Annotated in this window: 107 protein-coding genes and 1 tRNA gene (2 of these 108 only partly in view); 43 read left to right on the forward strand and 65 right to left on the reverse strand. The window is 70.0% G+C overall.

Annotated elements, in window-relative coordinates; genetic code table 11:
* The 5 genes from prfA to lysA all read right to left on the reverse strand — a co-directional run.
* Positions 1-991, reverse strand: the 5' portion of a protein-coding gene (gene prfA / locus MRBLWH10_RS09175) for a peptide chain release factor 1 (protein ID WP_105674708.1). 89 nt of this gene lie to the left of the window's left edge; 991 of the gene's 1,080 nt are visible here — the first part of the coding sequence; it begins with the start codon at positions 989-991; its stop codon lies off the left edge, out of view.
* Positions 992-1,002: 11 nt separating this feature from the next.
* Entirely contained in the window at positions 1,003-2,934 is a 1,932-nt protein-coding gene (gene rho / locus MRBLWH10_RS09180; protein WP_341942452.1) for a transcription termination factor Rho, read from the reverse strand.
* 178 nt (positions 2,935-3,112) lie between these two features.
* Positions 3,113-4,042: a homoserine kinase gene (gene thrB / locus MRBLWH10_RS09185; RefSeq protein ID WP_105674710.1), complete on the reverse strand. Its 930-nt coding sequence runs from the start codon at positions 4,040-4,042 to the stop codon at positions 3,113-3,115.
* Positions 4,043-4,044: 2 nt separating this feature from the next.
* Positions 4,045-5,349 (reverse strand): homoserine dehydrogenase, encoded by a 1,305-nt coding sequence (locus tag MRBLWH10_RS09190; RefSeq protein ID WP_105674712.1) that lies wholly within the window; start codon positions 5,347-5,349, stop codon positions 4,045-4,047.
* A 90-nt stretch (positions 5,350-5,439) separates the two neighbouring features.
* Complete coding sequence (gene lysA / locus MRBLWH10_RS09195) at positions 5,440-6,864, reverse strand: diaminopimelate decarboxylase (RefSeq protein ID WP_341942453.1); 1,425 nt, start codon at positions 6,862-6,864, stop codon at positions 5,440-5,442.
* Between the two features lie 149 nt (positions 6,865-7,013).
* Between lysA and MRBLWH10_RS09200 the strand changes: the two genes are divergently transcribed.
* Positions 7,014-8,054, forward strand: coding sequence for a YihY/virulence factor BrkB family protein (locus MRBLWH10_RS09200; protein WP_341942454.1), 1,041 nt, complete (start codon positions 7,014-7,016; stop codon positions 8,052-8,054).
* A gap of 24 nt (positions 8,055-8,078) precedes the next feature.
* Here the strand turns inward: MRBLWH10_RS09200 and MRBLWH10_RS09205 are convergent, their stop codons facing one another.
* Positions 8,079-8,927 (reverse strand): DUF2993 domain-containing protein, encoded by an 849-nt coding sequence (locus MRBLWH10_RS09205; RefSeq protein WP_341942455.1) that lies wholly within the window; start codon positions 8,925-8,927, stop codon positions 8,079-8,081.
* A gap of 26 nt (positions 8,928-8,953) precedes the next feature.
* The gene (argS, locus tag MRBLWH10_RS09210) at positions 8,954-10,618 is read right to left on the reverse strand and encodes an arginine--tRNA ligase (RefSeq protein WP_341942456.1); all 1,665 of its coding nucleotides are present in this window, start codon (positions 10,616-10,618) and stop codon (positions 8,954-8,956) included.
* A 71-nt stretch (positions 10,619-10,689) separates the two neighbouring features.
* On the opposite strand from argS, the gene MRBLWH10_RS09215 reads away from it, so the two are divergent.
* Together MRBLWH10_RS09215 and MRBLWH10_RS09220 are read left to right on the forward strand one after the other, a co-directional pair.
* Positions 10,690-11,496 (forward strand): SGNH/GDSL hydrolase family protein, encoded by an 807-nt coding sequence (locus MRBLWH10_RS09215; protein ID WP_341942458.1) that lies wholly within the window; start codon positions 10,690-10,692, stop codon positions 11,494-11,496.
* A 16-nt stretch (positions 11,497-11,512) separates the two neighbouring features.
* A tRNA-Arg gene (locus tag MRBLWH10_RS09220) sits at positions 11,513-11,585 on the forward strand.
* A gap of 94 nt (positions 11,586-11,679) precedes the next feature.
* On the opposite strand, the gene MRBLWH10_RS09225 is transcribed toward MRBLWH10_RS09220, so the two are convergent.
* Positions 11,680-12,507: a type II CAAX endopeptidase family protein gene (locus MRBLWH10_RS09225; protein WP_341942459.1), complete on the reverse strand. Its 828-nt coding sequence runs from the start codon at positions 12,505-12,507 to the stop codon at positions 11,680-11,682.
* Between the two features lie 144 nt (positions 12,508-12,651).
* Positions 12,652-13,023: a hypothetical protein gene (locus MRBLWH10_RS09230; protein ID WP_341942460.1), complete on the reverse strand. Its 372-nt coding sequence runs from the start codon at positions 13,021-13,023 to the stop codon at positions 12,652-12,654.
* An 82-nt stretch (positions 13,024-13,105) separates the two neighbouring features.
* On the opposite strand from MRBLWH10_RS09230, the gene MRBLWH10_RS09235 reads away from it, so the two are divergent.
* The 4 genes from MRBLWH10_RS09235 (at position 13,106) to MRBLWH10_RS09250 (ending at position 15,478) form a co-directional block, all read left to right on the forward strand.
* Positions 13,106-13,540, forward strand: a complete 435-nt coding sequence (locus MRBLWH10_RS09235; RefSeq protein WP_341942461.1) for a MarR family transcriptional regulator — start codon at positions 13,106-13,108, stop codon at positions 13,538-13,540.
* 22 nt (positions 13,541-13,562) lie between these two features.
* On the forward strand, positions 13,563-13,985 hold the full coding sequence (locus MRBLWH10_RS09240) for an organic hydroperoxide resistance protein (protein WP_105676554.1): 423 nt from the start codon (positions 13,563-13,565) through the stop codon (positions 13,983-13,985).
* Positions 13,986-14,006: 21 nt separating this feature from the next.
* Positions 14,007-14,984 (forward strand): zinc-binding dehydrogenase, encoded by a 978-nt coding sequence (locus MRBLWH10_RS09245; RefSeq protein WP_341942462.1) that lies wholly within the window; start codon positions 14,007-14,009, stop codon positions 14,982-14,984.
* Between the two features lie 89 nt (positions 14,985-15,073).
* Positions 15,074-15,478: a RidA family protein gene (locus MRBLWH10_RS09250; RefSeq protein WP_105676550.1), complete on the forward strand. Its 405-nt coding sequence runs from the start codon at positions 15,074-15,076 to the stop codon at positions 15,476-15,478.
* A 27-nt stretch (positions 15,479-15,505) separates the two neighbouring features.
* Here MRBLWH10_RS09250 and MRBLWH10_RS09255 read toward each other — a convergent pair whose 3' ends face one another.
* Genes MRBLWH10_RS09255 through MRBLWH10_RS09275 form a run of 5 tightly spaced genes read right to left on the reverse strand, consistent with a single transcriptional unit; the run spans position 15,506 to position 19,571 of the window.
* Entirely contained in the window at positions 15,506-16,582 is a 1,077-nt protein-coding gene (locus MRBLWH10_RS09255) for a DNA polymerase IV (RefSeq protein ID WP_341942463.1), read from the reverse strand.
* Between the two features lie 54 nt (positions 16,583-16,636).
* Complete coding sequence (locus tag MRBLWH10_RS09260; RefSeq protein WP_105676549.1) at positions 16,637-17,029, reverse strand: DUF1304 domain-containing protein; 393 nt, start codon at positions 17,027-17,029, stop codon at positions 16,637-16,639.
* Between the two features lie 37 nt (positions 17,030-17,066).
* The gene (locus MRBLWH10_RS09265) at positions 17,067-17,957 is read right to left on the reverse strand and encodes a CPBP family intramembrane glutamic endopeptidase (protein ID WP_341942464.1); all 891 of its coding nucleotides are present in this window, start codon (positions 17,955-17,957) and stop codon (positions 17,067-17,069) included.
* Positions 17,954-18,679 carry a tRNA (guanosine(46)-N7)-methyltransferase TrmB gene (trmB, locus tag MRBLWH10_RS09270; RefSeq protein ID WP_341942465.1) on the reverse strand — a complete coding sequence of 242 codons (726 nt, stop codon included), beginning with the start codon at positions 18,677-18,679 and terminating at the stop codon, positions 17,954-17,956. Before trmB ends, MRBLWH10_RS09265 begins: the two co-directional genes overlap by 4 nt.
* Before the next feature lie 49 nt (positions 18,680-18,728).
* A complete protein-coding gene (locus MRBLWH10_RS09275; RefSeq protein ID WP_341942466.1) occupies positions 18,729-19,571 on the reverse strand; it encodes a DUF3097 domain-containing protein in 843 nt (280 codons plus the stop codon).
* Between the two features lie 122 nt (positions 19,572-19,693).
* On the opposite strand from MRBLWH10_RS09275, the gene MRBLWH10_RS09280 reads away from it, so the two are divergent.
* From MRBLWH10_RS09280 to MRBLWH10_RS09295, 4 genes are all read left to right on the forward strand, one after another.
* Positions 19,694-21,724, forward strand: coding sequence for a TPM domain-containing protein (locus tag MRBLWH10_RS09280; RefSeq protein ID WP_341942467.1), 2,031 nt, complete (start codon positions 19,694-19,696; stop codon positions 21,722-21,724).
* 56 nt (positions 21,725-21,780) lie between these two features.
* Complete coding sequence (locus MRBLWH10_RS09285; RefSeq protein ID WP_341942468.1) at positions 21,781-22,524, forward strand: PspA/IM30 family protein; 744 nt, start codon at positions 21,781-21,783, stop codon at positions 22,522-22,524.
* Between the two features lie 66 nt (positions 22,525-22,590).
* The gene (locus MRBLWH10_RS09290) at positions 22,591-23,394 is read left to right on the forward strand and encodes an arginase family protein (RefSeq protein WP_341942469.1); all 804 of its coding nucleotides are present in this window, start codon (positions 22,591-22,593) and stop codon (positions 23,392-23,394) included.
* Complete coding sequence (locus tag MRBLWH10_RS09295; RefSeq protein ID WP_341942470.1) at positions 23,391-23,870, forward strand: Fe-S oxidoreductase; 480 nt, start codon at positions 23,391-23,393, stop codon at positions 23,868-23,870. The genes MRBLWH10_RS09290 and MRBLWH10_RS09295 overlap by 4 nt, the downstream gene beginning before the upstream one ends.
* A 55-nt stretch (positions 23,871-23,925) precedes the next feature.
* Here the strand turns inward: MRBLWH10_RS09295 and MRBLWH10_RS09300 are convergent, their stop codons facing one another.
* Genes MRBLWH10_RS09300 through MRBLWH10_RS09310 form a run of 3 tightly spaced genes read right to left on the reverse strand, consistent with a single transcriptional unit; the run spans position 23,926 to position 25,623 of the window.
* Complete coding sequence (locus MRBLWH10_RS09300) at positions 23,926-24,396, reverse strand: SIP domain-containing protein (protein ID WP_105676538.1); 471 nt, start codon at positions 24,394-24,396, stop codon at positions 23,926-23,928.
* 34 nt (positions 24,397-24,430) lie between these two features.
* Positions 24,431-25,150 (reverse strand): tyrosine-protein phosphatase, encoded by a 720-nt coding sequence (locus MRBLWH10_RS09305; RefSeq protein ID WP_341942471.1) that lies wholly within the window; start codon positions 25,148-25,150, stop codon positions 24,431-24,433.
* Positions 25,147-25,623, reverse strand: coding sequence for a carboxymuconolactone decarboxylase family protein (locus MRBLWH10_RS09310; protein ID WP_341942472.1), 477 nt, complete (start codon positions 25,621-25,623; stop codon positions 25,147-25,149). Before MRBLWH10_RS09310 ends, MRBLWH10_RS09305 begins: the two co-directional genes overlap by 4 nt.
* Before the next feature lie 170 nt (positions 25,624-25,793).
* On the opposite strand from MRBLWH10_RS09310, the gene MRBLWH10_RS09315 reads away from it, so the two are divergent.
* From MRBLWH10_RS09315 to MRBLWH10_RS09340, 6 genes are all read left to right on the forward strand, one after another.
* Positions 25,794-26,705 (forward strand): alpha/beta hydrolase, encoded by a 912-nt coding sequence (locus tag MRBLWH10_RS09315; RefSeq protein WP_341942473.1) that lies wholly within the window; start codon positions 25,794-25,796, stop codon positions 26,703-26,705.
* 92 nt (positions 26,706-26,797) lie between these two features.
* The gene (locus MRBLWH10_RS09320; protein WP_341942474.1) at positions 26,798-28,318 is read left to right on the forward strand and encodes an ABC transporter substrate-binding protein; all 1,521 of its coding nucleotides are present in this window, start codon (positions 26,798-26,800) and stop codon (positions 28,316-28,318) included.
* Positions 28,319-28,334: 16 nt separating this feature from the next.
* Positions 28,335-29,285 carry an ABC transporter permease gene (locus MRBLWH10_RS09325; protein WP_105676531.1) on the forward strand — a complete coding sequence of 317 codons (951 nt, stop codon included), beginning with the start codon at positions 28,335-28,337 and terminating at the stop codon, positions 29,283-29,285.
* Positions 29,282-30,151, forward strand: a complete 870-nt coding sequence (locus MRBLWH10_RS09330) for an ABC transporter permease (RefSeq protein WP_341942475.1) — start codon at positions 29,282-29,284, stop codon at positions 30,149-30,151. Before MRBLWH10_RS09325 ends, MRBLWH10_RS09330 begins: the two co-directional genes overlap by 4 nt.
* On the forward strand, positions 30,148-30,939 hold the full coding sequence (locus MRBLWH10_RS09335) for an ABC transporter ATP-binding protein (protein WP_105676528.1): 792 nt from the start codon (positions 30,148-30,150) through the stop codon (positions 30,937-30,939). Before MRBLWH10_RS09330 ends, MRBLWH10_RS09335 begins: the two co-directional genes overlap by 4 nt.
* Positions 30,936-31,730: an ABC transporter ATP-binding protein gene (locus tag MRBLWH10_RS09340; protein WP_341942476.1), complete on the forward strand. Its 795-nt coding sequence runs from the start codon at positions 30,936-30,938 to the stop codon at positions 31,728-31,730. Before MRBLWH10_RS09335 ends, MRBLWH10_RS09340 begins: the two co-directional genes overlap by 4 nt.
* 15 nt (positions 31,731-31,745) lie before the next feature.
* Here MRBLWH10_RS09340 and MRBLWH10_RS09345 read toward each other — a convergent pair whose 3' ends face one another.
* The 4 genes from MRBLWH10_RS09345 to MRBLWH10_RS09360 all read right to left on the reverse strand — a co-directional run bounded on the left by MRBLWH10_RS09345 (position 31,746) and on the right by MRBLWH10_RS09360 (position 34,401).
* Positions 31,746-32,351 (reverse strand): N-acetyltransferase family protein, encoded by a 606-nt coding sequence (locus MRBLWH10_RS09345; protein WP_341942477.1) that lies wholly within the window; start codon positions 32,349-32,351, stop codon positions 31,746-31,748.
* 4 nt (positions 32,352-32,355) lie between these two features.
* Positions 32,356-33,066 (reverse strand): uracil-DNA glycosylase, encoded by a 711-nt coding sequence (locus MRBLWH10_RS09350; RefSeq protein WP_341942478.1) that lies wholly within the window; start codon positions 33,064-33,066, stop codon positions 32,356-32,358.
* Complete coding sequence (locus MRBLWH10_RS09355) at positions 33,066-33,848, reverse strand: SDR family NAD(P)-dependent oxidoreductase (RefSeq protein WP_341942479.1); 783 nt, start codon at positions 33,846-33,848, stop codon at positions 33,066-33,068. Before MRBLWH10_RS09355 ends, MRBLWH10_RS09350 begins: the two co-directional genes overlap by 1 nt.
* A gap of 64 nt (positions 33,849-33,912) precedes the next feature.
* Positions 33,913-34,401, reverse strand: a complete 489-nt coding sequence (locus tag MRBLWH10_RS09360; protein ID WP_341942480.1) for a DUF1003 domain-containing protein — start codon at positions 34,399-34,401, stop codon at positions 33,913-33,915.
* 136 nt (positions 34,402-34,537) lie between these two features.
* On the opposite strand from MRBLWH10_RS09360, the gene MRBLWH10_RS09365 reads away from it, so the two are divergent.
* The 3 genes from MRBLWH10_RS09365 (at position 34,538) to MRBLWH10_RS09375 (ending at position 38,188) form a co-directional block, all read left to right on the forward strand.
* The gene (locus MRBLWH10_RS09365; RefSeq protein ID WP_105676523.1) at positions 34,538-35,860 is read left to right on the forward strand and encodes a bifunctional o-acetylhomoserine/o-acetylserine sulfhydrylase; all 1,323 of its coding nucleotides are present in this window, start codon (positions 34,538-34,540) and stop codon (positions 35,858-35,860) included.
* Positions 35,861-35,990: 130 nt separating this feature from the next.
* A complete protein-coding gene (locus MRBLWH10_RS09370) occupies positions 35,991-36,920 on the forward strand; it encodes an endonuclease/exonuclease/phosphatase family protein (RefSeq protein WP_341942481.1) in 930 nt (309 codons plus the stop codon).
* Positions 36,921-36,979: 59 nt separating this feature from the next.
* Positions 36,980-38,188 carry a homoserine O-acetyltransferase gene (locus MRBLWH10_RS09375; RefSeq protein ID WP_341942482.1) on the forward strand — a complete coding sequence of 403 codons (1,209 nt, stop codon included), beginning with the start codon at positions 36,980-36,982 and terminating at the stop codon, positions 38,186-38,188.
* On the opposite strand, the gene MRBLWH10_RS09380 is transcribed toward MRBLWH10_RS09375, so the two are convergent.
* The 4 genes from MRBLWH10_RS09380 to MRBLWH10_RS09395 are packed head-to-tail and all read right to left on the reverse strand — an operon-like array spanning position 38,165 to position 41,399.
* Entirely contained in the window at positions 38,165-38,767 is a 603-nt protein-coding gene (locus MRBLWH10_RS09380; RefSeq protein ID WP_341942483.1) for an NUDIX domain-containing protein, read from the reverse strand. The genes MRBLWH10_RS09375 and MRBLWH10_RS09380 overlap by 24 nt on opposite strands.
* A gap of 9 nt (positions 38,768-38,776) precedes the next feature.
* Positions 38,777-39,997, reverse strand: coding sequence for an MFS transporter (locus MRBLWH10_RS09385; protein WP_105676518.1), 1,221 nt, complete (start codon positions 39,995-39,997; stop codon positions 38,777-38,779).
* Between the two features lie 26 nt (positions 39,998-40,023).
* The gene (locus MRBLWH10_RS09390) at positions 40,024-40,812 is read right to left on the reverse strand and encodes a PaaX family transcriptional regulator (protein ID WP_341942484.1); all 789 of its coding nucleotides are present in this window, start codon (positions 40,810-40,812) and stop codon (positions 40,024-40,026) included.
* A complete protein-coding gene (locus tag MRBLWH10_RS09395) occupies positions 40,809-41,399 on the reverse strand; it encodes a GNAT family N-acetyltransferase (protein WP_341942485.1) in 591 nt (196 codons plus the stop codon). Before MRBLWH10_RS09395 ends, MRBLWH10_RS09390 begins: the two co-directional genes overlap by 4 nt.
* Positions 41,400-41,437: 38 nt before the next feature.
* Between MRBLWH10_RS09395 and MRBLWH10_RS09400 the strand changes: the two genes are divergently transcribed.
* Entirely contained in the window at positions 41,438-42,451 is a 1,014-nt protein-coding gene (locus tag MRBLWH10_RS09400; protein ID WP_341942486.1) for an alpha/beta hydrolase, read from the forward strand.
* A 39-nt stretch (positions 42,452-42,490) separates the two neighbouring features.
* Here the strand turns inward: MRBLWH10_RS09400 and MRBLWH10_RS09405 are convergent, their stop codons facing one another.
* From MRBLWH10_RS09405 to MRBLWH10_RS09415, 3 genes are read right to left on the reverse strand one after another with little or no spacing between them, the layout of a single operon-like run.
* Entirely contained in the window at positions 42,491-42,820 is a 330-nt protein-coding gene (locus MRBLWH10_RS09405; protein ID WP_105676514.1) for a thiamine-binding protein, read from the reverse strand.
* A 2-nt stretch (positions 42,821-42,822) separates the two neighbouring features.
* Positions 42,823-44,061 (reverse strand): hypothetical protein, encoded by a 1,239-nt coding sequence (locus MRBLWH10_RS09410; protein WP_341942487.1) that lies wholly within the window; start codon positions 44,059-44,061, stop codon positions 42,823-42,825.
* On the reverse strand, positions 44,058-44,900 hold the full coding sequence (locus MRBLWH10_RS09415; RefSeq protein WP_341942488.1) for an ADP/ATP-dependent (S)-NAD(P)H-hydrate dehydratase: 843 nt from the start codon (positions 44,898-44,900) through the stop codon (positions 44,058-44,060). The genes MRBLWH10_RS09410 and MRBLWH10_RS09415 overlap by 4 nt, the downstream gene beginning before the upstream one ends.
* A gap of 57 nt (positions 44,901-44,957) precedes the next feature.
* Here MRBLWH10_RS09415 and MRBLWH10_RS09420 point away from each other — a divergent pair, with 57 nt between their 5' ends.
* Entirely contained in the window at positions 44,958-46,025 is a 1,068-nt protein-coding gene (locus MRBLWH10_RS09420) for an NADH:flavin oxidoreductase/NADH oxidase (RefSeq protein ID WP_341942489.1), read from the forward strand.
* A gap of 18 nt (positions 46,026-46,043) precedes the next feature.
* On the opposite strand, the gene MRBLWH10_RS09425 is transcribed toward MRBLWH10_RS09420, so the two are convergent.
* From MRBLWH10_RS09425 to MRBLWH10_RS09435, 3 genes are all read right to left on the reverse strand, one after another.
* Positions 46,044-47,105 (reverse strand): hemolysin family protein, encoded by a 1,062-nt coding sequence (locus MRBLWH10_RS09425; protein ID WP_341942490.1) that lies wholly within the window; start codon positions 47,103-47,105, stop codon positions 46,044-46,046.
* A complete protein-coding gene (locus MRBLWH10_RS09430; RefSeq protein ID WP_105676507.1) occupies positions 47,102-48,418 on the reverse strand; it encodes a hemolysin family protein in 1,317 nt (438 codons plus the stop codon). Before MRBLWH10_RS09430 ends, MRBLWH10_RS09425 begins: the two co-directional genes overlap by 4 nt.
* Before the next feature lie 197 nt (positions 48,419-48,615).
* Positions 48,616-50,070 (reverse strand): GuaB1 family IMP dehydrogenase-related protein, encoded by a 1,455-nt coding sequence (locus MRBLWH10_RS09435; RefSeq protein ID WP_341942491.1) that lies wholly within the window; start codon positions 50,068-50,070, stop codon positions 48,616-48,618.
* A gap of 161 nt (positions 50,071-50,231) precedes the next feature.
* Here MRBLWH10_RS09435 and MRBLWH10_RS09440 point away from each other — a divergent pair, with 161 nt between their 5' ends.
* Complete coding sequence (locus tag MRBLWH10_RS09440; RefSeq protein WP_105676504.1) at positions 50,232-53,906, forward strand: multifunctional oxoglutarate decarboxylase/oxoglutarate dehydrogenase thiamine pyrophosphate-binding subunit/dihydrolipoyllysine-residue succinyltransferase subunit; 3,675 nt, start codon at positions 50,232-50,234, stop codon at positions 53,904-53,906.
* A gap of 59 nt (positions 53,907-53,965) precedes the next feature.
* Here MRBLWH10_RS09440 and MRBLWH10_RS09445 read toward each other — a convergent pair whose 3' ends face one another.
* From MRBLWH10_RS09445 to MRBLWH10_RS09495, 11 genes are all read right to left on the reverse strand, one after another.
* Complete coding sequence (locus MRBLWH10_RS09445; RefSeq protein WP_341942492.1) at positions 53,966-54,988, reverse strand: BadF/BadG/BcrA/BcrD ATPase family protein; 1,023 nt, start codon at positions 54,986-54,988, stop codon at positions 53,966-53,968.
* The gene (locus tag MRBLWH10_RS09450) at positions 54,985-56,241 is read right to left on the reverse strand and encodes a 6-phospho-beta-glucosidase (RefSeq protein WP_341942493.1); all 1,257 of its coding nucleotides are present in this window, start codon (positions 56,239-56,241) and stop codon (positions 54,985-54,987) included. The genes MRBLWH10_RS09445 and MRBLWH10_RS09450 overlap by 4 nt, the downstream gene beginning before the upstream one ends.
* Before the next feature lie 38 nt (positions 56,242-56,279).
* Positions 56,280-57,425: an ROK family transcriptional regulator gene (locus MRBLWH10_RS09455; protein ID WP_341942494.1), complete on the reverse strand. Its 1,146-nt coding sequence runs from the start codon at positions 57,423-57,425 to the stop codon at positions 56,280-56,282.
* 88 nt (positions 57,426-57,513) lie between these two features.
* Positions 57,514-58,359 (reverse strand): ATP-binding cassette domain-containing protein, encoded by an 846-nt coding sequence (locus MRBLWH10_RS09460; RefSeq protein WP_105676499.1) that lies wholly within the window; start codon positions 58,357-58,359, stop codon positions 57,514-57,516.
* On the reverse strand, positions 58,356-59,207 hold the full coding sequence (locus MRBLWH10_RS09465) for an ABC transporter ATP-binding protein (RefSeq protein ID WP_223586673.1): 852 nt from the start codon (positions 59,205-59,207) through the stop codon (positions 58,356-58,358). Before MRBLWH10_RS09465 ends, MRBLWH10_RS09460 begins: the two co-directional genes overlap by 4 nt.
* Positions 59,204-60,199: an ABC transporter permease gene (locus MRBLWH10_RS09470; protein WP_223586674.1), complete on the reverse strand. Its 996-nt coding sequence runs from the start codon at positions 60,197-60,199 to the stop codon at positions 59,204-59,206. Before MRBLWH10_RS09470 ends, MRBLWH10_RS09465 begins: the two co-directional genes overlap by 4 nt.
* On the reverse strand, positions 60,192-61,190 hold the full coding sequence (locus tag MRBLWH10_RS09475; RefSeq protein ID WP_105672435.1) for an ABC transporter permease: 999 nt from the start codon (positions 61,188-61,190) through the stop codon (positions 60,192-60,194). Before MRBLWH10_RS09475 ends, MRBLWH10_RS09470 begins: the two co-directional genes overlap by 8 nt.
* A gap of 39 nt (positions 61,191-61,229) precedes the next feature.
* Entirely contained in the window at positions 61,230-62,894 is a 1,665-nt protein-coding gene (locus MRBLWH10_RS09480; protein ID WP_341942495.1) for an ABC transporter substrate-binding protein, read from the reverse strand.
* Between the two features lie 202 nt (positions 62,895-63,096).
* Positions 63,097-64,401 carry a GNAT family N-acetyltransferase gene (locus tag MRBLWH10_RS09485; RefSeq protein ID WP_341942496.1) on the reverse strand — a complete coding sequence of 435 codons (1,305 nt, stop codon included), beginning with the start codon at positions 64,399-64,401 and terminating at the stop codon, positions 63,097-63,099.
* A gap of 74 nt (positions 64,402-64,475) precedes the next feature.
* The gene (locus MRBLWH10_RS09490; RefSeq protein WP_341942497.1) at positions 64,476-64,721 is read right to left on the reverse strand and encodes a zf-HC2 domain-containing protein; all 246 of its coding nucleotides are present in this window, start codon (positions 64,719-64,721) and stop codon (positions 64,476-64,478) included.
* On the reverse strand, positions 64,718-65,380 hold the full coding sequence (locus MRBLWH10_RS09495) for a sigma-70 family RNA polymerase sigma factor (RefSeq protein WP_341942498.1): 663 nt from the start codon (positions 65,378-65,380) through the stop codon (positions 64,718-64,720). Before MRBLWH10_RS09495 ends, MRBLWH10_RS09490 begins: the two co-directional genes overlap by 4 nt.
* Positions 65,381-65,452: 72 nt before the next feature.
* Between MRBLWH10_RS09495 and aroA the strand changes: the two genes are divergently transcribed.
* The 3 genes from aroA to bcp all read left to right on the forward strand — a co-directional run bounded on the left by aroA (position 65,453) and on the right by bcp (position 68,402).
* Positions 65,453-66,778 carry a 3-phosphoshikimate 1-carboxyvinyltransferase gene (gene aroA / locus MRBLWH10_RS09500; protein ID WP_341942499.1) on the forward strand — a complete coding sequence of 442 codons (1,326 nt, stop codon included), beginning with the start codon at positions 65,453-65,455 and terminating at the stop codon, positions 66,776-66,778.
* Positions 66,775-67,848, forward strand: a complete 1,074-nt coding sequence (gene rsgA, locus MRBLWH10_RS09505) for a ribosome small subunit-dependent GTPase A (RefSeq protein ID WP_341942500.1) — start codon at positions 66,775-66,777, stop codon at positions 67,846-67,848. The genes aroA and rsgA overlap by 4 nt, the downstream gene beginning before the upstream one ends.
* An 80-nt stretch (positions 67,849-67,928) precedes the next feature.
* Positions 67,929-68,402 carry a thioredoxin-dependent thiol peroxidase gene (gene bcp, locus MRBLWH10_RS09510; RefSeq protein ID WP_341942501.1) on the forward strand — a complete coding sequence of 158 codons (474 nt, stop codon included), beginning with the start codon at positions 67,929-67,931 and terminating at the stop codon, positions 68,400-68,402.
* A gap of 39 nt (positions 68,403-68,441) precedes the next feature.
* On the opposite strand, the gene MRBLWH10_RS09515 is transcribed toward bcp, so the two are convergent.
* The gene (locus MRBLWH10_RS09515; protein ID WP_341942502.1) at positions 68,442-68,828 is read right to left on the reverse strand and encodes a hypothetical protein; all 387 of its coding nucleotides are present in this window, start codon (positions 68,826-68,828) and stop codon (positions 68,442-68,444) included.
* A gap of 233 nt (positions 68,829-69,061) precedes the next feature.
* On the opposite strand from MRBLWH10_RS09515, the gene MRBLWH10_RS09520 reads away from it, so the two are divergent.
* Complete coding sequence (locus MRBLWH10_RS09520; protein ID WP_017203224.1) at positions 69,062-69,310, forward strand: WhiB family transcriptional regulator; 249 nt, start codon at positions 69,062-69,064, stop codon at positions 69,308-69,310.
* A 60-nt stretch (positions 69,311-69,370) separates the two neighbouring features.
* Here MRBLWH10_RS09520 and MRBLWH10_RS09525 read toward each other — a convergent pair whose 3' ends face one another.
* A complete protein-coding gene (locus tag MRBLWH10_RS09525; protein ID WP_105672443.1) occupies positions 69,371-70,855 on the reverse strand; it encodes a PAS domain-containing sensor histidine kinase in 1,485 nt (494 codons plus the stop codon).
* A 39-nt stretch (positions 70,856-70,894) separates the two neighbouring features.
* Positions 70,895-71,281: an Rv3235 family protein gene (locus tag MRBLWH10_RS09530; protein WP_105672444.1), complete on the reverse strand. Its 387-nt coding sequence runs from the start codon at positions 71,279-71,281 to the stop codon at positions 70,895-70,897.
* A gap of 127 nt (positions 71,282-71,408) precedes the next feature.
* Here MRBLWH10_RS09530 and MRBLWH10_RS09535 point away from each other — a divergent pair, with 127 nt between their 5' ends.
* Positions 71,409-72,020, forward strand: a complete 612-nt coding sequence (locus tag MRBLWH10_RS09535; protein WP_341942503.1) for a hypothetical protein — start codon at positions 71,409-71,411, stop codon at positions 72,018-72,020.
* On the opposite strand, the gene MRBLWH10_RS09540 is transcribed toward MRBLWH10_RS09535, so the two are convergent.
* On the reverse strand, positions 72,008-72,286 hold the full coding sequence (locus MRBLWH10_RS09540) for a helix-turn-helix domain-containing protein (RefSeq protein ID WP_105672446.1): 279 nt from the start codon (positions 72,284-72,286) through the stop codon (positions 72,008-72,010). The genes MRBLWH10_RS09535 and MRBLWH10_RS09540 overlap by 13 nt on opposite strands.
* Before the next feature lie 97 nt (positions 72,287-72,383).
* On the opposite strand from MRBLWH10_RS09540, the gene MRBLWH10_RS09545 reads away from it, so the two are divergent.
* Positions 72,384-73,004, forward strand: coding sequence for an SAF domain-containing protein (locus MRBLWH10_RS09545; protein ID WP_341942504.1), 621 nt, complete (start codon positions 72,384-72,386; stop codon positions 73,002-73,004).
* The gene (locus MRBLWH10_RS09550; protein ID WP_341942505.1) at positions 73,001-74,236 is read left to right on the forward strand and encodes a P-loop NTPase; all 1,236 of its coding nucleotides are present in this window, start codon (positions 73,001-73,003) and stop codon (positions 74,234-74,236) included. The genes MRBLWH10_RS09545 and MRBLWH10_RS09550 overlap by 4 nt, the downstream gene beginning before the upstream one ends.
* Here the strand turns inward: MRBLWH10_RS09550 and MRBLWH10_RS09555 are convergent.
* The 4 genes from MRBLWH10_RS09555 to MRBLWH10_RS09570 all read right to left on the reverse strand — a co-directional run bounded on the left by MRBLWH10_RS09555 (position 74,160) and on the right by MRBLWH10_RS09570 (position 79,665).
* On the reverse strand, positions 74,160-75,386 hold the full coding sequence (locus MRBLWH10_RS09555; RefSeq protein WP_105672448.1) for a pyridoxal phosphate-dependent aminotransferase: 1,227 nt from the start codon (positions 75,384-75,386) through the stop codon (positions 74,160-74,162). The two genes, MRBLWH10_RS09550 and MRBLWH10_RS09555, sit on opposite strands and share 77 nt — an antisense overlap.
* Before the next feature lie 34 nt (positions 75,387-75,420).
* Positions 75,421-76,086, reverse strand: a complete 666-nt coding sequence (locus MRBLWH10_RS09560; RefSeq protein ID WP_341942506.1) for a GntR family transcriptional regulator — start codon at positions 76,084-76,086, stop codon at positions 75,421-75,423.
* A gap of 181 nt (positions 76,087-76,267) precedes the next feature.
* Entirely contained in the window at positions 76,268-79,081 is a 2,814-nt protein-coding gene (secA, locus tag MRBLWH10_RS09565; RefSeq protein WP_341942507.1) for a preprotein translocase subunit SecA, read from the reverse strand.
* Positions 79,082-79,191: 110 nt separating this feature from the next.
* The gene (locus MRBLWH10_RS09570; protein ID WP_341942508.1) at positions 79,192-79,665 is read right to left on the reverse strand and encodes a MarR family transcriptional regulator; all 474 of its coding nucleotides are present in this window, start codon (positions 79,663-79,665) and stop codon (positions 79,192-79,194) included.
* 49 nt (positions 79,666-79,714) lie between these two features.
* Here MRBLWH10_RS09570 and MRBLWH10_RS09575 point away from each other — a divergent pair, with 49 nt between their 5' ends.
* From MRBLWH10_RS09575 to MRBLWH10_RS09595, 5 genes are all read left to right on the forward strand, one after another.
* Positions 79,715-80,416: a DUF4386 domain-containing protein gene (locus MRBLWH10_RS09575; RefSeq protein ID WP_341942509.1), complete on the forward strand. Its 702-nt coding sequence runs from the start codon at positions 79,715-79,717 to the stop codon at positions 80,414-80,416.
* 74 nt (positions 80,417-80,490) lie between these two features.
* The gene (locus MRBLWH10_RS09580; protein ID WP_105672452.1) at positions 80,491-81,108 is read left to right on the forward strand and encodes a PadR family transcriptional regulator; all 618 of its coding nucleotides are present in this window, start codon (positions 80,491-80,493) and stop codon (positions 81,106-81,108) included.
* Positions 81,108-81,830, forward strand: coding sequence for an ABC transporter ATP-binding protein (locus tag MRBLWH10_RS09585; protein ID WP_223586683.1), 723 nt, complete (start codon positions 81,108-81,110; stop codon positions 81,828-81,830). Before MRBLWH10_RS09580 ends, MRBLWH10_RS09585 begins: the two co-directional genes overlap by 1 nt.
* Positions 81,827-84,610: an FtsX-like permease family protein gene (locus MRBLWH10_RS09590; protein WP_341942510.1), complete on the forward strand. Its 2,784-nt coding sequence runs from the start codon at positions 81,827-81,829 to the stop codon at positions 84,608-84,610. Before MRBLWH10_RS09585 ends, MRBLWH10_RS09590 begins: the two co-directional genes overlap by 4 nt.
* Positions 84,611-84,688: 78 nt before the next feature.
* Positions 84,689-86,017: a hypothetical protein gene (locus tag MRBLWH10_RS09595; RefSeq protein WP_341942511.1), complete on the forward strand. Its 1,329-nt coding sequence runs from the start codon at positions 84,689-84,691 to the stop codon at positions 86,015-86,017.
* A gap of 70 nt (positions 86,018-86,087) precedes the next feature.
* Here the strand turns inward: MRBLWH10_RS09595 and raiA are convergent, their stop codons facing one another.
* The 5 genes from raiA to mtrA all read right to left on the reverse strand — a co-directional run bounded on the left by raiA (position 86,088) and on the right by mtrA (position 91,715).
* The gene (gene raiA, locus MRBLWH10_RS09600) at positions 86,088-86,744 is read right to left on the reverse strand and encodes a ribosome-associated translation inhibitor RaiA (protein WP_105672456.1); all 657 of its coding nucleotides are present in this window, start codon (positions 86,742-86,744) and stop codon (positions 86,088-86,090) included.
* 94 nt (positions 86,745-86,838) lie between these two features.
* Positions 86,839-87,510, reverse strand: coding sequence for a phosphoribosyltransferase family protein (locus MRBLWH10_RS09605; RefSeq protein WP_341942512.1), 672 nt, complete (start codon positions 87,508-87,510; stop codon positions 86,839-86,841).
* 107 nt (positions 87,511-87,617) lie between these two features.
* Positions 87,618-89,339 (reverse strand): LpqB family beta-propeller domain-containing protein, encoded by a 1,722-nt coding sequence (locus MRBLWH10_RS09610; RefSeq protein WP_341942513.1) that lies wholly within the window; start codon positions 89,337-89,339, stop codon positions 87,618-87,620.
* Entirely contained in the window at positions 89,339-91,027 is a 1,689-nt protein-coding gene (mtrB, locus tag MRBLWH10_RS09615) for an MtrAB system histidine kinase MtrB (RefSeq protein ID WP_341942514.1), read from the reverse strand. The genes MRBLWH10_RS09610 and mtrB overlap by 1 nt, the downstream gene beginning before the upstream one ends.
* Before the next feature lie 7 nt (positions 91,028-91,034).
* On the reverse strand, positions 91,035-91,715 hold the full coding sequence (gene mtrA, locus MRBLWH10_RS09620) for an MtrAB system response regulator MtrA (protein ID WP_341942515.1): 681 nt from the start codon (positions 91,713-91,715) through the stop codon (positions 91,035-91,037).
* A 95-nt stretch (positions 91,716-91,810) separates the two neighbouring features.
* Here mtrA and MRBLWH10_RS09625 point away from each other — a divergent pair, with 95 nt between their 5' ends.
* The 5 genes from MRBLWH10_RS09625 to MRBLWH10_RS09645 all read left to right on the forward strand — a co-directional run bounded on the left by MRBLWH10_RS09625 (position 91,811) and on the right by MRBLWH10_RS09645 (position 97,482).
* On the forward strand, positions 91,811-93,337 hold the full coding sequence (locus MRBLWH10_RS09625) for a hypothetical protein (RefSeq protein ID WP_341942516.1): 1,527 nt from the start codon (positions 91,811-91,813) through the stop codon (positions 93,335-93,337).
* Complete coding sequence (locus MRBLWH10_RS09630; protein WP_341942517.1) at positions 93,334-93,975, forward strand: DUF4129 domain-containing protein; 642 nt, start codon at positions 93,334-93,336, stop codon at positions 93,973-93,975. Before MRBLWH10_RS09625 ends, MRBLWH10_RS09630 begins: the two co-directional genes overlap by 4 nt.
* On the forward strand, positions 93,972-95,174 hold the full coding sequence (locus MRBLWH10_RS09635; protein ID WP_341942518.1) for a DUF4350 domain-containing protein: 1,203 nt from the start codon (positions 93,972-93,974) through the stop codon (positions 95,172-95,174). The genes MRBLWH10_RS09630 and MRBLWH10_RS09635 overlap by 4 nt, the downstream gene beginning before the upstream one ends.
* A gap of 76 nt (positions 95,175-95,250) precedes the next feature.
* Positions 95,251-96,174: a MoxR family ATPase gene (locus MRBLWH10_RS09640; RefSeq protein ID WP_341942582.1), complete on the forward strand. Its 924-nt coding sequence runs from the start codon at positions 95,251-95,253 to the stop codon at positions 96,172-96,174.
* Positions 96,175-97,482, forward strand: coding sequence for a DUF58 domain-containing protein (locus MRBLWH10_RS09645; protein ID WP_341942519.1), 1,308 nt, complete (start codon positions 96,175-96,177; stop codon positions 97,480-97,482).
* A 63-nt stretch (positions 97,483-97,545) separates the two neighbouring features.
* On the opposite strand, the gene MRBLWH10_RS09650 is transcribed toward MRBLWH10_RS09645, so the two are convergent.
* Positions 97,546-98,538 carry a stage II sporulation protein M gene (locus tag MRBLWH10_RS09650; RefSeq protein ID WP_105672466.1) on the reverse strand — a complete coding sequence of 331 codons (993 nt, stop codon included), beginning with the start codon at positions 98,536-98,538 and terminating at the stop codon, positions 97,546-97,548.
* Between the two features lie 16 nt (positions 98,539-98,554).
* On the opposite strand from MRBLWH10_RS09650, the gene MRBLWH10_RS09655 reads away from it, so the two are divergent.
* Positions 98,555-99,364, forward strand: coding sequence for an RDD family protein (locus MRBLWH10_RS09655; protein ID WP_105672467.1), 810 nt, complete (start codon positions 98,555-98,557; stop codon positions 99,362-99,364).
* 9 nt (positions 99,365-99,373) lie between these two features.
* On the opposite strand, the gene ahcY is transcribed toward MRBLWH10_RS09655, so the two are convergent.
* From ahcY to MRBLWH10_RS09680, 5 genes are all read right to left on the reverse strand, one after another.
* Complete coding sequence (gene ahcY, locus MRBLWH10_RS09660; protein WP_341942520.1) at positions 99,374-100,819, reverse strand: adenosylhomocysteinase; 1,446 nt, start codon at positions 100,817-100,819, stop codon at positions 99,374-99,376.
* A gap of 20 nt (positions 100,820-100,839) precedes the next feature.
* Complete coding sequence (locus MRBLWH10_RS09665; RefSeq protein ID WP_341942521.1) at positions 100,840-102,054, reverse strand: ABC transporter permease; 1,215 nt, start codon at positions 102,052-102,054, stop codon at positions 100,840-100,842.
* Positions 102,051-102,809 carry an ABC transporter ATP-binding protein gene (locus tag MRBLWH10_RS09670; protein WP_341942522.1) on the reverse strand — a complete coding sequence of 253 codons (759 nt, stop codon included), beginning with the start codon at positions 102,807-102,809 and terminating at the stop codon, positions 102,051-102,053. The genes MRBLWH10_RS09665 and MRBLWH10_RS09670 overlap by 4 nt, the downstream gene beginning before the upstream one ends.
* Positions 102,806-103,750 carry an HlyD family efflux transporter periplasmic adaptor subunit gene (locus MRBLWH10_RS09675; RefSeq protein ID WP_341942523.1) on the reverse strand — a complete coding sequence of 315 codons (945 nt, stop codon included), beginning with the start codon at positions 103,748-103,750 and terminating at the stop codon, positions 102,806-102,808. Before MRBLWH10_RS09675 ends, MRBLWH10_RS09670 begins: the two co-directional genes overlap by 4 nt.
* A gap of 62 nt (positions 103,751-103,812) precedes the next feature.
* Complete coding sequence (locus MRBLWH10_RS09680) at positions 103,813-104,019, reverse strand: DUF3499 family protein (RefSeq protein WP_105672472.1); 207 nt, start codon at positions 104,017-104,019, stop codon at positions 103,813-103,815.
* A gap of 80 nt (positions 104,020-104,099) precedes the next feature.
* Here MRBLWH10_RS09680 and MRBLWH10_RS09685 point away from each other — a divergent pair, with 80 nt between their 5' ends.
* Positions 104,100-104,528: a hypothetical protein gene (locus tag MRBLWH10_RS09685; RefSeq protein ID WP_341942524.1), complete on the forward strand. Its 429-nt coding sequence runs from the start codon at positions 104,100-104,102 to the stop codon at positions 104,526-104,528.
* Positions 104,529-104,537: 9 nt separating this feature from the next.
* On the opposite strand, the gene MRBLWH10_RS09690 is transcribed toward MRBLWH10_RS09685, so the two are convergent.
* The 4 genes from MRBLWH10_RS09690 to manA all read right to left on the reverse strand — a co-directional run bounded on the left by MRBLWH10_RS09690 (position 104,538) and on the right by manA (position 110,634).
* Positions 104,538-105,923 (reverse strand): DUF5719 family protein, encoded by a 1,386-nt coding sequence (locus tag MRBLWH10_RS09690; RefSeq protein ID WP_341942525.1) that lies wholly within the window; start codon positions 105,921-105,923, stop codon positions 104,538-104,540.
* The gene (locus tag MRBLWH10_RS09695) at positions 105,920-108,958 is read right to left on the reverse strand and encodes a glycosyltransferase (protein WP_341942526.1); all 3,039 of its coding nucleotides are present in this window, start codon (positions 108,956-108,958) and stop codon (positions 105,920-105,922) included. Before MRBLWH10_RS09695 ends, MRBLWH10_RS09690 begins: the two co-directional genes overlap by 4 nt.
* Before the next feature lie 86 nt (positions 108,959-109,044).
* Positions 109,045-109,362, reverse strand: coding sequence for a WhiB family transcriptional regulator (locus MRBLWH10_RS09700; RefSeq protein WP_341942527.1), 318 nt, complete (start codon positions 109,360-109,362; stop codon positions 109,045-109,047).
* A gap of 144 nt (positions 109,363-109,506) precedes the next feature.
* Entirely contained in the window at positions 109,507-110,634 is a 1,128-nt protein-coding gene (manA, locus tag MRBLWH10_RS09705) for a mannose-6-phosphate isomerase, class I (RefSeq protein ID WP_341942528.1), read from the reverse strand.
* Positions 110,635-110,722: 88 nt separating this feature from the next.
* On the opposite strand from manA, the gene MRBLWH10_RS09710 reads away from it, so the two are divergent.
* Positions 110,723-112,015: the 5' portion of an O-antigen ligase family protein gene (locus tag MRBLWH10_RS09710; protein WP_341942530.1), read on the forward strand. It continues 123 nt past the right edge of the window; the window shows 1,293 of its 1,416 coding nt (coding positions 1-1,293); its start codon is at positions 110,723-110,725; the stop codon falls past the right edge of the window.

The following is a 112,015-nucleotide window of genomic DNA, read 5'->3' on the forward strand; positions in this document are numbered from 1 at the left end:
CCTGATCGAGGTTGTACGCCTTGAACCCGGTGCGGTGATCCGCGATCCGGTTCTCCGGGAAGTTGTACGTGCGGATGCGCTCGGAGCGGTCCATCGTGCGGATCTGCGACTTGCGGGCGTCGGATGCCACGGCATCCAGCTCCTCTTGCTGCTTGGCGAGCAGTCGGGCGCGGAGCACGCGCATCGCCGCCTCGCGGTTCTGCAGCTGCGACTTCTCGTTCTGCATCGACACGACGATGCCGGTCGGCACGTGGGTGATGCGGACGGCCGAGTCCGTGGTGTTCACCGACTGGCCGCCGGGCCCGGACGAGCGGAACACGTCGATCTTCAGATCGTTCTGATCGATCTGGATCTCCTCGGGCTCGTCGACCTCGGGGAACACGAGCACGCCGGTCGTGGAGGTGTGGATGCGCCCCTGCGACTCGGTCGCCGGCACGCGCTGCACGCGGTGCACGCCGCCTTCGTACTTGAGGTGCGCCCAGACGCCCTGCGCCGGATCGGAGGACGAGCCCTTGATCGCGACCTGGACGTCCTTGTAGCCGCCGAGGTCGGACTCGTTGCGCTCGAGCAGCTCGGTCTTCCAGCCCTTGGACGCGGCGTACTGCACGTACATCCGCAGCAGGTCTGCGGCGAACAGCGCGCTCTCCGCGCCGCCCTCCCCCGCCTTGATCTCCATGATCACGTCGCGGGCGTCGTCGGGGTCGCGCGGGATCAGCAGACGACGCAGCTTCTCGTGCGCGGCCTGCAGCCCCTCCTCGAGGACGGGGACCTCCGCGGCGAACGTCTCGTCCTCGCGGGCGAACTCGCGCGCGGCGTCGAGGTCGTCGGATGCCGCGACCCATGCGTCATACGCCGCGACGATCCTCGACAGCTCCGCGTAGCGGCGGTTGACCCGCTTCGCGCGCGCAGCGTCGGCGTGCACCGCCGGGTCGGAGAGCTCCTCCTGCACCCGGCGATGCTCGTCGATCAGAGTCTGGACGGACTCGAACACGGCGGCGATGCTCAGCGGATGTTGTTGTCGTGCCCGTGCGCACCCGACGGGAGCGTGGGGATCGACTTCTGCATCTGGACGAGGAACTCGACGTTCGAGTGGGTCTCCTTGAGCTTGCCCAGGACGACCTCGAGGGCCTGCTGCTGGTCGAGGCCGGCGAGGGCGCGACGCAGCTTCCAGGTGATCTTCACCTCGTCGGGAGAGAGGAGCATCTCCTCGCGGCGGGTGCTGGAGGCGTTCACGTCGACAGCGGGGAAGATCCGCTTGTCGGCGAGGGCGCGCGACAGACGCAGCTCGCTGTTGCCGGTGCCCTTGAACTCCTCGAAGATGACCTCGTCCATCTTGGAGCCGGTCTCGACGAGCGCAGTCGCGAGGATCGTGAGGGATCCGCCGTTCTCGATGTTGCGCGCGGCGCCGAAGAAGCGCTTGGGCGGGTAGAGCGCTGAGGCGTCGACACCGCCGGTCAGGACGCGACCGGAAGCCGGAGCCGCGAGGTTGTACGCACGGCCGAGACGGGTGATCGAGTCGAGGAGCACGACGACGTCGCGGCCCAGCTCGACGAGGCGCTTGGCGCGCTCGATGGCGAGCTCGGCGACCGTCGTGTGGTCTTCGGCAGGGCGGTCGAAGGTCGAGGCGATGACCTCACCCTTGACGGTGCGCTCCATGTCGGTGACCTCTTCGGGACGCTCGTCGACGAGCACGACCATGAGGTGGACCTCGGGGTTGTTCTGCGCGATCGCGTTGGCGATCTGCTGCAGGACGATCGTCTTGCCCGCCTTGGGCGGCGCGACGATGAGGCCGCGCTGCCCCTTGCCGATCGGCGCGACCAGGTCGATGATGCGCTGGGTCAGCTTCTCGGGGGCCGTCTCCAGACGCAGTCGCTCCTGCGGGTAGAGCGGGGTGAGCTTGCCGAACTCGACGCGGGTCGCCGCATCGTCGATCGACAGGCCGTTGATCGAGTCGACCTTGACCAGCGCGTTGTACTTCTGGCGTCCCGGCTGCTCGCCCTCGCGCGGCTGCTTGATCGAGCCGACGATCGCGTCGCCCTTGCGCAGGTTGTACTTCTTGACCTGGCCGAGCGAGACGTAGACGTCGCTGGGACCGGCGAGGTAGCCGGTGGTGCGCACGAAGGCGTAGTTGTCGAGCACGTCGAGGATGCCGGCGATCGGGATGAGGACGTCGTCCTCGCCGATCTCGGTCTCGAACTCGTCGGTCGGGGCGCCGTTGGTGCGGCGCTTGTTGCGCTGGCGGTTGCGGCTGTTCGCCGACCCCTGCTCGTCGTCGGCGGGAACGCTCTGCTGCTGCGGCTCGTTCGCGCCCTGCGCGTTGCCGTTCTGGCCGCGACCACGGTTGCGGCTGCGGTTGCGGTTGCGTCCGCGGCCGCCCTGCTCGTCGCCGCCGTCTGCGGCATCGGCCGAGTCGGATCCCTGCGCGCCGTCGGCGGCCGGAGCGGCCTGCTTCTCGGCGGCGGGAGCGGCCTGCTTCTCGGCGGCGGGTGCGGACTCTGCCGGAGCGGCCTCAGCGGCGGGCGCCTCGGCGGTCTCCGCAGCGGGCTTCTTGGCGCCGCGACGGGCGCGGGTGGTGGTCTTCGCGGCGGGCGCCTCGGCATCCGCGGCGGCGGCCGGAGCCTCGGCAGCGGGCGCGGCGGCAGGGGCATCCGAGGCCGGAGCCTCGGTGGTCTCCGCGTCGGCCTTCTTCGCACGGCTGCGACGAGGGGCCTTCGCCTTGGGAGCGGCCTCTGCGGCGTCGGCCGCAGGCGCCTCGGAAGCGGCCGGAGCCTCAGCGGCGGCGGGTGCCTCCGCTGCGGACTTCTCGGCCTTCGCCGCGGCGGTCGCGGTGGTGGCCCTGCGCGGTGCGCGCTTGCGAGCCGGGGCGGCTGCAGCCGCCGGTGCCTCGGCGACGGGTGCCGCCTGGTCGTTCTGGGTCTCGGAGAAATTCTCCACGAGTACTCCCTCTTTGGTCTCGGAGACATGAGCGTCTCGCGCACAACGGGTGCTGCGCGCGATCGCACGGGCTGACGCTCGGCGCCGGCCGGCCTTGGCACCGGATGCTCAGATGAGCGGTGCCTGAAGGATTTGCGTGCGGGTCTTGCAGAGTTGCAATGGGGCCAGATTCACGCAGTTACGTGGAGCCCTCCGCTCGATCCCCCACTGTACCACCACGCACGTCGACCGCGAGCAGCAGCGCTTCCCACGGGGTGTCGGTGACGCGGTTGGCGAGTTCGACGGCGTCCTGGCGGCTGCCCGGTCCGTCGGCGAGCACGAGCACGCTGGGGCCTGCACCCGAGACCACGGCCGCGAACCCTGAGGCCCGCAGGGCCTGCACGAGCCGCTGGGTCTCCGGCATCGCCTCCGCGCGGTAGTCCTGGTGGAGCCTGTCTGCGGTGGCGTCGAGGAGGAGCTCGGGGCTCTGCATGAGCGCGGCGATGAGCAGCGCCGAGCGCGAGACGTTGAAGACCGCGTCCTCCGTCGACACCTGCGGCGGCTGCAGCGAGCGGGCCTTCGAGGTCGACATCGTGTACGAGGGCACCAGCACGAGCGGAGACACGCCGCGGTGCACGAGGAGCTTCTTGTGCTGCGGACCCCGCTCCCCCATCCAGGCGATCGTGAGGCCCCCGAAGAGCGCGGGCGCGACGTTGTCCGGATGCCCCTCGATCTCCGTGGCCAGGCGCAGCAGGTCGGCGTCGTCGATCTCGACGTCTCCGGCGAGCAGCCCCTTGGCGGCGAGGATGCCGGCGGTCACCGCGGCACCTGATGAGCCGAGTCCGCGCCCGTGCGGCACGCCGTTCTCGGCGACGATGCGCAGTCCGGGCATCGGGCGCCCGAGGTCGGCGTAGACGTGCCGGATCGTGCGGACGATGAGGTTCGAGTCGTCGCGCGGGATCTCGGCGGCTCCCGATCCGCTGACCTCGATCTCGAGCTCGCCCGCGGGCAGCTCGGTCACCAGCAGCGAGTCGTAGACGCTGAGCGCGAGACCGAGGGTGTCGAACCCCGGGCCGAGGTTGGCGCTGGTCGCCGGAACGGTGACCTCGACGGTGCGGCCGACGGGCATCGTCACTCGCCTTCCACGCGCAGCACCGACACGACGCGCTCGACGACCGCGCTGCCGGCCAGAGCGTCGACGGTGGCGCTGAGAGCCTCCTCGGTGGCGCGGTGCGTGCCGATGATGAGGCGCGCCGTCGGCTCCGACTCCCCTTCGACCGTCTGCACGACCGTCGCGACCGAGACGCCGCCGTCGCTGAGGATGCCGGCGACGGTGGCCAGGACGCCCGCGGCATCCGCCACCTGCAGGGTGATCTGGTAGCGCGTGGTGACGTGGCCGATCGGGACGACGGGCAGGTTCGCCCTGGTCGATTCACCGACCCCCACGCCGCCCGCGATGTGACGACGAGCAGCGGAGACCACGTCGCCGAGCACAGCGGATGCCGTCTGCACGCCGCCGGCGCCGGCGCCGTAGAACATCAGCGAGCCCGCGGCCTCGGCCTCGACGAACACGGCGTTGTTCGCGCCGTGCACGTTCGCGAGCGGGTGCGACTGCGGCACCAGGGCCGGGTAGACGCGCACCGAGATCGACTCGGCGCCGTTCGCCTCGATGCGCTCGCACACCGCGAGCAGCTTGATGACGAACCCGGCGGCCCTGGCCTCCTCGATCATGGAGGCGGTGATGGAGGTGATGCCCTCACGGTGCACGGCTTCCAGCGGGACGGCCGTATGGAACGCGAGGCTGGCGAGGATCGCCGCCTTCTGCGCGGCGTCGTACCCCTCGACGTCGGCGGTCGGGTCGGCCTCCGCGTAGCCGAGCCGCTGCGCGTCGGCGAGGACGTCGCCGAAGTCGGCGCCCTCGGTGTCCATGCGGTCGAGGATGTAGTTCGTCGTGCCGTTGACGATGCCCATGATGCGCACGACGCGGTCGCCCGCGAGGGAGTCGCGCAGGGGGCGGATGATGGGGATCGCTCCGGCGGCGGCGGCCTCGTAGTAGACGGAGGCGCCCACCCGATCGGCGGCCTCGAAGAGCTCGGGTCCGTGCGTCGCGAGCAGCGCCTTGTTGGCGGTGACCACGTCGGCGCCGGAGCCGATCGCCTGGAGGATGTTCGTGCGCGCCGGCTCGATGCCGCCGATGAGCTCGATCACGATGTCGGAGCCGAGGATGAGCGACTCCGCATCGGTCGTGAACAGCTCCTTGGGCAGGTCGACGTCACGAGGGGCGTCGAGATTGCGCACGGCGATGCCGGCGAGCTCGAGCTCGGCGCCCGCGCGGTCTGCGAGCTCGTCGCCGTGACGCAGCAGCAGCGCCGCGACCTGGGACCCTACGGCTCCGGCGCCCAGAAGCGCCACCCGAAGTCGTCTGTACTCTGTCATTTCGCCGCTCCTGCGTCGCTGGTGGTCATGGGTGTCTTTCAGAGGTGTCTCGCTCGCCGTCCGTCGTCGCGCGCCCGCGCGACGGGAGGATCAGCGCTCGATGTCGATGTCGTCGGCGGAGGCCGGGTCGATCCCGGCATCCCGTGCCAGCACATCGGCGATGGTCTCGCCGCGGACGATGATCTGCGCGCGGCCGTCACGGACGGCGACGATCGGCGGGCGCGGCACATGGTTGTAGTTGCTCGCGAGCGACGCGCAGTAGGCGCCGGTCGCGGGAACCGCGAGCAGGTCTCCTGGCACGAGGTCGTCGGGGAGGTACTCGTGGTCGACGACGATGTCGCCGGACTCGCAGTGCTTGCCGACGACGCGGCTCAGCTGCGGGGCGCCGATCCCCGATCGAGAGGCCAGGCGGGCCGAGAACTGCGCGCCGTACAGCGCAGGGCGGGCGTTGTCGCTCATGCCGCCGTCGACGCTGATGTACCGGCGCACCGCCCCGGACTCCAGCTCGACGTCCTTCGTGGTGCCGACCTCGTAGATCGTCACACCGGCGGTGCCGACGATCGCCCGACCGGGCTCGAAGGACAGCGCGGGGATCTCGATGCCGCGAGCGGCGCACCCCTCGGCGACCGCCGCCACGATCTCTCCGGCGAGCGTCTCGATCGGGGTCGGGTCGTCGACCCGCGTGTACGCGATTCCGAAGCCGCCGCCCAGGTTCAGCTGCGGCACGGGCCCGCCCTCTAGCAGCGACGCGTGCAGTTCCAGCACACGGGAGGCCGACTCGCGGAAACCGGCGACGCCGAAGATCTGCGAGCCGATGTGGCAGTGCAGTCCGGCGAACTCCAGCCCGCGGATCTCGCGGATGCGGGCGACAGCGACCTCTGCCTCGGCGAGGGGGAATCCGAACTTCTGGTCTTCGTGAGCCGTGGCGAGGAAGTCGTGGGTCTCGGCGTGCACGCCGCTGATCACCCGCACGAACACCCGTTGCACGGCATCCGTCCGCGCCGTGATGGCCGCGAGGCGCTCGATCTCGATGGCGCTGTCGACGATGATCGATCCGACGCCGACCTCGACGGCGCGCTCGAGCTCGGCCGTGGACTTGTTGTTGCCGTGGAACCCGATGGACGCAGGAGCGACACCCGCCGCGAGCGCGACCTCGAGCTCCCCTCCGGTGCACACGTCGACGCGGAGTCCCTCGTCGACCACCCACCTGGCCACCGTCGTGCACAGGAAGGCCTTGCCCGCGTAGTACACCTGGGCGGTCGTGCCGTTCTCTCCGGCCGCGGCGTCGAAGGCGAGCCGGAACGCACGCGCACGAGAGCGCACCTCGTCCTCGTCGAGGACGAGCAGCGGGGTTCCGAACGTCCGGGCCAGTCCCGTCGCTGACAGTCCGGCGATGGTGAGCGCTCCGTCGACGTCGCGGCGGGCCGATGACGGCCACACGGCGGGCACGAGGTCGTTCGCGTCGTCGGGGACGACGAGCCACTCAGGGGCGAGCGAGTCGGCAGGGGAAAGCACGGAGCACCAATCGTGGGATGGAGCGCGTCACGGGATGCGCGCGTCGAGTTGACCCGATTCTAAGGCAAGCCCCGGATCGCCTCCGTCACGGAGACGTGCCGAGCCAATCCCCTGCACCGACCGACCCGCGGCTCGTAGGGTGGGGCGTGATGAGCACCGAACAGCACACCCCAGGCCCCGCCCGCCCCGGTCCGATCCCCCGCGCCGTCGCCGCGGTCGTGCGCGGGGCGCTCACCCTCGCCCCGGTCCGCGCCGCGCTCCTCTACGTGGAGCGCCGGGGCCCGATGCTGGCAGACAGCGTCACCTACCGCGCGCTCTTCAGCGTGTTCGCCGGAGTGCTGCTGGGGTTCTCGATCGCGGCGCTGTGGCTCGCGGGCAACCCGGTCGCGTGGAAGGCGATCATCGACGCCGTGCAGGCGGTCGTGCCCGGCCTGATCGGCGAGGAGGCCGTCGTGAAGCCGTCCGAGCTGCGCCGCCCCCTCTCGTTCTCGATCGCGGGCGCCGTCTCCATCGTCGCGCTGACCGGTTCCGCCCTCGGTGCGATCGGTTCGCTGCGCACGGCGGTCCGCGTTCTCGCCGGCACGGCGCAGGACGACATCCTCTGGATCTGGGTGATGCTGCGCAACCTGCTCCTCGCCGTGGGCATCGGCGCGGCCTTCGTGCTCGCGGCCTTCCTCACCGTCACCGGCCGCGTCGGCATCACGTGGATCAGCGGCCTGCTCGGCCTCCCCGCCGACTCCGCGGTCGCGGAGTGGAGCGTCAGGCTGGTGTCCCTGCTCGTCGTCTTCGCGATGGACGCCGCACTCATCGCGGCCGTGTTCCGACTGCTGTCGGGACTGCGGGTCTCTAGGCGGACGCTGTGGACGGGATCCCTGCTCGGTGCCGTCGGTCTTCTCGTGCTGCAGGAGCTGTCCGGCCTCTTCGTCGGCGGAGCCGGGAGCAATCCCCTCCTCGCGTCCTTCGCCTCGCTGCTCGCGCTGCTGATCTGGCTCAACCTGTCGGCGCAGGTCATCCTGATCGCGTGCGCGTACATCGTCACCCTCCACGAGGAGCAGGGCGACAGGGTGCGCTCCCGCTACGGCGCCACGACCTTCGAGGCGCGGCGGGTCCAGCGCGCAGAGGTCGACCTCGCCATCGCGACCGCGGCGCTCCGTGCGGCGCAGGACGCCGCCTCCTCCGCGAAGCCCTGACGGACCACCGCGGCGCCGACGGGGTCAGCCCCGGGGGCAGGTTCCCGGCTGCTGCAGGCTGTCGTCGGTGACGATGGCGCCGTTCACGTCGACGTCGATGACCGCACGGGTGCCCGTGATCTTCAGCCCCGTGATCGTGATGCCCGCCGGGAGCTGATCGGCGATGCAGATCGTCTGCGTCTTGGTGAGGGCGGCGCCGACGGAGCCGAGCGTGTCCTGGACCCGGTCGGCGTCGAGCACGATGCCGCCCACGCTGATCCCCTGCGGCGTCAGCTGCAGGTCGCCGTCGACGACGCCGGGGGTCACGGTGACCGAGACCGGGAGCGCGAGTCCGAGCACCTGCACGCTGCCGCTGACCGTGGCGTCCGGTGCGTCGAAAGCGACCTGATCGACCGGGAGGTCGGTGGACGCGAGCAGCGTCGTGAACTGGCTCTCGTCGACGGTGATCGTGCCGGAGGCTCCGGCGAGATCGCCGCCGCGCAGCGGGACGCCCTTCGCCGTGACGTCGGCGGCGCCCGTGATCCCCTGGATCGTCACGGAGTCCGTCGAGAGGTGCAGGCTGTCGAGACGGCCCCCGATGAGCTGCGGCAGCAGGATGCCGTCGGCGTCGACGTCGAGCTGCTGGTCGGCGGGGAGGTCGAGCTGCTCCACGACGATGGAGCGCACCACGCCGGGAAGGATCGCCCGGACGAGGAGCTCCCCCGCGACGGCGAGGAGCGCGAGCACCACCACGATGATGAGCAGCACCCACGGCCACCGCTTGCGCCTGGCCGGGGCGGCGGCATCCGCCGCCTGCTCCCCTCCGGGGATCACGAGGGTGGGATGCTCGGCATCGGCCTCGGGATACGGCAGGGTCGGGTTCTCATCGCTCATGCCCCAATCCTGCCGTACCCGGGAGGTCACATCCGTTCGGGCGCGGAGACTCCGAGGAGGTCGAGGCCGTTGCGGAACACCTGCCCTGCGGCGTCGTTCAGCCACAGGCGGGTGCGGTGCACGCTCTCGATCGGGTCGTCGCCCTGCGGGATCACACGGCAGTTGTCGTACCAGCGGTGATACAGCCCGGCGAGCTCCTCCAGATAGCGCGCGACCCGGTGCGGCTCGCGCACCTCTGCCGCGAAGCCGACGATGCGCGGGAACTCCTGCAGCGCGCCGAGCAGAGCGCTCTCGGACTCGTGCGTGAGCGTCTCCGGTGCGAACTCGGAGCGGTCGACACCGGAGTCGGCGGCGTTGCGGGCGACGTTGTGCGTGCGCGCGTGGGCGTACTGCACGTAGAAGACCGGGTTGTCGTTGGTTCGCTTCTGCAGCAGCTCGGGGTCGAGGTCGAGCGGCGAGTCGGCGGGCGAGCGCTCGAGAGCGTACCGCAGCGCATCGGTGCCGATCCAGGACTGCAGGTCGTCCATCTCGATGATGTTGCCCGCGCGCTTGCTCAGGCGGGCGCCGCGGATCGACACCAGCTGGCCGATCAGCACCTGGATGTTCTTCTCCGGGTCCTCACCCGCGGCCCCCGCGACGGCCTTCAGCCGGTGCACGTAGCCGTGGTGGTCGGCGCCGAGCAGGTAGATCTTGTTCTCGAAGCCGCGGTCGCCCTTGTTCAGGTAGTACGCGGCATCCGCGGCGAAGTAGGTGTACTCGCCGTTGGAGCGGCGGATCACGCGGTCCTTGTCGTCGCCGAAGTCAGTGGTGCGCACCCAGACCGCGCCGTCCTCGTCGAAGACGTGCCCCTGCTCGCGCAGACGGTCGAGTGCCTGGTCGATGAGGCTGGTGCCGTCCTCGCCCTTCGCGTGCAGCGTGCGCTCCGAGAACCAGACGTCGAACGGCACGTTGAAGCGGCCGAGGGATGCCTGGATCTCGGCGAGCTGGAACGCATAGGCCAGGTCCCGCGCCACGACGAGCTGCTCGTCCTCGGGCAGCCCCAGCAGGTCGGGACGAGCCTCCAGCACGCGCCCCGCGAGCGTCGTGATGTACTCGCCGGGGTACCCGCCCTCCGGCGTCGGGCGCCCGTTGGCCGCGGCGACGACGGACAGCGCGAAGCGCTCCATCTGCGCCCCGGCGTCGTTGATGTAGTACTCGCGGACCGCGTTCGCGCCGCTGGCGAGCAGCAGCCGGACGATCGAGTCGCCGAGGGCGGCCCAGCGCGTGTGCCCGATGTGCAGCGGCCCGGTCGGGTTCGCCGAGACGAACTCGACGTTCACGCTCACGCCGCGCTGCGACTCGTTGCTCCCGTAGGCGTCGCCGGCGTCGACGATGACCTTCGCGAGCGCTCCGGCCGCGGCAGCGTCCAGGCGGATGTTGATGAACCCGGGGCCGGCGACCTCGGTGCTCGCGACGCCCTCGACCTGCGCGAGGCCGTCGGCGATCTGCTGGGCGAGCTCCCGCGGGTTCGTGCCGAACGGCTTGGCGAGGCGCATGGCGATGTTCGACGCCCAGTCGCCGTGGTCGCGGTTGCGGGGGCGATCCAGCACGATGTCGGATGCCGAAAGCCCGAGCGGCTCGCCCGGACGTCGTTCCTCGGCGATCGGTGCGAGGACGGCGATGAGGGCATGGGCGAGCGTTTCAGGATTCATAGGCTCCCCAGTTTACGGCGCGTCGACGGGTCGGAATTTGCGCGGAACCCGGCGTGATCTACAGTCATGCCATGAATCCGGTGTTCGACCGTCGTCGTCTGCTCCTCGCGGGGCTCGCCGTCGGAACCGTGCTCGTCCTCGCGGCGGTGGTCCTCGGCGTGTGGAAGCCGTGGTCTCCAGGGCCGTCGAGCGCAGCCGTGGCGGGCGCCGGACACGATGATGCGGTGACGATCGCCCCTGCACCGCTGACGCTGCCCGAGCACCCGACCGTCCTCGTCTTCGGCGACTCCTGGACGTACGGTTCCGCCGCGAGCGAGCCCACTCTCGGCTACGCCTACCTGCTGGCAGACCTCGTGCACGGGACGACGATCGTGAACGGCGTCCGCGGGAGCGGCTATCTCAAGCCCGGCATCGACGGCCCCGCCTTCGGCGAGCGCATCGCCGCGCTCGACCCCGCTCTCACACCGGACCTGATCATCATTCAGGGCTCGATCAACGACAGGGCGCAGGGAGCGGCCGGGTATCGCGAGGCGGTGACGGCGGCGTGGGACGCGATGGCGGCGAAGTACCCCGAGGCGCAGATCGTCATCCTGGGCCCTGCACCGCACGAGCTACCGGTGGGGGCCGCGACGGCGCGCATCGACAGGGATCTCGCCGCGCTCGCCGGCGCGCGCGGCTGGTGGTACATCTCCCCCGTCGCAGAAGGCTGGATCACTCCGCAGAACTACCGCGACGTGATCGACGTCGACCTCGGACGCAAGCATCCGTCCACCGCAGGACACCGCTACCTGGCCGAGCGACTCGCCGCCGCGCTCGCTGAACTGAGCGGCGCGCCGGTGACGGTGGCCGGTGGTTCGGAGACCACCCCCGAGCAGTGATATTGTCGATCGGTACGCCTCCGTAGCTCAGGGGATAGAGCGCCGGTTTCCGGTACCGTAGGTCGGGGGTTCGAATCCCTCCGGGGGCACACACACGGGTTGAGAAGTGCGAGCGAGAGCGTCGCGATGTGAACCCAGAGACACGGAAGGGCCCCGCCTGAGCAGGCGGGGCCCTTCGTCGTCTCAGACCTGCGCCCGCCGAACGGCGGCGCGGACGACGGGCGCACCGCCCTTGCGCATCAGCCAGACGGCCGCGGCGAGCGTGAGCACCCAGCCGATCACCTCGATGAGCAGGTGATCGGTCGCGTTCGGCACCGACTGCAGCAGGTACACCCGGATGCTGTTGATCGCCCCGTGCGTCAGGACGGCGGGCCACACGCTGCCCGACCGCCAGCGCAGCGCGAGCAGGAGCGGCGCCCACGGCAGCATCCCCGCGAAGTAGATCACGATGTCCCAGAACGGGAGGTCGCCGATGACGGCGAGGACGGGCAGGTGCCAGACGATCCACACCAGGCCGCTCACGACCGCCAGCGGCCAGAAGCCCCACGATGCGGCGCGTGTGGCCAGCCAGCCCCGCCAGCCGAACTCCTCGCCGATGGCGAAGACCGACTGCATCACGAACACCGGGAGTATCCACACCGCGGTCCCGATGATCTGATCCACAGGGTTGAGCGTCCAGATCCCTGTGGCCACCGCGATGGCGGTCTGGATCGCCGCGATCGCCGCGATGATGCCGATGCCGATGCCGATCCAGCCGAACGTTCCGCGCCATCCGGTCGCGAAGGTCGACCGGAAGGTCCCCGGTCTCCGGATGAGCCACATGATGATCGCGGCCAGCAGCGGCGTCATCTGCATGATCGGGGTGATCACGTTGTAGAGGTCTGTCGGGACGAGCCGGAAGACCATCGGCACGGAGATCGCGAAGCACAACAGGATCGCGATCGTGAAGAACCAGGCGACATCGGCGCCGAGGGGACCGGCGGGTCGGCTGCGTGCGGGAGACACCTTCATGGAGACCTCTGTTCGTCGACGGGAGCGGGCGAACTTTCGTCGCCTCTGGCACCGTAGGCGAGGGCGCTCGACGGCAGGAACGGGGGAAACCCGACGACTCCCCGGGGGAAACCCGGAATCACCGATCTCCGGACCCGCGGGCCGTCAGTTCAGAGCTGCGGTCTCCGCGATCAGGTCGAGACGGGAGAGGAGGAGCTCCCCCGCCGACCCCATGGCCGCCACCGCGTTCACGATCACGACGAAGCCGATCAGGACGAAGAGGACGAGCCCCCTTCGTCTCTGCACGATCGTGAGCACCACCGCGGCGAGCGCGCCGAGCATCGCGACGGTCTGCCCGGCCACGGTCGCGAACGCCATGCGCATCGCGGACTCCTCCGTGAGCGGGCCGTAGCTGTTCAGCAGGGCCGACAGCGCAGCGGGGAGCACCAGCACGCTCATCAGGAGCACGAAGCGGCGGCGCAGCCACCAGCGCGGCATCGTCGACACGACGGGGGCGCCCACGGCGACTGTGCTCATGGGGCCACCCTAGAGGTCTCCGGCGTCGACGGACAGCCGTCATTAAATTGTGCACAATTGAATTGTGTGCAAGACTCACCTCATGCCGATCACCGAAGAGATGGTGTGCTTCTCGCTCTACTCGGCGGCACGCGCCACCACACAGGCCTACCGCGCCTTGCTCGCCCCGTGGGGGCTCACCTACCCGCAGTACCTCGTGCTGGCGATCCTCTGGAACGAGGGCGAGCAGACCGTCGGATCCCTCGGCGACGCGATGCAGCTCGACTCCGGCACCCTCTCCCCCCTGGTGCGCAGGCTCGAGCAGGCGGGCCTCGTGACGAAGCAGCGCAGCACGGCCGACGAGCGCGTCGTCACGGTGCAGCTGACCGAAGCCGGTCGCGTGCTGCGCGCCGAGGTCGCCCCGATCCGTGCGCAGATCGCCGATCTCGCCGGCGTGCACGACGATGACCGCCGCCGGCGGCTGATCGCCGAGCTCCAGGAACTCACCGCGCTGCTCCAGAAGAGCACCGCGAACTGACCACTCGAAAGGAATCCACACGATGGACGCTCTCTACACCGCAGAAGCCCTGGCGACGGGCGCAGGCCGCAACGGCCGGGTCGCCACGTCAGAGGGTCGACTCGACTTCGACCTCGCCGTGCCCAAGGAGCTCGGCGGCAGCGGAGACGGTGCGAACCCCGAACAGCTGTTCGCCGCCGGCTACGCGGCCTGCTTCCACTCCGCACTGCAGACCGTGGCCCGCGCGCAGAAGGTCGCGATCACCGATTCCTCGGTGGGGGCGCGCGTGCAGATCGGCTCCAACGGCGAGGGCGGGTTCGGGCTCGCCGTGCAGCTCGAGGTGGTCATCCCCGACCTTCCCCACGAGCAGGCCGTGGCGTTGGCGGATGCCGCGCACCGGGTGTGCCCGTACTCGAACGCCACCCGCGGCAACATCGACGTCGACATCACCGTCTCCGACGACTGATCCCACAAGGAGAAAACAGACATGCGTGCACTCATCCACCACACCTTCGGCGAGCCCGAAGAGGTCCTCACGGTCGAAGACCGCCCGCTTCCGGAGCCCGGCCCGGGGCAGGTGCGCCTGCGCATCCTCCTCTCCCCGATCCACAACCACGATCTGTGGACGATCCGCGGTACCTACGGCTTCAAGCCCGAGCTGCCGGCGGCATCCGGCACCGAGGCACTCGGCATCGTCGACGCGCTCGGCGACGGCGTCGAGAACCTCGCGGTCGGCCAGCGCGTGGCGACGGGCGGAACCTTCGGAGCCTGGGCGGAGTACATCGTCACCACGGCCGCTGGCCTCGTGCCGGTGTCCGACGCGATCCCCGACGAGAGCGCCGCACAGCTGATCTCCATGCCGTTCAGCACGATCAGCCTGCTGCAGTTCCTGGAGGTCGGCGAGGGCGACTGGATCGTCCAGAACGCCGCGAACGGCGCAGTCGGCCGGATGCTGGCGCAGCTCGGGGCTGCGCGCGGCGTCAACGTGCTCGGTCTCGTGCGCCGCACCGAAGGCGTGGAGGAGCTCCGCGCCCAGGGCATCGAGAACGTCGTCGCGACCGACCAGGACGACTGGCGCGAGCAGGCGACGGCGCTCACCGGCGGCGCCCCGATCGTCGCCGGCGTGGACTCCGTCGGCGGAGCCGCGTCGGGACACGTGCTCTCGCTGCTCGCCGAGAACGGCACGCTCGTCGCCTTCGGCGCGATGAGCTCGCCCGTGATGGAGATCGCCTCGGGCGACGTCATCTTCAAGCAGGCCACCGTCAAGGGCTTCTGGGGAAGCAAGGTCAGTCAGGCGATGGATGCTGCCACGCGCGGCGCCCTGTTCGGAGAGCTAATCCAGCGCGTCTCCGACGGCACCCTCACCCTGCCCGTCGCTGGAGTCTTCGACGCGGCCGACGCCGCGGATGCCGTCCGCGCGAGCAACACGCCCGGCCGAGTCGGCAAGGTGCTCCTGAAGTTCTGAGCGTCTGCGATGTCGAGGGGCGGGGCGCACAGCGCTCCGCCCCTTCTCGTGCTTCACGCAATGTCCGTGCCCAGGGCCACACTGGGGCCATGGACACGATCACTCTCCTGCAGCCGGACGGCCTCGTCGTCAGTCCCGCGTTCAGCCACGTCGCAGTCGTCCCACCCGGCGCGACGACGATCTACGTCGGCGGCCAGAACGGCGTCGACGCGACCGGCGCCGTCGTCTCCGCAGACGCCGGCGAGCAGTCGCTCCGTGCGGTGGAGAACGCCCGCGTCGCGCTCGAGGCCGCCGGGGCGGGTCTCGACGACGTGGTCAGCTGGACGGTGCTGATCCAGCAGGACGCGGATCTGCGTGCCGCGTACGGCGCGGTGGCGTCGAAGCTGGCACGCGAGGGCGCACCTCCCCTCGTGACCGCGGCGCTCGTCGCGGGTCTCGGCGTCCCCGGTGCGGTGATCGAGGTCAGCGCCGTCGCCGCGGTGTTCCGCGACTGAGCGCGCGCCGGGCCTCGCCTCCCGACGTCAGATCCTGCCGCGCACCGGCGTCCGCTCCGCGGTGTCGGCGTCATCGGGCATGGTCATCTCCGCGCGGACCCCGAGCAGCCTGACCTCGCGGTCTCGATCGAGCGTGCCGCCCAGCTCGAGAGCAGCGGCGACCACCTGGTCGCGGTCGAGGGTCGGCTCGGCGAGCTTGCGTCCGAACGTCTTCGTCTCGAAGGGCGCGTACCGCACCTTCAGGTGCACCCGCACGACCGCACGCTCCTCGGCCGCGCAGTCGTCGAAGGCGCTGGCGGCGAGCTCGCGGATCGCCGCCTCGACCTCCTCCGCCGTCGTGAGATTCCGCTGAAAGGTCGTCTCGCGGCTGTGGCTGCGCGCCACCCAGGGAGTGTCGTCGACGATCGCGGGGCCGATCCCCTCGCCGAGATCGCGATACCAGACCCCCATTCTCGGCCCGAACTCCGCGACGAGATCCTGCTGATCGGCATCCGCGAGCTGACGCACGGTGTTGATCCCGTGCGTCGTGAGCCGCTTCTGCACCTTGGGTCCGACGCCCCAGAGGTCGCGCGTGGGCTTCTCCCCCATCACCTCGAACCAGTTCGCGGCGGTGAGGCGGAACATGCCGCGAGGCTTGCCGAACTCCGTTGCGATCTTGGCTCTCACCTTGTTGTCGCCGATGCCCACCGAGCAATGCAGCCCTGTGGCCTCCCGCACCGCCGTCTGCGCATCACGTGCGACCTGCTCCGGATCGTCGGACTCGACGCCGAGGAAGCACTCGTCCCAGCCGATCACTTCCAGCACGACGCCCGGCAGCGAACGCAACGCGGTCATCACCTCGTGCGAGGCGGCCTCGTAGGCCTCATGGTCGACGGGGAGGAAGACGGCGTCATCCGGAGCCTTCCTCGCCGCGATCCTGAGCGGCATTCCCGAACCGATGCCGAAGGCTCTGGCCTCGTACGACGCCGTCGACACGACGGCGCGCTCCGTGGGGTCCCCCCGCCCTCCCACGATGACCGGGAGGCCGGCGAGCTCGGGGCGGCGCAGCACCTCGACGGCCGCGATGAACTGGTCCATGTCCACGTGCAGCACCCAGTCGGCCATGACACGAGTGTGACGGCTGCGAGCCGCGGTGTCACCCCCGGGGACGCGACGACGTCAGGAGACGGCGACGCCGATCGCGGTGGCGACGACGGCCAGCAGCGGCAGCGTGCCCTGCATGAGCGCGGCACGGGTCTTCGACCGGTCCGACAGTACGAGCACGAGCGCGGCGGCGAGCATCATGCCCGTACCGGCGAAGACGAGAGTGAGCCCGACGGTCGCGCTGCCCATGATGTACAGGCCCACCCCGAGCAGCGCCGTGAGCGCCAGGAAGAGGTTGTAGAAGCCCTGGTTGAACGCGAGCTGCTTCATCGTGACGGCATCCGCTTCGCTGGCGACGCCGAAGATCTTCCGCGTCTCCGGCTCCGTCCACTTCAGCGATTCCAGCGCGAAGATGAAGACGTGGAAGGCCGCCGCGGCGGCGGCGAGGACGAGTCCGGCGATGATCATGACTCGATTCTCCCACCGGCGGGGCCGGGAGACGTCGTCAGACGAGGAAGATCGGCAGCAGCCCAGGGTTGTGCGCATGCACGAGCACGCCGAAGACCACCGCGTCGAACAGCAGATGCACCGTGACGACGTATGCGAGCGAGTGCGTGCGGACGAAGATGAACCCCTGAAGCAGGGCGAACGGGATCGTGAGGACGGGTCCCCAGGCGCGGTACCCGAGCTCCCAGAGGAAGGACACGAACACGATCGCCTGCAGCACGTTGGCGACGGCATCGGGGAAGTGCCGGCGCAGCAGGGCGAAGACCGTGCAGATGAAGAACAGCTCGTCCCAGATGCCGACGGCCCCGACGCCGACGAACAGTCGGGCGATCAGCTCGGGCGAGTCCACCACGGGCCAGTTCTGGTAGACGCCGCTGGTGATGAAGTAGAACGGCAGGATCAGCCATCCGAGCACCAGGACGGCGACGAGCCATCCCCACTGCAGACGCCCCCAGCGACGATGCGCGCGCCAGGGAAATGCGATCGCGCGGTCGCGGAACAGGTATCGCGACACGACGTAAGGCACAGCGACCGCCCCGCCGAGGGCGAGGGTGAAGCGCAGCATGGCGAGGTTGTCGAGTTCGGCGGCGAGGGGGATGACGCTGACGATCAACAGTCCGATCGCGATCAGGGACAGGTCGCGCGTGAGAGAGGGCTGCCGACGGATGCCGATCTGCCGCGCCGTCTCGCGCCGCGCTCCCATGCTGACGATCTGGTCGTCGACGGCCTTCCCGCGTTCGCTCAGCCAGGCCGTGCCGATGCCGAGCGCGAGGAGCAGCCAGCCGAGCCATGCGATCTGGAGCACGAAGAACGCCGGCGCGGCCGCGCAGACGAGAACGGCGGGCGCGATGCCGGGCCATACCGCCGTGCCGCGCCCGTCCGCGCTCATGCGCGGTCTCGCCTCCGGTACACGAGGTCACGGATGTCCCGCCCCTTGGCGATGCCCTTGCGCTCGAAGGCGGTCATGACGCGCCCGTCGAAACGCTCGGCCCATTCCCCTTCGAAGGCCCGCTCGAAGAGCGGCTCGGCATCCAGGACCTCGCGCATCTGCAGCGCGTAGTCCTCCCAGTCGGTGGCGAGCCGCAGCAGTCCGCCATCGCGCAGCGCTCGCGCCGCTGCGTCTCCGAACCCGGGGCGCACCAGCCGACGCTTCGTGTGCTTCTTCTTGTGCCAGGGGTCGGGGAAGAAGATCCACACCTCGGCCGCCGCTGCGTCGGGGAGGTACGACGAGAGCACCTCCGGTGCGTTGGCCTCGACGACCCGCAGGTTGCGCGCGCCCTCCCGGTCCGCATCGAGCATGGTGCGCGCGAGACCTGCGCGGAAGACCTCGACGGCGAGGAAGTCGTCTTCCGGGCGCGACGATGCCGCGGCCACGATCGCGTGGCCCTGGCCGGAACCGATCTCGACGTACAGATCGGCGTCGCGGCCGTACTCGGACGACGGGTCGAGTCGAGCGTCGGGGTGGACGGAGGTCCACGCGATGTCGCGAGGGACGTCGAGCAGGTACTGCGGGGCGAGCTCTGCGAAGGCGCGCTCCTGCGCATCGGACATCCGACCGCTCCTGCGTACGAAGGACACCGGCTCGTCGCGGAAGATGCGGGGTTCGGGCATCCTTCCAGGGTAGTAGAGAGGCGCAGCGGCATCCGCTCCTCCCGTCCGGCTACCGCGGCGCGGGGGCCGTCACGAAGTCGATGAGCTCTTCGACCCTGCCGAGCAGAGCCGGTTCGAGATCGCGATAGGTGTGCACCTTCGACAGGATCCGCTGCCACGCGATGCCCGTGTCCGCCTGCGTCTCGTACGGCCACCCGAACGCGCGGCAGATTCCGGTCTTCCAGTCCGTGCCTCGCGGGATCTCCGGCCACTTCGCGATGCCGAGCGCCCGAGGGGTGACGCACTGCCACACGTCGACGAAAGGGTGCCCCACGATCTTCACGTGACGACCGTGCGGACCGCGCGAGACGGCGTCGGCGATCCTGGACTCCTTGGAACCCGGCACGAGGTGATCGACGAGCACGCCGTAGCGACGGTCCGCGCTCGGCGGCTCGGCGGCGAGCAGCTCGTCGAGCAGATCGACGCCCTGCAGGAACTCGACGACGACGCCCTCGACGCGGAGGTCGGCGCCCCACACCTTCTCGACGAGCTCGGCATCGTGCTTGCCCTCGACGAGGATACGGCTGGGCAGCGCCACGCGGGCGCGCTGGTCGGCCACGACGAACGAACCGGATGCCGTGCGCCGGGGTCCCTGCTCCACCGCCTTCGGCACCGTCAGCCGCACAGGGCGCCCCTCGATCAGGAAGCCGCCGCCGAGCGGGAACAGACGCTTGCGCCCCTTCCAGTCCTCGAGCTCCACGGTGCCGCCCTGCACCTTCGTCACCGCGCCGCAGTAGCCGTCGTCGGCGACCTCGACGACCAGATCGAGGTCGGCGGGCACCTCGGGCACCGGCTTCGCCGCGCGCTCGCGCCATCCCGCGGCGAGCACATCCGATCCGTATCTGTCATCCATGCCATCCAGCGTATGTGTCTCCGCTGAGGGCGAACGGCGATCAGCGCCCGAGTGCTGTCGCGTGTCGGCTCGTATGCATAGACTCGACCCATGGGGCACGGCCACCGGTCGGAGGGACAGGCATGAAGACTCGCTGGCTGACGTTCGGTGCGCTGGTGCTCGCCGCCACCGCCGGACTCATCTCGTCTGGAGCCGCGTACGCGACCGATCCGCTGACGCTCGACCAGGGCTACGTCACGGATGCCGCGGGAGTGCTCAGCGCCGACGAGGAGAGCGCGATCGAGGCGCGGCTGCAGACCCTCTCCGAGAACTCGTCGGCCGACCTCTTCGTCGTGCTCGTCGACGACTTCACCTCCCCGTCGGACAACGCGCAATGGGCCGATCGCGTCGCCGAGAACAACAACCTCGGAACCGCGCAGTACCTCCTCGCGATCGCCGTGGAGGGGCGCAGCTACTACATCTCCGCCGCCCCCGGCGGTCCGCTCAGCAACGACAAGCTCGATGACGTCGAAGACAAGATCCAGCCCCTCGCGAGCCAGAACGACTGGGAGGGCGCGATCGTCCTCGCCGCAGACGAGATCCAGGGCGACGGCGGCGCCGGCGCCCTGCGCACCTTCTTCATCGTCCTCGCCGTCATCGCCGCCGCGCTGCTGATCTGGCTCGTGATCTTCCTCGTGCGGCGGTCGCGCCGCGCCGCAGCGATCCGCGAACGCGGAGCGATGCCCGAGAAGCCCGACCCGAACGACCCGTTCTCGACGCTCACCGACGAGCAGGTGCAGACCCGGGCCGGCGCGGCACTCGTCCAGGCCGACGATGCGCTGACCTCGAGCAAGGAGGAGCTGGGATTCGCCGTCGCGCAGTTCGGCGACGGCCCCACGTCCGAGTTCACGGCCGTGATCGACGCCGCGAAGGCGAAGATGTCGGAGGCGTTCGACCTCAAGCAGAAGCTCGACGACGAGATCGAGGACACGGTCTTCGATCGTCGCGCGTGGCACATCCGCATCATCCAGCTCTGCGCCGAGATCGACGCGGTCCTCGACGCCAACACCGATGCGTTCGACGAGCTCCGCAAACTGGAGCAGAACGCTCCCCAGGAGCTCGAGAGAGTGCGCGCAGAGCGCGCGGCGCTGACTCCGGTGCTCGCGGGGGCCGCTCCCGCGCTTGCCTCGCTCGCCGCGGCCTATGATCCGTCGGCGCTGAGCACGGTCGCGGACAACCCGGCGCAGGCTCAGGAGCGCGCTGCGCTGGCCGACCACTCCATCGAGGCCGCCGCCGCGGCCATCGCCGCGGCGAAGACGGGCGATGCCGCGTTCGCGATCCGCACGGCGGAGCAGTCCGTCGCACAGGCGACCCAGCTCGTCCAGGCCATCACCTCGCTCGGCGCCGAGCTCGCATCCATCGAGACGCAGGCCCAGGCTCTCATCACCGAGCTGCAGGGCGACATCGCGACCGCGCAGCAGCTCCCCGACGGCTCCGGCACGATCGCGCAGGCCGCCGCCGCGACGCAGCAGCAGCTGCAGCAGGCCCAGGCGAACCTCACGGGTGCCACGCGCAGCCCTCAGCGGGTTCTGGAGGCCCTCACCGCGGCGAACTCGCAGATCGACGCGGCGATCGCGCAGGGCAGGGAGACCGTCGAGCGCGCGCGCCGCGCACAGCAGATGCTCGAGCAGACCCTCGCGCAGGCCGACTCCCAGATCCGCGCGACCAGGGACTTCATCGAGACGAGGCGCGGCAGCGTCGGCAGCACCGCGCGCACCCGGCTCTCTCAGGCCGAGGCGGAGCTCACTCAGGCGCTGAGCCTGCGCGCGAGCAGTCCGGAGCAGGCCCTCGCCTCCGCGCAGAACGCCGTCGAGCTCGCACGCCAGGCCAGCTCCTCCGCGCAGTCGGATGTCTCGTCGTACGTCGCCGACGACAGCTGGGGCGGCAGTCCCTATGGCGGCTCCCGCTCCGGCGGCTCCGGTCTCGGCGGAGACATCCTCGGCGGCATCATCGGCGGTCTCCTGTCCGGAGGCGGCGGTGGCGGCGGCGGCTCTTCACGGAGCAGCTGGCGATCCAGCGGCAGCGGCGGCTTCCGCAGCTCCGGGTTCGGTGGCGGCGGCGGACGTTCCAGCGGGGGCGGACGCTCCGGACGCTCGGGCGGACGACGCTTCTGAAACTCATAGACGCATAAGTGAAGATCTCGATCAGGACCCTCTGAAAGGAAAACCGCATGACCAAGCAGTCCATCTTCGGACGAATCTCGACGCTCGTCCGCGCGAACATCAACGCGCTCCTCGACTCTGCAGAAGACCCGCAGAAGATGATCGACCAGCTCGTTCGCGATTACACCAACAACATCGCCGACGCCGAGTCCGCGATCGCCGAGACCATCGGCAACCTGCGCCTGCTCGAGCGCGATCACGAGGAAGACGTCCAGTCGGCCACCGAGTGGGGCAACAAGGCTCTGGCCGCGAGCCGCAAGGCCGACGAGATGCGCGCGACCGGAAACGGTGCGGATGCAGACAAGTTCGACAGCCTCGCCAAGATCGCCCTCCAGCGTCAGATCAGCTCGGAGCGCGAGGCCTCTGCGGCCGAGCCGCAGATCGCCGCTCAGACCGAGATCGTCGACAAGCTCAAGACCGGCCTCAACGGCATGAAGGAGAAGCTCGGCGAGCTGAAGAACAAGCGCAGCGAACTGCTCGCCCGCGCCAAGGTCGCCGAGGCGCAGACCAAGGTGCAGGACGCGATCGGCTCGATCAACGTGCTCGACCCCACCAGCGAGCTGGGCCGGTTCGAAGACAAGGTCCGCCGCCAGGAGGCTCTTGCGCAGGGCAAGGCCGAGCTCGCGGCATCCAGCCTCGACGCCCAGTTCGAGAGCCTCGAAGACCTCGGCGAGCTCACCGAGGTCGAGGCGCGCCTCGCCGAGCTGAAGGCGGGCGGCTCCGCCCCCCGCACGGCCATCGAAGGCTCCTGATACACCCGCGGATGCTCCGGACCCTCCCGGTCCGGAGCATCCGCTCCTTCCTCTCTGGAGGCACCCATGGTGCGTTTCCTCGTCGTCCCGCAGTGGCAGGGCTCTCCCGCCGCCCGCGCGATGCTCCTCATCGACGGCGCCACCGCCATCGCGGGTGATCTCCCCCGCGCCGCGACCACCGTGCTCGACGTCCCGGTCGAAGCCGGCGAGTCGCTGGGCACCGGCGTCCGGCGCCTGAGCGCCTTGCTGCGCACCCGCGATCTCGTCCGCGATGCGATGACACACGATACGGTCGTCATCGGCGGCGACTGCAGCGTGACCGTCGCCGCCCTGGCGGCACTGCCCGGAGGCACCGACGACCTCGCCGTCGTGTGGTGCGACGCGCACCCCGACATGCACACCCCCGAGACCTCGCCGTCCGGCGCCTTCTCCGGTATGGCGCTGCGCGCCGTGATCGGCGACGGCGAGCCTCAGCTCGCCCTCTCCCCCGGGATCCCGCGCGAGCGCATCGTGGCCGTGGGCCTGCGCAACCTCGACGACTCCGAGGTCGCGGAGACCGATGGCCTGAACATCCTGTCCGCCGACGACCTCGAATCCGCCGACGCGCTGGCCGACGCCGTCCAGGCGACCGGAGCCGCACGGGTCTGGGTGCACATCGACGTCGACGTGCTCGACCCTTCGGAGCTCTCCGGCGTGTCCGAGGCCGCGCCGTTCGGCCTGGCCACGGCCACGCTGAGCGCGGCGATCCGGCGGCTCCGTGAGAGCGTGCCGCTCGCCGGCGCCACCATCTCCGGCTTCGCGCCGCGGACACCAGCCGACGCCGTCGACGACCTCGGCGCGCTGCTGCGGCTCGTCGGCGCGGTCGCGTGATCGACGACTGGCGGCCCGCCGCCGAGGCGGCGCTGGAGCGCGGGCGGCGATTCGATCGACGCATCCCGTCGTTCCTGCTCCGCTCCCCCGTCAGCCGCATCGGCTACTGGTGGGGGACGTCCGTCGGCTGGCTCTGGGGATCCCTGTGGAGCACGGGGCCGGTCGAACGCCGCGCAGGGCTCTGGGTGTTCCGCGGGATGCCGAGCTGGACGTTCAATCGCGGCGGGGTGTGCGTCGGCGGCTGCTTCCTCACGGGCGATGACGACCCGAGCGACGCCGTGCTGCGTCACGAAGCCGTGCACAAGGCGCAATGGCTGCGGTACGGCTTCCTGATGCCCGTGCTCTACCTGTTCGCAGGCCGGGACCCGCTGCGCAACCGCTTCGAGATCGAAGCCGGTCTCGAGGACGGCAACTACGTGCGTCGCAGTCCTGCTCGGCGCACCGCAGCGCGCAGCGCAGATCGCTCCCCCGCGTAGGCTCTGCCGCTCGGACGGCAGAGGCCGCTGTGCAGCCCTGGTCAGCAGTCGGGGATCAACGCTCGATCGGAAGCAGACCGAAGCGCTCCGGCGCGTGGATCTGCGTCGGCTCGACGTCGAGCGTCGAGGTCAGGTGCTCGATGATGTCGGCTGTGCCGAGGAATCCGCCGAGCAGGGTGACGTGCGTCTCGAACTCGTCGTCGATGAGCATCTCGTCGGCCCAGGCGCAGGTGGCGCGCGCGAGCGCCTGCCCCGGTGCGCATGCACGACCTGTGCCGGGTGCGCCGCTGCGGTCGCCGCGGGCGAGCCACGTCACGGTCATCCGACCGGGGGCCTCGATCACGCCGATGTCGGAGGCCTGAGGAACCTCGATGAAGATCCGCCCCGATGCGCACAGGGGCAGCGTGGTGAGGAAGACCTCCAGTTCGGCGAGCGAGTTCTCATCCGCCGTCACGAGGTGGTGGGAACGCCGACGAGCCGCGCGGCGCTCTGCGCGCGTGCTGCGAGTGTCGAGGGAGGTGTTCATCGTCCCTCCATCGTATCACCCAGTGAAGGCTTGCCTAACCTTGGTCGGCAGGTTCGACCAGCGCAGCCCGCAGCGCGTCGAGTTCGGCATCCGTCAACCCGTTCGCACGCAGGTAGTCGGCCGCAGACCCCCACCGCTCGTCGACGCGCTCGAGCAGGCGGCGCATGACAGGGGCGGGCGACTGCGTCGCCAGGGCGACCGCATGCACGGCCTCCGGGTGCTGCGAGCGCAGATACGCGGCGATCCGCTGCGAGCGCTCTGGTGGCAGCTGCGATTCCGTGAGCGCGTAGTCGGCGATGATCGCCTCGCGGTCGGCGTCGACGGCGGCGAGCGCGAGAGCGACGGTCACCCCGGTGCGGTCCTTGCCGACGGTGCAGTGCACGAGCGTGGGGTGACCGGCGGCGATGATGCGGACGGCCGCGACCAGCCGTTCGCCGCTCTCCTCGAGCAGGTGGAGGTACAGGTCGTCGAGGCTCGTGTCCGCCTCGAAGAACGATCGCACTGAGCCGAGGAAGAGCGGAAGGTGCGTGGTGTCGGGTCCCGCGATCTCGGTCGGCTCCGCGGCGACCTCCTCGCCGTCGCGCAGATCCACGATGTGACTCACCAGCTCGCCCAGCGCGTCTGCGCCGCGCGGGGTCGCCGTCGACAGCTGTCCTGAGCGCAGCAGCACCCCGGAACGGATCCTCCCGCCGGCCGCGGGCATCCCGCCCACGTCGCGGAGGTTGTTCACGCCTTCGACGTCGATGACCGTCATGCCTGAGCCTGCGGCGTGCGAGGCGGGACCGGGTAGCGGCCGGCGATCACGATGCGATTGAAGGCGTTGATCGAGACGCAGGCCCAGCTGAGGGCCGCGTACTCCTTCTCGGTGAAGACCCCTCCGACGCGGTCGTAGACCTCGTCGGAGATGCCCTCCTCGGAGATGAAGGTGAACGCCTCCGCGAGCTCGAGCGCCGCCTGCTCCCGCTCGCTGAACACGCCGCTCTCGCGCCACGTCGCGATCTGCATGAGCGTGTCGGTGTCGATCCCGGCCTTGAGCGCGCGGTCGACGTGGATGCGCGTGCAGTACCCGCAGCCGTTGAGCTGGGAGCAGTGGATCATCACCAGCTCCTTGAGCCGCTCGTCGATGCCGTTCGCGGCGCAGATGTCGCCGACGGTCCGGGAGAACTCGTCCAGCGCCCGGTACGCGGTCGGCTCGGTCTTGGACAGGTGCACTCGCGTCTCGCTCATGACTCCATGCTATTCGCTGCGAGAGCGACTGCGGCGAGCGGCGATTCCGTCGCCGAATGCAGACTGCTCGATCAAAGCGCAACATGAAGACCGAAAATGCAACACAAGGTCATCTTCTGCTTGTCGATATGCTCCCGAGTTTCCGTGCAGCCCCGAAGCGGGAGCAGAATATGCAGGTGGCGATCGACATCAGCGAGTTCAGCTATCTTCCCGCACAGGCCGAAGCGCTCGGGGTTCCCCTCCCCCGTGTCGAGCGACTCACCCTCTCCCTTCCCGACGGACGCGAGCTCAGCGCCCTCCGCTTCGGCACGGAGTCCCCCCGGGTGACGCTCCTGCACGGCGCCGGCCTCAACGCCCATACCTGGGACACCACGGCTCTCGCCCTCCAGCAGCCTCTCCTCGCCATCGATCTCGCCGGCCACGGCGACTCGTCCTGGCGCGACGACCTCGACTACACGCCACGGCCGCTCGCCGCCGACGTCGCTGCGGCGCTCCAGGCATGGACAGACACCCCTCAGCTCGTCGTCGGCCAGTCGCTCGGCGGCCTCACCGCCGCAGCCCTCGCCGCCGCGCATCCCGAGCTCGTCGCCGCGGTGATCGTCGTGGACATCACACCGGGAATCGACGTCACCGCCGGCCCCGCGGCTCTGCGCGAGTTCTACGCCGGCCCGACCCACTTCGCCACGCGGGACGAGCTCGTCGACAAGGCCATCTCCCTCGGGTTCGGCGGCACGCGTCCCGAGACCGAGCGCGGCGTCTTCCTGAACACACGGGTGCGCTCCGACGGCCGCGTCGAGTGGAAGCACCACTTCGCGCACCTCGCCGCCCAGGCACTGGCCGCGCACGACCCCGGGTCCGCGGCATCCCCGTCCGTCCTGCACGAGACGGGCTGGGACGACCTCGCCGCCGTCACCGCCCCGATCACGCTCGTCAGAGCGACGCGGGGCTTCGTCAGCGAAGCGGATGCCGACGAGTGGGAGCGTCGCGTGCCCGGCGCGCGTGCGATCGCGATCGACGCGACCCACAACGTCCAGGAGACGGCGCCGAAGGAGCTCGCCGAGTTCCTCACCCGCGCTTTGTGACGTTCCGTTCCACAGACGACCCTGACCCACCCGACTGATCCCTAGGCTCGATCCACCGGCACACAGCATCTGCCGCACCGAGAGGAAAATCCATGTTCCGTCGCACCCGACGACTCGCGTTGATCTCCGCGATCGCGGCCACCGCCGTGATCCTCAGCGCCTGCACCGGCACCAGCTCCCCTGAGCCCACCGCCACGGCCACCGGCAAGCCCGACCCCGACGCCACCCTGCAGGTCGGGCTCGTCCTCGAGCCGACCAACCTCGACATCCGCCACACCAGCGGCGCCGCCCTCGAGCAGGTCCTCATCGACAACATCTACGAGGGACTGGTCAGCCGCACGCAGGACAACGAGATCGTCGACCGGCTGGCGTCGAAGCACACGGTCTCGGCTGACGGCCTGACCTACACGTTCACGCTGAACGACGGCATCACGTTCCACAACGGCGCGGCGCTCACCTCCGCCGACGTCGTCGCCTCCTACGAGGCCGTGCGTACGGATGCCACCCTGCAGGGCAACTCCGACTTCGCCTCGGTCGCCTCGATCTCGGCGCCCGACGCCGCCACCGTGCAGATCGTGCTCACCGAGCCGAACCAGAACTTCCTCTTCGCGCTCACCGGCCCCGCAGGGCTCGTGTTCCAGGCCGGCGATGCGACCGACCTCAAGACCGCCGAGAACGGCACGGGTCCGTTCACCCTGACCCGCTGGAGCAAGGGCAGCTCGATCACCTTCGGACGCTACGACGCGTACTGGGGCGAAGCCGCCGGCGTCAAGACCGTCGAGTTCCTCTACATCCCCGACTTCACCGCCGGTGTGAACACCGCTCTCGACGGCGGCGTGCAGGTGCTGACGGCGGTCGACCCCAACCTGGTCTCCCAGTTCGAGGGCACCGACTTCACCCTCACCACCGGTCGCACCACCGACAAGGCGACCCTCGCCTTCAACAACAAGAAGGCGCCGCTCGACGACGTGCGGGTGCGTGAGGCCCTCCGCCTCGCCATCGACCACGAGGCGCTCGTCGAGGCCGTGGGCGCCGGCTCCACCCTGTACGGACCGATCCCGGAGCTCGATCCCGGTTACGAGGACCTCTCCGACGTCATCTCCTACGACCCCGAGAAGGCGAAGGCCCTGCTCAAGGAGGCAGGCCAGGAGAAGCTCGAGCTCACCCTGACGATCCCGAACTTCTACGGAACGACCGTGCCGAAGGTGCTGATCTCCGACTTCGCCAAGGTCGGCGTCACCCTCGACGTGAACTCCGTCGAGTTCCCCGCCTGGCTCGAGGACGTCTACACGAACCACGACTACGACCTCAGCTTCGTGCTGCACGTCGAGCCGCGCGACTTCGGCAACTTCGCGAACCCCGACTACTACTTCGGCTACGACAACACCAAGGTGCAGGAGCTCTACGCCCAGGCGCTGAAGGAGGTCGACGCCGACAAGTCCGCGAAGCTCCTCGAGCAGGCCGCTCGCATCGTGTCCGAGGACCACGCCGCCGACTGGCTCTACAACGGCGCCACCATCACCGCCGTGAGCCCGCAGGTCTCGGGCTTCCCGAAGGACTCGATCAACTCGCGCATCGACCTCAGCGGCGTGACCGTCGCGACCGAGAAGTGACGGCGGCCTCCGCTCCGTGATCCGCTATGCGCTCGTCCGAGGAGCCCTGCTCATCGCAGGGCTCCTCGTGTCGAGCGTGCTCATCTTCCTGACGCTGCGGGTCTTCCCCGGCGACGTCGCCCAGCTCATCGCCGGCACCCAGGCGTCGCCCGCCGAGGTCGAGGCCCTGCGTGAGTCTCTGGGCCTCAACCGCCCGCTGCCGGCCCAGTACGTCGAGTGGATCGGCGGCATCCTCCGCGGCGATCTCGGCACCTCGCTGCTCTCCGGCGCCTCCGTGGGCGAGGAGCTGGCCCTCAAGGCCCAGGTCACGGTCCCCCTCGGCCTCATGGCCCTGTCCATCGCCGTCCTGATCGCGCTGCCGTTCGGCGTGCTCTCCGCGCTGCAGCGCGGCCGTCGCGGCGGCACCGCCCTGAGCGTCGGGGCGCAGGCGCTGGCCGCGGTCCCCGTGGTGTGGGCGGGCATGATGCTCATCGTCGTGTTCTCGGTGTGGCTGGGGTGGCTGCCCCCTCAGGGCTTCCCCCGCACCGGCTGGTCGACCCCGGGCAAAGCGATCGAGTCGCTGCTCCTCCCCGCGCTCACGATCGGCATCGTCGAGGGCGCCATGCTCATGAGGTTCGTCCGCAGCGCCACCCTCCAGGCCGCGGGGCAGGACTTCGTCCGCACCGCGGCAGCCAAGGGGCTTACCCGCACGCGCGCCCTGATCCAGCACGGCATCCCCGCGGTCGGCCTCTCCATCATCACCGTCCTCGGCCTGCAGGTCGCCGGCATCATCGTGGGCTCCGTCGTCATCGAGCAGCTGTTCACCCTCCCCGGGATCGGGCGGATGCTCGTCGCCGACGTCGGCACTCGGGATCTGGTGAAGGTGCAGAGCGAGCTGCTCGTGCTCACCGGCTTCGTGCTGGTCGTCGGCTTCCTCGTCGACCTCGCCCACCGTGCGATCGATCCCCGGCAGCGGGAGGCCGCATGACCCCGCAGTGGCTCCGCAGGCTCTGGAGAACCTCCACGGGACGCTTCGGGCTCGTCGTCGTGGCCGTCGTCGCGCTCCTCGCGCTCGTCTCGCTGTTCTGGACGCCTTTCGACCCCCAGGCCTCGGAGATCAGAGACCGATGGATGCCACCGGGATGGCCGCACCTGCTCGGCACGGATGACACGGGGCGGGACATCCTGAGCCTGATCATGGCCGGGGCGCGCACGACGGTGTTCGTGAGCGTCGGCGCCGGACTCGTCGCGACGTTCGTGGGCGTCGCCCTCGCGGCCCTCGGCGCGCTCACCGCGCGCTGGCTCCGCGAGACCGTCGCCGTGTTCGTCGACATCCTCATCGCCTTCCCCGTGCTGCTGATCGCGATGATGATCTCGTCGGTGTGGGGCGGCTCGCTGTGGGTCGTGATCTGGTCGGTGGGCATCGGGTTCGGGGTCAACATCGCCCGCGTCACCCGCCCGGAGCTGCGCCGTGTGCAGCAGAGCGACTTCGTGCTCGCGGCCAGAGCATCCGGGCTCACGACGGGGCAGAACCTCGTACGGCACCTGCTGCCGAACGTCGCTCCCGTGTTCATCGTGCAGCTGTCGTGGTCGATGGCCGTCGCCGTGCTCGCCGAGGCGGGGCTGTCGTATCTCGGCTTCGGCGCCTCCGTCGTCGAGCCGAGCTGGGGCATCCTGCTGTCCGACCTGCAGCGCTACATCGGCGTGCATCCGCTCTCGGTCATCTGGCCGGGTCTCGCGATCACCATCACCGTGCTGGCGCTGAACCTCCTGGGCGACGGGCTCCGCGAGGCCACCGATCCGACGCTGCGTCACCGCGCGGCCGAGGTCCACACCCCGGCGGTGGTCGCATGAGCCTGAGCGTCGACGGCCTCGTCGTCGAGATCGATGGTCGCCGCGTCGTCGACGGCGTGTCCTTCGAGGTCCCCGACGGATCGCGTCTGGGGCTGATCGGCGAATCCGGCTCGGGCAAGTCGCTCACCGCCCTGGCGATCCTCGGTCTGCTCCCCGACGGGGCGACGGCATCGGGCAGCATCCGCTGGAACGGCGTCGAGCTGATCGGGATGCCCGACAGGGACCTCGCACGGCTCCGCGGGGATGAGATCGGCATCGTCTTCCAGGAGCCCCGCACCGCTCTCAACCCCATCCGCACCGTCGGACGGCAGATCGCCGAGTCGATCCGCATCCACGAGCGCATCGGACGTCGCGAGGCCAGGGAGCGTGCGATCGCCGAGGCGGCCCGAGTGCGGCTGCCCGATCCGGAGACGATCGTCGACCGCTATCCGCACCAGCTCTCCGGAGGGCAGCGCCAGCGCGTCGCGATCGCGATGGCCCTCGCCTGCCGACCACGTCTGCTGATCGCCGACGAACCCACCACCGCCCTGGACGTCACCATCCAGGCCGAGATCCTCTCCCTGCTCCTCGACCTCGTCGAGGAGCAGGGCATGTCGTTGGTCTTCATCACGCACGACCTCGCCGTCCTCGCACAGGTCGCCGTCGACGGCGTGGTGCTCGAGCACGGCCGCGTGGTGGAGTCCGCCCCGGTGGCGACCCTGCTCAGCGCACCGCGCTCGCCGATCACGCAGGGGCTGCTGCGCGATGCGACCGCGACGCTCTGGCGACCGGATGGAGCAGCATCGTGAGCCTCATCGAAGCACGCGCGCTCCGCCGCGACTTCGTGGTGCCGAAGAGGTCCGCGTTCGAGCGCACGCGCACCCAGACGGCGCTCCAGCCCACCGACCTCGACGTCGTCGAAGGTTCCTCCGTCGGCATCATCGGGGAGTCCGGGTCCGGCAAGTCCACCCTGATCCGTCTGCTGCTCGGCCTCGATCGCGCCACGTCGGGCACGGTCGCCGTCGACGGACGCGCCGTGGATGCCACGGCGTCCGCCACCTCGCTGCACTGGCTGCGGCGACAGACCGGGCTCGTCTTCCAGGACCCCTACGCCTCCCTCGACCCGCGGATGACCGCAGGGCGCATCATCGGCGAGCCGCTGTGGGCTCTCGGTATCGAGGGCGACCGCCGCGCGAGGGTTCGCGAGGTGCTGGAGCAGGTGGGGCTCGAGCCCGACATGGCCGACCGGTACCCGCACGAATTCTCCGGAGGCCAGCGTCAACGCATCGCCCTGGCACGCGCGATCGTCCACCGCCCGCGCATCCTCGTGGGAGACGAGCCGCTGTCGGCGCTGGACGTGACCGTGCGCGCGCAGATCCTCGAGCTCCTCGTCGAGCTCCGGCGCACGACGTCGCTGACGCTCATCACGGTCTCGCACGACATCGGGGTCGTGCAGAACCTGTGCGACACGGTCGTCGTCATGAAGGACGGAGCGGTCGTCGAGCGCGGCACCACGGCGGAGGTGCTGCTGTCGCCGACGCAGGAGTACACCAGGACACTGCTGGCGGCCATACCGGTGATCCCGCACCCCGACCGCTGACCCGCGCTGCGCCGCTCAGCGTCCGAACAGACGCCGTCGCCCCGTCGGCGTGAGCGCCTTCTTCATGTACACCGTGCCCAGCTCGCGCCCGAACTTGTGGCCGACCCGTCCCATCCGTCCGGCTTCGACGAAGCCGAGCTTCGCGTGCAGCCTGATCGACGCCTCCGCCTTGCTGTCGCTGATCACAGCGACCATCTCACGGATGCCGAGCTGCTGGCAGGCGTCGATCAGCGCCTGCAGGAGCACACCGCCGAGACCTTTGCCGCCCGCCCCGGGGCCGAGGTAGATCGAGTCCTCGACGGTGTAGCGGTAGGCGTTCTTGCCCGCCCACGGCTGAGCGAGCGCGTACCCGAGGACCACACCCGACGGCGACACCGCGACGAGGAAGGGCAGCCCGAGCTTCGTCAGCATGGCGAACTTCTCGCGCCAGTACGGGATGGAGCTGCGCCGCTCGTCGAGGGTGACGACCGAGTTGCTCACGAAGTGGTTGTAGATCTCCCTGACGTGCGGGAGATCGGAGGCGCGTGCGGGGCGGATCGAGTACGAGAACACCTCGGGGGCCGGAGTCGGACGCAGGTGGCGCGGCAGAACACGTCGGCGGTCACCCGGTTCGAACTGCATGCGCTCAGCCTAGAGGCTGCTCTCCGTCGACGCGCCAGTCGACGGCATCCGCCCCCTGCTCCTCCAGCAGGGCGTTCGCGCGGGAGAACGGGCGGGAGCCGAAGAAGCCCCGGCTCGCCGACAGCGGAGACGGGTGCGCCGACGCGATCACCGGCGTGCTGCCGAGGAGCGGCTGCAGGTTCGCGGCGTCCCGTCCCCAGAGGATCGCGACGAGCGGGCGGTCCCTGGCGACGAGAGCGCGGATGGCGAGCTCGGTGACCTTCTCCCAGCCCCAGCCCCGATGGGATGCGGCGAGGCCTGGTCGCACGGTGAGCACCCTGTTCAGCAGCAGCACGCCCTGATCGCTCCAGGCCGTGAGGTCGCCGTGCGGGGCCGGGGGGATGCCGAGGTCGCTCTCGCGCTCCTTGTAGATGTTGCCGAGGCTCCTGGGCAGCGGACGGACGTCCCGGTCGACCGCGAAGGAGAGCCCGATCGGATGCCCGGGGGTCGGGTAGGGGTCCTGACCCGTGATGAGCACGCGCACCTCGCTCAGCGGGCGGCGGAAGGCGCGCAGCACGTTCGCCCCCGCGGGGAGGTATCCGTGGCCGGCGGCCTGCTCCGCGCGCAGCCGCTCCCCCAGCTCCGTGATCACGTCCTGCGCGGGCGACAGCGCCTCGGCCCAGCCGGGATCGATCTCACCGTCGGCGGCGAGCTGCGCGAGGGTCCGCGCCGGCATCAGTCGTCCGTGCGCACGCGCAGCGGGCCGCGCGCGAGCAGGTGGTTCGCAGACTGGGCCACGGGGCGCATCGTGATGAGGTCGAGGTTGACGTGCCCAGGAGCATCGAGCGCGTAGGCGATCACGTCGGCGACGTCGCTCGCGGCGAGCGGCGAGACGACTCCGGAGTAGACGGCCTCCGCGGCGACGGCGTCACCGCCGAGACGGTTCAGCGCGAACTCCTCGGTCTGCACCATGCCCGGCGCCACCTCGGAGACGCGGATCGGCTCGCCGTTCAGCTCCAGGCGCAGCGCGTGCACCAGCATCGCCTCCGCTGCCTTCGCGGCGTTGTAGCCGCCTCCGCCGGCGTAGGCGAGCTGCGCCGCCGTCGACGTGACGAACACCGTGTCGGCGTGCCCGTCGACCGCGGCGGCTCGCCGCAGGAGCGGCAGCAGGCCCTTGACCAGGCGCTGCGTGGACAGCACGTTCGCGTCGTACATCCACTGCCAGTCCTCGGTCGAGGCGTCCTCGATGCGGTCGGTGCCCCTGGCGCCGCCCGCGACCTGCACGAGGGCGTGCACGGGGCCGCTCGCCTCGACATCCGCGACGAGCGCGGCCACGGCATCCGCGTCGGTGAGGTCGCACGGGATCACCTGCGCACCGGTCTCCGCGGCGAGCGCCGCCAGCCGGTCCGCGCGTCGCGCCACGCCGACGACCTCCCAGCCCCTGGCGCGGAGCACACGCACCGTCGCCTCGCCGATCCCCGAACTCGCACCCGTCACCACTGCACGTCTGCCTGTCATGCCTCCACCGTATCCGGGACGCGCGGATCGCGCGGCAGGACCCTCAGACCGTGTCTCCCTGCCGTCACTGCGCGTCGGGAGCGGGAGCCGCTCCCCTGCCCTCGTCGACCGCCGCGGCGATCTGACGCAGTTCGACGATCATCGCCAGCTGACGGCGATTGATCTCGAGGAGCGCTTCGATGTCGGCTTTCGCGGCGAGGTTGGTGGTGAAGTCGTGCTGCGCGAGCGCCGCGGCGATCGCATCCTGCCGCTTGGCCGCGATGAGCAGGATCGCCCCCTGCAGGCCGGCGAGCATGCTCAGGAACAGGTTGAGCAGGATGAAGGGGTAGGGATCCCACGCGAGGCCGTGCAGGGAGTTCAGCACCCACCACACCGCCATGACGAGGACAAAGGCGCCGACGAAGCCCCAGCTCCCCATCGCCCTTCTCATTCCGTCTGCGGCCCGCTCGCCGAACGTCAGCTCCGTCGAGGCCGCCTGATGCCAGGTCATCGACGGCGTCGGGCGGGCGCTGATCGCGGGCAGGTCGCCGAGCGTCTCTGCGATATCGGTCATGGACGTCAGTCTGCACCCGAGGGCCACCGGGGTGTTACGTCACATTTCCCCGTCCTTGTTGACAATGGCCGATATTCCGTACTGTCTCAGCAACGGCATTCGCCACAGACCTCTTCAACAGTTCCAGGGGGAACACATGTCCGCACCCGAGACCTGGCGTTTCGAGACCAAGCAGATCCACTCCGGCGCCGCACCCGACCCCGTCACCAAGGCCCGGGCCACGCCGATCTACCAGACCACGTCCTACGTGTTCGACAGCGCGGACCACGCTGCCAACCTCTTCGCCCTGGCCGAGTTCGGCAACATCTACACCCGCATCCAGAACCCGACCCAGGACGTCCTGGAGCAGCGCCTCGCGGCCCTCGAAGGGGGCACCGGCGCCCTCGTGCTCTCCAGCGGCCAGGCGGCGTCGACCTTCGCCATCCTGAACATCGCCGAGGCCGGCGACCACTTCGTCGCCTCCAGCTCGATCTACGGCGGCACCTACAACCTCTTCAAGTACACGCTCGCCAAGCTCGGCATCGAGGTCACCTTCGTCGAGAACCAGGACGACCCCGAGGAGTGGCGTCGCGCCGTCCGCCCGAACACCAAGCTGTTCTTCGCGGAGACGATCGGCAACCCGCAGATCAACATCCTCGACATCCGCGCCGTCGCCGACATCGCGCACGAGAGCGGAGTGCCGCTCATCGTCGACAACACGATCGCCACGCCGTACCTGATCCGCCCGTTCGAGCACGGTGCGGACATCGTCATCCACTCGGTGACGAAGTTCCTCGGCGGCCACGGCACCACCATCGGCGGCGTCATCGTCGACGGCGGCAAGTTCGAGTGGTCGAAGAACGTCGAGAAGTTCCCCGGTCTCACGGTTCCCGACCCCTCGTACCACGGCGCGAGCTACACGGCCGCGGTCGGCGACGCCCTCGCCTACATCATCAAGGCCCGCGTGCAGCTGCTCCGCGACCTCGGCTCGGCCATCGCCCCGCAGAGCGCCTGGAACCTCATCCAGGGCGTCGAGACGCTGTCGCTGCGCATCGAGCGCCACGTGCAGAACGCACAGGAGATCGCCGAGTGGCTCGACAACCGCGATGACGTCGCGACCGTCAACTACTCTGGGCTGCCGTCGTCGCCCTGGTACGCCAAGGCGAACGAGTACGCCCCCAAGGGCGTCGGCGCCGTGCTCTCCTTCGAGCTGAAGGGCGGCGTGGAGGCCGGTCGCGAGTTCGTGAACAGCCTGTCCCTGTTCAGCCACCTCGCCAACATCGGCGACGTGCGCTCGCTCGTCATCCACCCCGCATCGACCACGCACGCGCAGCTCACCCCCGAGCAGCAGCTCACCGCAGGTGTCACGCCGGGTCTTGTGCGCCTGTCCGTCGGCATCGAGAACATCGACGACCTGAAGGCCGATCTCGACCAGGCCCTCGCCGCGGCTCGCCGCGTGTCGGAGGCCGCACGCGCCTGATCGCCTCCACAGACGCAGAGATGCCCCGGGCTTCGGCTCGGGGCATCTCTGCGTGCGGCCGAGCCGACGTCTGCTCGGCGGGCGCACAGGCGGGGCCGACGAGAATGGAAGACCCTGCCGTGAGGAGCACATGATCGACGCCGACACCCGGACCGCCGTGGTCCGGAGACCCCGGACGCGGGCCGCGCGGATCCTCGCCGTCGCCGGCTTCCTCCTGCTCGTCGCTGTCGTCTGCACGTGGATTCCCGGGCCGATCGGCACGGCCGGAGCCGCCGCTCTGCCGTGGCTCGGCGCGGCGCTGCTCGTCGTGGCGGTGCTGGCGCTGCTGCTCGCCCGCCGCGTGCTCCTCGTCCTGCTCGTCCCCGTCGTCGTCTGGGCCATGGCGATGGCGCCCGCCCTTCCCTCCTTCGGGGCCGCCGGCACTCCCGCCCTCACGATCGTGAGCCAGAACGTCCGGGCGCACTCCGGCGGCGCGGCGGCATCCGCCGACGAGCTCGCCGACACCGGCGCCGACGTGATCGCGCTGGTCGAGCTCGACGGCGACAGCCTCGCCGTCGCCGAGGGCGCGCTCGCCGAACGCTATCCGCACTCCTACGCGGTGGGCACCGTGGGGATCTGGAGCAGGTATCCGCTCGCGGATGCCGAGCCCCTCACCCTCGGTCTCGGATGGAAGCGGGCGATCAGGGTCACAGTCGAGGCTCCGGATGCCCCCACCGAGGTCTACGTGCTGCACGCGGCATCCGTGCGACCGGGGCATCAGGACGCCCGCGACACCATGCTGTCGGGGCTGGCGGCGACCGTCGCCGCGGACCCGGCGGAATCTCTCGTCGTCGTCGGCGACTTCAACGCGGCGTCGACGGATCCCGCGCTGAACCCCCTGCGCGGAGAGCTGGACTGGGTGCGCCCCACCGATGCGAGCCTGGGGCTGACCTGGCCCGCCGCCTTCCCCCTCACCCGCATCGATCAGGTCTTCACCCGGGGGCTGAGCACGATCTCGTCCACGACACTCCCGGCGGGCAACAGCGATCACCTCGCCACGAAGACCGTTCTCGGCCGATAGCCGCGACTCTTCCGCGTAACCTTCGCCGCGGGGCCCGCCGCCCGGGCGAGAATGGAACCATGGACTGGCAGACGACCTCTGAGGACACGGTGCCGTCGGCGCCGGTGACGGAGGCCGACGTCCGCCTTCTGCGCGCGCGCCCCCCGGCGACCGGGGCTTGGCGCGACGGCGACGCGATCGGCGGACGCAGGTTCGCGTCCTTCGGCGCGTTCGGCACGGAGAGCGGCGTGGAGCTGCCCGGCATCCGACTCGCCTTCGAGACCTGGGGCGAGCTGAACGCCGCGCGCAGCAACGCGATCCTCGTGCTGCACGCCCTCACCGGAGACAGCCACCTCCGCGGCGACGCGGGGGCAGGGCATCCGACCGCCGGCTGGTGGGAGGACATCGTCGGTCCCGGCGCTGCCCTCGACACCGACGAGTGGTTCGTGATCGCTCCCAACATGCTCGGAGGATGCCAGGGCTCGACAGGCCCGGCGAGCATCGCCCCCGACGGCTACGAGTGGGCCTCGCGGTTCCCGTACCTCACGATCCGCGACCAGGTGGCGGCGCAGGTGCGCCTCGCCGACGCGTTCGGCATCGACACCTGGGCCGCGGTCATCGGCGGCTCGATGGGCGGGATGCACGCGCTCGAATGGGCGATCTCCCACCCCGAGCGCGTCGATCGCCTCGCCGTGCTCTCGTCCCCTCCGGTCACCACGGCCGACCAGATCGCCCTGAACACGGTCCAGCTCGAGACCGTGCGGATGGATCCGCGGTTCCAGGGCGGCGAGTATTACGACCTCGCAGACGGCGACGGACCGCACAGGGGGCTCGCCCTCGCGCGTCGCATGGCTCTGCTGAACTACCGCAGCCCGATCGAGCTCAATCAGCGCTTCCAGCGCTCGTGGCAGTCCGATGTGTCGCCGCTCGGCCACGGCGGACGTTTCGCCGTGGAGTCGTACCTCGACTTCCACGGCAACAAGTTCACGCGCCGCTTCGACGCGAACAGCTACATCACTCTCGTCGAGGCCATGAACTCGCACGACGTCGGTCGCGACCGCGGCGGCGTCGAGGAGGCGCTCCGCACGGTCACCGCGACGACGCTCGTCCTCGGGATCGACAGCGACCGGCTGTTCCCCGTCGACGGGCAGCACCGCATCGCGCGCAGCATCCCGAACACGCTCGACGGGAACGACGCCGTCGTGCTCACCAGCGACTTCGGCCACGACGGCTTCCTCATCGAGACGGATGCCGTCGGCCGCCACCTACGCCGGCTGCTCGGCAGCTAGGGTCCAGGGCAGCGTCCTGGTCTCGAGGGCGAGCCCGTCCCACCGGAACGCCGACCCCTCGATCCGGGTGCGGTAGAACGCGACCTCCGCGGTCGTGATCGCCTCCGCGGCTCGTGCGAACCCGAGCAGACCGTGGAGTGTCATCCACGTCGGAGGGAACAGCGACCACTCCCCCGCGCCGTGCCGCGCGAGCGCGTCCGCAGGTCGCACCCAGGCCACGTCTGCGACCTCGTCAGCAGAGGGCCGCACCGCGTCATCGAGGGACGTTGCCAGGAAGAACCAGGTGCGGAAGCGCTTCGGGGCCTCGGCGGGCGGCGTCCAGCACGACAGCACCGTCAGATCGTCGATGACGACTCCGACCTCCTCGAACGCCTCGCGGGCGGCCGCCCTGCGCGCGTCCTCCTGCTCCGTCGCGCCGGGTGCCCGATCGGATGCCTCGACCGCCCCACCGGGGAACACCCACGCACCGGCGAACGAGCCGCGGTCAGGCCGGCGCATGAGCAGCGTCTCCGGACCGGCATCGGTGTCGCGCAGCAGCACGACGGTGCCGGCGACGGGAAGGTCTTCGGGGGCGTCCACCCCCACACTCTACGACCGGACGATCGCCGTCTTCCTCGACTCCACGCGGAAGGAGAGCAGGGCGATCAGCAGTCCGGCCACCGCGAGCGCCGCGCCGGTCCACGACGGCGCGGTGAAGCCCCAGCCCGCGGCGATCACGAGGCCGCCGAGGAACGCCCCCATGCTGTTGCCGATGTTGAGCGCCGAGTGGTTGAGCGCCGCGGCGATCGACTGGTTGTCTTCGGCCACGTCCATCAGGCGGGTCTGGATCGTCGGAGCGAGGACCGAGGACACGAATCCGACGACGAAGACGAGTACGGCGAGAGACACGATCCAGAACGAGAGCGCGGCGAGCAGCGCGAACACGGCCGCCATGATCGCGAGGCCGAACAGCAGGGTGCGCCGGAGATCGATGTCGGCGAGGTGGCCCCCGACGATGTTGCCCCCGGTCATGCCGAGCCCCATCAGGACGAGCACGATGGGCACGACCCACTCCGGCGAGCCGGCGACCTCCGTGACGAGCGGGGCGATGTAGCTGTAGACCGCGAAGAATCCGCCGAAGCCGATGGCGCCGACGCCGAGGGCGAACCACACCTGAGGGATGCGGAACACCCGCAGCTCGGAGCGCATCGTGCGCCCCGGCTCACCCGGATGCTCCGGCACGAAGAACGAGATGCACAGCGTCGCGAGGGCGAAGACCAGGGCGACCACGCCGAACGCGGCGCGCCAGCCCCACTGCTGGCCGAGGAAGGTCCCGAGCGGCACGCCCACGACGTTCGCGACCGTGAGGCCGGTCAAGATGAAGGCGACGCCCTTGGCCCTGTTACCCGGGCCCATGACGTCGGCCGCCACGAGAGCGCCGATGCCGAAATAGGCTCCGTGCGGGAGGCCGGCGAGGAAGCGCGAGGCCCCGACGAGCTCGAACGTCGGCAGCACCACGGTGAGGGCGTTGAAGACGGTGAGGGCCAGGGCGAGGCCGATCATGACACGGTGCCGAGGGAAGCGTGCCACGAACCCGGCGATCGTCGGCGCACCCACCACCACGCCGAGCGCGTAGAGGGAGATCAGCCAGCCGGCCTGGCTCAGCGCGTCCTCCGGGCTCGACGCCCACAGGGTCGGCAGAAGGTCGCCGGCGATGTCAGGGAGCAGGCCCATCACGACGAACTCGGTCATGCCGATGCCGAAACTGCCGATGGCGAGAGAGAGGAGCGCCCTCTTCGCCGCACCCCTCGTGTCAGTCGAGGGATTCACCCGTAAAGACTACCGGTCGCGCGCGATCACTCGGGCAGCCAGCCGCGGTAGATCAGCTCCGTGCCGTCGTGGCCGCGAGCGGCGTCCCAGAGATCCAGCCAGCGGCGCCTCGTCCCTGCGGGTCTCCACGGATCGGGACGCAGCTCGCTCGGGATCAGCGGGTCGTCTCGGAGCGCGAGCTCCAACGCATCGGCCAGGCGGAGTTGGCGGGCAACCGGCGACAACCCCGCAGGCAGGGCCACGAGCGCGCGATCGAGCTCCGCGTACGCAGCGAGGGTGGGCTGCGCCGGCCACAGCGACTCCACGATCTCCTGCGGATCCGTGATCCCCCTCATCGTGAGGTCGCCGGATGCGGCTGTCACGAGATACGGACCGGCGCCGGCCGGAAGGAACGCGGTCAGGTCGTGCGGCGTCACGTACAGGCCCGTGGAGAAGGGAGCGGCACCGAGACTCACGATGTCTCTACGGAACGCGTCGCGGATCGCACGGTGCGACTCCGGTGCGCTGATGCCGAGGAGCCGCCAGAATCCGTCCCAGGGCGCCTGCCCCGCGTCCTGGGCGAAGGCCAGCCGGACCGCGATCCGGTCGATGTCCAGCCGTGCTCGTCCGGACTCCGTGAGCTCGACGACTCCCGCACGCCCGCGACCGCGCTGCTCGAGCTCACCGGCGGAGATGAGGCGCCTGAGCGCCAGCCTCACGGGCTGGTCCTCGATCCCCAGCTCGTTGGCGGTGGCATAGATCAGAGCGAGGTCGACCTCGCCGGCGAACGGCAGGTGCGCTTCGATCAGGGTGCGCGGCGAGATCTGGTCGGTCATGAAGACAGCTCCTTGGTCAGCACCGTGTATCGATCGAAACCGTACACGAACCCCAGGAGACCCAGAGCGCCCGACTCGATCGGCACGAAGCCGCGACGCATGTACAGCGCGCGGGCGCGGGGGTTGCTGTCGACCACCGACAACCGCACGGACGTCGCACCCCTGTTCCGGGCAAGACGCTCTGCGGCATCGAGAAGCGAGGTGCCGATGCCTGTACCGCGCTGGTCGGCGTCGACGCAGATCCCGTCGAGCACGAGCGAGCCGGGATGCTCTTCGCGAGCGAGCACGCTGAGGACGAGTGCCGCGCGCAGCGCTCCCCCGATCGAGAGGTGGCTGCGCAGGGACTTCATGCTCAGCTCCACGGCGCCGGTGCCATCCGCGTGGAAGCCGCACACGCCGACGACGCCTCCCTCGGATCGCGCGACGAGCATCCGATCCGAGCGCATCGCCGCACGGATCACGCGGAGCCCCACGGCATCGTCGCCGAAGGCGGGACGCAGCTTCCTCCGGAACGCCCCCCAGTACAGCGCGCCGATGTGCTCCCGCTCGGACTCGTCGAATCCGAGGTCGATCTGCACAGCGCTCATGGTTCAGTTCTATCAGATAGGCTACGTTCGTGCGCAATTTGAACTTTTGGCGAAAGCCCGTCATCATCGCCGGCATCGCCCTCGCCGTGGCGCTCGCCGCCGCGGGTGTGGTGCTCCTCGGAAACGACTACCGTTTCACCCAGACCGCCGTGCAGATCCCGACCACCGACGGTCGACTCGACGGCGTGCTCACCATGCCGCCCACCGACTCGCCCCGAGGCCTCGTCGTCATGGTGCACGGCGACAGCGCCGTGGACGCGACGCAGGACGGCCTGTACTCCCCCTGGTTCGAGGGCGCGGCCGACGCGGGATTCGCAACCCTCTCCTGGAGCAAACCGGGAGTCGGCGGATCGACCGGCGACTGGCTGGACCAGTCGATGGACGATCGCGCCGCCGAGGTGAGCGTCGCCATCGACTGGGCCCTGGGACAGGCCAGCATCCCGACCGAGCGGATCATCCTGTGGGGAGCCAGCCAGGCGGGGTGGGTCATGCCGAAGGTCGTCGCCGCGCGCGACGACATCGACGGCGTGGTCGCGGCGGGGACGGCGATCAACTGGCTCACGCAGGGCCGATTCAATCTCCTCGCCGACCTCGACCACGAGAACGCGACCGACGCCGCCCGCGCGCAGGCAGTCGCCGAGAGCGACGCCGTGCGCGGGCTCCTCGACCGCGGCGCCTCGTACGAGGAGTATCGCGAGATCACCACCGACGATCCGCCGATGACCGCCGCGCGATGGGCGTTCGTCGCCCGCAACATGCACGCCGACGCCACCGCGGACCTCCGCGCCTCCGCGGTGCGGGATATCCCGATCCTCCTCCTCATCGGAGAGCACGACCGCAACGTCGACGTCGATGAGACCGAGCGCGTCTACCGCGACGTCTTCGGCTCGATGCTGAGCGTGCGTCGGGTCGACTCGGCGCACTCCCTGGCGCGTCCGATCGTCGAAGACGACGCGTTCGTCGGAACGCTGATCGGCACGGTGTGGCCGAGGGCTCTCCTCGCTCCGGGCGTGATCGACGCCTACACGGGCTATCTCCGCGACATCGACTGAGACTCCGAGACCCCTCGGGGCGCGGCGTCTGGCGGGCTGCTATTCGGCGGACTCGTCGATCGCCGCCTCCAGGCGCTCGATCTTGGCGTCGAGCTCGCCGGAGTAGCCGGGGCGGATGTCCGCCTTCAGCACGAGCGAGACGCGGGAGCCGAACGGCATCACCGCCTCGGTGGCGCGCTTGACGACATCCATCACGGAGTCCCAGTCCGGTCCCTCGATCTCGGTGAACATGCTCGTGGTGCGGTGCGGGAGTCCCGACTCGCGCACGACGCGGACGGCGGCGGCGACCGCGTCGTGCACCGACGCGTCGTCGCGCTCTGATCCTCCGGACGGTGTGCCGCTCGGGGCGACGGAGAAGGCGATGAGCATGTTCACTCCCTGGTGTTCGATGTGGGGCGGGCCGGCACCCGCAGCAGCGCGCGGATGCCGAGGACGAGGAGGACGACGAGGAGGACGTTGCGCAGCGACAGCACGACGACGGGCAGCAGCTCTGCGCGCAGCAGGGCGTCGTAGTTCAGCGGGTACACGAGGCAGGTCAGCAGCGCCAGAGCCAGCACGACCCCCGCTGGTGCCTTCGCTCTGACGCGATCGAGCACGAGCCAGAGGATGACCGGCGCGAGCAGCCAGGTCTGGAACTGCGGAGACCCCACCTTGTTCATCACGATGAGCGTCGTCGCCAGCGACAGCGCGAGCGGCGGGAACAGCCGGGAGAAATCCGCCCCCCGTATGGCCGTGACGGCGCCGATCGCGGCGATGACGAGGACGACGAGCGCCATCAGCGGGGTGAGCGCGGCGCCGACGGCATCCGCCCCCTGCGCCGAGATCTGGAACGTGAGGATGTCGTAGCTGTACTCGATACGCGCCGAACCGGCGACGGCGAGCCAGAGGAACGGCGTCGCCGCCACCGCCTCTATCTGCAGGCCGCGGCCGGTCTGCTCGGTGAGGAACCCGAGGATCTCCTGCCGGGCGCCCAGCAGGTACAGCGCGACGAGCACCGCGGCGGTGACGGATGCGGCGGCGAGGAGCATCCGCACCCGCACCCTGAACGCCACGACGGCCGCGAGCAGCACTGCTCCCGGCCAGATCTTGATCCACGCGCCGACCGTGAGCAGCGCGGCGGCGAGCGCGGGGCGACGGGTGAGCCAGAGCCCGGCGATCACCACGAGCGGCACCGTCACGGCATCGATGCGGTACAGCGCGATGGGGCCGAGAAGGAGCAGGGCCAGGATCCAGAACCACGCGGCGACACGTCGCGGTCGTGCCGGAGAGCGCCCGAGCAGCACGCCGAAGGCGATCGCGTCGAGGGCCGTCACCATCGCCGCCCACGCGAGGAGATAGGCGCTCGATGCGCCGAGCGCCGGGATGAGCGGCAGCGACAGCGCCTTGGCCAGCAGCATGGGCAGGAGGGCGAGCTGCGGATACACCCAGGTCTCCGTGACGCCCACGATCGGTCCACCCGACAGGGCGGATGCCGCCCACGGCTCGTACACGAGCACCACGTCGCCCATGGGCTGGCTCGGGTACACCCAGCCCACGACGACCGTGAACAGGTGCACGAGCAGGAAGGCCGTCCAGAGCCCGACCAGTCGGACGTCGCCGGAGCGATTCACGAGAGCAGGTCCCCGATCGCACGGGGAAGCGCGGCGGCGACGTCCAGGGCGACGATCGGATGCCCCTGACCGGTCGCCTCCGTGCCGATGACTCCCGCGGCGAGCCTGCCCGCGCGGCCGTGCAGCCAGGCGCCGGCGGCGGCGATCTCCGCGATCGGAGCCTCAGGGCACGCAGCGACCAGTGCGCCGATGACCCCCGCGAGGACGTCGCCGGTGCCCGCCGTGGCGAGCCAGCCAGTGCTCTCGCGGACGCTCAGGACGACCCCGTCGCGATCGGCGACGAGCGTGCGGGCGCCTTTGAGCAGCACGGTGCCGCCGAGCGCTGCAGCGACCTCGGCGACCGCCGATTCAGGGCTCTGATCTGCAGGGCGCAGCCGCAGACTCTCCCGAAGACGCGCGAACTCCCCCGCGTGCGGGGTGACCACGAAGGGCGCCGCCGCGCCGAGAGCGAGATCGAGAGCACCCGCGTCGACCACGACGGGCGCGGCGTCCGCGAGGATCTCCCGCAGCGCGGTCGTCTCCTCCTCGGTGCGCAGAGCGGCATCGGTGCCGGACCCGATCACCCACGCGCCGACGCGCGACCGACCGGCATCCTGGGCGATCACCGTCTCAGGGCGGCGCGCGAGCACGGCATCCGCCGCCCGGCCCGAACCGACGTACCGCACGAAACCGGCCCCCGCCCGCCACGCAGCCTCGACGCCCAGCACGGCCGCGCCTGGGTAGGCGTCCGACCCTGTGCGCAGGGCGACGACGCCGCGCGAGTACTTGTCGTCGGCGTCCGAGGGCGCCCTCAGGAAGCGCGCGGTATCGCTCCGCGACCACTCTCGGACATCGACCATGACTCCACGTTAGTGCGACGACCCTCGGTACCTCCCGCAGCGGCTAGCGTCGGAGGAGTGAGCATCCTCTTCTCTCCCCTGAGCGTCCGATCCGTCACCCTCCGCAACCGGCTCTGGGTCTCACCCATGTGCATGTACAGCGCGGTCGACGGCGTCGTGCAGGAGTGGCACCACACGCACCTCGCCCAGTTCGCGTCCGGCGGGGCCGGGCTCATCATCGCCGAGGCGACCTCGGTCGTCCCCGAGGGGCGGATCTCGCCGCGCGACGCCGGCCTGTGGAACGACGAGCAGCGCGATGCGTGGGCGCCGATCGTGCAGGCGATCCACGACCGCGGCGCCGCCGCCGGAATCCAGCTCGCCCACGCCGGACGCAAGGCGTCGACGTGGTGGCCGTGGGCGGCGGAGCGCGGTTCGGTGCCCGCCGCAGAGGGCGGCTGGACCACTCTCGCGCCCTCCGCCGTGGCCTTCGACGGCTTCGCCGAGCCCCGCGCTCTGGATGGCGCCGGGATCGACGCGGTGGTCGAGGCCTTCGCGGCATCCGCTCGTCGCGCGCTCGACGCCGGGTTCGACGTGCTCGAGATCCACGGCGCGCACGGCTACCTGCTGCACCAGTTCCTCTCCCCCCTGTCGAACCTCCGGGAAGACGAGTACGGCGGCTCGCTGGAGAACCGGGCGAGGCTGCTGCTCCGTGTGATCGACGCCGTCCGCGCCGAGGCGGGGGCCGACGTGCCCGTGTTCGTGCGGATCTCGGCGACCGACCACGCCGACGGAGGCTTCACCGCCGAGGAGGCGACGACCGTCGGCACCTGGTGCTCCGAGCACGGCGCCGACCTCATCGACGTGTCCAGCGGCGGGCTCGTCGCTCATCAGCGGATCGACGTCTTCCCCGGCTACCAGGTCGCGCTGGCCGAGACCGTGCGCCGAGGCGGGAGGGTCCCCGTCTCGGCGGTCGGACTGATCACCGCGGCCGAGCAGGCGGAGCAGGTGCTCGTCGACGGTGCGGCCGATGCGATCTTCGCCGGCCGGGAGTGGCTGCGCGATCCGCACTTCGGGCTCCGCGCCGCGCACGAGCTCGACGCGCAGACGACCTGGCCGCCGCAGTACGAGCGCGCCCGCTGGCGCTGAGCCCCGGAGGGCGCGCGGTCAGTGACCGCGCACCCTCCTGGTCGCGTCCTGGACCTCTCCGACGAGCTCCTCGAGGATGTCCTCGAGGAACAGCACGGCGGTGGTCTCGCCCTCGGCGTTCCGCACCTTCGCCAGGTGGCGTCCGGCGCGGCGCATCACGGCGAGCGCATCCTCGAGGTCTGTGTCCTCCTGCACCGGCACCATGTGGTGGATGCGCTTCGCCGGCAGCGGCTCGGCCATCCTCACCTCGGCGTTCGGCCCCTCGGAGGCGCGCAGGATGTCCTTGAGGTGGACGTACCCGATCGGGGTGTCCTCGGCGTCGACGATCACGTAGCGGGAGAACCCGTAGCGGGCGACCGCCTTCTCGATGTCGTCGGGCGTCGTCGACTGCGGCAGCGTCACCAGATCGCTCAGCGGCACGGCGACGTCGCGCGCCTTCTTGTCGGTGAACTCGACGGCGGCCGCCACGGTGCCCGCGGAGTCGGCCAGCACGCCCTCGCGGCGGGACTGGTCGACGATCGTCGCCACCTCGCCCAGGGTGAACGTCGACGCGGCTTCGCTCTTCGGCTCCACGCGGAACAGCCGCAGCACGCCGTTCGCGGCGGCGTTGAGCACCCAGATGACCGGCATGAAGATCTTCGACACCCAGACCAGCGGCGGGGCGAGCAGCAGCACGGCGCGGTCCGGCAGCGAGAACGCGAGGTTCTTCGGCACCATCTCGCCGAACACCACGTGCAGGAACGACACGATCAGCAGCGTGATCGTGAAGGACACGGCGTCGACGACGGCATCCGTCCACCCGAACGCATGCAGCGGAGCGGCGAGCAGATGGTGGATCGCCGGCTCGGAGACGTTCAGGATCAGCAGCGAGCAGATCGTGATGCCGAGCTGGGACGTCGCGAGCATGAGCGTCGCGTGCTCCATGGCGTAGAGCGCGGTCTTGGCCGAGCGGGAGCCCTGCTCCGCGCGCGGCTCGATCTGCGAACGGCGAGCCGAGATGACGGCGAACTCGGCGCCGACGAAGAAGGCGTTGCCGATGAGCAGCACCACGAGCCAGACGATTCCCGCCCAATCGCTCATCGGGTCACCTCCTCATCCGCGTCCTCGGATCTCGGGACGTAGCGGATGCGGTCGACACGGCGACCGTCCATGCGCACCACCTGGAGCACACCCGATTCGAGAGGCACCTCGTCACCCACCGCGGGCACGCGCTCGAGGACGCTCATGACGTAGCCGGCGACGGTGTCGTAGACATCGCCCTCCGGAACCTCGACGCCCGCACGGCTGCGCAGCTCGTCCGGTCGCAGCTCGCCGGGGAAGGTCACGCCGTCGCGACCGACGATGACGCCCGCGCGGGTGCGGTCGTGCTCGTCGGACACCTCGCCGACGATCTCCTCGATGAGGTCCTCGAGGGTGACCAGACCCGCGGTGCCTCCGTACTCGTCGACGACGACGGCGAGCTGATAGCCGCGGGCCCGCAGCTCGGAGATGAGTCCGTCGATGTGCACCGTCTCCGGCACGCGCAGCGGCTCGGTGGCGAGCGCGCCCACCGGCACCTCGGAGCGCCGGTCGCGCGGCACGGAGATGGCGGCCTTCAGGTGGACCACGCCGGTGATGTCGTCGAGGTCGTCGTCGTACACGGGGAAGCGGCTGTGCCCGGTGCGCCGAGCGAGCTGGATGACGTCATCGGCCGAATCACCCGCGGCGATCGCGTGCATGCTGGGTCGTGCCGTCATGACGTCGGCGGCGGTGAGCCGTGCGAAGGTCAGAGTGCGGTCGAGCAGCGTCGCGGTGTCCTCTTCGAGCAGGCCGGCCATGGCTGAGCGGCGGACGAGCGAGGAGAGCTCCTCGGCGGTCCTGGCGCCGGAGAGCTCCTCCTTGGGCTCGACGCCCATGCTGCGCAGCACGCCGTTCGCGCTCCCGTTGAGCACGACCACGGCCGGCTTGAACACGGTCGTGAACGCCACCTGGAACGGGATGACCATCTTCGCCGTCGCCAGCGGCAGTGCGAGGGCGAAGTTCTTGGGGACGAGCTCGCCGAGGATCATCGACAGCGAAGTCGCCACGACCATCGCCACGACGGTCGAGATCGGCGCGATCGCCGCCTCGGGGATGCTCCACGCGACGAAGGTCGGACGCAGGAGGTTCGACAGCGCAGGCTCCATCGTGTATCCGGTGAGGAGCGTCGTCAGCGTGATGCCGAGCTGCGCCGCCGACAGATGCGTCGACGTGTGCCTGAGCGCACGGATCGTGAGGGAGAGCCGGGTCTCGCCGCGAGCCTGACGCGCTTCGAGTTCGGCACGGTCGAGGTTGACCAGCGCGAACTCGCTCGCGACGAACAGGCCGGTCCCGACTGTGAGCAGGAGCCCCACGCCCAACAGGATGTAATCCATCAGAGGTTCCTCTCGCTATCGAGAGGCGGGCGGTGGGGCGATGTACTGCAACTGGGAGGGTCGTCCATGGTGAGCACGATTGTACAGAATCCGGCTGAGGGTCAGGCGCACCCGTGACGCCCACCCTCTCCTGAATCCCTCGCGCCGAGTGCGGCTCGGGCGCAGCACCCCGCGCGACGGGGGTTCTCGCGGAGCGACTACCAGCTGACGGGCAGAGCCTTGCCCTCCTCGTAGCCGGCTGCCGACTGCAGACCCACGAGTGCGCGGTCGTGGAACTCCGGCACGGACGACGCGCCGGCGTAGGTGAACGAGGAGCGGACACCGGAGGTGATCATGTCGAGCAGATCCTCGACGCCCGGACGCAGCGGGTCGAGGTAGATCTTCGACGAGGAGATGCCCTCGGCGAAGAGCTCCTTGCGCGCGCGCTCATAGGCGTCCAGACGACCGAATCGGGCCTGGACGGCCTTGGTCGACGCCATGCCCCAGGACTCCTTGAAGATCCGTCCGTCCGCATCGCGCTGCAGCTCGCCCGGCGCCTCGATCGTGCCCGCGAACCAGGACCCGACCATGACCGACGCGGCCCCCGCGGCGAGCGCCAGCGCCACGTCGCGCGGGTAGCGCACTCCCCCGTCGGCCCAGACGTGGGCGCCGAGCGACCGCGCTGCTTCCGCGGTCTCGAGCACGGCGGAGAACTGCGGACGCCCGACGGCGGTCATCATGCGCGTCGTGCACATCGCGCCGGGGCCGACCCCGACCTTCAGGATCGTCGCTCCGGCGTCGACCAGGTCGCGCACGCCGTCGGCGGTGACGATGTTGCCGGCGACGATCGGCAGTCCGAGGTCGAGCGACGACACCTCGCGCAGCGCGCGCAGCATCCCCTCCTGGTGCCCGTGCGCGGTGTCGACGACGAGCACGTCCACACCGGCGGCGGCCAGCGCGCGGGCCTTGGACGCCACGTCGCCGTTGATGCCGACAGCCGCGGCGACCGCGAGACGGCCGTCCGCGTCGAGGGCGGGGCGGTACAGGGTCGCTCGCAGCGCGCTGCGAGCGCTGAGGGTGCCGACCAGGTGTCCGTGGCGGACGATCGTCACCATCTCGACACCGGCGTCGGTGATCACGTCGAACGCGTGCCGCTCGGAGCCGATGTCGTCCGCGTCGAGCGAGGGCGTGCCCGTGTGCACGAGATCCCCGAGCTGAGCGTCCGTCAGCGCGGTCGCAAGGCGTGCGGCGGGCAGGATGCCGAGGATCTGCTCGACCGTGTAGGGGGCCGTCCCCTTCGCCACGACGATGCCGTGCCCCGCGGTCGCGGGGAGCAGCCGGAGCGCCTCGGAGACGGATGCCGTCGGCGGGAGCACGAGGGGCGTGTCCCAGAGCACCGGCTGGTCCTTGACGTCGCGGATCGCGGCATCCAGATCCTGCAGCGGCATGTCCTGCGGAAGCACCCCGAGCCCACCGCGTCGCGCGAGCACGGCGGCGAGCCGCGGCCCCGTCACGGAGTTCATGTTCGAGGCGACCAGCGGCAGCGTCGCCGGTGTGCCGTCGTTCGGGGCGAGATCGACCTGCAGACGGCTCGTCACGCCGGATCGGCGCGGCACGAGGAACACGTCCGAATAGGTCAGATCGACGGTGGGCTGCTTGCCTGCGAACTCCATGACTCCACGGTACCGAGATCATCGGCATCTTGGCGCGCCGCGACGACGAATCCCCCGGGGAAACACGTTAGGCTTGTGGGTCGAGAGTGTGCAGACCCGGGCGCATCCTGCGTCCTTGTGAGCACACGTTGAGATTCAGCGATGAAAGAGGGCGATCGAGCGTGTCGAACCAGGTGACCGGCGTCGGGGGCGACGGGGGGTTCGGAGCCAATTCCTGGCTCGTCGAAGAGCTCTACGAGCAGTTCAAGGTGAACCGCGACTCCGTCGACAAGGAGTGGTGGCCGATCCTGGAGAAGTACCAGTCGGATGCCGCGACCGGCACCGCCGCAGCCGCATCTCCCGCTCCCGCTCAGCCCGCGCACCCTGTGACGGCTCCGATCCCCGTCATCGGCGCGCAGCCCGTCGCGCGCACCACGGCCAAGCCCGCAGCAGCCGCCCCGATCCCCGCCCAGGCGCCGAAGCCCGAGGCGAAGGATGCGGCAGTCGACGCGGCCGAAGAGGACAAGGTCACCCCGCTGCGCGGTCTGCCCAAGACCCTCGCCGCGAACATGGACGAGTCGCTGACGGTTCCGACCGCCACCAGCGTCCGCACCGTTCCCGCGAAGCTGATGATCGACAACCGCATCGTCATCAACAACCACATGGCTCGCACCCGCGGCGGCAAGATCAGCTTCACGCACCTCATCGGCTGGGCGCTCATCCGCACGCTCGACGAGTTCCGCAGCCAGAACGTCTTCTACGCCGAGATCGACGGCAAGCCCTCGGTCGTCGCCCCCGCGCACGTCAACCTCGGCATCGCGATCGACCTGCCCAAGCCTGACGGCACCCGCGCCCTCATGGTGCCGAGCATCAAGCGCGCCGACACGATGACGTTCAGCGAATACCTCGTCGCGTACGAGGACCTCGTCACCCGCGCTCGCAACAACAAGCTCACCGCCGCCGACTTCCAGGGCACCACGGTCTCGCTCACGAACCCCGGCGGCATCGGCACCGTGCACTCCGTGCCGCGTCTGATGAAGGGCCAGGGCTGCATCATCGGCGCCGGCGCGCTCGAGTACCCGGCCGAGTTCCAGGGCGCGAGCGACAAGACGCTGAACGAGCTGGCGATCGGCAAGACGATCACCCTCACCAGCACCTACGACCACCGCGTCATCCAGGGCGCCGGATCCGGCGAGTTCCTGAAGAAGGTGCACGAGCTGCTCATCGGGCAGCGCGGCTTCTACGACGACATCTTCGCCGCCCTGCGCATCCCGTACGCGCCGATCCGCTGGAACGCCGACATCGCGGTGGACCTCGCCGAGCGCGTCGACAAGCAGGCTCGCGTGCAGGAGCTCATCAACTCGTTCCGCGTCCGCGGACACCTGATGGCCGACATCGACCCCCTCGAGTACGTGCAGCGCTCGCACCCCGACCTCGAGATCGAGAACCACGGCCTCACCTTCTGGGACCTCGACCGCGAGTTCGTCACCGGCGGATTCGGCGGACGTCGCATCGCGAAGCTGCGCGACATCCTCGGCGTGCTGCGCGACTCGTACTGCCGCACGCTGGGCATCGAGTACATGCACATCCAGGACCCGGAGCAGCGCCGCTGGTTCCAGGAGAAGGTGGAGGTCAAGTACCAGAAGCCCGGTCACGACGAGCAGCTCCGCGTCCTCCGCAAGCTCAACGAGGCCGAGGCGTTCGAGACCTTCCTGCAGACCAAGTTCGTCGGCCAGAAGCGCTTCTCCCTCGAGGGCGGCGAGTCCCTCGTCCCCCTGCTCGACGAGATCCTCCAGGGCGCCGCGAACGCGGGGCTCGAGGGCGCGGCGATCGGCATGGCCCACCGCGGCCGCCTGAACGTCCTCACCAACATCGCCGGCAAGACCTACGGCCAGGTGTTCCAGGAGTTCGAGGGACACCAGACCCCGGGCAACCAGCGCGGCTCCGGCGACGTGAAGTACCACCTCGGCACCGAGGGCACCTTCATCGCCGAGGACGGCGCTCAGCTGCCCGTCTACCTCGCGGCGAACCCCTCGCACCTGGAGACCGTGGACGGAGTGCTCGAGGGCATCGTGCGCGCGAAGCAGGACCGCAAGCCCATCGGCACCTTCACCTGGCTGCCGATCCTCGTGCACGGCGACGCCGCGTTCGCCGGACAGGGCGTCGTCGTCGAGACGCTGCAGATGTCGCAGCTGCGCGGCTACCGCACGGGCGGCACCATCCACGTCGTCGTGAACAACCAGGTCGGCTTCACCACGACCCCGAACGACGGCCGCACGTCGGTGTACTCCACCGACGTCGCCAAGACGATCCAGGCGCCGGTCTTCCACGTGAACGGCGATGACCCCGAGGCCGTCATCCACGTCGCACAGCTGGCGTTCGAGTACCGCGAGCGGTTCCACCGCGACGTCGTCATCGACCTGGTCTGCTACCGCCGCCGCGGTCACAACGAGGGAGACGACCCCTCGATGACGCAGCCGCTGATGACCGACCTCATCCAGGCGAAGCGCTCGGTGCGCAAGCTCTACACCGAGTCCCTCGTTGGGCGCGGCGACATCACCGAGGAGGAGTACGACCAGGCGAAGGCCGACTTCCAGAACCGTCTGGAGATCGCGTTCGCCGAGACGCACGCCGCCGAGACCGGTGCGACCCCGATCGCCCCCGATCTGCTGCCCGTCGACGAGCAGATCGGCGCGCCCGAGGTCACCGGCGTCGCGAAGGAGGTCATCCAGCTCATCGGCGATGCCTTCGTGAACAAGCCCGAGGGCTTCACGGTGCACCCGAAGATCCAGCAGCTGCTCGATAAGCGTCTCGACATGAGCCGCAACGGCGGCATCGACTGGGGCTTCGGCGAGCTGCTCGCCTTCGGCTCCCTGCTCGTGGAGGGCACCCCGGTGCGTCTCGCCGGTCAGGACTCCCGTCGCGGCACGTTCGTGCAGCGCCACGCGACTCTGCACGACCGCGCGAACGGCCAGGAGTGGCTGCCGCTGTCGAACCTCTCCGACGCCCAGGGCCGCTTCTTCGTCTACGACTCGCTGCTCAGCGAGTACGCCGCCCTCGGCTTCGAGTACGGCTACTCCGTCGAGGCGCCCGAGGCGCTCGTGCTGTGGGAGGCGCAGTTCGGCGACTTCGTCAACGGCGCCCAGTCCGTCATCGACGAGTACATCTCCGCCGCGGAGCAGAAGTGGGGCCAGCAGTCCAGTGTGACCCTGCTGCTCCCGCACGGCTACGAGGGCCAGGGTCCCGACCACTCGTCGGCGCGCATCGAGCGCTTCCTGCAGCTGTGCGCGCAGGAGAACATGATCGTGGCTCGCCCCTCCACCCCCGCCTCGCACTTCCACCTGCTGCGCCGTCAGGCCTACGCACGTCCGCGCAAGCCGCTGATCGTGTTCACGCCGAAGGCGATGCTGCGTCTGCGCGGCGCCACCAGCCCGGTCGAGGCGTTCACCAGCGGGCGCTTCGAGCCGGTCATCGACGACGACCGCGGTCTCGACCGCAGCGCCGTCAAGCGGGTGCTCGTGCACTCGGGCAAGGTCCACTGGGACCTCCGCGCCGACCTCGAGAAGAACCCGAACCCGGAGGTCGCGCTCGTCCGTCTCGAGCAGCTGTACCCGACCCCGATCGACGAGCTGAAGGCGATCACCGACTCCTACCCGAACGCCGAGCTGGTGTGGGTGCAGGAGGAGCCGGAGAACCAGGGAGCCTGGCCGTTCCTGGCTCTGGCTTTCGCCGACGTCCCCGGAGACCGCACGTTCCGCCCGGTCGCGCGCGCGGCGTCGGCCTCCCCCGCGACCGGCTCGTCGAAGGTCCACGCGGCCGAGCAGGCGACGCTGATCCGCGAGGCGCTCACCGTCTGAGCATGTGAAAAGGGCGCCCCGACGTCGGTCGGGGCGCCCTTTCGCGTATCTCTCCGGATTCAGCGGAGGGATGCCGTGGCCGGCATCCGCTGGGCGAAGCGCTCGTCCGTGCTGAGCCCCGTGCTCGCCCGCGCGAGTGCTGCGGCATCCGCTCCCGCGTCGCCGAGCGCGAGCAGGGCGGCTCCGAGCACCGGCGGGGCGTCGACGATCGACAGTCTCGCGAACGGGACCCGCGCGGCGAGCCCCTCGGTGATGCCCGCCAGCAGGAGCGGGTCGCGCGCTCTCGCGACGCCTCCGCCGAAGACGACGGGGACGTCGGCATCGAGGAGTCCGAGCCGGTCGATGCACGCGACCACGTACGCGACGACCTCCTCCGCCTGCCGCTGCACGACGGAGCGGGCCACGGCGTCGCCGGCGTGAGCGGCCTGGAAGATGAGCGGCGCCAGTCGGGCGAAGCCCTCGTCGGCCCGGCGTCCGAGGTGGACGTCCTCGATCAGCGCGCTCACGCTCGGCGCATCGATCGCGTCGAGCAGCAGCGGAAGCAGCGCGGTCGCGGGCCCCCGTCCGTCTTCGGCGCGTGCCGCATGCCACACCACGGCGTCGCCCAGCTCGCTCCCGCCGCCCCAGTCGCCGGACAGCGGGCCCAGCGCGGGGAACCGCACCGCGGCGCCGTCCGCCCGCACCCCGATCGCGTTCATGCCCGTCCCGCAGATCACCGCCACCGCGTCACCCGAATCGGTGCCCGCCCTCAGCAGGGCATGCAGGTCGTTCTCGGCGATGACCGATCCCACCGCCCAAGGCAGCGGGGCGATCGCCGACCGGAAGGCCTCGATCTCATCGGCCAGATCGAGCCCGGAGAGGTACAGGCCGACGTGGACGAGCCGCTGCGGATCTCGATCGCCGAGAGCCTTCACGACGAGCTCGTCGATGATCCTCACGGATTCGTGGAGGCCTTCGAGCTGCGGGCTCGAGCCGTGGCCGCGCTCCCAGGCGATCACGGCGCCGGTCACGTCGAGCAGCACGACATCGGTCTTGGAGCCTCCTCCGTCGACGGCGAGGACCAGATCGGATGCCGCGGTCACGCCCACTCCAGGAACCGGGAGTTCGCCGCCAGCAGCAGATCGGTGAGCTTCTCCGCTCTGTCGTGCTGCAGGACGAGCGGGTGCGCGCGCATCGCGCGGAGCACTCGGTCGCGGCCCCCGTGGACCGCGGCGTCGAGGGCGAGGCGCTCGTACCCGGCGACGGCGCTGATCAGTCCGCTGATGTCATCGGGAAGAGGGGCGACCGGCTCGGCGACGAACCGCCCGTCGATGTGCCTGGCCGGCACCTCGATCACATGGTCGTCGGGGAGGAAGGGCAGCACGCCGTCGTTCCGGAGGTTGACCACCCTGGGCAGCTCGGTGCCACCGCGGATCGCGATGAGCAGCTCGATCGCCGCCTCCGAGTAGAACGCGCCGCCGCGCTTCTCCAGGATCTCGGGCTTGGTGTCGATGGCGTCGTCGGCGTAGATGCCCAGCAGCTCCTGCTCGATCGCGCGCACCTCCTGCGCCCTGGTGGATGCGTGCAGCTGCTCGTGCAGCACCTCGTCGTGCGCGTAGTAGTAGCGCAGATAGTACGAGGGGATGACACCGAGCTGCGAGAGCAACGCGGGTGCGAGCTCGACGTCCTCTGCGAGCTCGCCCAGACGCGTCTCGAGCGCATTCGGCAGCATGTCGACGCCGTCGACGAACACTCCGCGCTCCCAGGTGAGATGGTTCAGCCCGACGTGCGCGAGCGCGACACGGTCGGGGGCGACTCCGGCCTCCGAGGCGAACCGGCGCTGGAAGCCGATGGCGACGTTGCACAGACCGACGGCGCGGTGCCCTGCCTGCAGCAGCGCACGGGTGACGATGCCCACCGGGTTCGTGAAGTCGACGATCCAGGCGTCGGGCTTCGCGTGCGTGCGGACCACCTCGGCGATCCGCAGCACGATCGGAACCGTGCGCAGCGCCTTCGCGAGTCCCCCGGGGCCCGTGGTCTCCTGACCGATGCAGTCCACGTCGTGCGGCCAGGACTCGTCCTGCTCACGGGCATCCTGGCCCCCGACGCGCAGCTGGATCAGCACGGCATCCGCGTCGGAGACGCCGGCGACGAGGTCGTCCGTCGTCGTGAGGCGGGCAGGGTGTCCGCCTCGGAGCAGCATGCGACGTGACATGCCTCCGACGAGCTCGAGCCTCGTGCGGTCGGTGTCGACGAGCACGAGCTCCTCGATGGGCAGCTCCCTCTGAAGTCGGATGAAGCCGTCGATCAGCTCCGGGGTGTAAGTCGATCCACCGCCGACGATGGCGAGTTTCATCTGCTCTCCTTGTGCTTTCTTCTGTGCGCCCGTGCGGGTCACTGTGTGGGGATTCGGTCTTCGAGCCGGCTGCGGATCTGCTCCACGAGCAGACGCCTGGCCCCGGCGAGAACGGCGCTGTCGCCGGTCGTACTGAGTCGGACGGAGGGAGTCGGCCGCTCCTCGCTGAGGACGATCTCGCCGACGAGCTCGGCGAGGCGATCCCCGCCCGCGAGTGAGGTCGGACCGCCGAGCACGACGAGCTGCGGATCGAGCACAGCCAGCACGGGCTCGATGGTCACGGCTATCCGCGCGGCGATCTCCCGCAGTGCCCACTCGTCCGCTGCGATCGCGGCGACGCCCTGCGGATAGCGTGCCGTCGACGGCGCTCCGGCGAGGTTCATGACGTACGCGGAGCCGAGCAGGGCGGTGGTCACGGCACCCGGCTCCCCCGGTCTCCCGGCCACGGTCAGGTAGCCGATCTCACCGGCTCCGCCATGAGCGCCCCGATGGATGGAGCCGCCGAGGTCGACCCCGATGCCGAGTCCGACGCCGATCCAGAGGAGAGCGAAGCTGCCGGCATCCTGAGCGACGCCGAAGGCCCGCTCGGCCATGGTGGCGAGATTGACGTCGTTCTCCAGGGTCGCCGACACGCCGAGGCTCGATTCGATCCGTTCTCGGGACCCCTCCGACGGCCAGCCGGGCAGCGTGTCGGTCAGGGACAGCGTGTCGGAGCCGCTGCTGACGGCGGCCTGCAGTCCCACGGTCACGGCCTCGACCGTGCTCCGTTCGGCGCCGGATGCCGCGCACGCCGCCTCGATGGCCCGTCCGACATCGCTCTCCGGCGACCGCTCCACGCCGTGGACCGGCAGCTCGATGATCGGATGCGGTGTGCCGAGAGCATCGACGAGAACGGCCTGGATGCCGTCGTCGAGCATGTTGACGGCGACTCCGTTGATCCGGTCGTTGCGGACGCCCCAGCTCACGGCGCTCGGACCTCTGCTGCCGGCGACCTCGCCGACCGGGGCGACGAGGTCGGCGCGCTCCAGACGGGCGATCATCTGCGTCGCCGTCGGCTTCGACATCCCCGAGAGCTCTCCGAGGCGCGTGCGCGTGAGCGCGCCGTGCTCGAGGAACAGGCGAAGGGCTTCGCGGTCGTTCCTGGTGCGCAACCAGGACGAGGTGCCCGGGTCGATCTGTGACATGGATGCTCCTTTCGCTGATCGGGATGGTCGTTCGGGTCGCCGGATCCGCCTCCCCGCTCGTGCGGGGTGGCGGGCCGTGCGAACGGTGTCAGTGGATGCCGAGCTCGGCGCGGACCTCGTCGCGGAGCCGGCCGAGGTTGTCGGGTTCGGGGGCGGCGGCGAGGAGGGTGCGGGTGTACTCGTGCTGAGGGTGCAGGATCACGTCGTCCGCGGGACCGCGTTCCACGACATCCCCCTTGTAGAGCACCATGATCTCGTCGCTGAAGTGGCGGGCCGTCGCGAGGTCGTGCGTGATGTACAGCACGCCGAGGTTCTCCTCCCGCTGCAGATCCGCGAGCAGATTGAGGACTCCGAGCCGGATCGACACGTCCAGCATGCTCACCGGCTCATCCGCGACGATGAACCGGGCGCCGGGGGCGAGGGCGCGGGCGATCGCGACGCGCTGCCGCTGCCCGCCCGACAGCTCGTGCGGACGCCGGTCCACGTAGTCCGCGGCGGGCGACAGGCGCACGCGATCCAGCAGCCCGAGCACACGCTCCCGCACCTGCGCCGACGACAGACCGGGGTGGTGCAGGCGGATCGGCCGCTCCAGGTGGTGACCGATCGTGTGGAACGGGTTCAACGACGCGAACGGATCCTGGAACACCATCTGCACGTCCGACCGGTACGCGGCCAGAGCCCGTCCCCTGGTGGGCGTCTCGACCCCGTCGATCAGGATGCTCCCCGACGTCGGCGTCTCCAGCTTCATCAGCATCCGCGCGATCGTGGACTTCCCCGATCCGGACTCGCCCACCAGAGCGACGGTCCGCCCGGCCTCGACGGTGAACGACACGTCCTTCACCGCGTGGAGGACGGTCGAGCGGAACCCCGATCGCAGATGGAAGTCCTTGCTGAGATTCCGCGCCTCCAGCGACGCCACCGCTTCCGCGCTCATCGGACACCCTCCTGGCTCGCGCCTGTGCGCACGAAGTCCCCGCGCTCACCCGTCAGCGACGGGAAGCTCGACAGCAGCCGCTTCGTGTACTCGTGCTGCGGAGACCGGTAGATGTCCTCCGCGGTCCCCTCCTCCACGATCTGCCCCTGCAGCATCACCGCGATCCGATCGCTGATCTCGATCAGCATCGGCAGGTCGTGCGTGATGAAGATCACCGCGAACCCCAGCCGCTCGCGCAGCCGCATGATCTCGCGGATGATGCCCCGCTGCACGACCACGTCCAGCGCCGTGGTCGGCTCGTCCATGATCATCACCTGCGGGTCCAGCGCGAGGGCCATCGCGATCATCATGCGCTGCCGCATGCCGCCGCTCAGCTCGTGGGGGAAGGACGTCAGACGCGCGGGATCCACACCCACCAGGGTGAGCAGCTCCTCCGCGCGGGCCTGCTTGTCCCGCCGCGCCATCCCCGGACGATGCGTGTCGAAGATGTCGAAGATCTGCGCCCGCACGTCGATCACCGGGTTCAGGGAGTTCATCGCGCCCTGGAACACCATCGAGATCTTGTCCCAGCGGAACGCCCTGAGGCCCTCACCGTCGAGTGCCACGATGTCGATGTCGCGACCGTCGCGGTCGTGGAACACGATCTCGCCGCTCGTCATCAGCGCCGGGGCCTTCAGCAGCCGGTTCAGTCCGTACGCGAGAGTGGTCTTTCCGCAGCCGGACTCCCCCGCGAGCCCCAGGATCTCCCCGCGGTTCAGCGTGAGCGACACATCCCGCACCGCCCGCACCGGCGGATCCACCTCGTACTCGATCGACACGTTGCGCGCCGACAGCACCGGAACACTCATGCGACAGCTCCCTCTCCGCCGATGCCGCGGCCGGAACGGCGTGCGCGGCGCTGACGCCGCGCAGCGGCCGGGGCCAGGCGCAGCTTCGGGTTCACGATCTCGTCGATCGCGAAGTTGATCAACGACAGACCGGTGCCGATCAGGGCGATGATCGCGCCCGGCGGCACGAACCACCACCACGCACCGCTGCCGACGGCCTGGCCCGTCTGGGCGTCGTTGAGCACGGTCCCCAGCGTGATCGATCCTGTCGGCCCCAGACCGAGATAGGAAAGACCCGCCTCCCCCAGCACTGCGAAGATGACGCCGAAGATGAGCTGGGCCGCCAGCAGCGGCACGAGGTTGGGGAGGATCTCGACGAAGATCACGCGCATCGGCCGCTCCCCGGCGACCACGGCGGCGGCGACGTAGTCGCGCGTCCGCAGCGAGCGTGCGGTGCCCCGAAGCACCACGGCGGATCCTGCCCACCCGGTGACCCCGAGCACGAGGGCCACGAGCAGCGAGCTGCGCGCGAGCGCCCCGAGGCCCTCGGTGTGCTGCACGTAGGCCGCGATGACCATCACGAGCGGCAGACCGGGGATCACGAGCATGATGTTCGTCAGCAGCATCAGCGTCTCGTCGAGGACGCCGCCGAAGTAGCCGGCGAGCACACCGAAGACGAGGGCGAGCACGAGCGACACGACGCCGGCGACGACGCCGACGAACAGCGACCCCTGCGTACCCGTGGCGACCTGCGCGAGCACGTCGTAGCCGAGCTTCGTCGTGCCGAACGGATGCTCCAGGCTGGGCGGGAGCAGCGGATCGAAGTCGGCGTTCCTCGGGTCTCCCGTGAAGAGCGGCCCGAGCAGGCCGAACAGGACGATCGCGACGATGATGACGATGCCCGAGAGCAGCTTGCCCGAGAGCTTGGGGAAGACGCGGCGCGGGCGGTCCGCCCGGGAGACCGCGACGGCATGCGTGGAGTCGGCGACGGGCGCCTCGATCAGATCAGCCATTGCGACGCACCCTCGGGTCGATGAAGCCGTACAGAAGGTCGATGAGGAAGTTCGCCGCCAGCACCGTGAGGGTGATCACGAGGAACACTCCCTGCATGAGGGCGTAGTCGAGGCTCTGCACCGACTGGATCATGAGCTTGCCGATGCCCGGGTAGCTGAAGACCTGCTCGGTCACGATGGAGCCGGCGACGACGAAGCCCAGCGCGATCCCGAAGCCCGCGAGGCTGGGGATCGACGCGTTGCGGGCCGCGTAGGCGCCGCGGATGCGGGAGGGACGCAGTCCCTTCGCCTCCGCCGTGAGCACGTAGTCCTCCGCCATGGTCTGCACCATCATGTTGCGCATGCCGAGCAGCCAGCCGCCGACCGAGGAGATGACGATCGTCGCGGCGGGGAGCAGCGCATGCACGAAGACGCTCCCGAAGAACGGCAGGCTCCATTCGGGGCCTCCGGGGTACTCGAAGACGTCGTAGGCGCCGATGATCGGCAGTATCCCCAGCTGCACCGAGAACACGGCGACGAGCACGAGGGCGAGCCAGAAGTACGGGATCGACTGCAGGAAGGTCGTGATCGGCACGAGCTGGTCGACCCAGGTGCCGCGGAACCATCCGACCCATGCGCCCCCGATGATGCCGAGCACGAAGGAGATGACGGTGGCCGCTCCGACGAGCGTCACCGTCCACGGCAGCGCCGCGGCGATGAGGTCGCTGACCGGGACCGGATACTTGGTCAGGGAGACCCCGAGGTCTCCGTGCAGCATCCGGCCCCAGTAGGCGATGTACTGGTCCCACAGGCTCGATCCCTTGTCACCGCCGAGAAGAGCGGTGACGGCGTCGACCGTCTCCTGCGACAGCTGGCGTCCGCCACGGCGGAGCTTGCCGAGCATGATCGCGACAGGGTCGCCCGGAAGCATCCGGGGCAACAGGAAGTTGAGGGAGACGGCTGCCCAGAGCGTCACGACGTAGAACACGATGCGGCGGATCCAGAACTTCACGCCGTCCTCCTCTCGCAGGATCGAACCATGGAACCGGCCTTACTTCTTGACCGGACGCAGGTGCGTCAGGATGACCGCGGATGCCGTGGACAGGTACGGCAGCGGCGCCGCGAACATGTCGCTCTCGGTCGGCCAGCCCGTGAAGTCCGCCGTGTTGAAGAACGACTGCGAGGCGTTCAGCACCACGGGGATGTAGGGCAGATCCTTCGCGATCTCGGTCTGGATCGTGGCGTAGGCCTGCTGCTTCGTCGCCTCGTCGAGCGTGCTTCCGGCCTGGAGCACCGCGGCGTCGACCGTCGCGTTGCTGTAGCGGGCGTAGTTCTGCCCCTTCGTCGGCGTCTCGCCGACCTTGGCCGTGGCGGGAGTGGCGAAGTACTGGTCGTAGTTCGAGAAGGGATCGGCGACGAGCGACTGGGTGAGGCCGTACAGCGCGAGCTGGAACTGGCCGTTCGCGACCTGGCTCCAGTACTCGGTCTCCGAGACGGTGCGGGCGGTCACCCGGATTCCGGCCTTCGCGGCCTGAGAGCTGATCAGCTTCGCGGCGTCGTTGTAGTCGGTCCAGCCGTCCGGCGAGAACAGGTCGAGCTCGATCGGCGTGCCGTCCTTGCCGTAGAAGCCGTCGCTGTCCTTCGTGTAGCCGGCCGCTTCGAGGATCTCCGCCGCCGATGCGGCGTCGGGCTTCTGCGGGCTGGTCGCGAGCTCGGGGTCGCCGAGCCACTTCTTGTCGCGCGGAAGCAGCGCGAAGCTCGGGGACGCCTCACCGGCGAGTCCCGCGAAGGCCTTCGAGGTGATGGCGCTGCGGTCGATGGCGAGGTTCAGCGCCTGACGCACTGCGGGGTCGGTCTGGGCGCCCTCGCAGCCGAGGGACACGTCGGAGCAGGTGGTGATCACCGTCGGGTCCTGCTGCTGGTTCATGGTGCTGATCCGCCCGTTCGACGTGACGCCGTCGGGGTTCGCGATGAACTGGCCGACCCAGTCGAGCTTGCCGGTCTTGAGCAGGTCCTCGGCCGACTGGTTCGAGTCGATGCCGATGTCCTGCACCTCCTTGACATCGGGTGCGCCCTCGCGGAAGAGCGGATTCGCCTCGAGGGTGTAGGCGGCGTCGGTGAACGACTTGAGCGTGTACGGCCCTGAGCCGACCGGGTCCGTGTTGGTCTCGGTCATGTAGTCGGTGATGTCCGACCAGATGTGCTTCGGGATGATCCACGTCGACCCGAGGATCATGGAGGTCGCGGTGAACTTGGGCGTCGAGTACGTCACGACGACGGTCGTGGCGTCCGGAGCCTCGGCCGACACCATGTCGGGGTCGAGGTTGGAGGCGTATCCCAGGCTGAAGGCGACGTCCTCGGACGTGAGGTCCTTGTCGTCCGACCACTTGAGGTCGGGCTTGATCTTGATGGTGAGGACGGTGCCGTCCTCGTTGAACTCGTACGAGTCGCCGATCAATCCGACCGGTGCGTCCGCCGAGAGCTGGTTGAAGAAGAACAGCGGCTCGTAGATCGCACCGTAGGTCATGTGCGTGGCGGTGTCGACGGCGAACGGGTTGAAGTTGTTGGTGATCGGCGTCATCGATCCGGACCACATCCGCAGCGGGCGGTCACCGGCTGAGGTGGATCCAGCCGGCGCGCACCCGCCCAGGGTGATGGCGAGTGCGGCGGCGCCGGCGACAAGAGGAAGTGCTTTCCTCCAGCGGTTGTCGTGCATGGGAACCTCGTCTCAAGGGCTTCTTTGGCTTGTCGAGCAGAGCGGAAGGGGGATCCGCCCTCGAAGCGAGGTTATAGTAAAGGTCCTTTCCGGTAAAGACCTTTCCAATTATTTTGTGAAGATTCTTTCCGATTGGTGATCGCGAGCGACCGCCACGCCCTCGAACACAGGGATCGACGACGAGCGGACCACTCGTGCGAGGTCAGTACCAGATGTCGAGCGCAGGCACGGGGAACGAGGCGAAGGCCCGATCCAGACGCTCTGCGACGTCGGCATCGGCCGCGATCAGCCCCGCCCCGTGGAGCGTCGAGACGCGCACTCCCCCGGCGTACAGGGTGGACAGCACGGCGACGTCCATCGTCGCGTCGACCTCGGCGGCGGACGCAGGCTCGACGGTCGCGATTCCCGACTCGGCGACACGAAGACGCCAGTCTCCCGACGCGAAGCCCAGTGCGTCCTCGATGCGCAGCACGACGTCGAGCGGCGCGGAGAAGCGCCGCGCCGACAGCGCGGCGGCGACGTCGAGGATCCTCAGCCAGCCGTGGTCGTGGACCGTCTGCACGACACCGCGCGGGTCCGCGACCAGCCAGGGAAGAGGATCGTCGAGGGGACGCAGTTCCGCGGTGACCTCGTCGACCAGGTCGTGCTGCAGGGCGAACCGCCAGAGCGCGGCCATCGCATCCGGGGTCTCGGCGACGAGCATCCTCACGTGCAGTCCGAAGCGGAAGGTGCCGCCCTTCTCGCCGAGCGTGTAGACGAGGACGCCGCGGACCGCGCCACTCTCATCGAGGTACCGGACGCCGCGGACCTTGTCGCGCTCGGAATCGGACGGCGACACGCCTGCGAAGCCCTCCCAGCGCGTGCGCCAGCCCGAGACCTGGCCGGGACGGGTGCGCCGCACGCGGTCGTGCACGACGCCGAGATCGTCGGCGAGCTCCTCGCGTTCGCGGTACTGGATGCGCCCTGCGGGAGACGGCCCCGCCCAGCCGGCACGGCGCGTGTCGACCTCGAAGCGCGACATCGGGATGGCCGAGCCGAATCCATAGCGCCCGTAGATCGTCGCCTCAGAGACGGTGAGACCGGCCATCGGCGCCCCCGCGGACGCCGCGGCGCGGAGCTCTCCCTCGAGCAGCGCTCTGGCGATGCCACGACGTCGGTGTGTCGCGGCCACCGTGACGACGCTGATCGACCACATGTCGATCTCGGAGCCGCCCGGCACGGTGAGCGGGGCGACCCAGGAGTTCACAGTCGCGACGGGGAACTCCGCCGTCGGCGAGGCGGGGTCGAACACCGCCGTGTTGCGCCGCGTCTCGAACGGGGTCTTCCCGTACGCGAGCGCCTCGGCCGTGGGCTCTCCGCCCAGGAAGCCGCGGGACACGGCGCGCTGATAGCTCTTCGCGACGCTCTCGTCTGCGAAGTCGACGAGACGGTACTCGAGCCCTGCGGCGGCGAGTCGTTCTGCGGAGATCGGTTCGGTAGGGACGTCTCGGGCATCGAGGGTGGTCATGCCTCTACCGTAGCCGGGGGTTCCGACGCGCGGATCGGTCGACACCGCTCGCATACGGTGCGGCGCCGATCAGGTCAGTGCGCGCTCGCCTGCACCTCGCGGAGACGCGCGAACACCTGATCGCGCAGCTCCTCCGGAGCGGACTCCTTGCAGGCACGGGCCACGACCTCGGTGAGCGTGGTCGCGACCAGAGCCTCATCGCGGCACGACGGGCAGTTCTCGAGATGCTCGCGGATCTCGGTGTGCTCGGTCTTGCACACCTCGTTGCGGAGGTACTCCTCCAGATCCTGACGGGCCTTGTCGCAGCCGCAGTCGCTCATTTCCTGCTCCTCGTGTCAGCCGCGGCGATGCCCCGCTCTGCGGCGTAGTCGGCCAACAGCTCCCGCAGCATCCGCCTGCCACGGTGCAGACGGCTCATCACGGTGCCGATGGGGGTCTTCATGATGTCGGCGATCTCCTGGTAGGCGAATCCCTCGACGTCGGCGAGGTAGACGGCCAGCCTGAAGTCCTCCGGCACCGCCTGCAGCGCGTCCTTGACGACGGATGCCGGCATGCGGTCGATCGCCTCCGCCTCCGCCGACCGGCTGTGCGACGCCGTGGTCGACTCCGCGCCGCCCAGCTGCCAGTCCTCGAGCTCATCGATCGTGCCCTGGAACGGCTCGCGCTGCTTCTTGCGGTAGATGTTGATGTATGTGTTCGTGAGGATGCGGTAGAGCCACGCCTTGAGGTTCGTGCCCTGCGAGAAGGTCGCCCACGAGCCGTACGCCTTCACGAAGGTCTCCTGCACCAGGTCGGCGGCGTCGGCGGGGTTGCGGGTCATGCGCATGGCGGCGGCGTAGAGCTGATCCATGAAGGGGATCGCCTGCTCCTCGAACTCGCGCCGAGGGTCGCTGACCGTGTCTGCGGTTGCGGTGTCATCCATCACGGGCCAGTCTAGGCCGCTGAGGTCGACGAACTCGCGCTCAAGCGTTGCGAGCATCCTCTCTCCTTCTCCCCGAATGCGGCTCCCGTTCGGTCGGGCGCACATCGGTGTTCACTAAAGTGGGAACCGATGAGCGCCAACAGGTATTCCCCTCCCCTCGTCCAGGGCTCTTACGCCGCGCCCGCCATCGACGGCTCCGTGCATGCGACGGTGACCGTTCCCGGCTCGAAGTCGCTGACGAACCGCGAGCTGATCATCGCCGCGATCGCCGACGGACCAGGGCGTCTGATCGCCCCGCTGCACTCCGACGACTCCCGCCGCATGGTCGAGGCGCTGCGCGCACTGGGCGTCGGCATCGAAGAGGAGGACACGGGCGGCGAGTTCGGCCCCGACCTCGTCGTGACCCCCGCGAAGCTCACCGGCGGCTCCACCATCGACTGCGGCCAGGCGGGCACCGTGATGCGCTTCATCGCCCCGCTCGCCGGCCTCGCCCAGCACGACGTGCACCTCACGGCCCACGAGACGGCCTTGCACCGCCCCATGGGCGGACTCATCAGCGCGCTGCGCGATCTCGGCGTCGACATCGACGACGAGGGAACCTGGGCGCTGCCCTTCACGATCCGCGGCCACGGCCGCATCCGCGGCGGACGGGTCGAGATCGACGCCTCCGCGTCGAGCCAGTTCGTCTCGGGCCTCCTGCTCGCCGCCCCCCGTTTCGACGTCGGCCTGCACCTGGTTCACACCGGCACCCACCTGCCGAGCCTTCCGCACATCGACATGACGATCGAGGCGCTGAGCCGCCGCGGCATCCGCATCGAGCGACCGGCCACCGGCGAATGGCTCGTGGAGGCCGGGGTGCCCCGCGCCAAGGAGATCGCGATCGAGCCGGATCTCTCCAACGCCGCGCCCTTCCTCGCCGCCGCCCTCGTCACGGGCGGATCCGTCTCCGTCACCGGCTGGCCGGTGCACTCGACGCAGCCGGGCCACCTGCTGCCCGAGATCCTCCAGGCGATGGGCGCCCACGTCGGCCGGCACAGCGGCACGCTGACGGTGCGCGCGGGCTCCGGCATCCGCGGCCTCGATCTCGACCTGTCGGCGGCGAGCGAGCTCACCCCGACTCTCGTCGGACTCGCCGCATTCGCGGACTCCCCCACGACGATCCGCGGCATCGGTCACATCCGCCTTCACGAGACCGATCGGATCGCCGCCCTGATCGGGAACGTCCGTGCTCTCGGCGGTCAGGCCGAAGAACTGCCCGACGGGCTGCGCATCATCCCGAGCGCCCTGCACGGCGGCGTCTGGGCCGCGCATCACGACCACCGCATGGCGACGACCGGAGCGCTCATCGGACTCCGGGTGCCCGGAGTCGAGATCGACGACATCGGCACGACGGCCAAGACGCTCCCCGAGTTCACCGTGCTGTGGGAGCGGATGCTGCGGGGCGACTCCGCGTGAGCTGGCTCCCCGACGACGACGACCTCGAGGACGACTTCGAGGACTACGACGAGAGCAGCATCCGCACGCGTCCCAACCCCAAGGGCAACCGTCCGCGGACCAAACGCCGGCCGGCGCACGACGACGCGCAGATCGGACGGGTGCTGGGCGTGGACCGCGGCCGCTATTCGGTGCTGATGGGCGAGGACACGCCGGAGGAGCGAGCGATCACCGCGACCAGGGCGCGTGAGCTGCGGCGCACCCCCATCGTCACGGGCGACCGGGCACGCGTCGTCGGCGACACCTCCGGAGACGAGGGGACCCTCGCCAGGATGGTCGGCATCGTCGAGCGCACCTCGCTGCTGCGGCGCAGCGCCGACGACACCGATCAGGTCGAACGGGTGATCGTCGCCAACGCCGACCAGATGCTCGTCGTGGTCGCCGCCGCCGATCCGGAGCCGCGCGCGCGGCTGGTGGACAGATATCTCGTCGCCGCCCTGGATGCCGGCATCCGGCCTCTGCTCGTCGTGACCAAGACCGATCTCGCCGACCCCACGGAGTTCCTCTCGCACTTCGACGGCCTCGACGACCTGCGCGTGTTCACGAGCGCCCAGGAGACCATGCCCGTCGAAGAGATCGGCGCGGCGCTCATCGGACACTCGACCGTGTTCGTCGGCCACTCGGGCGTGGGCAAGTCGACGCTCGTCAACGCTCTCGTGCCGACCGCGGGCCGCGCCACCGGTCATGTGAACCAGGTGACCGGTCGTGGACGGCACACGTCCTCGTCGACCGTGTCGCTGCGCTATCGGACTCCCGAGGGCAGCGGGTGGGTCATCGACACCCCCGGCGTGCGGTCGTTCGGCCTCGGGCACGTCGAGCCCGCGAACATCCTCGCGGCCTTCACCGAGCTCGCGCTGATCGCCGAGAACTGCCCCCGTGGATGCACGCACCTGGCCGATGCGCCGGACTGCGCCCTCATCGAGGCGGCGGAGCGCGGGGAGCTGGGCGAGACCGGCCGAGCTCGCCTGGATTCGCTGCAGCGCCTGCTGCAGACGTTCGCCGACAAGGCGGAGCAGACACCGGGACGGTGACGCCGTTCGCGTCCACCGCGTGGACGCGTCATGCCGTCGCCCACCCGGTTCGCCGACGTGACGGCGGGTAGGCTGATCGGGTGACTGTGCGACTGGAACCCGGAACCGCTGCCCCTGACTTCTCCCTCCTCGACCAGGACGGCGAGACCGTGCGTCTCGCGGACCTCCGCGGCGAGAAGACCGTGCTCTACTTCTACCCGGCGGCGATGACCCCCGGGTGCACGACCCAGGCGTGCGACTTCCGCGACAGCATCTCCTCCCTCCAGGGCGCCGGGTACCGCGTCGTCGGCATCTCCCGCGACACCCCGGAGAAGCTCGCGGAGTTCCGTGAGCGCGATGGACTCACCTTCACGCTCCTGAGCGACCCCGACCACGCCGTCCACACCGCCTACGGCGTGTGGGGCGAGAAGATGAACTACGGAAAGGTCATCGAGGGCGTCATCCGCTCGACCTTCGTGCTCGACGAGAACGGCACGATCACACTCGCGCTCTACAACGTCAAGGCCACAGGGCACGTCGCCCGGCTACGCAAGCTCCTCGGCATCGACGCCTGATCGGACACTGACAGGCGCCCCGGCCCCGCGGACGCGGCGTCAGTCCTCCTGAGGACGCCCGCCCTCAGCGCGCGCGCTGGCGATGAGCAGTGCGAAGCCGATGAGTCCCGGCAACCCCACCCCGGCGACGAAGGTCCAGGAGATCGGCTGCACGGTGAGCGACGCCAGCGCGAGGGCGATGGCGAGCACCTGGAACACGACTCCTCCCGAGCGCGCCCAGGAGCGCCCCGCCCGCGTGCCGAAGGCGAACGCGATGAGGGCCACTGCGCCGATCAGCGTGAGGACGATGAGGGCGAGCGCGGTGGGGAGGGATGCCGCGTCCCCCGCGCCGAGGCCGACCAGCTCGATGAGGGCGAACACGACGAGCGCGAGTCCCTCGACGGCGAGTACCGCAGCGGCGGCGAGAGCGAGTCCTGGTGCACGCACGACGTCTCCTGAGAATCGAATGAGAAGGAGAAAAGTTCTTGATTTCGATTGTTTCATGTAACAGAATAGAAACAGTCATGTGCTCCCACAGCGGCGTGGGGCGGGCTTCCTGCCCGCATCACAAACAGCGAGCATCCGCCCGCATCTGAACAGGGTAGCCGATCCCCGAATGGCCGCCCGAATCCGAGACGTCGCACTGCGACATCTCTTGAAATCCACACCGAGGAGCCCCCATGGACTGGCGCGACAAAGCCGCCTGCCTGACTGTCGACCCCGAGCTTTTCTTCCCCGTGGGGAACACCGGACCGGCCGTGGACCAGATCGAGAAGGCGAAGACCGTCTGCGCCACCTGCACCGTCACTGAGATCTGCCTGCAGTACGCCCTCGAGACCAGCCAGGACTCGGGCGTCTGGGGCGGCCTCTCCGAAGACGAGCGCCGCGCCCTCAAGCGCCGCGCCGCCCGCGCCCGCCGCGCGTCCTGAGACCGACGACGAAGCGGCCCGAGATCCCCTGGATCTCGGGCCGCTTCGTCGTGTCGCGGACTACTTCGTCAGCCAGCGCAGCGGGATGTCGATGACCACTTCGGTCCCCTCCCCCTCGCTGCCGCGCCACTCGATGGTGCCGCCGAGTTCGCCCTGGATGAGCGTGCGGATGATCTGCGTGCCGAGGCCCTGACCGATCCGCCCCTCCGGAAGCCCGTGTCCCGTGTCTCGGACGGTCACCCTCAGATTCTCCTCCGTGCGGCTGGCGTCGATCGTCACGATGCCCTCCTGCCCGGCGAGACCGTGCTCGACCGCGTTCGTGACGACCTCGGTGAGCGCGAGCGCGAGCGGGGTGGCGTACTCACTCGGCAGCACCCCGAACCGGCCTGTCGACTGAGTGCGGGCGCGCGTGTTCGGCGCCGAGGCGACCTCCGCGACGAGCTTCAGCACCCGATGGAAGACCTCGTCGAAATCGACCTTCTGGGTGAGCCCCTGGGCGAGCGTGTCGTGCACGACGGCGATCGAGTCGACGCGGCGCATGGCCTGGGTCAGCGCGTCCCTCGCCTCGTCCGAATGGGTGCGACGCGCCTGGATGCGCAGCAGAGAGGCGACGGTCTGCAGGTTGTTCTTCACCCGGTGATGGATCTCGCGGATCGTCGCATCCTTGGTGATGAGCTCCTGCTCCTGGTGGCGCAGCTCGGAGACGTCGCGGCACAGCACGATGGCGCCGATGCGGGTGCCGTGGTCCTTGAGCGGGATCGCCCGCAACGACACGGTGACGCCGCGCGCCTCGATGTCGGTGCGCCACGGCGCTCGGCCGGTGACGACCACGGGCAGCGACTCGTCGACCTGACGAGAAGGCGGGACCAGGCGCGTCGTGACCTCCGCGAGCGACTCGCCCTCGAGCTCGTCGTCGAAGCCCATGCGATTGAAGGCCGACAGCGCGTTGGGGCTCGCGAACGTCGTGATGCCGTCGACGTCGATCCTGATGAGCCCGTCGGACGCACGCGGCGCTCCGCGGCGCGGCGACGTGGGTGCGGCCAGGTCGGGGAAGCTCCCGTCGGCGATCATGCGGAACAGATCGTTCGCGCATTCGTCGAATGTGATCTGCTGACGCGAGGGGGTGCGCGCCTCTCCGAGGTTGGTGTGCCTGGTCACGACGCCGATGACGGATGTCGAACGCTCCGCACCCCGGCGGTCGTTCAGGATAGGCACCGCGCGGACGCGGGTCGGCGTCTCCTCGAACCAATCGGGAGAAGAGGAGTCGACGATCTCCCCCGACTCGAACGCGCCCTGCACCTGGGTGCGCCACTGCGGTCGTACCCGCTCGCCGACGATGTCACGGTAGAACAGGGTGGCCGCGCCGCTCGGACGTGCGTGCGCGACGGCCATGAAGGAGCCGTCCTCCGTCTGGATCCACACGACGATGTCGGCGGAGGCGAGGTCCGCGAGGAGCTGACCGTCGCCGGCGAGGCGGTGAAGCCATTCGACGTCGTTGTCGGTCAGGCGGCCCTGCGCTTGGGCGAGATCACTGAGGGTTGACACCCCCCAAGCCTACTGGGGCCGCGCCTCGTCCCCGGCAGGTCAGAGCACAGCGAGGGAGGTGGCTCGCCAGCGGCGATCCACCCCGTCGAGGCGGATGGCCACGGCGCGTGTCCGCCCGGGGCCCGCCACGACCACGACGGCCTCCACGACGCCGTCGACCGGTTCGGCGGTGCGGATCGATCGGATGTCGAAGGTCGGGCGCGCAGGCGAAACCCCCCTCGCGCTGCGCGCCCTTGCCGACAGGTTCGCCCTGGCCACCAGGCTCCGGAATGCGTCTTCGCTGAACCAGCGGGCGAGCTGATCGACCTCTCTGACCCCGGCGAGAACCTCGAGGACGCCCTGGGTGAGACTGCGCAGCAGCGGAACGGGGTCCGGCAGCTCGGCGCGGGGCGTCGGCTGCGGTGCGAAGTACTCGTGAAGCGTCATCGTCGTGCTCTCGATCGGGGAAAGACTGCGGCAAGTAGAGCACGGCGGCTGCGGCCTTCACCCCGTGCCTCATGATGAATGTGGATAACTCGTACGCACTTCTGACGGGTCCTTTAGTCTCGGTCAGATGCACTGGGACAGACTGTTCGACGACCTCGAAGGCCAGCTCGCCGCGGAGTGGGAGGCGGAGCGGGCGACGCTTGATGCGGAATCGGAACGGCTGCGGATCTCCCGCCTCGATCTGCGCAGTCGGCTGCGGCTGCTGTGCGCGGAAGGGACCGCGGTGACCCTGGACCTCCCCGGCATCGGCCGATGCGGTCTGCTGCTGCGCTCGCTGGGAGCGGATTGGACGGCGGCGACCGTCACGGCCGCCGACGGCGCGTCTGCAGCGGCGACGGTGCGGATCGTTCCCCTGCATGCGATCCGCGGGCTCGCCACGGACCACGGTTCGCTGCTCGGAAGCCTCGACGACTCGGCCGGGCAGGAGCGGTCAATGCGAGAGCGGATGACTCTGGGCTTCATCCTCCGCGATCTCGCCCGTCGTCGGGTGCCCGTGCACCTCACGACGATCGACGGCGAGCGGCTGCACGGCACCGTGGATCGAGCTGGTTCAGACCATCTCGATCTCGCCGTGCATGATCGCGGGACCGCCAGACGAGCGAGCGCCGTGCACGGATTCCGCATCGTGCCCTTCACGGCGCTCTCCGCCGTGGACCTCTCAGGGGATCAGCTGCCCTGAGCGGACGACGTCCCCCAGACCTCCGGGAAGCTCGCTTCGTTCGACTGACGCCACAGGGCCATGCGCCTGGCCTCCTCCGACTGCTCGGCGAGATACTCGGCGAGGCTCGGCTCCTCGACGCGCCAGCGCGCGGGCGAGCCCAGCTGCGACCCCCGCAGTCTCCCCGCGTAGATCAGCGCGACCACCTCGTCGACCTCTATGCTCAACAGCTCGGCCACCTGGGCGGGCGCCAGGAAGCGCGGCGCGGGAGCATCGGAGTCGACCATGCGTCCATTCTCCACCGGACCGAGGAGGAACCTCCCCTCGACATCGACCTGTGGAGAACTTTCGAGGCTCTCGTCCGGATTCTGTGACCATATGGCCATGACATCCCTGACACGATCCCGCCGCGCCTTCTGGGGCGATGTGCGTTTCCTGATCGGCATAGCGCTCGTCGTGATCTCCATTGCGGGGGTCTGGGCGATCGTGTCCTCATCCGGGCGCACGACACCGGTGCTCCAGGCCCATCGCACCATCGTCGAGGGCGAGGCGCTGTCCTCCGCGGACTTCCAGGCGGTGGACGTGAGTCTGGGAGCCCTCACCGATGACTATCTCGCACCGCAGGACCTGAAGCCCGGCGAGGTGGCGGCACGGACACTCGCCGAGGGAGAGCTCGTCCCCGCCACCGCGATCGCCACGGCCGAGAGCAGCCGACGCACGACGATCGTGGTCGAGAGCGGCACCGGCATCCCCGAAGACGTCTCGGCCGGAACCCTCGTCGACCTCTGGCAGGCGCCTCCGCTGCCTGACGGCCGAGGTTTCGACGTCCCGCGCATCCTCGTCTCCGACGTCGTCATCGGCACGGTCGTCGAGGCGGAGGGGATGCTGGCCTCGGACACGGCGATGGTGGAGGTCGTCATCGACCGCTCCGACGTGGCCGACGTCCTCGCCGCGATCACGGGCGGCGCGGCTTTGTCCGTCGTACCCATCGGAGCGACGCCGTGAGCACGGTCGTCGTCGCGATCGCCGAGCCCAGGGCGAGCATCCTCGCGACCGAGCTCGAGCTCGAGGGCGTGCGTGTCGCCGCGGTGAGCGAGCCGGGAGCGATCCTGCCCCTGCCCGATGGCGTCATCGCCGTGATCGCTCCCGGCACGCGGGCGGTGCTCAGTCCTGCTCTCATCGCCGCATGCGACCGGGCCGGAGTGCGCATCATCCCCGTGGGAGACGGCGACGATCGTGTTCTCTCCCGTTACGGTCTGCCCCCCGCGCTCCCGGCGGCCTCCGCCGGCTGGGAGATCGCCGAAGCACTCGCCGCCGATGCTCCGGAGGTCGTTCCGCGACCCGCAGAACGTCCGCGTCGAGTCATCACGATCTGGGGTCCTGCCGGGGCGCCCGGCCGCTCGACCCTGGCGGTGCAGCTCGCCGTCGAGATCTCGCGCACGGGGCGCCGCACCGCCCTCATCGACGCCGACACCGTCGCGCCGTCGATCGCGCTCCTGCTCGGGCTCGGCGACGATGCTCCCGGTATCGCCGCCGCATGTCGCCGTGCGGAGCTCGGAGCCCTCGACGGCGCCGAGCTGACCAGACTGTGCAGCACCATCGAGACGAGCGGCGGGGAGATCGACGTCCTGTCCGGTATCAACCGCCCCAGCCGATGGCCGGAACTCTCCGCTGCGCGTCTTCGCGGGGCGCTGCAGGCATGCCGCGGTTGGGCCGACGAGACGATCGTCGACGTGGCCGCCGCCTTCGACGCCGATGAGGAGGCGACCTACGACCTCGTCGGGCCGCGTCGCCACGCCGCCACCGTGGCCGCGCTCCAGGAGGCCGATGCGATCGTCGCCGTCGCCGCGGCCGACCCGCTCGGAATCAGCCGCTTCCTGCGAGAGCATGCCGAGCTGCGTCGACTCACGTCGCCCACGCCCGTCACGGTCGTCGTCAACCAGGTGCGCCCCGGCCCTCTGGGCATCGATGCTCGCGGACAGATCCGGCGCACGCTCGACCGCCTCGCCGGGATCACCGACGTCTCGTTCCTGCCGTTCGATCGGCGCTCCACCGACGCCGCGCTGCTCCACGCGGGACCCGTCGCCGATGTCGTCCCCCGTTCGACGCTCGTCGCCGCCGTCCGCCGCCTCGCGACGTCGCTCTCCCCGTCAGCGGCGACTACTGCCGATAGCTTGAGAGGAAGTTCCCCAGCCGCTCGACCGCTTCGGCGAGCACGCGCGGCTCGGGAAGCGTGACCACCCTGAGGTGATCGGGCGTCGGCCAGTTGAAGCCCGTGCCCTGCACGAGCAGGATGTGCTCCGAGACGAGCAGATCGTAGATGAGCTTGGCGTCGTCGCGGATCTCGTGCACGTTCGGATCGAGTCGAGGGAAGGCGTAGAGAGCGCCCTGAGGCTTCACGCAGGAGACCCCGGGGATCGACTCCAACCCCTCCCACGCGACGTCGCGCTGCTCGTGCAGGCGCCCGGTCGGCGCGATCAGCGCGTCGATCGACTGCACTCCGGAGAGCGCCGCCTGCACCGCGTACTGCGAGGGGACGTTGGGGCACAGCCGCGTGGAGGCGAGGAGGGTGATGCCCTCGATGAACCCCTTGGCATGCGACTTCGGTCCGGTGATCACCATCCACCCCGAGCGATAGCCGGCCACGCGGTACGTCTTGGACAGCCCGTTGAACGTGAGGCAGAGAAGATCCGGCGCGAGCGTGGCCGTGGGGATGTGCACGGCGTCGTCGAACAGGATGCGGTCGTAGATCTCGTCCGACAGCAGCAGCAGTTCGTGCTCGCGCGCGATCTGCACCATTCCCTCGAGGATCTCCTTCGAGTACACGACGCCGGTCGGGTTGTTCGGATTGATGATGACCAGCGCCTTGGTCTGCGGCGTGATCTTCGAGCGGATGTCCTCGAGCGACGGCTGCCACTCGTCATCCTCGTCGCACAGATAGTGCACCGGGGTGCCGCCGGCCAGGCTGGTCATCGCGGTCCACAGCGGGTAGTCCGGGGCCGGGATCAGCACCTCGTCGCCCTCGTCGAGGAGAGCCTGCATGGTCATGGTGATGAGTTCGGAGACCCCGTTGCCGAGGTAGACGTCATCCGGATCGAAACGCGGGAAGCCCTCGATCTCCTCGTACCGGCTGACGACCGCACGACGGGCCGAGACGATGCCCTTGCTGTCGCTGTAGCCGTGGGCGGTGGGAAGCGCCGCGAGCATGTCGCGGACGATCTGATGCGGAGCCTCGAACCCGAAGATCGCGGGGTTGCCCGTGTTGAGCTTGAGGACCCGATGGCCCTCCGCCTCGAGCCGCGCCGCCTCGACGAGGGCGTTTCCGCGGATCTCGTACAGGACGTTCTTGAGCTTCGACGACTGGTCGAAGTGGCGCGATGGTGTCATCGCCCAAGCCTAGCGCCGCTTCGAGACCTCCTCGTCACGCTCGCGAGGCCGCGCTGCGCAGCGCGGCCTCATGCGCCTCTCGCTCGCGTCGGCTGGTGTCGATGTGCGCGAGAGCCAGTGCGCTCGCCCGCTCGCCGTCCCGGTCACTGATCGCCTGGAACAGGGCCTCGTGCTCGTCGGTGACGTGCACGAGGTCGTCGTGCTGGGAGAGTCCCCAGCGCAGCCTGCTGCGCATGCTCCGCATCAGGTCCTGCAGCAGGCGGTTCTCGGCCAGCGCGGTGACCACCTCGTGGAAGTCCGCGGCGGCGCGCCGCGACGTGATCCGATCCTCGATGACGGCGCTGCTCTTCTCCGCCTCGAGCGCCCTCCGCAGCTCCTCGAGTCCGTCTCGGCGATGGCGCTCCGCGGCGAGACGGAAGGCCAGCGGTTCGAGCACCGCACGCACCTCGTCGAGATCCGTCATGTCGGCGGAGGTGAACTCGCGAACCACCGCCCAGGTACGGGGCCGCAGGATGACGAGCCCCTCCCCCTCGAGCACCTTCAGGGCGTCGCGGACAGGCACGCGGCTCACGCCGAACTCCGCAGCGAGGTCGCGCTCGATGAGCCTGCTTCCCGGTTCGCGCACGCCGTCGAGGATGGCTCCGCGGATCCAGTCCGCGACTCTGGTCGATTCGAGGACGCGCTCTTCTGCAGTGCTCACCCCGTCATTCTTCCACCGGGTTCCGTCGAGACCCGATCAGCGGTGCGCGGGTCCTCCACTCGACGTCGCCGGCTCTGACGATGCCCTCGTCGAGCCTCGAAGCGCCCCCGGCGCGGATCCCCCGCGCCCTCCCACGGCGAAGGGGCCGATCCGTGCGGATCGACCCCTTCGTCATCGTGGGCTACTTCTTCTTCTTGCCCTGTGCCCTGCGCTGCTCGCGGTTGCCTGCAGCCGGCGCCGGGGCGGCGGCATCCGTCTTCTGGCCGAAGGCGCCGCGCGGGGCCTCGGCCTCCGCCTCGGGCTGCTCCGCCGCTGCGCGTGCGGCCGCGGCCTGGCGGAGACGCTCGGTCGCAGCCTGCTGGACCTGCCCTCGATCGTTGCGCACCTCGACCTCGCCGGCGTCGTTCGCGGCGGAGTACTCGAGTCGCTGCTCGCCGCCGCCCTCGGAGAGACCCTTGGCCTCGACCTCTGCGGTCTCGGCGTCTCCCGCGCGACGGACCTCGACCTCGAGGTTGTAGAGGTAGCCGACCGACTCCTCCTTGATCTGCCCCATCATGGACTGGAACATCGCGTAGCCCTCGCGCTGATACTCGATCAGCGGGTCGCGCTGCGCCATCGCCCTGAGGCCGATGCCGTCCTTGAGGTAGTCCATCTCGTAGAGGTGGTCGCGCCAACGGCGGTCGAGCACCTGCAGCACGACGCGGCGCTCGAGCTCGCGGGTCGCCGCCTCGCCGAGGGACTCCTCCCGCTTCTCGTAGGCGATCTTCGCGTCGGACAGCAGCTCGCGAGTCAGCCCGTCTGCCGTGATCCCGCCCTTGCGCCCCTGCGCTTCGGCGACGACCTCATCGATCGTGACGCTGACCGGGTAGAGCGTCTTCAGCTCGGTCCAGAGCGCGTCGAAGTCCCAGCTCTCGTTGTGGCCCTCGCCGGTGTGGTCGTTCACGACGCCGGTGATCGCGTCCTCGATGAAGTGCTGCACGCGGTCGGCGATGTCGTCGCCCTGCAGGATGTGGCGACGGTCGGCGTAGATCGCCTCGCGCTGACGGTTGAGCACGTCGTCGTACTTGAGGACGTTCTTGCGCATCTCGGCGTTGCGCGCCTCGACCTGCGACTGCGCGCTGCGGATCGCGCGCGACACCAGGCCGGACTCGATCGGCACGTCGTCGGGGAAGTTGGTGCGGTTGAGGATCGCCTCCGCCGCCCCCGACTGGAACAGGCGCATGAGGTCGTCGGTGAGGCTCAGGTAGAAACGGCTCTCACCGGGGTCGCCCTGGCGGCCGGAGCGGCCTCGGAGCTGGTTGTCGATCCGTCGCGACTCGTGGCGCTCGGTGCCCAGGACGTAGAGCCCGCCGGCCTCGATGACCTTCTCGGCCTCCTCGGCGACGACGGCCTTGGTCGCGGCGTACGCCTCGTCCCAGGCGATCTCGTACTCCTCGGGGGTCTCGACCGGGTCGAGTCCCTTGGACTTGAGCTCCTGCACGGCGAGGAACTCCGCGTTGCCGCCGAGCATGATGTCGGTACCGCGACCGGCCATGTTCGTGGCGACGGTGACGGCGCCCAGACGGCCGGCGCGGGCGACGATCTCGGCCTCGCGAGCGTGGTTCTTCGCGTTGAGGACCTCGTGCTTGACGCCCTTCTTGGCGAGCAGGCGGGAGAGGTACTCGCTCTTCTCGACGCTCACCGTGCCGACCAGCACCGGCTGACCGCTGGCGTGGCGCTCGGCGATGTCCTCGACGACCTGCGCGAACTTCGCGGTCTCGTTCTTGTAGACGAGATCGGCCTGGTCCTTGCGGATCATCGGCCTGTTGGTCGGGATCGGGATGACGCCGAGCTTGTAGGTCGACATGAACTCCGCGGCCTCGGTCTCGGCGGTACCGGTCATGCCTGCGAGCTTGTCGTAGAGGCGGAAGTAGTTCTGAAGCGTCACCGTGGCGAGGGTCTGGTTCTCCGCCTTGACGGGGACGCCCTCCTTGGCCTCGATGGCCTGGTGGATGCCCTCGTTGTAACGGCGTCCGACCAGGATGCGGCCGGTGTGCTCGTCGACGATCATGACCTCGTCGTTCATGACGACGTAGTCGGTGTCCTTCTTGAACAGGGCGAGCGCCTTGATCGAGTTGTTCAGGAACGAGATCAGCGGGGTGTTCGCGGACTCGTACAGGTTGTCGATGCCGAGGTAGTCCTCGACCTTCTCGATGCCGGGCTCCAGGACACCGACGGTGCGCTTCTTCTCGTCGACCTCGTAGTCCTCGCCGACCTCGAGGGTCCGGGCGATCTTCGCGAACTCGGCGAACCAGCGGTTCGCCTCTCCCGACGACGGACCGGAGATGATCAGCGGCGTGCGCGCCTCGTCGATGAGGATCGAGTCGACCTCGTCGACGATCGCGAAGTAGTGCTCGCGCTGCACGAGGTCTTCCTTGCGCCACGCCATGTTGTCGCGCAGGTAGTCGAAGCCGAACTCGTTGTTCGTGCCGTAGGTGATGTCGGCGGCGTACTGCTCACGGCGCACGGCGGGCGTCTGCCCGGAGACGATGATGCCCGTCGTCATCCCGAGCGCGCGGTACACGCGGCCCATGAGCTCGGCCTGATAGGAGGCGAGGAAGTCGTTCACCGTGATGACGTGCACGCCCTCGCCGGCGATCGCGTTCAAGTAGGCGGGGAACGTGGCGACGAGGGTCTTGCCCTCACCCGTCTTCATCTCGGCGATGTTGCCGAGGTGGAGGGCCGCGCCGCCCATGATCTGCACGTCGTACGCGCGCATGCCGAGTGTGCGCTTGGCCGCCTCGCGGACGGCGGCGAACGCCTCGGGCATGAGCTGGTCGAGGGTCTCGCCTGCCGCGTACCGCTCGCGCAGCACGGTCGTCTCGTCGCGCAGCTCGTCATCGGTGAGCTTGGAGATGTCCTCTTCCAGCGCATTCACCGCCTTGACGACCTGGTTCAGACGACGGATGACCCGCCCTTCACCGGCGCGCAGCAGCTTCTCAAGAGGATTGGCCACGGATGTCATCTCCCTGTCAGTGGGTGAACAGCCCGCTCGCCGCATGGCGAACAGCAGGCATACGTGCTCATGTTACCGGTCTGTGACCTGCAGATCGTCTGCACGCCGTCTCAGCGGCCCGCGCGGTACCCCGGATGCACGTCGCGGTCGACCCCGTGGGCCTCGGCGAGCTTGCCCAGGAGCTCCGCGAGCGTCGCGCGCTCCTGCTCCGTCAGCACCTCGATCGTCGCCGCTTCGTGCGCCGCGCCGACCGTGCGCATCTCGGCGAGTACCTCTCGCCCTCGGGCGTCCAGCTCGAGCCGCTGGACCCGCCGATCGGACTGACTGCGCACCCTCCGCACGAGCCCCTTCTCCTGCAGGGAGTCGATCAGCGCCACCACGCGGCTCGGCACGACGCCGAGCTGGCGGGCGAGCTCCTGCTGACTGAGTCCGTCCGACTGCGCGATGAGGCGCAGGATGCCGAGATCGCTCGGCTGCACGCCCAGCGGCGCCACCCGCTCGGCGAATCGCTGGCCGACGGCGGATCCCACTTGGGAGAGCAGGAACGCGATGCGTCGGAACGGCGGGGTGGAGGATGCGGGCATGACGACAGTTTATCCACCCACAGTAATCATTCTGTGCTATGAATGATTCATGACTACGACTGAACCCTCGACGGCATCCACCCGTCGCCAGCCCGGCCCGCCTCTCGCACCGATCGCCATCGTCACCATGGCGCTGTTCATGATGTCCCTCACGATCCCGCTGCTCCTCGCAGGCACGGCCTACCCCTCCCCGTTCGGCGATGATCGGGCAATCCTGGACTACTTCCGCCAGAACACCGCCGCCACGACCATCACCGCGCTCCTGCAGTTCGCCGCCGCCCTACCCCTCGCCATCTACGCGGCGGTCTCGACGACACGGTTGAACCGTCTCGGGATCCGCGCGCCGGGAGTCTCGATCGCCTTCGCCGGCGGCATCCTCTCCTCCGCAGCCATGACGATCTCGGCGTTCGCATCCTGGGGCCTCACACGACCGGCGACCCTCGCGGACGACGCTCTCGTGCGCACGCTCCACGACCTCGCTTTCATCTCCGGCGGCCCCGGCGCCGTCGTCCCTCTGGGCCTTCTCGTGGCAGGCATCGCCGTTCCGGGGCTGCTCGCAGGACTGCTCCCCCGCTGGCTCGCGATCACCGGGCTCGTCCTCGCGGGGATCGCCGTCCTCGGCACGCACGCCGTCGCCGTGCCCGCTCTCGCCGTACTCCTACCCATCGCCCGGTTCCCCTCGATGGTGTGGTTGATCATCGCGGCGCTCCGACTCCCGAAGGACCGCGCACCGCGTAACCGCACGTCCTGACGACGCGGGGGTTCCCCTGCATACCCGGTATCCATATACTCGGTATGCCCGCATCACGCTCAGGGAGGTCCCCCATGTCGGTTCGTCAGAGCCTGCTCGCCATCCTCGATCAGGGCGCCTGCTACGGCTACCAGCTGCGCCATGAGTTCGACCGTCGCACCGGGTCGACCTGGCCGCTGAACGTCGGTCAGATCTACAACACCCTGGAGAGACTCGAACGCGACGGCCTCGTCGAACGCGGCGACGCCGACGAGCAGGGGCACATCTACTGGCAGATCACCGAGGCGGGCTCGGCGGAGGTCGCCGACTGGTTGTCCTCCCCTGTCGTGCGCGCACAGGCGACGAGGGACGAGCTCGCGATCAAGCTGGCCGTGGCGGCGACCCTCCCCGGGGTCGACGTGGCCGGCGTGATCCAGACCCAGCGCACCGCATCGCTCACGCAGCTGCAGACCCTGCAGCGCGCGAAGTACGCCGGCGGCGACCCCGAGGGACCGGAGGAGCTGTCCTGGGCTCTCGTCATCGACTCGATGATCTTCGCGGCCGAGGCGGAGGTGCGCTGGTTGGACCACACCGAGCAGCGGCTCGCGCTGCACCCGCGGCACACCATGGGACTCGAGCTCACCGCTGATCGGCCCAAGCGAGGCCGTCCGGCGAAGACGGATGCCGCACTCGCCGGCGCCGAGCAGAGCTGATGACCGAGACGGTGCTCCGACTCGTCGGAGTGACCCAGCAGTACGGACAGGGAGCGACCGCGGTGTCGGCCCTGTCCGGCGTCGATCTCGACGTATCCCGCGGCGAGCTCGTCGCGGTCATGGGCGCCTCCGGATCGGGGAAGTCGACTCTTCTCTCGATCGCCGGGGGCCTGGCGAAGCCGACGACCGGAGAGGTCATCATCGAGGGTGCGTACCTCAGCGAGCAGTCGCCGAAGGAGCTCGCGCAGCTCCGCCGCCGGTCGCTCGGCTTCGTCTTCCAGGACTTCAACCTCATCCCCACCCTCTCCGCGATCGAGAACGTGACTCTTCCGCTCGAGCTCGACGGGTTCCGCAACGGCGTGGCCAGGCGGGCCGCGGAGGAGGCGCTGCTCTCCGTTGGCCTCGCCGACAGGATCGACGCCTATCCTGACGACCTCTCCGGAGGTCAGCAGCAGCGGGTCGCGATCGCCAGGGCCGTCGTCGGAGGACGCAGGCTGATCCTCGCCGACGAGCCCACCGGCGCCCTCGACTCGGTCACCGGCGAGTTGGTGCTGAGGATGCTGCGGGAGAGGATCGACGCCGGCGCCGCCGGCATCCTCGTGACCCACGAGGCCCGCCACGCGGCGTTCGCCGACAGGATCGTGTTCCTCCGCGACGGACGCATCGTGGACGAGACCAGACGTCAGGGCGCGGAGGTCCTGCTCGCGGGCAGCGGGAGATGACCCGCGGCGGATCCGGTGCGCGCTGGCGCGTGGCCGCGCGACTGGCCCGGCGTCAGGTGCGCAGGGCGATGCTGTCGAGCATCCTCATCGGGGTGCTCATCATGCTGCCGATCGCCGCGATGACCGCGTACGCGATCATCGCGGCCAGCACGATCGCCACCCCCCAGGAGCGCGTCACCAGCGAGCTGGGGCGCACCGAGGCCTGGATCGCGGTGAAAGGGCTCCCCGGCGACGGCTTCTGGCAGTCGCCGACGCAGCCGGACTGGACCGGCTACTCGTCGGATCTCGTCGACGCCCCGTCCGGGACCGCCGTCGCCGACCCGATGGCTCTCCTGCCGGAGGGAACCGCCGCCATCCCCCTCGTCGAGGGCACGGTGCGCGTCGTCACCCCCGACGGCGTGACCGGGATGCCCGCCTGGTCCGGGGAGTCCTGGGATCCGCGACTGTCGGGGCGGTTCGACCTCGTCGACGGACGGAGGCCGCACGGCGCCCAGGAGGCTCTTGCGACACCGGCGACGATGACTCGGCTGCAGATTTCCGTCGGAGATGCCGTCACCCTCGCGGAGAGCGGATCGAGGTTCACGGTCGTCGGGACGATGAGCGCCGCTCCTCTCGCAGACGATGTCCCCGCTCTCTTCCTGCCATCGTCCGACGCTCTCGCCGGAGAGAAGCGCTGGTACCTCCCCGAGCACGAACTGGGCTGGAGCGACGTCACGTCCTTGAACGAGCAGGGGATCGTCGCCTTCTCCCGCGCGGTGGTTCTGGACCCGCCCGACCTCCGCGGCACGGACGCGGAGCTCCCCTACGACGAGTACTGGTCTGCGCGGTACTCGATGCTCATCATCCTCTCCGCCGCCGGGGTGTTCGCCGCCTATGTGGTGGTCATGCTCGCGGGCGCAGCGTTCGCCGTGTCCGCCCGGCGCCAGCAGCATGCACTCGCGGTCGCGGCGAGCGTCGGCGCCTCGTCGGGCGACCTGCGCAGGATCGTGCTCCTGCAGGGCACGACGCTCGGGTCGATCGGGGGCGTCGTCGGGGCGGTCATCGGCGTCGGCGCCGCCGCCCTGATCCTGGGGATGCTCGACGACGGATCCGCGACCGCGTTCCCCGGGTTCCACCTCCCCTGGGAGTTCCTCCTCGCGATCCTCGTGTTCGCCGTCATCGTGGGAACGGTGTCTGCCGCGACTCCTGCGCACACCGTGGCGCGCTCCGACGTCCTGGGCGCGCTGCGCGGCTCTCGCCGCCCTCAGACGCCCCGAGCATCCCGACCGGTGCTCGGGTCCGCGCTCATGCTCCTCGGCGTCGCCGTCACGATCGGCTCGGCACTCGCGGTCGTCGCGGTGACCTCCTCGGCTCTCCCGTGGGACTCGCCGCTGCGCACGATCCCGCCGGTCGGCATCGTGGTCGGCCCGATCGTCGCGCAGATCGGCATCCTGCTCTCCGGGCGCTGGCTGCTCTGGATCACCGCGCGCGCCATGTCCCGGATCGGGCTGGCCGCCCGTCTCGCCGCGCGGGACGCCTCGACGAACGCCTCGCGCACCGTTCCGGCGTTCGCTGCCATCGCCGCGACCGTCTTCATCGGCGTCTTCGCGCTCGGCGCGTACTCGATGCAGAACGCGCAGTCCGCGCGGAACTGGTTCTACCAGGCGCCCGTCGGGAGCATGTCCGTCGCCTTCCAGCCTTCGGATACGGCCGGTCCCTTCGCGCTCACCACGGAGCAGGCCGCCGATGCCGAGACGGCGGCCAGAGAGCTCGCGCACGCGGCGAGCGCCACCGGAATCGCGACCATCGGCGCCCAGGTGCCCGTCTGGATCTACCCGTCAGCCGACGACGTACCCGACGACGTCGTCTCGGCGATCGCCCTGCTGCCCGACGAGCATCTCATCGACCCCACGGAGCAGAACTCCTACACGTCTCGCGGACAGGATCCGTCGAACCCGCTCTCGGTGATCGCGCCGGAGGAGATCGAGACGGCTCTCGGTGTCCAACTGACCCCGCAGCAGTTGCGGGACTACCGCGACGGCGCCGCGCTCTCCGCCGATCCGCGCTTCGTCACCGACGGGTCCGTCGAACTCGCCGCGTGGACGGGCGCGCAGGCGTACGAGGGAGGGATGCCGGACAACATCTGGATCTCCGCGGAATCCGTCGATCACGCCCCTGCCTGGCAGAAGACGATCCCGGCGATCTCGGTGCCGCTCCCCCTTCAGCCGACCCTGATCGCGATCACACCCGACACTGCGGAGTCCCTCGGCATCGCCTGGCAGCCGCGATCTCTCGTCGCGTCCTTCGACTCGCCGCCGTCGGCCGAGACCCGCGACCGCATCATGTCGGAGGCGGACACGCTCAGCACCTCCTCCTGGGCGCTCACCGCCGCATGGGAGCAGGGTCCCCCCGACGATGCGATGTGGATGGCGCCGATCATCGCCGCCGTCGCGACGCTGGTCCTCGGCGCCAGCGCGGTGGCGCTCAGCCTCGCGCGGGTCGAACGCCGGCCCGACGACGCCACGCTCTCCGCTGTGGGAGGGACGGCGGGCCTGCGCCGCCGCATCGGATTCTGGCAGGGCCTGATCATCGCCGGGTTCGGCACGATCGCCGGAGCGGCGGCCGGGGTGCTCCCGCCGATCGGGTTCGCCATCCAGTCGCGCGGCGACCTTCTCCTGGCTGATGCGCCCTGGACCGTGCTCGCGCTCTTCGTGCTCGCTCTGCCGGTGGGCATCGCGCTGGTGAGCTGGCTCGTGCCTCCCCGCAGACCCGAGCTGATCCGGCGAACCTCGATCGCCTGACACACGCTGTGAGCGAACCGGCGCGCTCTCAGGCGGATGCACAGCCTGCGCATTCGCACGGATTACTAGGATCGGATCATGGCTGGAATTTGGGGCAGACGCAAGCGCGAGCAGGAAGAGCTGGCGGCTCAGGACGCCGATCTCGCACGGCGGGCGGAACAGGCACTGGTCGCGACAGACGAGCGGATCCGTTCGACCTCCGATGAGCTGTCGTTCGCGGAGGCAGAGCTCGGCGAGTCGCTGACCGCCGACCTCAAGGCAGCGCTGACAGCCGTGCGCACCCACCTGCGCGAGGCGTTCCAGCTGCACCAGCTCAACCACGACGAGATCCCGGACACGCCAGAGGAGCTGCGCACACGCAACGCGCGCATCGCACAGCTGTGCGACTGGGCTCAGGATCTCCTCGACGAGAAGACGTCCGTGCTGGCGGAGTCGATCGCCAAGGTGCGGCGAGCTCCCGAGGTGATCGCGCAGGTGCGCGCGGATGCCGCCGCCCTCAGCGCCCGCATCCCGCAGACGAACGACACGGTCACGCGCCTGAACTCCCGATACGCCGATTCGGCGATGAACCAGATCACCGCGAGCGCGGCCGAGGCGGAGCAGCTCATCGCGTTCGCCACTCACGGCGCCGATGTGTCGGAGCGACGCCGCGCGTCGAAGCAGAACGAAGAGGCCAACCTCGCGCTGGAGACGGCGACCGAGGCCACGCGGCGCGCGTCCGCACTGCTCGACGCGGTCGAGGACTTCGAGATCGAGGCCCTTCGCGCCGAGTCGACGCTGGCCGAGGTCGTCGCCGATTCCCGCTCCGACCTCATCGCAGCGCGTACGGCCCCTCAGGTCCCCGCGGTGGCCTCCGCCGTCACCGCACTTCAGAGGGCCCTGGACGCGCTCACCCCCGCCGGCACCCCCGGCGACCCGTTCGGCGAGCTCTCCCAGCTCCGCGCCGCCAACACGGCGCTCGACGAGGCCATCGCCAAGGCACGGTACCGCGCCGAGAACCCGCTCCCCAGCATCCAGCAGGTGCAGCACGCCATCGATGACGCCGATCGTCAGCTCGGCGTCGCCCGCGGTCTCATCTCCGGACACCGCGGCTGGATCGGCGCGGACGCACGCACACGGCTCGCCGAAGCCGAGCGTCTGCGCGTCGATCTCTCCGACCTGCTTCCCGCCGAAGAGACGCGCGAGGAGGCGCTCACCGGCGCCCGCCGCGTGGCCCACCTGGCGTCAGAGGCGCTGCAGCTCGCTCAGCGCGACATCGACTCCTCCCGCCCGCAGGATCAGGGCTGGGGCGGCGGCGGATGGGGCGGTGGACCCCGCGGCGGCAGTCGGGGCGGGGGCGGCGACATCGCCTCCGGCATCCTCGGTGGACTCGTGATCGGCAGCATCCTCGACGGGATCTTCGACTGACACGGCGACGCGTCTTCTCACGCCGAAAGGCCCGGCCCCCTGTGGAGGGACCGGGCCTTTCGCATTCCTCTCAGGAGGCGAGTGCCTCGGACGGCGGCGCCTGGGTGCTCAGCGCGATGACGCCGTAGTCCCATCCCTTGCGGCGATACACGACGCTCGGGTGGTCGGTGCGCACATCGACGAACAGGAAGAAGTCGTGTCCGACCAGCTCCATGCGGTCGACCGCCTCCTCCACCGTCATCCATTCGGCGTCGAAGCTCTTGGTGCGGATGACGACGGGCGAGTAGACGTCTTCTTCCTCGCTCTGCACCGGGACGCTCCCGGTGGCGACGGCGTGCAGGACGTCGACGGATGCCGGCTGCACGTCGATTCCCTCCAGGGCTCCGCTGCCCTTCTCGAAGTGCGCGCCTCGTGGGTGCTGGCGCCCGTCGACCCTCTTCTCCTTCGCCCGACGCAGCTGCTCGGACATCTTGTCGACCGCGAGGTCGAGGGCGACGAACTTGTCGCCGTCCGTGGCCTCGGCACGGACCACTGGTCCCTTGCCGACCAGCGTCAGCTCGACGGTCTCGTCAGGTACGTGCCCGTTCCGATACACACGGTGGGTGACCTTCACGTCCAGCCGCTGCGCTCGGGACGCGAGCATCTGGATCCTGGCGATCTTCTCTTCGACAACGGTTCGGAAGCGATCGGTGATACCCACTCCGACGCCAACGATGCTTGTTTCCATTGCTGCCTCCTTGTCCCGGTCCACCCGGCCAAGGGCGGACCGTGGTCGCCTTGTTCTGCCCAACCGTAGTCCGCTCGTCGGCCGTTGTCACCACTCAATTGCTCCGTGTCGTCGGTGCGTCTCCTCTGAGCCCGCTGTGACGCGCCGTCGCCGCGAGCGCCACGGCCGCGACGACCTCGAACCCAGCCTGACCGAGCACTCTCGCGGCCTCGTCGAACGTCGCCCCCGTCGTGACGACGTCGTCGACCAGCACGACGCGTGCGCCCTCACCCCGCCGCCGAGCGCGCATGCTCCCCCGCACGTTCTGCGCGCGCTCCGCCCTCCCCAGCCCGCGCTGGTCGGCGCGTGCACCGGCGTGCCTCAGCAGGCGCCACGGAGCGACACCGGCACGCGCGAGGAGCATGTCGGGCACCCGGTACCCCCGACGGCGGAAGGCCGCGCGTGAGGTCGGGATCGGCGACGCACGGATGCCCTCGTCGAGCTCATCGAGGAGAGCGCCCGACAGCGCGATGCCGAGTGGGCGCGCGAGCACCGTTGCGCCCTCTCCCTTCAGGCTGCGAATGCAGCGCGCCGCCACCCCCTCGAACGGCAACGCCGCGCGCACTCGGAGCCCGGCCGGGGTCCGGAGCTCGTGCGGAGCGGGCGTCAGCGCTTCGCGGCATCCCTCGCAGAGGAAGACGCCCGGCAGATCGCAGCCGGCGCACGAGGCGGCGAGCAGGAACGCCCCGATCTCGGCGCCGATCGCGCGCCAGCGTGGAGGATGCATCCATCGATCCTGCCGTCCTTCGGCACGGAGACGACCTGAGAGCGGTCGTGGTCACCGAGATCGGTGGAGACTCTGCATCCCGCTTCACTCTGGGGAGGAGAAGTCTCTCAGCGCCCTGCGCGCGTTGCGAGCAGCAGGATGCCCGTGGTCGACTCCCGCCAGGCGGACCCGCTGCGCGCGAAGAGCGAGCCGCTCGAGGCGAGCACCCGCATGCCCGATGAGCCCTTCGCCCCTGCGATCGACACGGCGCCGGCCGGCGCGGTCTCGATGGTCCCCGGGCCCCCGACGATCTGCGTCAGGATCTTGGGCCCATCCGCTTCCGTCAGGATGCCGAGGCGATCGGAACCGAGCCACACCACGTCGTTCGCGGGTCCGTCGAGCCGAGCGACCTGCAGGGCGTCGCCGAGACTCGTCGGCATGCCGTTGCCGTCCCGCACCACCGCGGAGACGACGACCCACCGCTCCCCGCCGACCACCACGATCGCGGCCACGCGAGCCCCATCGGAGGAGACCCGGATCGCCGACACCTCGGACGCGCCCGGCCAGGCATCGGCGACATCATGACGCACGACGTCGTCGCCCACCGCGAACAGCTGTCCCGGCGCGTTCGCCGGCACGGACCACGTGTAGCCATAGGGGTCGAGAGACGGCGCGATCAGCCCCGGCCTCGCGTCGAGCTCGTCGAGACTGCCACCTCCTGCGAGGAACACCTTTCCGTCTGCGAGCCGGATGGCCGCGTGGGACTCGTCCACGGACACGTCGATCGCCGTCGCGGGCAGCGGGAGGCCGAGGACCGCCCCGCTGATCCCGGCGAGCGGGGTGATCTCGGTGCCGACGATGGTCCCGAACGCGCCGTCCTTCAGCACGATGCTCCCCACATCCGCAGGCTCTTCGACGACCTTCACCACTCCGGCGTTGAGGGTGCGTCCGTCGATGGTGAACCGCACCTGACTGACGTGGATGCCCGCCGCTTTGAGCGTCGCCTGGAGCTGAGTGCGCATGCGCGAGAGCGTCGTCGGGTCGAGTCCCTGCGCGTCCCGGTTCAATGCGACGTCCGCGACCAATTCGGCGTCGATGAACACGGCATCGCGGGCGAGCTTGACATCGGACGGGAACGCGCTCTGGACCGCCGGCTCCAGCCACGGGCTGGGTGCGCCCTCGATCAGGGTCTGCGTGACCGCCGTCGCGATGCTCTCGCGTCGAGGAAGCCAGCGGACGTCGGGGACCAGCCGCGACCAGCCCTCGTCGAAGTACTGCAGCGGATAGTCGCCGAACACCTGCGGGAAGCGCGACTGGTCGATGACGATGCCGTTCGGGGCCTTCGAGATGCGCCATTCGCCCTCGGTCTTGACGACGGAGAAGGTGAGGGAGGAGGTACCCGTGGCCGCCGAGTACGCGCCCGTTCCGTCCACGCTCGCGACCATGTCGATCCCGACCTGGATCTCCACGGTGTCGCCGTTCTTCGCGTCGGAGACGTCCTCCGCATCGGAGACGAACGTCCGCGAGGACGAGCTCTCGTCGATGGAGACGCCCTCACTGGGGCGCCAGGTCGCCGCGAGTTCAGGCGTGAGGAACTTCCTCGCCACGGCCCAGACGTCGGTCGGCGTCACCGCGGCCTCGAGGAAGTCGTCGACGATCTTCCTCGGACTCGCCCCGGGAAGCGGATCCGACGCGAGCAGGAGGATCTCGGGGACCTCGGACGACTCCCCGAGCGCGAGTCCCTGCTTCGGGTCTCCGCTGGTCGGCAGGCCGGTGCACGACGAGAGCAGGAGGACGGCCGCCGCCGCAGCGACGATCGTGCGCAGGATGCGTGACGTGCGCCGCGCCATCAGAGGCTCCCCTCGTCGAACAGATGCGGGGGCAGGTCGGCGAGCTCGATCGGCTGGGTCGCATCGGTAAGCTCGGCCAGGGGCTCCTGCGGTTCCAGCGGCACCGGGGACGGCCCGTCGATCACTCCCTGATGACGGGGCAGCGTGAGGACGAAATTGGTGCCCACACCGATCTCCGACCACACCGCGAGGGTGCCGCCGTGCAGCATCGCGTCGCCCAGCGCGATCGACAGGCCGAGACCCGTCCCGCCGATCGTGCGCTGGCGCGAGGGGTCGGCCCGCCAGAACCGGTCGAACACGCGTTCTGCGTCGTCCGCTTCCATCCCGAGGCCGGAATCCCTGACCCCGACGGCGACGGCGTGCTGATTGCTGTCCACCGTGATGACCACGGGGCGTCCTTCGCCGTGCTCGATCGCGTTCCCGATGAGGTTGCGCAGCACGCGCCGCACCCTGCGCGGATCCATGTCCACGGGAGAGTATCCGCCGGGGGCGACGAGACGCAGTTCGGTGTCGTGCCCCTCTGCGAGCGGTCGCATCTGATCGATCATGTCCTCGGCGAGGTGCGCGAGACTCGTCGCCTCGAGTTCGAGCTGCACGGAGCCCGCATCGTAGCGGCTGATCTCGAGCAGGTCGGAGAGCAGGGTCTCGAACCGCTGCACCTGGGTGTGCAGCAGCTCCGTCGTCCGCGACATCACGGGGTCGAACTCGTCACGCTGGTCGTTGAGCATGTCCGCCGCGAGGCGGATCGTGGTCAACGGCGTCCTCAGCTCATGCGACACGTCGGACACGAACCGCTGCTGCACGAGCGAGAGCTCACCGAGCTCCTTGATCTGCGCCTCGATGCTGTCCGCCATGGCGTTGAACGAGCGGCCGAGCGTCGCCAGTTCGTCTTCGCCTCGCACCTCGAGGCGGACGCCGAGATCACCGGAGGCGAGCCGGGCACTCGTCTCCGCGGCCTCGACGATCGGCGTCGACACGGTCCTGAGCACGACGAAGGAGATCACGGCGACGATCGCGACGAGGCCGATCCCGGCGATCCACAGCGTCCGCTGCACGAAGGACAGCGTCTGATCGGCGTCGGAGAGATCGTAGGAGAAGTACATCTGGAACGGACCGGCCTGAGGCACCTTGATCTGCTGGCCGACGATGATCCCCGGCACCTCCCTGCCCGACACCGTCAGTGCGACGGACTGCCAGGTCTGCCTGTCGTCGAACTCGACGACGCGGAAGCGCAGCGCCTGCGTGATGAGGTTCTCGCTCAGTCCCGCCGTGAACCCGTTCAGGCGCACGGCGGCCGTGTCCGTCCCGGCCTTCGCGTTGATCCGGATGCCCGCGATCCCCTCCGCGGTCGAGTTGCGTGCGAGGTCTCTCTGCACGCTGTCCCACAGCTCGGACAGCGCAGCGGGGTCGTCGCTGATCGCCGCGGAGTCGAGCACGGCCTGGGCCTGATCGACCGCCCTGCGCGCGTCCTCCAGCACCTCGTTCTTCCGCGAGTCGAAGAGATCCCCCTGGATGACGAGCGCCATCGTGACGCAGGTGACGAGGATCGCCAGCGACGTCAGCAGAAGAGTGACGGTCAGGGTCCGGAACCTCAGTGAGCGCCGCCAGAGCAGGCTCAGGGAGGACGGCCAGCCGCGCCAGTCGCGAAGGACAGCGACCGCCGTGGTGGTCGCTGTCGTCGCGGCCATGATGCGCCTAGCCGACGCTCCCGGCGCGGTAGCCGACGCCACGCACCGTCATGACGATCTTGGGGTTGTCCGGGTCGACCTCGACCTTCGCGCGCAGTCGCTGCACGTGCACGTTCACCAGACGGGTGTCTGCCTTGTAGTGGTAGCCCCACACCTGCTCCAGGAGCATCTCGCGCGAGAAGACCTGCTGCGGCTTGGAGGCGAGAGCGACCAGGAGCTGGAACTCCAGCGGAGTGAGGGCGATCGGAGCCGTTCCTCTGCGCACCTCGTGCGCGTCGACGTCGACGGTGAGGTCGCCGACGCGCAACTGCTCACTGGTCTGCTGCGGGGCCGGACGGAGCCTCGTGCGGATGCGCGCGACGAGCTCCTTCGGATTGAAGGGCTTGACGATGTAGTCGTCTGCGCCGACCTCCAGTCCGCGGACCACGTCGGCGGTGTCGCTGCGAGCGGTGAGCATGATCACCGGCACGCCGGATTCCGCACGGATACGGGTGCAGATCTCGATCCCGTCCATACCCGGGAGCATGAGGTCGAGCAGCACGAGATCGGGGCGCTGGGTGCGCCATTCCTCGACCGCCCGCGCACCGTCGGCGCAGAACACCGGCTCGAAGCCCTCGGTGCGCAGCACGATGCCGATCATCTCTGCGAGCGCGGTGTCGTCGTCGACCACAAGAATGCGTGAGGTCATAACAGTTACCTTATGGCACTCGGTACCACCGATCCGGTGTCTGCGCATCTTGGACGTGTTGTGACACGATGGGAGCGCACGACGGAGGGAGTGCTGTGAGTGGCCAGACCTGGACCCCTGCCCCGAAGAAGGGGCTCATCCCCCTGCATCCGCTGACGTTCGGAATGCTGCTGGGGCGATCGTTCTCGGCACTGCGCCACAATCCGAAGGTGCTGTTCGGCTTCGGAGTCGTCGTGCAGCTGTTCGTCGTCGTGCTGAGCTCCGTCGTGATGGGCTACGTGTTCTTCACCACGTTCGCGCGCCTGCAGTCCGTGTCGATCTCGTCCCCCGACTTCGAGTCGATCTTCGCGGGGACCATCGCCATGAATCTCGTCGCCGGCATCGCCGTCGGGCTGGCCTCGGTGGCCTTCACCGCGATGATGCAGGGCGTCGTCGCGGCCGAGGTCGGATACGGCGCGGTCGGCGTGAAGGCGTCGCTGGGCACGCTGTGGCGCAGAATGGCGCCGTCCTTCTGGCGTCTCGCCGGCTTCTCGATGCTGGCCGTGCTCGCCGTCTTCGGCGTCATCGCCGTCGTGTTCGCCGTGATCGCCGGGATCATCGTCGCCGTGGGCGGCAACGGGACCGACCAGATCGGCATCATCGTGGCGGTCGTCATCATCCTGATCCTCGCGATGATCCCGCTCTCGGTCTGGCTGAGCACCAAGCTCCTGCTGGTGCCGTCCGTGCTCGTGCTCGAGCGCGCGACCCTGCGTGGCGCCCTCGTGCGCTCCTGGCGACTCACGCGCGGGCGCTTCTGGGTCGCGTGGGGCGTGACGATCCTCATCGGCATCATCATGGGTGTGGCCACCCAGGTGGTGAGCATCCCCGTCTCCCTGTTCTCCGGCCTTCTGGGCGGAGTCATCATGCCCACGGGCAGCTCGGCCGACCCCGGCGCCGTGTTCGGCTTCGTGCTGGCTCTGCTGGTGCCGCAGATCCTCCTCCTGATCCTCCAGGCGATCACCCTGGTCGTGCAGAGCACGGCGGGCACGCTCGTCTACGTCGACAGTCGGATGCGCTACGAAGGCCTCGATCAGACGCTGATCGCCCATGTCGAGAGGCGCGACCTCGGCTGGACAGAGGATCAGCTCGGCGATCCCTTCGTCGTCGACCCCGCGCGTGCCGTCACCGACGCTCCCCCGCCCGTGCAGCCGCCGGAATGGGCGGTGGCGCAGGCCACCTATGCCGCGAGTCAGGGGTACCCCGCACAGGGGTACGCAGCGCAGTATCCCGTGCAGAGCAACCCCACCGCTCCGTACCCGGGTCAGGGATACCCGGCTCCGCAGCAGTACGCCCCGGCGCAGCCGTACCCGCAGACCGGCGCGGCGACCCCGCAGCCGCCCGCATACGCACCGCAGCAGCCACCTGCCTACGCTCCGCAGCAACCCTATGCGACGCAGCCGCCGGCATACGCACCGCAGCCACCTGCTCCGACGTCGCAGCCACCTGCTCCGACGTCGCAGCCTCCTGCGTATCCGACGCCCGCGGCGCCGCAGCCGCCCGCCGCGCCCGCACAGGGAGCCGCTCCGTCCGACCGCGCCCCGGAGACCGGGTGGGCTGCTCCCGGTTCCGACGGGGCGGCATGATCCGTCCGTTCGACGACGTCGTCGTCCCCGATGGGGATGACGCGCGACAGTGGGCCGAGCAGGAGCTCTCGAACCCTCGCTACGCGGATGCGAAGCCGACGTGGTTCGATCTCATGGCGCGCGACATCGGCCGCTTCCTCGCCGACCTGTTCTCCTCCGACAACTCGAACGCCATCGGGCCGAGCGCCCTCATCGTCGTGAGCGTCGTGATCTTCGGCGCGCTCGTCGCCGCGCTGATCATCTGGGGCCGTCCGCAGCGCCCCCGAGCGGTGCGGCGAGCCCTGGGTGGACTGCTCGGAGCGGACGACGACCGCACCGCTGCGCAGTTGCGGGCCGACGCCGAGCGCAGCGCACGCGACGGCGAATGGGACGACGCCACGGTCCTCCGGTTCCGGGCGCTCGCCCGCGGCCTCCTCGAACGCGACCTGATCGACCCCGCCCCCGGGGCGACGGCCCAATCGATCGCGCGCGAGGTCGGAACGGTGTTCGCGTCCGAGTCCTCCGCCGTGCGGACAGCCGCCGGCTCCTTCGACGATGTCCGCTACCTGCGGCATCCGGCGACGGCAGACAGCTACGCCCAGCTCGCCGCGGTGGATGATCGGCTCTGCGCGCTGCACCCCGAGGCGGTGACCGCATGACCCTCGTCGCAGAGGACACCGCGACGGCGTCTGCGGCGTCCACCGCGGAACGCCCACCACGTCGGCGCCGTCTTCGCACGCTGGGCGGTTGGGCCATCGTCGCGATCCTCGTGATCCTCGGGGCGTTCGTCGCGATCCAGGTGGGCGTGTCCATGCCGTCGTCACGCGGATCCCTCGACCCGGAGGGCGTCGGCGACTCCGGAGCGATGGCGCTGGCTGAACTCCTCCGCGACCAGGGGGTCGAGGTCACCGTCGCCCGCTCCCGCGACGACGCCCGCGCCGCACTCGACGAGAACACGACTCTCGTCATGTCCAACCCCTACACCCTCACCGACGAGGGGCTGGAGCGCTTGATCGAGCCGGCCGACCGGGTCGTCTTCCTCTCGACGAGCTCGCACCTGCTCAGCGTGCTGGGGATCGGCACGAGCGCGAATGGCCCCTCCACCCCGGTATCCGCGGACTGCACCGTTCCCGAGTTCGCGAAGGTCGGCGACATCCGCCCCGACCGGATGTTCGCCCCCGCGGACGGCGTCGAGGGGTGCTTCGGCGACGCGGATGCCGCCGCCGTGCTGGTCGACGATGACGACGGCATCCGTCGGACCGTCGTCGAGGCCGGACGCCTCTTCAGCAACGCGTACCTCGCCGAGGACGGCAACGCGGCGCTCGGGCTCGCCCTGCTCGGCCAGAGCGAGAAGGTCGTCTGGTACGTGCCCTCCTTCGAGGACTCCGACATCCAGGGCGAGTCGCCCGACACCCTCGGATCCCTGACCCCCGGCTGGGTGACACCGGCGATCCTGCTCCTCTTCCTCGCCGGCGCCGCCGCCGCCTGGTGGCGGGGCCAGCGCTTCGGCCCGCTGGTGGCGGAGACCCTTCCCGTGACGGTGCGGGCATCCGAGACCATGCAGGGCCGCGCGCGGCTGACCGCCAAAGCGGCCGATTCCGCACACGCCGCCGAGGCGCTGCGCGACGGAAGCCGACGTCGGCTCGCCCGACGGCTCGGCCTCGCCGTGACCGCGACCTCCGACGAGATCGCGGACGCCGCATCCGACCGGCTGCGCATCCCCCGGGGCACGCTGCAGACCCTGCTGGCGGGACCGCTGCCCGCAGACGACCCATCGCTGATCCTGTTCGCGCGTCAGCTCGACGAGTTGGAGACCTCGGTCGACGACTCGACCCGTAGCCCGCGCACGCCGGAATGACCCTCTCCACACCGACGGAAGCCGAGGACGACACGTGACCGCTGAGAACTTCAACGACGCCGAGCTGCGGCAGGCGATGCATCGCGTGCGCGCCGAAGTGGACAAGGCCGTCGTCGGCCAGGCCGGCACGGTCACGGGCCTGCTCGTCTCACTGCTGGCCCGCGGGCACGTGCTCCTGGAGGGCGTGCCCGGCGTGGCGAAGACCCTGGTCGTGCGATCGTTCGCACGGGCCCTCGGCCTGGACACGAAGCGCGTGCAGTTCACCCCCGACCTGATGCCCGGCGATGTCACCGGCTCCCTCGTCTACGACGCCCGCACCGGCGAGTTCGACTTCCGCGCGGGCCCGGTGTTCACCAACATCCTCCTCGCGGACGAGATCAACCGCACTCCGCCCAAGACGCAGGCGGCGCTCCTGGAGGCCATGGAGGAGCGCCAGGTGTCCGCAGACGGCGTCAGCCGCGCCCTGCCCGACCCGTTCCTCGTCGCCGCGACGCAGAACCCGATCGAGCACGAGGGCACGTACTCGCTGCCCGAGGCGCAGCTCGACCGCTTCCTCATGAAGCTCGTGGTGGGCATGCCGGAGCGCGACGCGGAGGTCTCCGTCCTCCGCAGGCACGCCTCGGGCTTCTCGCCGCGTGAGCTCACCGGCGTCGAGTCCGTCGTGACGGCCGACGAGATCCGCGCCGCGCAGGCGGCGGCCTCCCTCGTCGAGGTCACGGACGACGTGCTCGGCTACGTGGTCGACCTCGCCAGAGCGACCAGGCAGTCCCCGTCGGTCGAGCTCGGTGCGAGCCCTCGTGCATCCACCGGCCTGCTCGCGGCGGCGAAGGCGTGGGCCTGGCTGAACTCCTCCACCGCGGTCACCCCCGACCACATCCAGACCATGCTGGTGCCGGTCTGGCGGCACAGGCTCCAGCTGCGCCCGGACGCGCAGATGGAAGGCGTCTCGGCGGATGCCGTGCTCACCTCCGTCGTCCAGCAGACCAGGGTGCCGATCTAGGTGTTCGTCACCGGTCGCCTCGCCGTCGCTCTCGGCATCGGCATCATCCCGCTGGTCCTCGCCGGACTCGCGGGCTACTCGGGGTACGCCGCGCTGGGCATCTGGGCGGGACTGTGCGCGGTTCTCGTCGCGGTCGACGTGCTCACGGCGGCGAGCCCCGCGAGAGCCGTGGTGACGCGCCGGGTGCCCGCGCGAGCACGACTGGGCGAGCAGGTCCCGGTGAGCGTCGCGGTGCACAATCTCGGCTCGCGCACGCTGCACGCCCTCATCCGCGACGCCTGGCAGCCGACCGCCGGCGCCGGGCCGGAGCGGCAGCGCCTGAACATCCCTGCGGGCGAACGCCGTCGCGCGGACATCCCCCTGCTCCCCCGCCGACGCGGCGAGCTCGTCAGCGAGTTCGTGGTGATCCGCTCGCGCGGTCCCCTCGGCCTCGCAGGCCGGCAGTCGAAGCACCGAGTTCGCGGTGCGATCCGCGTGCTGCCCGCGTTCTCCTCCCGCAAGCATCTGCCCTCGCGGCTCGCACGGCTGCGGGAGCTCGACGGCAACACGAGCATCCAGGTCCGAGGGCAGGGCACCGAGTTCGACTCGCTGCGCGAGTACGTCCGCGGCGACGACGTGCGCTCGATCGACTGGAGGGCGACCGCACGCGCGGGCACGACGATGCTGCGGACCTGGCGGCCCGAGCGCGATCGTCACGTCGTCATCATCATCGACACCGGCCGCACGGCCGCCGCACGCGTCGGCGACGGCACCAGGGTGGATGCGGCCCTCGAGGCCGCGCTTCTGCTCGCCGCCCTGGCGACCCGCGCCGGAGACCACGTGCACCTGCTCATGTACGACCGTGTCGTGCGCGCGAGAGTCACGGGCGTCGACGGCGCCGCGCTGCTCCCGGCGCTGACCGACGCGATGGCCCCCGTGCACGCGCGTCTCGTCGACACCGACTGGCCGAGCGCCTTCGCCGCCGTCCGCACGCTCACCACGCGCCCCTCGCTGATCGTCGTGCTCACCGCACAGGATGCCGCGGAGTCGGCCCGAGGCTTCCTCGGCGCCTTCCCCGATGCGTCGCGGGCGACCTCGATCCTCGTCGGCTCGGTGACGGATGACGGCATCTCGGACCTCGCCAGGAGGCGCGACTCGCGCGAGGAGGTCTACCTCGCCGCAGCGGCCGAGCGCACCATGCGCGACGCCGAGAACGTGGCCGACGCGATCCGACGCGCCGGAGGCGAGGCGATCGCCTCAGATCCGGAGACGCTCCCCCCGCGCATCGCCGACCGCTACCTCGAGCTGAAGGCCGCCGGACGGCTCTGAACCGCGCTGCCGCGCGTCGATCCCTCGCACGTCGGGGCCTTCGCCCGGCGCGCAGGAGTCGACTCAGCCGGCGACGAGCCGCGGAGTGCCGGCCTCGTACTCCACGAGGTCTCCGGTCTCGCCTCGACGGTAGGCGCGACCTCCGATGACGAGCATGTAGATGAGGAACACGGCGAGCGCCGCGGCGCCGATGCCGATCTTGACCGGCCAGGGCAGCGACCATCCCGTGACGAAACCCTCGATCAGACCGGCGAGGAACAGCGCGAAGATCAGGCCGATCGCGACGGTCGCGAGAGACCGTCCCTCGGCGGCGAGGGACTCCCCCCTGGTCCGATGGCCCGGCGCGACCCACGCCCAGAACAGGTGCAGCCCGCCCGCGCCGGCCACGAAGATGCTCGTCATCTCCAGCATCCCGTGCGGCAGGATGTAGAGGATCATGACGTCGACCTGGTCGTGCGCGGCCATGACCGCGCCGGAGACGCCGAGGCCCATCGCATTCTGGACCATCGCATAGACCGGCCAGATCCCCGTGATCCCGAACAGCACGCACTGCAGGGCGATCCAGAAGTTGTTCCACCACACCATGCCCATGAACACGGCAGCCGGGTTCTCGGTGTAGTACCCGGTGAAGCTCTCATCCGCGTACTGCTTCAGGTCGGCCGGAGTGCCGAGCGTCGCGATCAGGGCCGGGTCGCTGGAGATCCACACGGCGGTGCCGACGGCGATCGCGATGAACGACAGGGCGATCACGAGGGTCGTCCAGCGCAGCCGGTACAGCGCCGCGGGAAGCTGCCTGGCGAAGAAGCGGGCGGCGAGGGTCAGGACGTTGTCGGACGCTCCGGTCAGCCGCAGCCGCGCCCTGATCAGGATCGTCGACAGGTACGCGCCCTGCGGGGACTCTCCGACCGAGGTCTTGAGATCGGCGAGATCCGCGGATGCCGCGCGGTAGCGCACGATGAGCTCGTCGACGCCGGCGCCGTCCAGCCGTGCACGGCTCAGTTCGTCGAGTCGTTCCCACTCGGCGCGGCGTGCATCGGTCAGCGCATCGGCATCCACCTGATTTACTGTACTCATGTCCGTGCCGTTCGATACGTCAGACGAGATGCTCTCCGGCGAAGCCGTGGCGATCGACGTGCAGCCGATCGGCTTCGTGCTGCGGGCGGCCGGAGCGATCATCGACATCCTCGTCAGCGTCGCGGTGTTCGTGATGTGGATCTTCGTGCGTCTGTGGCTGCTCGGCATCGGCGTGCTCGACGAGGCGACCGACACGATCGCCTCGATCATGGCGATCATCGTCAGCTTCGTGGTGCTGCCGATCACGATGGAGGTCGTTCTGAAGGGACGCAGCCTCGGGAAGCTCGCCGTCGGAGGACGCATCGTGCGCCTCGACGGCGGAGCGACCGGTTTCCGCCACGCCTTCATCCGCGCGCTGCTCGGCGTGCTGGAGATCTACATGACCCTCGGCGGCGTCGCCGTCCTCGCCGGCGCGTTCAGCGCTCGGTCGCAGCGCCTGGGCGACATGGTGGCCGGCACGTACAGTCAGCGCGTGCGCACCCCGAAGCTCGTCCCCCTGGCGCCCGTCCTTCCCCCGATGCTCGCGGGCTGGGCGCAGATCGCCGACGTCGCGCGTCTCCCCGATCGACTCGCCCGCCGCATCTCGCAGTTCCTGGTGAGCGCGCCGCGCCTCACGCCGTCCGCACGCGAGCGCGTGGCCAGGGAGCTGCTGGCCGAAGCCTCGCCGTTCGTCTCGCCGATCCCCGCCGCGCCGCCCGAGGTCGTCCTCGTCGGCGTCACCGTGCTGCGCCGCGAGCGCGAGCGCCGCGCGCTGGAGAACGCCGGCGCGCGCGCCGAGAAGCTGACCGGTCGTCGCGTCGGCGTCTGAGCATCCCGCTCAGTAGCGGTAGTGCTCCAGCTTGTACGGCCCCTCGACGGGGACGCCGATGTAGGCGGCCTGCTCGTCGCTGAGTCGCGTGAGCTGCACGCCCAGAGCATCCAGGTGCAGGCGGGCGACCTTCTCGTCGAGAGCCTTGGGCAGCGTGTAGACGCCGGTCGGATACGCCTCGATGTTCGTGAACAGCTCGAGCTGCGCCAGCACCTGGTTGGCGAAGGAGGCGCTCATCACGAAGGACGGGTGGCCCGTGGCGTTGCCCAGGTTCATCAGACGGCCCTCGCTGAGCACCAGCACGCTGCGTCCGTTCGGGAGGCGCCACTCGTGCACCTGCGGCTTGATCTCGACCTTCGAGACTCCGTCGAGCGCCTCGAGACCGGCCATGTCGATCTCGTTGTCGAAGTGACCGACGTTGGCCACGATCGCGAGGTGCTTGAGCGCCAGCAGATGCTCGGTCGTCACGACATCGCGGTTGCCCGTGCCCGTCACGACGATGTCGACGGCGCCTGCGACGTCGATGAGACGCGCCACCTGGAAGCCGTCCATGGCGGCCTGCAGGGCGCAGATCGGGTCGACCTCGCTGACGATCACGCGGGCGCCCTGCCCGCGCAGGGCCTCCGCTGCACCCTTGCCGACGTCGCCGTAGCCGCAGACGAACGCGACCTTGCCGCCCATCAGCACATCGGTCGCACGGTTCAGGCCGTCGGGCAGCGAGTGGCGGATGCCGTACTTGTTGTCGAACTTGCTCTTGGTCACCGAATCGTTGACGTTGATCGCCGGGAACAGGAGATCGCCGGCGGCCGCGAGCTCGTACAGGCGGTGGACGCCGGTCGTCGTCTCCTCCGTCACGCCGATGAGTCCGGCGGCGATCTTCGTCCATCGGTCGGTTGACGCGGCGAGCGAGGCGCGGAGCAGGTCGAGGATGATCGTGTACTCGTGCGAGTCGGCATCCGTCGCAGCGGGCACGGCTCCGGCCTTCTCGAACTCGACGCCCTTGTGCACGAGGAGCGTCGCGTCTCCCCCGTCGTCGAGGATGAGGTTCGGTCCGTCGAATCCGGATGCCGACCAGTCGAAGATCCGCTCCGTGCAGGCCCAGTACTCGTCGAGCGTCTCGCCCTTCCACGCGAACACCGGCACACCGGCCGGGGCGTCGACGGTTCCCGTCGGGCCGACGACGACAGCAGCGGCGGCCTCGTCCTGCGTGGAGAAGATGTTGCAGCTCGCCCAGCGGACCTCGGCGCCGAGAGCGGTCAGGGTCTCGATCAGCACGGCGGTCTGCACGGTCATGTGCAGGGAACCCGCGATCCGCGCGCCCTTGAGCGGCTGCGCCGCACCGAACTCGGCGCGCAGGGCCATGAGCCCCGGCATCTCGTTCTCTGCAAGCCGCAGCTGGTGGCGGCCGGCTTCGGCCAGGGACAGATCGGCGACGCGGTACTCGAGCTCGGGCATGCCCCTATTCTGTCATCCCGTCAGAACCGGATCGCATCGATGACCTTCACCCGCAGCGCGACGATCGCCGGGATGAATCCGGCCACGGCGCCGACCGCGACCGAGGCGATCAGGCCGATCATGGCCGCGCGCATCGGGAAGGGCGGGATGTCCTGGATCCCGTAGAACATCGAGGTGACCACCCAGTCCGATCGCAGGACGGCCACGACGATCGCGATCCCGATCACGCCGGCGACCGTCGTGGCGACCAGGCTCTCCAGCAGCACCGAGACGAACACCCGCCCCGAGGTCGCCCCGAACGCCCTGCGCACCCCGATCTCACGCACGCGCTGCCGCATGGCGACGAGCTGGATGTTGATCAGGCTCAGGGCGCCGAGCGCGAGGATGACCCCGGCGATGCCTCCGACGACCATCTCGAACGTCGCCATCGCGTTCACGTTCCCCGGCTGCGCGGCCCAGTCCGAACGGCTCACCGTGATGGTCTGGCCCTCGGGGAGACCGGCCCGCAGATCCATCGCGAACACCGGCGCGATCTCGTCGACCCTGCTCTGCGAGACCCACACCTCGTACTGCACCTGGGCGCCTTCCGGGAGGGCGTCGACCCTCGCTCGGTAGGAGTCGAAGAGGAGGTCCACCCGCAGCGAGTCGTCCATGTATCCCTGACGCGGGACGACACCGACCACCTGGTAGGTGCCGCCGGCCGGACCCGCGAGCGAGAGCGTCGGATGCTGTGCCAGGGGAACCCTGCCGATCCTCTCCCACAGCGCCTCCGTGATGATCACCGGTGGCGCGAGGGCCTCGACGTCCGCGTCGGCGAGCCAGCGCCCGTCGAGCAGCTCCTCTCGGTGGATCTGCGGGTACACGGGGTCGTACAGCCGTGCGTACACGTCGACGATGCCGTCGGGCAGCGCCACGGGCACGCTGAGCCCCTGCACGACCCTCGCCGCGTGACTGAAGTCGAACCGCGCGGCGGCGCCGGCGACGCGTGCGTCGAAGGCGTCCAGGTCGACGGGTGCGCCGTCCTCGCTCATCTGGCTGACGACCAGGGTCGCTGCACGCCCACCGGATCTGTCCGACTGCTCCGTCTGATACTGGCGCTGATATTCCGAGAACGCGAAGACCGCGGTGAGCGCCGCGACCGAGACGGCGATGCCGATCAGGCTGAGCAGCACCCGCAGCTTGTGAACCCTGATCTCCGCCCAGGCGTCGGCCAGAGCACCGAGGATGCCGGTCACGATGCCTCCTCCGGTTCGGAGGCGGATGACGGCACGGACGCCGCGAGCGTCGACGCCTCGAACGCGAGGCTGAGATCGGCCGTCTCCAGGCGTCCGGCATCGAGTCGATAGTGCCGCCGCGCGCGTGCGGCGACGTGGAGATCGTGCGTGATCGTCACGAGCGCGGCATCCGTCTCGGTGGCGACCTCGTCGAGAAGCGCCATGACGGACGCCCCGGTGTCGATGTCGAGCGCGCCGGTGGGCTCGTCCGCGAGGATCAGCACGGGCCTGCGCACCAGCGCCCTGGCGATCGCCACCCGCTGCTGTTCGCCGCCGGAGAGCCGGTCGGCGATCTGTGCGGTGCGATGCCCGAGTCCGACGCGCTCGAGCATATCGGCCGCGATCCGGCGGCGGTTCCAGAACAGATGACCGCGTGCGTGCCCGAGCGGCATCATCACGTTGTCGAGCGCCGTCCGCCCCGGGAGCAGGTTGAACTGCTGGAACACGAAGCCGACGTTGTTCCCGCGCAGCCGGTCGAGCCTTCCCGCCCGCATGCGCCGGACCTCCGTGCCCTCGAAGGCGACCGTTCCCGTGGTCGGGGCGTCCAGCATCCCGAGGATGTTCAGGAGGGTCGACTTCCCCGAGCCGGAGCGCCCGACGATCGAGACGTGATCGCCCGCCCCGACCTCGAGGCTGATGCCGCGCAGGATCTCGAGCGTCGAGTCGTCGGCGAGCGTCACGCTCTTGGTGACGTCGTCGAGCCTGACGAGGGTCACCAGTTCGTCCCGCTGTCGCACTGCTCCACCCCTGGTGCGACCTCGTAGCAGTTCTCCTGCACGGGGGCGACGAAGCCGGGGACGAACTGCCTGATCGACTCCCCCTCATCGAGACCCGAGACCACCTCGACGATGGTGCCGTCGTTGACGCCGAGCGTGACGGCGCGCTCCTCGGGGTCGGCGCCGTCTCCGGCATCCACCCACACGTTGCCGCTGCCCGCTCCGCCCTGCACCGCCGTCACCGGGATCACGAGGGCGTCATCGACCTTCCCGAGTGCGAGATCGAGCGTGGCCGGGAGTCCTGCGAACACGATCTGATCGGTCGGGATCGCGCATCGCACGCTCGCCGTGCCCTCTGGGCTCACTTCGACTCGCACTCCGGTGCAGGTGAAGGGCGCGGGTCCTCCGGTGATCGTGACGGATGCCTCGGTCGGCGCGTTCACGAGCCGGTAGAGCTGCACGGGCTCGACGGTGGCGAGCAGGTGATACCGGGCCGGGGTGATCTTGTAGATCTCGGTCCCGACGCTGGTGGGCTGCCCCTTCACGAGCGCGATCTCGGAGATCTCGCCCGCCTCGGGCGCGAGGACGTCGATGTCCTTCTTCGGGTCGTCCTGCGTGATCGTGAAGAGCTTCTGGCCGGCGGCGACCGTCGCGCCCTCGCCGACGTGGACGGCGGTGACGGCCCCGGTGATCTCGCTGCGCACGGTGAACGCGTCGTCGCGCGCGATGTTGCCGCTGAGCGAGAGCTCGTTGACGACGGATCCCCGTTCGACCGCGATGACCGGATCGGTGATCGCCGCCTCGGGTACGACCGCCGTCACGGTCTGGTCAGGGAAGAACGCGATCTTCACGAGCGCCACGGCAGTCGCGCCGAGCACGATGACGAGAAGGAGAGGGAAGATCCAGCGACGCCAGACGATCACGGCTGCCTTTCCGGCCACGCCACCTTGGCGCGCCGGGAGTCAGCATAACCAGAAAATGGTTTCCGGGTATAGAGAAATGCTCAGGCGCGAAGAGCCTCGTGCCTCACGACGAGCCAGCCGGCGGGGACCGACAGCCTGTCGGCATGCGGCGCGCACAGGTCGTGGGCGTTGGCGTGGTGCGCGATGCCGAGCGGCCCCAGAGCCGCCATCTGATCGCCGTAGTCGTAGGTGAGCGTCGCCACGGCCTCGCGAGCGCAGCCGACCTTCGAGCAGAGTCTTCCGTCCATCACCGCCAGGCTACGTCCGGCGGACGCCGGTCGGGGGATGCCGCGCCGCATGCGGAGGCACACCGCCTAGACTTCTGAACATGCCCCGTCGTCGCGCCGATCGCGCCTCCGCCGCTCCGCGGAGGGGCGCCCGTCACGGCCGACACGGCCGCCTCGGCCGCAGTGAGGTGGTCCGGCCTCCCCTCGCCCCGCTCGACGGGCGGATCGACCGGTTCGACCTCACCGTCGGCACGGCGGTGGAGTTCCTGCGCGGCACGTGGAGCGAACTGCAGGACGTGCGCTTCGAGATCGGCGCCATGCCGCTGTACGAATCGGGAGACGAGGTGCCCCGCTGGTACCTCGACCGCGACAACCGGCGCATCGTTCTGTTCCGGCTGCCGATCGAGCGGCTGCTGCCGCCCGGTCACGACGACGCAGCCCATCGGCGCATGGCCATAGAAGGCGCCGTGTTCCGCGCAGCGGCGGAGTACGTCGGCCGCGAGCCCTGGGACCTCGGCCACGACCACTGAGCACGCGGCTCAGGGGTAGACGACGACGCTCTTCTCGGCCCCCGCAGGAGGCCACACGGGCCAGACCGCCAGCGCGCCGTCACCGGTCATGGAGACCGACGCGTGCACGGGCGCCGCGCTGCGAACCGAGTAGACGGTGCCGTCGGTCACATCGACCGACGCCGAAGAGCCAGCGGGCACGGTCACCTGCTTCTCCCCTCCGCCTCCGCCCACCGGGCCGACGGTGACCTGCACGTCCTCGGCCTCGTCATTCGTGAGGACGAGGACTGCGGCAGGGCCTGACGGCACGGCGGCGAGAGTCTCACCGGTGAACTCCGGCGCGGGCATCGCCCAGGCGAAGTCGCTGCCAGGACCCGCACCGTCCTGCACGCGCACACCGGCCAGGACCGCGGACTCCGCGTCGACCTGCACGGTGTAGAGGCCCGGGTCGAGGTCGGGGAGCCCGACATCGGTCGCGACCCCTGCGGGGATGTCCATCTGGAACACCGCCGACGCCTCGACGTCGCCGACCGCACGGATCGTGACGGTGGCCTGGGTCTCGGTCTCCGGCGAGAAGAGCCGCAGCATGTTGGCGGAGCTGTCGTCGCCCTCGTTCTGGAAGATCTGCACCCCGGGGATCACCGGATGCTGCTGCGGGGCGGAGACCGCGTCCTGGAGATCCACGCCGACGGGGTCGAGGGTCTGCATGAGCGACGACTGCAGAACCGCACGGACCGGAGACCCGGTGGCCGTGACATTGACCACGGGAGCAGCGGTGCCGCCGGCGATCGCCGCGAGCGGAAGAGCGACCTGGGCTCCTGCGGGGACGATCGACGTCGTCGACGTGCGCGTGGCCCCGTACACGGTGAGGGTCACGGTGGAGGGCACCGCACCGGGGTTCGTCAGAACGACGAGATCCTCGGCGCCCGTCACGACGGCCCCGCCGATGAGCCAGGACTCCGTACTCGCCTCGCGGCACGGCGCCGCCGCGAACCCGGAGAGATCCTCCGCCTGGAGCGTCACCGACTCCGTCGCGCCGATGAGCGGCGCCTTCCGCCCCTCGACGGCCCCGGTCAGACGGCGCACCTCGCCGGCGCCCGCGAGGTCTCCCGCGGTCAGCGAACCGATCTCCGGTTCGCCCTCCGTGCCCTCCATCGTGAAGCGGGGGCTCGCCGCGGAGTCCATGCGGAGCGGATCGGATGTGTCACGCCCGAGCGCGCGGAAGTCGCCGTTGCAGACGAGCACGGTGTCGCCGGGCAGCGGCGTCACCTCCGCCTGCGCGGGTCGGGCGGACACCGACGGCCAGGGCGCGGTGATCGCCACGACCACCCCGGCCACGCAGGCCACGGCCACCGCGGCCCCTGTGAGAAGGCGGGCGCTCGTCGCCACCACGCGGATCGTCCGGTTGCCGCTCATCGTTCCTCCTCCGGCGTCTCGGTGCGATCCCGCACCACCGGCTCGTCCGGCTCCGGCTCGTCACCGGCATCCGTCGACGCCGCCTCTGCACCGGCATCCGTCGGCGACGGGTCATCGACCGGCTCCGGATCCTGAGTCGCGCGATCATCGAATGCGGGGTCGCCCGCGGGGTAGGCGTCTTCGAACTCCCTGTCCTCCGCGTGTCGCGGCAGAACCATCGGCTCGTCCGGCGTGCGTCCCACGATGCGCGACTGCGCTCGGGCAGCACGGCGGGAGGAGCGCGTGGGGATGGAGAGCAGCAGTGCAGCGAAGACCAGCACCAGCTGCACCGTCGTGACGAGGCGCGCCGTCGCATGCTCGCCTGCGGAGAGCTCGGCCCGTTCGGCGGCATCCGCTTCGAGGTGCCAGAGCACACCGCGCGCGGTGTTGCCGGCCTGCACGAAGCCCGCCCGCTGGTCGAGGGCAGTGACCGCCGACGTGCGAAGCGTGAGCGCGCGGTCCCCCTCCCCGTCTGCGACCTTCGCGAGAAGGACGTAGCCGATCCCGAGCTCACCGAGCTTCCCCGCCGCGTCGAAATCGCGTGCCGACAGCAGATCGACGGAGAGCGTGGTGATGTCGGTTCCGCGGATGTCGGTCGCTGTGGTCAGCATCGTGCTCTGCGCTCCGAGCGTCTCGCTGACGCCCCAGGCGACCTCCGCCGCGAGACCTCCGTCGTTCTGTGGAGTGAGGACGAGCGTTCCGACCGGCTTCTCGCCCTCCGCCTGCGCCGCCACGTAGGCGGGGAGCGTCGAGGAGGGACCGCCCGTGAGCACCGGCTTCTCGCCGAGGACGCCGTGGAACGAGAGCAGCGACGGTACGGCGCAGACGAGGACGGCGAGGGCGGAGACGACCGCGGCGACGACGCGCACGCGGGGCATCGTGAGCATGGTGTCGAGCGTGACGAGAGCGGCCCCGGTCAGGCCGATCCAGGCGAGGCTGAGTCCGGCCCCGGGCCAGATCGCGACGGGAGTCCCCTGGGCGAAGGAGACGGCGACGCCGACGGCCAGGAACGCGGTCGCGAGCCCCGCCAGCGAGACAACGAGCAGCGTGATCCCGGCCCGCCATCGCGGTGCCACGGCCGAGGCGAGCGCCAGGAGCGCGAGCGGGGCGAGCAGGACGCCCGCCCATGTGCCCAGCGGCGTGCCCACCACGGCGGTCCAGTCTCCGAACGATGCCGTCGGGAAGCCTGTGGCGAGGGCGAGGCGCCCTGCGGCATCGGCGGCGGCCTGCGGACCAGCCCAGATCTGACCGGGATCGCCGAGGAGAGCGAGGAGGCTGCCGTGCCGGAGCTGCCAGATGACGATCGGCGCGAACAGTGCGATCGCGGGCACCGGCAGCCAGAGCAGCCGGACCGCGCCCCGGATGCGTGCGCCGCCGAGGGTGATGCCGATCGCGACCACCCAGAGCAGCAGCAGGGCCGGGGCGAGAGAGGGCGAGCAGGCGGCGACCGCTGCGAAGAGGAGGGAGGCCGCGCCGGCTGCTCCCCAGGAGCGGTGCGCGACGACGGCGGAGTGGAAGAGCCAGGGAAGCAGCAGGTGGACCAGGACGCCGGTGGGACGCCCGTCCATGAGCGCGGCGAGGAAGGTGGGCGCGAGCGCCCAGACGACGCCGGCGAAGATCCGCAGCCCTGAGCGATCCGTCACCCGGGTGGCCGCGAACCAGCCGCCGAGGACGGCGAGCGGCAGAGCGAGGATCCACAGCAGCACGAGCGAGAAGGACGGTCCGGCCGGCCACAGGGAGCCGAGGACGGCGACGACGGCCGCGAACGGATCCGCCGGTCCGATCAGATCGACGCCGACGCCGCGCAGACCCCACGCCGCATCCGCCCACAGCGCCGCGACCGTCGTGCGCAAGGGCAGCAGGGCGCCGCCGCCCAGCACGGGCCAGGCGAGGAGGGTCGTGAACGTCGCGATGCTCACCACGAGAGCTGCGAGCACGGCCCAGGCCCCACCCCCCGAGAAGAAGCGGAGTTCGCTGACTGCGCCGCCCTCGCTTCCGTGGCCGTCGTCCAGCCTGCGCCGGAGGTCGCCACGGGTGACGCGGAGAGGGGCGACGCTCGCCCAGCTCGATGTGCGGAAGGAGCGGATGCCGCGCCGCGAGCGGCTGACGGCGCCGAAGCGGAACATCGCGGTCAGTGCGGCTCCCCACTCCGGAGCCACGGCTTCAGGGCGTTTCCCGATGAGATGGGTGATCGACCGCCAGAGAGCGAGAGGAAGCAGGGTCAGCCAGTGGAGCGGGAGGGCGATCGCCGGCGCGTAGGCGAGACGACGATGCAGCTGGGCCGTCCTGGTCGCGTACGCGCGACGGGCGCCCCCTGCGGGCAATGCGGCGGGACCGTCGGGTGAGACGGCGATGCGCGCGGAGGGTGTGAGGACGACACGGCCCCCGCCGAGGCGTGCGCGCACGCCGAGGTCGAGGCCTTCATCCGCCCCCGCGAGCGCACGATCCGGCCGGAGGGCGTCCCGCACCTCGCCGCGGATCAGGATGCCGCGGATGTCGGCCCCCAGCGCATCGTCCTTGCCGTCGTGCTGCCCCTGATCCAGCTCGCCCGCGGCGAGTTCCACGGAGCGCCCGAGGGCGGTCATGCTCACTCCGAGCGAGACGATCTCCCGATCGTTGTCGGTCTGCACCAGTTTCGGCGCGATGATCGCCGCCGACGGCGAGCGCTCGAGACTGCCGACGAGGCGTTCGAGCGCACGGGGGTGGGGCGCGGTGTCCTGAGCGAGCAGCCAGATCGCGCTGCCCTCCAGTACACGAGGACGTGCGAGCTCGACGGCGTCGGCGAACGACGTGCCGCTGCGGGCTGCGATGATCCCCTCGACCGTGGCCGCGACGACCTCGCTCTGGCGGATGGATCCCGCATCACCGCACACGACCAGCGTGATCGCCGCGGGCGGGGTCGACTGGGCGCGCAGTGCGTCCAGGGTGCGGAGCAGTTGGGCACGGGCCGATGATCCGGGGCGCGCGACGATGATGGCGTGTACTCGGGCTGGCATGACGTGGTCAGCCTAAGCGCGCACAAGGGGCGGCTGGAGCAGCGGGTGCGGCGCGCCCGCGAAGCGGTGATGCGCGATGCGGTGGATCAGCTGGCGCGGCGCTTGAGCTTCCGGCGCTCGCGCTCGGAGAGTCCACCCCAGATGCCGAAGCGCTCATCGTTGTTGAGCGCGTACTCGAGGCATTCGCCGCGGACGTCGCAGGAGGTGCAGATCCTCTTCGCGTCACGCGTGGATCCGCCCTTCTCAGGGAAGAACGCCTCGGGGTCGGTCTGCGCGCACAGTGCGTCGCTCTGCCAGGCGAGGGCGTTGTCGTCGTCGGTCTGGACGCTGCGAACCCCTGGAACACCGAGGTTGACCGGGTCGACGAACCAGTTCTCCGGTACCTCGGAACGGTATCCCGTCATGTCGATCCCTCCAACCCTTGTCTCCGCCCCCCGGCGGGCCGTGCTCAACTAATTACACCCGTGTCATTCGCTGCGGTCAAGTCGCGGATGGTAAACCCTCAATCAGATCTTGAAGGTTCTTGACGGCGCATCGGCGTGTCGCGATCAGCGCCCGGGGGTCGCGATGAAGGCCTCACCATCGCCCGAGATCGTCAGGGCGGTCTCCTCGACGCCTGCGAATGCCACGGCGCCGACAGCGACGTCGACGCTCTCCCCGTCCGCCGTGCTCGCCGACACCCGACCGCCGGTCGCGAGCACCATTGTCGGACCCGACACCTCGACGCGCACCGGGGTTCCGCTCAGCACGACACGACGCAGGGCGAAGTCCGGCACGTCGACCGGGTAGTCGGTGATCGCTCCGTCGGATTCGGGACGAAGCACGGGCACCTCCCCCGGCGTCGTGTCGAGGATGGACAGCAGCTCGGCGACGTCGATGTGCTTGGGCGTGAGGCCGCCGCGCAGGACGTTGTCGCTCGCGGCCATGATCTCGACGCCGAGGCCCGAGACGTACGCGTGCAGGAGCCCCGCTCTCAGGAAGAGACCCTCACCCCTGGAGAGCACGACGTGATTCATCAGCAGCGCGACGACCACACCCGGGTCACCGGGGTAGCTGTCGGCGATCCCGGCGATCGCACGCAGTCCCTCGGCCCACTCCCCCGTGCTCGTCGCGGCGGCGTCGCGCACCGCAGCGATGATCTCGTCCACTTCGGTGCGCGCGTCACCCGACAGCAGCCATCCGATCGCGTCGCGCAGCACGTCACCCTCGGCGAGGAGCCGATCCCGAAGCGCGGCGACGCCGGGGCCGTCGCCGAGCAGCGCGAGCAGCCGCAGCGTGTCGCCCACGGGACGCAGCCCGCTCAGCGACTCGAAACGCTCGCTCAGCGCGACGATCAGCTCCGGCTTGTGGTTGTCGTCGCGGTAGTTGCGTCGCGGGTCGGCGGCATCCATCCCCGCTTCCCTCGCCCACCCCGCCTGCGCCTGCGCGATCGTGGGGTGCACCTGGATCGACAGCGGCGAAGCCGCGGCCAGCAGTTTCAGCAGATAGGGCAGCGAACCGCCGGTCACGGCGTCGAGCGTCCCTCCGCCTGCCACGTCAGCAGGGTCGCCGGGGTGGTCGCCGAACCACACCTCGGCCTCGGGACCTGCAGCGGGGTCACGGCCTTCGAGAGCGGCGAGGAGAGTACGGGATCCCCAGGCGTAGTCGCGGGGCGTGTTCGACAGGCTCAGCAGCATGCCCCCAGCGTAGAGCCACGGATGCCGCTCGCGAGAAAGGACGCCGCTCTCAGGTGAGAGTCCAGCCCGGGGCGGTAGCCTGAACGCGATGGCGCAGTACACGAAGCACCCGATCTCCGCCCCGCCCACCGCGCCAGAGCGCGAGTCGACGGGGCATCTCCTGCTGCGCGGTTACATCATCCTCGTGATGTTCGCGACCTTCGCGCACTCCGCGGTGTACAACCTCCTCGGCATGGAGGGAGCAGGCATCACGCTGGGCGTGTTCCTCGTCGCGACGCTCGCGATCGGCATCCCGATGCTCGCGAGGAATCGCCCGCAGACGTTCGCCTGGCGACGGCTCCCCTGGTCCGCGATCGGCTACACCGTGCTCGCCCTGGCCTCGCTCGCGTGGTCGCGCTGGCCCTTCGCGACGGCGATCACCTGGGTCCTGCTCGCCACGGTGACGGTGAACGCCCTCTTCATCGCCCATGTCCTGACCTGGCGCGAGATCATCCGTGCGATGGCGTCCGCCTTCAAGTGGATCCTCGGGCTGTCGCTCCTCCTGGAGCTCTGGGTGTCGCTGGTCGTCAAGGCTCCGCTTCTCCCCAACTTCGCCGACCTGCCAGAGGGCAAGCTCGACCCGCAGTGGTACTGGGTGCGCGGCAACCTCTTCGACGGCGGGCGCCTCCAGGGCATCGTCGGCAACGCGAACCTGCTGGGAATCATCAGCCTGTTCGCCCTGCTCACCTTCGGCGTCCTGTTCGCCGCTCGGGCCCGCTGGCGCACCACGCTCGCCCTGTGGATGCTGCTGGCCGCCTTCTTCCTGCTCCGCGCCTCGTCGGCGACGGCGTTCGCCTGCGCCGCTGCCGCAGCCGTGGTCCTCGTCGTCGCGCTTCTGATGCGTCGTGCGAAGTCCCCCGGCGCCCGCACCCGGCTCTATGTGGTCTTCCTCGGCGGCGGGGCCATCGCGGCGGCCGCGGCCTGGTTCCTCCAGAAGCCCCTGCTCGCCCTCCTCGGCCGCGACTCCGACCTCACCGGACGCTCGAACAAGATCTGGACCGCCGTCATCGAGCGCGCGTCCGAGCATCCGGTCTTCGGCAACGGCTTCTCGAGCCCCTGGCTCCCCACCGATCCCGCATTCGCGGGGTGGATCGAAGACCACGACATCACCGTGTTCCACGCCCACAACATGTGGCTCGACGTGTTCATGCAGCTCGGCGTCGTCGGTCTCATCCTCGTGGCGATCGCGTTCCTCAGCCTGCTCTGGCGCTCCTGGTTCTTCGCGATCGACCGCCCGCGGTGGGATCTCGCGTCCGACCGCGAGTACTCTCCCCTGACGCTGCTGCCGAGCCTGCTCACCGTCGCGCTGCTCGTGCAGGGTCTCACCGAGTCGACCCCGATC

The sequence above is a fragment of the Microbacterium sp. LWH10-1.2 genome (assembly GCF_038397765.1).
Taxonomy (GTDB): Bacteria; Actinomycetota; Actinomycetes; order Actinomycetales; family Microbacteriaceae; genus Microbacterium; species Microbacterium natoriense.

Bases quoted from the DNA above. Each gene is read 5' to 3' on its own strand.
- MRBLWH10_RS09700 (WP_341942527.1), bottom strand. From the start codon at position 109,362: ATGACGGGATACCGTTCCGAGGTACCGGAGAACTGGTTCGTCGACCCG.
- MRBLWH10_RS09285 (WP_341942468.1), top strand. From the start codon at position 21,781: ATGACCAAGCAGTCCATCTTCGGACGAATCTCGACGCTCGTCCGCGCG.
- MRBLWH10_RS09545 (WP_341942504.1), top strand. From the start codon at position 72,384: ATGACATCCCTGACACGATCCCGCCGCGCCTTCTGGGGCGATGTGCGT.
- MRBLWH10_RS09260 (WP_105676549.1), bottom strand. From the start codon at position 17,029: ATGATCATCGCCGGACTCGTCCTCGCCGCCGCCGCGGCGGCCTTCCAC.
- MRBLWH10_RS09635 (WP_341942518.1), top strand. From the start codon at position 93,972: ATGACCCTCGTCGCAGAGGACACCGCGACGGCGTCTGCGGCGTCCACC.
- trmB (WP_341942465.1), bottom strand. From the start codon at position 18,679: ATGCCCGAACCCCGCATCTTCCGCGACGAGCCGGTGTCCTTCGTACGC.
- MRBLWH10_RS09330 (WP_341942475.1), top strand. From the start codon at position 29,282: ATGACCCCGCAGTGGCTCCGCAGGCTCTGGAGAACCTCCACGGGACGC.
- MRBLWH10_RS09585 (WP_223586683.1), top strand. From the start codon at position 81,108: ATGACCGAGACGGTGCTCCGACTCGTCGGAGTGACCCAGCAGTACGGA.
- MRBLWH10_RS09320 (WP_341942474.1), top strand. From the start codon at position 26,798: ATGTTCCGTCGCACCCGACGACTCGCGTTGATCTCCGCGATCGCGGCC.
- argS (WP_341942456.1), bottom strand. From the start codon at position 10,618: ATGAATCCTGAAACGCTCGCCCATGCCCTCATCGCCGTCCTCGCACCG.
- MRBLWH10_RS09605 (WP_341942512.1), bottom strand. From the start codon at position 87,510: ATGCATCCTCCACGCTGGCGCGCGATCGGCGCCGAGATCGGGGCGTTC.
- MRBLWH10_RS09415 (WP_341942488.1), bottom strand. From the start codon at position 44,900: ATGGTCGATGTCCGAGAGTGGTCGCGGAGCGATACCGCGCGCTTCCTG.
- aroA (WP_341942499.1), top strand. From the start codon at position 65,453: ATGAGCGCCAACAGGTATTCCCCTCCCCTCGTCCAGGGCTCTTACGCC.
- MRBLWH10_RS09430 (WP_105676507.1), bottom strand. From the start codon at position 48,418: ATGGATTACATCCTGTTGGGCGTGGGGCTCCTGCTCACAGTCGGGACC.
- MRBLWH10_RS09630 (WP_341942517.1), top strand. From the start codon at position 93,334: ATGATCCGTCCGTTCGACGACGTCGTCGTCCCCGATGGGGATGACGCG.
- MRBLWH10_RS09205 (WP_341942455.1), bottom strand. From the start codon at position 8,927: ATGAGCGATGAGAACCCGACCCTGCCGTATCCCGAGGCCGATGCCGAG.
- MRBLWH10_RS09365 (WP_105676523.1), top strand. From the start codon at position 34,538: ATGTCCGCACCCGAGACCTGGCGTTTCGAGACCAAGCAGATCCACTCC.
- MRBLWH10_RS09570 (WP_341942508.1), bottom strand. From the start codon at position 79,665: ATGCCCGCATCCTCCACCCCGCCGTTCCGACGCATCGCGTTCCTGCTC.
- MRBLWH10_RS09405 (WP_105676514.1), bottom strand. From the start codon at position 42,820: ATGCTCATCGCCTTCTCCGTCGCCCCGAGCGGCACACCGTCCGGAGGA.
- MRBLWH10_RS09460 (WP_105676499.1), bottom strand. From the start codon at position 58,359: ATGAGCGCGGAAGCGGTGGCGTCGCTGGAGGCGCGGAATCTCAGCAAG.
- MRBLWH10_RS09680 (WP_105672472.1), bottom strand. From the start codon at position 104,019: ATGGACGGAAGACTCTGCTCGAAGGTCGGCTGCGCTCGCGAGGCCGTG.
- MRBLWH10_RS09690 (WP_341942525.1), bottom strand. From the start codon at position 105,923: ATGAGCGGCAACCGGACGATCCGCGTGGTGGCGACGAGCGCCCGCCTT.
- mtrB (WP_341942514.1), bottom strand. From the start codon at position 91,027: ATGGCCGCGACGACAGCGACCACCACGGCGGTCGCTGTCCTTCGCGAC.
- MRBLWH10_RS09215 (WP_341942458.1), top strand. From the start codon at position 10,690: ATGAATCCGGTGTTCGACCGTCGTCGTCTGCTCCTCGCGGGGCTCGCC.
- MRBLWH10_RS09425 (WP_341942490.1), bottom strand. From the start codon at position 47,105: ATGAGCGATTGGGCGGGAATCGTCTGGCTCGTGGTGCTGCTCATCGGC.
- MRBLWH10_RS09590 (WP_341942510.1), top strand. From the start codon at position 81,827: ATGACCCGCGGCGGATCCGGTGCGCGCTGGCGCGTGGCCGCGCGACTG.
- MRBLWH10_RS09370 (WP_341942481.1), top strand. From the start codon at position 35,991: ATGATCGACGCCGACACCCGGACCGCCGTGGTCCGGAGACCCCGGACG.
- raiA (WP_105672456.1), bottom strand. From the start codon at position 86,744: ATGGAAACAAGCATCGTTGGCGTCGGAGTGGGTATCACCGATCGCTTC.
- MRBLWH10_RS09575 (WP_341942509.1), top strand. From the start codon at position 79,715: ATGACTACGACTGAACCCTCGACGGCATCCACCCGTCGCCAGCCCGGC.
- MRBLWH10_RS09230 (WP_341942460.1), bottom strand. From the start codon at position 13,023: ATGAGCACAGTCGCCGTGGGCGCCCCCGTCGTGTCGACGATGCCGCGC.
- MRBLWH10_RS09450 (WP_341942493.1), bottom strand. From the start codon at position 56,241: ATGAAACTCGCCATCGTCGGCGGTGGATCGACTTACACCCCGGAGCTG.
- MRBLWH10_RS09240 (WP_105676554.1), top strand. From the start codon at position 13,563: ATGGACGCTCTCTACACCGCAGAAGCCCTGGCGACGGGCGCAGGCCGC.
- MRBLWH10_RS09485 (WP_341942496.1), bottom strand. From the start codon at position 64,401: ATGACCACCCTCGATGCCCGAGACGTCCCTACCGAACCGATCTCCGCA.
- MRBLWH10_RS09200 (WP_341942454.1), top strand. From the start codon at position 7,014: ATGAGCACCGAACAGCACACCCCAGGCCCCGCCCGCCCCGGTCCGATC.
- MRBLWH10_RS09250 (WP_105676550.1), top strand. From the start codon at position 15,074: ATGGACACGATCACTCTCCTGCAGCCGGACGGCCTCGTCGTCAGTCCC.
- MRBLWH10_RS09540 (WP_105672446.1), bottom strand. From the start codon at position 72,286: ATGGTCGACTCCGATGCTCCCGCGCCGCGCTTCCTGGCGCCCGCCCAG.
- MRBLWH10_RS09235 (WP_341942461.1), top strand. From the start codon at position 13,106: ATGCCGATCACCGAAGAGATGGTGTGCTTCTCGCTCTACTCGGCGGCA.
- MRBLWH10_RS09480 (WP_341942495.1), bottom strand. From the start codon at position 62,894: ATGCACGACAACCGCTGGAGGAAAGCACTTCCTCTTGTCGCCGGCGCC.
- MRBLWH10_RS09580 (WP_105672452.1), top strand. From the start codon at position 80,491: ATGTCGGTTCGTCAGAGCCTGCTCGCCATCCTCGATCAGGGCGCCTGC.
- MRBLWH10_RS09355 (WP_341942479.1), bottom strand. From the start codon at position 33,848: ATGACAGGCAGACGTGCAGTGGTGACGGGTGCGAGTTCGGGGATCGGC.
- MRBLWH10_RS09305 (WP_341942471.1), bottom strand. From the start codon at position 25,150: ATGACGGTCATCGACGTCGAAGGCGTGAACAACCTCCGCGACGTGGGC.
- MRBLWH10_RS09245 (WP_341942462.1), top strand. From the start codon at position 14,007: ATGCGTGCACTCATCCACCACACCTTCGGCGAGCCCGAAGAGGTCCTC.
- MRBLWH10_RS09360 (WP_341942480.1), bottom strand. From the start codon at position 34,401: ATGACCGATATCGCAGAGACGCTCGGCGACCTGCCCGCGATCAGCGCC.
- MRBLWH10_RS09470 (WP_223586674.1), bottom strand. From the start codon at position 60,199: ATGGCTGATCTGATCGAGGCGCCCGTCGCCGACTCCACGCATGCCGTC.
- MRBLWH10_RS09375 (WP_341942482.1), top strand. From the start codon at position 36,980: ATGGACTGGCAGACGACCTCTGAGGACACGGTGCCGTCGGCGCCGGTG.
- MRBLWH10_RS09290 (WP_341942469.1), top strand. From the start codon at position 22,591: ATGGTGCGTTTCCTCGTCGTCCCGCAGTGGCAGGGCTCTCCCGCCGCC.
- MRBLWH10_RS09490 (WP_341942497.1), bottom strand. From the start codon at position 64,721: ATGAGCGACTGCGGCTGCGACAAGGCCCGTCAGGATCTGGAGGAGTAC.
- manA (WP_341942528.1), bottom strand. From the start codon at position 110,634: ATGCTGCTGAGCCTGTCGAACACGCCCCGCGACTACGCCTGGGGATCC.
- MRBLWH10_RS09535 (WP_341942503.1), top strand. From the start codon at position 71,409: ATGCACTGGGACAGACTGTTCGACGACCTCGAAGGCCAGCTCGCCGCG.
- MRBLWH10_RS09255 (WP_341942463.1), bottom strand. From the start codon at position 16,582: ATGGCCGACTGGGTGCTGCACGTGGACATGGACCAGTTCATCGCGGCC.
- MRBLWH10_RS09395 (WP_341942485.1), bottom strand. From the start codon at position 41,399: ATGAGCGCTGTGCAGATCGACCTCGGATTCGACGAGTCCGAGCGGGAG.
- MRBLWH10_RS09685 (WP_341942524.1), top strand. From the start codon at position 104,100: ATGCCCCGTCGTCGCGCCGATCGCGCCTCCGCCGCTCCGCGGAGGGGC.
- MRBLWH10_RS09595 (WP_341942511.1), top strand. From the start codon at position 84,689: ATGGCTGGAATTTGGGGCAGACGCAAGCGCGAGCAGGAAGAGCTGGCG.
- MRBLWH10_RS09610 (WP_341942513.1), bottom strand. From the start codon at position 89,339: ATGGCGCGGCGCACGTCACGCATCCTGCGCACGATCGTCGCTGCGGCG.
- MRBLWH10_RS09495 (WP_341942498.1), bottom strand. From the start codon at position 65,380: ATGCTCGCAACGCTTGAGCGCGAGTTCGTCGACCTCAGCGGCCTAGAC.
- MRBLWH10_RS09265 (WP_341942464.1), bottom strand. From the start codon at position 17,957: ATGAGCGCGGACGGGCGCGGCACGGCGGTATGGCCCGGCATCGCGCCC.
- MRBLWH10_RS09455 (WP_341942494.1), bottom strand. From the start codon at position 57,425: ATGTCACAGATCGACCCGGGCACCTCGTCCTGGTTGCGCACCAGGAAC.
- MRBLWH10_RS09190 (WP_105674712.1), bottom strand. From the start codon at position 5,349: ATGACAGAGTACAGACGACTTCGGGTGGCGCTTCTGGGCGCCGGAGCC.
- MRBLWH10_RS09300 (WP_105676538.1), bottom strand. From the start codon at position 24,396: ATGAACACCTCCCTCGACACTCGCAGCACGCGCGCAGAGCGCCGCGCG.
- MRBLWH10_RS09655 (WP_105672467.1), top strand. From the start codon at position 98,555: ATGTCCGTGCCGTTCGATACGTCAGACGAGATGCTCTCCGGCGAAGCC.
- MRBLWH10_RS09280 (WP_341942467.1), top strand. From the start codon at position 19,694: ATGAAGACTCGCTGGCTGACGTTCGGTGCGCTGGTGCTCGCCGCCACC.
- ahcY (WP_341942520.1), bottom strand. From the start codon at position 100,819: ATGCCCGAGCTCGAGTACCGCGTCGCCGATCTGTCCCTGGCCGAAGCC.
- thrB (WP_105674710.1), bottom strand. From the start codon at position 4,042: ATGCCCGTCGGCCGCACCGTCGAGGTCACCGTTCCGGCGACCAGCGCC.
- MRBLWH10_RS09275 (WP_341942466.1), bottom strand. From the start codon at position 19,571: ATGGATGACAGATACGGATCGGATGTGCTCGCCGCGGGATGGCGCGAG.
- MRBLWH10_RS09695 (WP_341942526.1), bottom strand. From the start codon at position 108,958: ATGCCAGCCCGAGTACACGCCATCATCGTCGCGCGCCCCGGATCATCG.
- MRBLWH10_RS09350 (WP_341942478.1), bottom strand. From the start codon at position 33,066: ATGCCGGCGCGGACCCTCGCGCAGCTCGCCGCCGACGGTGAGATCGAT.
- MRBLWH10_RS09335 (WP_105676528.1), top strand. From the start codon at position 30,148: ATGAGCCTGAGCGTCGACGGCCTCGTCGTCGAGATCGATGGTCGCCGC.
- MRBLWH10_RS09225 (WP_341942459.1), bottom strand. From the start codon at position 12,507: ATGAAGGTGTCTCCCGCACGCAGCCGACCCGCCGGTCCCCTCGGCGCC.
- MRBLWH10_RS09435 (WP_341942491.1), bottom strand. From the start codon at position 50,070: ATGGAGTTCGCAGGCAAGCAGCCCACCGTCGATCTGACCTATTCGGAC.
- MRBLWH10_RS09465 (WP_223586673.1), bottom strand. From the start codon at position 59,207: ATGAGTGTTCCGGTGCTGTCGGCGCGCAACGTGTCGATCGAGTACGAG.
- MRBLWH10_RS09345 (WP_341942477.1), bottom strand. From the start codon at position 32,351: ATGCAGTTCGAACCGGGTGACCGCCGACGTGTTCTGCCGCGCCACCTG.
- mtrA (WP_341942515.1), bottom strand. From the start codon at position 91,715: ATGACCTCACGCATTCTTGTGGTCGACGACGACACCGCGCTCGCAGAG.
- MRBLWH10_RS09555 (WP_105672448.1), bottom strand. From the start codon at position 75,386: ATGACACCATCGCGCCACTTCGACCAGTCGTCGAAGCTCAAGAACGTC.
- MRBLWH10_RS09530 (WP_105672444.1), bottom strand. From the start codon at position 71,281: ATGACGCTTCACGAGTACTTCGCACCGCAGCCGACGCCCCGCGCCGAG.
- MRBLWH10_RS09640 (WP_341942582.1), top strand. From the start codon at position 95,251: ATGCATCGCGTGCGCGCCGAAGTGGACAAGGCCGTCGTCGGCCAGGCC.
- MRBLWH10_RS09390 (WP_341942484.1), bottom strand. From the start codon at position 40,812: ATGACCGACCAGATCTCGCCGCGCACCCTGATCGAAGCGCACCTGCCG.
- MRBLWH10_RS09310 (WP_341942472.1), bottom strand. From the start codon at position 25,623: ATGAGCGAGACGCGAGTGCACCTGTCCAAGACCGAGCCGACCGCGTAC.
- MRBLWH10_RS09315 (WP_341942473.1), top strand. From the start codon at position 25,794: ATGCAGGTGGCGATCGACATCAGCGAGTTCAGCTATCTTCCCGCACAG.
- MRBLWH10_RS09520 (WP_017203224.1), top strand. From the start codon at position 69,062: ATGGACTGGCGCGACAAAGCCGCCTGCCTGACTGTCGACCCCGAGCTT.